General features: G+C 67.7%; 103 protein-coding genes, 1 other RNA gene and 4 pseudogenes (2 of these 108 only partly in view). 70 read left to right on the top strand and 38 right to left on the bottom strand.

The annotated features are described in order from the left end of the window. The 5 genes from IPP91_15230 to rsmI form a co-directional block, all read right to left on the bottom strand. Positions 1 to 564: the 5' portion of a methyltransferase domain-containing protein gene (locus tag IPP91_15230; protein MBL0143419.1), read on the bottom strand. The gene continues 300 nt to the left of window position 1, outside the view; 564 of the gene's 864 nt are visible here — the first part of the coding sequence; it begins with the start codon at positions 562 to 564; the stop codon falls past the left edge of the window. Further along, an RNA gene (gene rnpB, locus IPP91_15235) (RNase P RNA component class A) lies at positions 554 to 904 on the bottom strand. The genes IPP91_15230 and rnpB overlap by 11 nt, the downstream gene beginning before the upstream one ends. A 70-nt stretch (positions 905 to 974) precedes the next feature. Further along, positions 975 to 1,772, bottom strand: coding sequence for a DUF3025 domain-containing protein (locus tag IPP91_15240; GenBank protein ID MBL0143420.1), 798 nt, complete (start codon positions 1,770 to 1,772; stop codon positions 975 to 977). Positions 1,773 to 1,789: 17 nt separating this feature from the next. Continuing rightward, positions 1,790 to 2,827, bottom strand: a complete 1,038-nt coding sequence (pyrC, locus tag IPP91_15245; protein ID MBL0143421.1) for a dihydroorotase — start codon at positions 2,825 to 2,827, stop codon at positions 1,790 to 1,792. Positions 2,828 to 3,179: 352 nt separating this feature from the next. Further along, positions 3,180 to 4,019 (bottom strand): 16S rRNA (cytidine(1402)-2'-O)-methyltransferase, encoded by an 840-nt coding sequence (gene rsmI, locus IPP91_15250; GenBank protein MBL0143422.1) that lies wholly within the window; start codon positions 4,017 to 4,019, stop codon positions 3,180 to 3,182. Positions 4,020 to 4,065: 46 nt separating this feature from the next. On the opposite strand from rsmI, the gene IPP91_15255 reads away from it, so the two are divergent. Genes IPP91_15255 through IPP91_15275 form a run of 5 tightly spaced genes read left to right on the top strand, consistent with a single transcriptional unit; the run spans position 4,066 to position 8,240 of the window. Continuing rightward, positions 4,066 to 5,250, top strand: coding sequence for a penicillin-binding protein activator (locus IPP91_15255; protein ID MBL0143423.1), 1,185 nt, complete (start codon positions 4,066 to 4,068; stop codon positions 5,248 to 5,250). Then, positions 5,247 to 5,615 carry a YraN family protein gene (locus tag IPP91_15260; GenBank protein ID MBL0143424.1) on the top strand — a complete coding sequence of 123 codons (369 nt, stop codon included), beginning with the start codon at positions 5,247 to 5,249 and terminating at the stop codon, positions 5,613 to 5,615. Before IPP91_15255 ends, IPP91_15260 begins: the two co-directional genes overlap by 4 nt. Before the next feature lie 44 nt (positions 5,616 to 5,659). Next, positions 5,660 to 6,253 carry a phosphoheptose isomerase gene (locus IPP91_15265; protein ID MBL0143425.1) on the top strand — a complete coding sequence of 198 codons (594 nt, stop codon included), beginning with the start codon at positions 5,660 to 5,662 and terminating at the stop codon, positions 6,251 to 6,253. Further along, complete coding sequence (locus IPP91_15270; protein MBL0143426.1) at positions 6,250 to 6,837, top strand: BON domain-containing protein; 588 nt, start codon at positions 6,250 to 6,252, stop codon at positions 6,835 to 6,837. Before IPP91_15265 ends, IPP91_15270 begins: the two co-directional genes overlap by 4 nt. Further along, entirely contained in the window at positions 6,834 to 8,240 is a 1,407-nt protein-coding gene (locus tag IPP91_15275; protein MBL0143427.1) for a tetratricopeptide repeat protein, read from the top strand. Before IPP91_15270 ends, IPP91_15275 begins: the two co-directional genes overlap by 4 nt. 58 nt (positions 8,241 to 8,298) lie before the next feature. Here IPP91_15275 and IPP91_15280 read toward each other — a convergent pair whose 3' ends face one another. Continuing rightward, positions 8,299 to 9,537 carry a hypothetical protein gene (locus tag IPP91_15280; protein ID MBL0143428.1) on the bottom strand — a complete coding sequence of 413 codons (1,239 nt, stop codon included), beginning with the start codon at positions 9,535 to 9,537 and terminating at the stop codon, positions 8,299 to 8,301. 52 nt (positions 9,538 to 9,589) lie between these two features. Beyond that, entirely contained in the window at positions 9,590 to 11,167 is a 1,578-nt protein-coding gene (locus IPP91_15285; GenBank protein ID MBL0143429.1) for an ABC transporter substrate-binding protein, read from the bottom strand. Between the two features lie 194 nt (positions 11,168 to 11,361). On the opposite strand from IPP91_15285, the gene IPP91_15290 reads away from it, so the two are divergent. The 10 genes from IPP91_15290 (at position 11,362) to IPP91_15335 (ending at position 22,276) form a co-directional block, all read left to right on the top strand. Further along, positions 11,362 to 12,105: a GntR family transcriptional regulator gene (locus tag IPP91_15290; protein MBL0143430.1), complete on the top strand. Its 744-nt coding sequence runs from the start codon at positions 11,362 to 11,364 to the stop codon at positions 12,103 to 12,105. Beyond that, the gene (gene nagA, locus IPP91_15295) at positions 12,102 to 13,229 is read left to right on the top strand and encodes an N-acetylglucosamine-6-phosphate deacetylase (protein ID MBL0143431.1); all 1,128 of its coding nucleotides are present in this window, start codon (positions 12,102 to 12,104) and stop codon (positions 13,227 to 13,229) included. Before IPP91_15290 ends, nagA begins: the two co-directional genes overlap by 4 nt. Further along, positions 13,222 to 14,232, top strand: a complete 1,011-nt coding sequence (locus IPP91_15300; GenBank protein ID MBL0143432.1) for an SIS domain-containing protein — start codon at positions 13,222 to 13,224, stop codon at positions 14,230 to 14,232. The genes nagA and IPP91_15300 overlap by 8 nt, the downstream gene beginning before the upstream one ends. Positions 14,233 to 14,241: 9 nt before the next feature. Beyond that, positions 14,242 to 15,129 (top strand): N-acetylmuramic acid 6-phosphate etherase, encoded by an 888-nt coding sequence (locus tag IPP91_15305; protein ID MBL0143433.1) that lies wholly within the window; start codon positions 14,242 to 14,244, stop codon positions 15,127 to 15,129. 116 nt (positions 15,130 to 15,245) lie between these two features. After that, positions 15,246 to 16,454, top strand: coding sequence for an MFS transporter (locus IPP91_15310; GenBank protein ID MBL0143434.1), 1,209 nt, complete (start codon positions 15,246 to 15,248; stop codon positions 16,452 to 16,454). Next, positions 16,435 to 17,598 (top strand): DUF1624 domain-containing protein, encoded by a 1,164-nt coding sequence (locus tag IPP91_15315; GenBank protein MBL0143435.1) that lies wholly within the window; start codon positions 16,435 to 16,437, stop codon positions 17,596 to 17,598. The genes IPP91_15310 and IPP91_15315 overlap by 20 nt, the downstream gene beginning before the upstream one ends. After that, entirely contained in the window at positions 17,580 to 19,172 is a 1,593-nt protein-coding gene (locus tag IPP91_15320; protein MBL0143436.1) for a family 10 glycosylhydrolase, read from the top strand. Before IPP91_15315 ends, IPP91_15320 begins: the two co-directional genes overlap by 19 nt. Then, positions 19,169 to 20,134: an ATPase gene (locus tag IPP91_15325; protein ID MBL0143437.1), complete on the top strand. Its 966-nt coding sequence runs from the start codon at positions 19,169 to 19,171 to the stop codon at positions 20,132 to 20,134. Before IPP91_15320 ends, IPP91_15325 begins: the two co-directional genes overlap by 4 nt. Then, complete coding sequence (locus tag IPP91_15330; GenBank protein ID MBL0143438.1) at positions 20,131 to 20,919, top strand: N-acetylmuramoyl-L-alanine amidase; 789 nt, start codon at positions 20,131 to 20,133, stop codon at positions 20,917 to 20,919. Before IPP91_15325 ends, IPP91_15330 begins: the two co-directional genes overlap by 4 nt. Continuing rightward, a complete protein-coding gene (locus IPP91_15335; protein MBL0143439.1) occupies positions 20,909 to 22,276 on the top strand; it encodes a beta-lactamase family protein in 1,368 nt (455 codons plus the stop codon). The genes IPP91_15330 and IPP91_15335 overlap by 11 nt, the downstream gene beginning before the upstream one ends. Here the strand turns inward: IPP91_15335 and IPP91_15340 are convergent. Together IPP91_15340 and IPP91_15345 are read right to left on the bottom strand one after the other, a co-directional pair. Further along, positions 22,270 to 23,331: an LD-carboxypeptidase gene (locus IPP91_15340; GenBank protein ID MBL0143440.1), complete on the bottom strand. Its 1,062-nt coding sequence runs from the start codon at positions 23,329 to 23,331 to the stop codon at positions 22,270 to 22,272. The two genes, IPP91_15335 and IPP91_15340, sit on opposite strands and share 7 nt — an antisense overlap. A gap of 111 nt (positions 23,332 to 23,442) precedes the next feature. Next, positions 23,443 to 26,112 carry a TonB-dependent receptor gene (locus IPP91_15345; protein MBL0143441.1) on the bottom strand — a complete coding sequence of 890 codons (2,670 nt, stop codon included), beginning with the start codon at positions 26,110 to 26,112 and terminating at the stop codon, positions 23,443 to 23,445. Between the two features lie 226 nt (positions 26,113 to 26,338). Here IPP91_15345 and dacB point away from each other — a divergent pair, with 226 nt between their 5' ends. Continuing rightward, positions 26,339 to 27,796 carry a D-alanyl-D-alanine carboxypeptidase/D-alanyl-D-alanine-endopeptidase gene (gene dacB / locus IPP91_15350; protein ID MBL0143442.1) on the top strand — a complete coding sequence of 486 codons (1,458 nt, stop codon included), beginning with the start codon at positions 26,339 to 26,341 and terminating at the stop codon, positions 27,794 to 27,796. 10 nt (positions 27,797 to 27,806) lie between these two features. On the opposite strand, the gene IPP91_15355 is transcribed toward dacB, so the two are convergent. After that, entirely contained in the window at positions 27,807 to 28,418 is a 612-nt protein-coding gene (locus IPP91_15355) for a M15 family metallopeptidase (GenBank protein ID MBL0143443.1), read from the bottom strand. Positions 28,419 to 28,524: 106 nt separating this feature from the next. Between IPP91_15355 and murA the strand changes: the two genes are divergently transcribed. The 3 genes from murA to IPP91_15370 are packed head-to-tail and all read left to right on the top strand — an operon-like array spanning position 28,525 to position 32,345. After that, complete coding sequence (gene murA, locus IPP91_15360) at positions 28,525 to 29,844, top strand: UDP-N-acetylglucosamine 1-carboxyvinyltransferase (protein ID MBL0143444.1); 1,320 nt, start codon at positions 28,525 to 28,527, stop codon at positions 29,842 to 29,844. 33 nt (positions 29,845 to 29,877) lie between these two features. Further along, positions 29,878 to 31,353, top strand: a complete 1,476-nt coding sequence (locus IPP91_15365; GenBank protein MBL0143445.1) for a sodium:solute symporter — start codon at positions 29,878 to 29,880, stop codon at positions 31,351 to 31,353. Further along, a complete protein-coding gene (locus tag IPP91_15370) occupies positions 31,350 to 32,345 on the top strand; it encodes a succinylglutamate desuccinylase/aspartoacylase family protein (protein MBL0143446.1) in 996 nt (331 codons plus the stop codon). The genes IPP91_15365 and IPP91_15370 overlap by 4 nt, the downstream gene beginning before the upstream one ends. A 66-nt stretch (positions 32,346 to 32,411) precedes the next feature. On the opposite strand, the gene IPP91_15375 is transcribed toward IPP91_15370, so the two are convergent. Then, positions 32,412 to 33,560, bottom strand: coding sequence for an aminopeptidase P family protein (locus IPP91_15375; GenBank protein MBL0143447.1), 1,149 nt, complete (start codon positions 33,558 to 33,560; stop codon positions 32,412 to 32,414). 10 nt (positions 33,561 to 33,570) lie between these two features. Next, positions 33,571 to 34,542: a tripartite tricarboxylate transporter substrate binding protein gene (locus IPP91_15380; GenBank protein MBL0143448.1), complete on the bottom strand. Its 972-nt coding sequence runs from the start codon at positions 34,540 to 34,542 to the stop codon at positions 33,571 to 33,573. Positions 34,543 to 34,648: 106 nt separating this feature from the next. On the opposite strand from IPP91_15380, the gene IPP91_15385 reads away from it, so the two are divergent. The 6 genes from IPP91_15385 to IPP91_15410 all read left to right on the top strand — a co-directional run bounded on the left by IPP91_15385 (position 34,649) and on the right by IPP91_15410 (position 40,918). Continuing rightward, positions 34,649 to 35,440: a helix-turn-helix domain-containing protein gene (locus IPP91_15385; GenBank protein ID MBL0143449.1), complete on the top strand. Its 792-nt coding sequence runs from the start codon at positions 34,649 to 34,651 to the stop codon at positions 35,438 to 35,440. A gap of 190 nt (positions 35,441 to 35,630) precedes the next feature. Further along, the gene (locus IPP91_15390) at positions 35,631 to 36,110 is read left to right on the top strand and encodes a cyclic nucleotide-binding domain-containing protein (GenBank protein MBL0143450.1); all 480 of its coding nucleotides are present in this window, start codon (positions 35,631 to 35,633) and stop codon (positions 36,108 to 36,110) included. Then, positions 36,107 to 37,255 carry an AI-2E family transporter gene (locus tag IPP91_15395; GenBank protein MBL0143451.1) on the top strand — a complete coding sequence of 383 codons (1,149 nt, stop codon included), beginning with the start codon at positions 36,107 to 36,109 and terminating at the stop codon, positions 37,253 to 37,255. Before IPP91_15390 ends, IPP91_15395 begins: the two co-directional genes overlap by 4 nt. Before the next feature lie 90 nt (positions 37,256 to 37,345). After that, entirely contained in the window at positions 37,346 to 38,650 is a 1,305-nt protein-coding gene (locus IPP91_15400) for a paraquat-inducible protein A (GenBank protein ID MBL0143452.1), read from the top strand. Then, complete coding sequence (locus IPP91_15405; GenBank protein MBL0143453.1) at positions 38,643 to 40,328, top strand: MCE family protein; 1,686 nt, start codon at positions 38,643 to 38,645, stop codon at positions 40,326 to 40,328. Before IPP91_15400 ends, IPP91_15405 begins: the two co-directional genes overlap by 8 nt. Beyond that, positions 40,328 to 40,918 (top strand): membrane integrity-associated transporter subunit PqiC, encoded by a 591-nt coding sequence (locus tag IPP91_15410; protein MBL0143454.1) that lies wholly within the window; start codon positions 40,328 to 40,330, stop codon positions 40,916 to 40,918. The genes IPP91_15405 and IPP91_15410 overlap by 1 nt, the downstream gene beginning before the upstream one ends. A gap of 138 nt (positions 40,919 to 41,056) precedes the next feature. On the opposite strand, the gene IPP91_15415 is transcribed toward IPP91_15410, so the two are convergent. The 9 genes from IPP91_15415 to IPP91_15455 all read right to left on the bottom strand — a co-directional run bounded on the left by IPP91_15415 (position 41,057) and on the right by IPP91_15455 (position 48,385). Continuing rightward, complete coding sequence (locus IPP91_15415; GenBank protein MBL0143455.1) at positions 41,057 to 41,401, bottom strand: FKBP-type peptidyl-prolyl cis-trans isomerase; 345 nt, start codon at positions 41,399 to 41,401, stop codon at positions 41,057 to 41,059. A 181-nt stretch (positions 41,402 to 41,582) separates the two neighbouring features. Beyond that, positions 41,583 to 42,011, bottom strand: a complete 429-nt coding sequence (locus tag IPP91_15420) for a nuclear transport factor 2 family protein (protein ID MBL0143456.1) — start codon at positions 42,009 to 42,011, stop codon at positions 41,583 to 41,585. Then, the gene (locus IPP91_15425; GenBank protein MBL0143457.1) at positions 42,008 to 42,787 is read right to left on the bottom strand and encodes an SDR family NAD(P)-dependent oxidoreductase; all 780 of its coding nucleotides are present in this window, start codon (positions 42,785 to 42,787) and stop codon (positions 42,008 to 42,010) included. Before IPP91_15425 ends, IPP91_15420 begins: the two co-directional genes overlap by 4 nt. A 16-nt stretch (positions 42,788 to 42,803) precedes the next feature. Beyond that, positions 42,804 to 43,325, bottom strand: coding sequence for a DUF3833 domain-containing protein (locus IPP91_15430; protein ID MBL0143458.1), 522 nt, complete (start codon positions 43,323 to 43,325; stop codon positions 42,804 to 42,806). Beyond that, positions 43,322 to 44,554, bottom strand: coding sequence for an MFS transporter (locus IPP91_15435; GenBank protein MBL0143459.1), 1,233 nt, complete (start codon positions 44,552 to 44,554; stop codon positions 43,322 to 43,324). Before IPP91_15435 ends, IPP91_15430 begins: the two co-directional genes overlap by 4 nt. 72 nt (positions 44,555 to 44,626) lie before the next feature. Then, entirely contained in the window at positions 44,627 to 45,157 is a 531-nt protein-coding gene (locus IPP91_15440; GenBank protein ID MBL0143460.1) for a chalcone isomerase family protein, read from the bottom strand. Beyond that, positions 45,154 to 46,368 carry a class I SAM-dependent methyltransferase gene (locus tag IPP91_15445; GenBank protein MBL0143461.1) on the bottom strand — a complete coding sequence of 405 codons (1,215 nt, stop codon included), beginning with the start codon at positions 46,366 to 46,368 and terminating at the stop codon, positions 45,154 to 45,156. Before IPP91_15445 ends, IPP91_15440 begins: the two co-directional genes overlap by 4 nt. Continuing rightward, positions 46,365 to 47,126, bottom strand: coding sequence for a DUF1365 domain-containing protein (locus IPP91_15450; GenBank protein ID MBL0143462.1), 762 nt, complete (start codon positions 47,124 to 47,126; stop codon positions 46,365 to 46,367). Before IPP91_15450 ends, IPP91_15445 begins: the two co-directional genes overlap by 4 nt. Then, positions 47,123 to 48,385: an FAD-dependent oxidoreductase gene (locus IPP91_15455; protein MBL0143463.1), complete on the bottom strand. Its 1,263-nt coding sequence runs from the start codon at positions 48,383 to 48,385 to the stop codon at positions 47,123 to 47,125. The genes IPP91_15450 and IPP91_15455 overlap by 4 nt, the downstream gene beginning before the upstream one ends. Before the next feature lie 420 nt (positions 48,386 to 48,805). Here IPP91_15455 and IPP91_15460 point away from each other — a divergent pair, with 420 nt between their 5' ends. The 7 genes from IPP91_15460 to IPP91_15490 all read left to right on the top strand — a co-directional run bounded on the left by IPP91_15460 (position 48,806) and on the right by IPP91_15490 (position 54,378). Beyond that, positions 48,806 to 49,285 (top strand): adenylyltransferase/cytidyltransferase family protein, encoded by a 480-nt coding sequence (locus tag IPP91_15460; GenBank protein ID MBL0143464.1) that lies wholly within the window; start codon positions 48,806 to 48,808, stop codon positions 49,283 to 49,285. A 16-nt stretch (positions 49,286 to 49,301) separates the two neighbouring features. Then, complete coding sequence (locus tag IPP91_15465; protein ID MBL0143465.1) at positions 49,302 to 50,732, top strand: FAD-binding oxidoreductase; 1,431 nt, start codon at positions 49,302 to 49,304, stop codon at positions 50,730 to 50,732. After that, positions 50,729 to 51,010, top strand: a complete 282-nt coding sequence (locus IPP91_15470; protein MBL0143466.1) for a DUF3144 domain-containing protein — start codon at positions 50,729 to 50,731, stop codon at positions 51,008 to 51,010. Before IPP91_15465 ends, IPP91_15470 begins: the two co-directional genes overlap by 4 nt. Positions 51,011 to 51,014: 4 nt before the next feature. Next, positions 51,015 to 51,887, top strand: coding sequence for a haloacid dehalogenase-like hydrolase (locus IPP91_15475; GenBank protein MBL0143467.1), 873 nt, complete (start codon positions 51,015 to 51,017; stop codon positions 51,885 to 51,887). Next, entirely contained in the window at positions 51,888 to 52,862 is a 975-nt protein-coding gene (locus IPP91_15480) for a biotin--[acetyl-CoA-carboxylase] ligase (protein MBL0143468.1), read from the top strand. A 76-nt stretch (positions 52,863 to 52,938) separates the two neighbouring features. Next, positions 52,939 to 53,682: a type III pantothenate kinase gene (locus tag IPP91_15485; GenBank protein ID MBL0143469.1), complete on the top strand. Its 744-nt coding sequence runs from the start codon at positions 52,939 to 52,941 to the stop codon at positions 53,680 to 53,682. 6 nt (positions 53,683 to 53,688) lie between these two features. Further along, complete coding sequence (locus tag IPP91_15490) at positions 53,689 to 54,378, top strand: hypothetical protein (protein MBL0143470.1); 690 nt, start codon at positions 53,689 to 53,691, stop codon at positions 54,376 to 54,378. Between the two features lie 43 nt (positions 54,379 to 54,421). On the opposite strand, the gene IPP91_15495 is transcribed toward IPP91_15490, so the two are convergent. Further along, entirely contained in the window at positions 54,422 to 55,174 is a 753-nt protein-coding gene (locus tag IPP91_15495) for a DUF3047 domain-containing protein (protein ID MBL0143471.1), read from the bottom strand. A 92-nt stretch (positions 55,175 to 55,266) separates the two neighbouring features. Here IPP91_15495 and IPP91_15500 point away from each other — a divergent pair, with 92 nt between their 5' ends. The 3 genes from IPP91_15500 to IPP91_15510 all read left to right on the top strand — a co-directional run bounded on the left by IPP91_15500 (position 55,267) and on the right by IPP91_15510 (position 59,034). Then, positions 55,267 to 56,619 (top strand): hypothetical protein, encoded by a 1,353-nt coding sequence (locus IPP91_15500; GenBank protein MBL0143472.1) that lies wholly within the window; start codon positions 55,267 to 55,269, stop codon positions 56,617 to 56,619. A gap of 409 nt (positions 56,620 to 57,028) precedes the next feature. Next, on the top strand, positions 57,029 to 58,261 hold the full coding sequence (locus IPP91_15505) for an MFS transporter (GenBank protein MBL0143473.1): 1,233 nt from the start codon (positions 57,029 to 57,031) through the stop codon (positions 58,259 to 58,261). Continuing rightward, positions 58,258 to 59,034: a dioxygenase gene (locus IPP91_15510; protein MBL0143474.1), complete on the top strand. Its 777-nt coding sequence runs from the start codon at positions 58,258 to 58,260 to the stop codon at positions 59,032 to 59,034. Before IPP91_15505 ends, IPP91_15510 begins: the two co-directional genes overlap by 4 nt. A 51-nt stretch (positions 59,035 to 59,085) precedes the next feature. Here IPP91_15510 and IPP91_15515 read toward each other — a convergent pair whose 3' ends face one another. Next, positions 59,086 to 59,664 carry a DinB family protein gene (locus tag IPP91_15515; GenBank protein MBL0143475.1) on the bottom strand — a complete coding sequence of 193 codons (579 nt, stop codon included), beginning with the start codon at positions 59,662 to 59,664 and terminating at the stop codon, positions 59,086 to 59,088. A gap of 102 nt (positions 59,665 to 59,766) precedes the next feature. On the opposite strand from IPP91_15515, the gene IPP91_15520 reads away from it, so the two are divergent. From IPP91_15520 to IPP91_15540, 5 genes are all read left to right on the top strand, one after another. Further along, complete coding sequence (locus tag IPP91_15520; GenBank protein ID MBL0143476.1) at positions 59,767 to 60,855, top strand: trypsin-like peptidase domain-containing protein; 1,089 nt, start codon at positions 59,767 to 59,769, stop codon at positions 60,853 to 60,855. Between the two features lie 62 nt (positions 60,856 to 60,917). Next, entirely contained in the window at positions 60,918 to 61,616 is a 699-nt protein-coding gene (locus IPP91_15525; GenBank protein ID MBL0143477.1) for a hypothetical protein, read from the top strand. After that, entirely contained in the window at positions 61,613 to 62,494 is an 882-nt protein-coding gene (locus tag IPP91_15530; protein ID MBL0143478.1) for a hypothetical protein, read from the top strand. Before IPP91_15525 ends, IPP91_15530 begins: the two co-directional genes overlap by 4 nt. After that, positions 62,491 to 63,300: a hypothetical protein gene (locus tag IPP91_15535; protein ID MBL0143479.1), complete on the top strand. Its 810-nt coding sequence runs from the start codon at positions 62,491 to 62,493 to the stop codon at positions 63,298 to 63,300. The genes IPP91_15530 and IPP91_15535 overlap by 4 nt, the downstream gene beginning before the upstream one ends. 44 nt (positions 63,301 to 63,344) lie before the next feature. After that, the gene (locus IPP91_15540) at positions 63,345 to 63,917 is read left to right on the top strand and encodes a DedA family protein (protein MBL0143480.1); all 573 of its coding nucleotides are present in this window, start codon (positions 63,345 to 63,347) and stop codon (positions 63,915 to 63,917) included. Between the two features lie 25 nt (positions 63,918 to 63,942). On the opposite strand, the gene IPP91_15545 is transcribed toward IPP91_15540, so the two are convergent. Continuing rightward, complete coding sequence (locus IPP91_15545) at positions 63,943 to 65,088, bottom strand: ammonium transporter (GenBank protein MBL0143481.1); 1,146 nt, start codon at positions 65,086 to 65,088, stop codon at positions 63,943 to 63,945. 288 nt (positions 65,089 to 65,376) lie between these two features. Between IPP91_15545 and IPP91_15550 the strand changes: the two genes are divergently transcribed. Then, a complete protein-coding gene (locus tag IPP91_15550; protein ID MBL0143482.1) occupies positions 65,377 to 66,066 on the top strand; it encodes a nucleotide-binding protein in 690 nt (229 codons plus the stop codon). Positions 66,067 to 66,136: 70 nt separating this feature from the next. On the opposite strand, the gene IPP91_15555 is transcribed toward IPP91_15550, so the two are convergent. The 3 genes from IPP91_15555 to IPP91_15565 all read right to left on the bottom strand — a co-directional run bounded on the left by IPP91_15555 (position 66,137) and on the right by IPP91_15565 (position 69,510). Beyond that, positions 66,137 to 67,048: an alpha/beta fold hydrolase gene (locus IPP91_15555; protein ID MBL0143483.1), complete on the bottom strand. Its 912-nt coding sequence runs from the start codon at positions 67,046 to 67,048 to the stop codon at positions 66,137 to 66,139. Next, the gene (locus IPP91_15560) at positions 67,036 to 68,448 is read right to left on the bottom strand and encodes a wax ester/triacylglycerol synthase family O-acyltransferase (GenBank protein ID MBL0143484.1); all 1,413 of its coding nucleotides are present in this window, start codon (positions 68,446 to 68,448) and stop codon (positions 67,036 to 67,038) included. The genes IPP91_15555 and IPP91_15560 overlap by 13 nt, the downstream gene beginning before the upstream one ends. Positions 68,449 to 68,598: 150 nt before the next feature. Continuing rightward, entirely contained in the window at positions 68,599 to 69,510 is a 912-nt protein-coding gene (locus tag IPP91_15565) for a LysR family transcriptional regulator (protein MBL0143485.1), read from the bottom strand. A 132-nt stretch (positions 69,511 to 69,642) separates the two neighbouring features. Between IPP91_15565 and IPP91_15570 the strand changes: the two genes are divergently transcribed. The 4 genes from IPP91_15570 to IPP91_15585 are packed head-to-tail and all read left to right on the top strand — an operon-like array spanning position 69,643 to position 73,618. After that, positions 69,643 to 70,605 carry a tripartite tricarboxylate transporter substrate binding protein gene (locus tag IPP91_15570; protein MBL0143486.1) on the top strand — a complete coding sequence of 321 codons (963 nt, stop codon included), beginning with the start codon at positions 69,643 to 69,645 and terminating at the stop codon, positions 70,603 to 70,605. Between the two features lie 27 nt (positions 70,606 to 70,632). Beyond that, a complete protein-coding gene (locus tag IPP91_15575; GenBank protein ID MBL0143487.1) occupies positions 70,633 to 71,658 on the top strand; it encodes a MaoC family dehydratase N-terminal domain-containing protein in 1,026 nt (341 codons plus the stop codon). Then, the gene (locus tag IPP91_15580) at positions 71,655 to 72,092 is read left to right on the top strand and encodes a hypothetical protein (protein MBL0143488.1); all 438 of its coding nucleotides are present in this window, start codon (positions 71,655 to 71,657) and stop codon (positions 72,090 to 72,092) included. The genes IPP91_15575 and IPP91_15580 overlap by 4 nt, the downstream gene beginning before the upstream one ends. Next, positions 72,089 to 73,618: an acyl--CoA ligase gene (locus IPP91_15585; protein ID MBL0143489.1), complete on the top strand. Its 1,530-nt coding sequence runs from the start codon at positions 72,089 to 72,091 to the stop codon at positions 73,616 to 73,618. Before IPP91_15580 ends, IPP91_15585 begins: the two co-directional genes overlap by 4 nt. Before the next feature lie 69 nt (positions 73,619 to 73,687). On the opposite strand, the gene IPP91_15590 is transcribed toward IPP91_15585, so the two are convergent. The 3 genes from IPP91_15590 to IPP91_15600 form a co-directional block, all read right to left on the bottom strand. Further along, the gene (locus IPP91_15590) at positions 73,688 to 73,981 is read right to left on the bottom strand and encodes a type II toxin-antitoxin system RelE/ParE family toxin (GenBank protein MBL0143490.1); all 294 of its coding nucleotides are present in this window, start codon (positions 73,979 to 73,981) and stop codon (positions 73,688 to 73,690) included. After that, positions 73,969 to 74,163, bottom strand: coding sequence for a hypothetical protein (locus tag IPP91_15595; protein MBL0143491.1), 195 nt, complete (start codon positions 74,161 to 74,163; stop codon positions 73,969 to 73,971). Before IPP91_15595 ends, IPP91_15590 begins: the two co-directional genes overlap by 13 nt. Positions 74,164 to 74,252: 89 nt before the next feature. Further along, positions 74,253 to 74,492 (bottom strand): hypothetical protein, encoded by a 240-nt coding sequence (locus IPP91_15600; protein MBL0143492.1) that lies wholly within the window; start codon positions 74,490 to 74,492, stop codon positions 74,253 to 74,255. Positions 74,493 to 74,733: 241 nt separating this feature from the next. On the opposite strand from IPP91_15600, the gene IPP91_15605 reads away from it, so the two are divergent. From IPP91_15605 to IPP91_15630, 6 genes are all read left to right on the top strand, one after another. Next, positions 74,734 to 76,509 carry a glutamine--tRNA ligase/YqeY domain fusion protein gene (locus IPP91_15605; GenBank protein ID MBL0143493.1) on the top strand — a complete coding sequence of 592 codons (1,776 nt, stop codon included), beginning with the start codon at positions 74,734 to 74,736 and terminating at the stop codon, positions 76,507 to 76,509. 12 nt (positions 76,510 to 76,521) lie between these two features. Next, positions 76,522 to 77,505, top strand: a complete 984-nt coding sequence (locus IPP91_15610; GenBank protein MBL0143494.1) for an HNH endonuclease — start codon at positions 76,522 to 76,524, stop codon at positions 77,503 to 77,505. Between the two features lie 75 nt (positions 77,506 to 77,580). Further along, positions 77,581 to 78,840, top strand: a complete 1,260-nt coding sequence (locus IPP91_15615; GenBank protein MBL0143495.1) for an OmpA family protein — start codon at positions 77,581 to 77,583, stop codon at positions 78,838 to 78,840. A gap of 200 nt (positions 78,841 to 79,040) precedes the next feature. Beyond that, a complete protein-coding gene (locus IPP91_15620; GenBank protein MBL0143496.1) occupies positions 79,041 to 80,057 on the top strand; it encodes a hypothetical protein in 1,017 nt (338 codons plus the stop codon). After that, on the top strand, positions 80,054 to 80,962 hold the full coding sequence (locus IPP91_15625) for a hypothetical protein (protein MBL0143497.1): 909 nt from the start codon (positions 80,054 to 80,056) through the stop codon (positions 80,960 to 80,962). The genes IPP91_15620 and IPP91_15625 overlap by 4 nt, the downstream gene beginning before the upstream one ends. A 225-nt stretch (positions 80,963 to 81,187) precedes the next feature. Continuing rightward, on the top strand, positions 81,188 to 81,763 hold the full coding sequence (locus IPP91_15630; protein MBL0143498.1) for a response regulator: 576 nt from the start codon (positions 81,188 to 81,190) through the stop codon (positions 81,761 to 81,763). 27 nt (positions 81,764 to 81,790) lie between these two features. Here the strand turns inward: IPP91_15630 and IPP91_15635 are convergent, their stop codons facing one another. Both IPP91_15635 and IPP91_15640 read right to left on the bottom strand, forming a co-directional pair. Next, on the bottom strand, positions 81,791 to 81,955 hold the full coding sequence (locus IPP91_15635) for a hypothetical protein (protein ID MBL0143499.1): 165 nt from the start codon (positions 81,953 to 81,955) through the stop codon (positions 81,791 to 81,793). Positions 81,956 to 82,091: 136 nt separating this feature from the next. Then, positions 82,092 to 82,598 (bottom strand): DUF1993 domain-containing protein, encoded by a 507-nt coding sequence (locus tag IPP91_15640; protein MBL0143500.1) that lies wholly within the window; start codon positions 82,596 to 82,598, stop codon positions 82,092 to 82,094. 157 nt (positions 82,599 to 82,755) lie between these two features. Between IPP91_15640 and IPP91_15645 the strand changes: the two genes are divergently transcribed. Together IPP91_15645 and IPP91_15650 are read left to right on the top strand one after the other, a co-directional pair. Beyond that, positions 82,756 to 83,037, top strand: a complete 282-nt coding sequence (locus IPP91_15645; GenBank protein MBL0143501.1) for a type II toxin-antitoxin system RelE/ParE family toxin — start codon at positions 82,756 to 82,758, stop codon at positions 83,035 to 83,037. A 9-nt stretch (positions 83,038 to 83,046) separates the two neighbouring features. Next, positions 83,047 to 83,385, top strand: a complete 339-nt coding sequence (locus tag IPP91_15650; protein MBL0143502.1) for a HigA family addiction module antidote protein — start codon at positions 83,047 to 83,049, stop codon at positions 83,383 to 83,385. 145 nt (positions 83,386 to 83,530) lie between these two features. On the opposite strand, the gene IPP91_15655 is transcribed toward IPP91_15650, so the two are convergent. Then, positions 83,531 to 85,327: an ATP-binding cassette domain-containing protein gene (locus IPP91_15655; GenBank protein MBL0143503.1), complete on the bottom strand. Its 1,797-nt coding sequence runs from the start codon at positions 85,325 to 85,327 to the stop codon at positions 83,531 to 83,533. Between the two features lie 169 nt (positions 85,328 to 85,496). On the opposite strand from IPP91_15655, the gene IPP91_15660 reads away from it, so the two are divergent. The 9 genes and pseudogenes from IPP91_15660 (at position 85,497) to IPP91_15700 (ending at position 94,478) form a co-directional block, all read left to right on the top strand. Next, positions 85,497 to 86,699 carry a glycine C-acetyltransferase gene (locus tag IPP91_15660; GenBank protein ID MBL0143504.1) on the top strand — a complete coding sequence of 401 codons (1,203 nt, stop codon included), beginning with the start codon at positions 85,497 to 85,499 and terminating at the stop codon, positions 86,697 to 86,699. Positions 86,700 to 86,739: 40 nt separating this feature from the next. Beyond that, positions 86,740 to 87,800, top strand: a pseudogene (gene tdh / locus IPP91_15665) (L-threonine 3-dehydrogenase). After that, a complete protein-coding gene (locus IPP91_15670) occupies positions 87,797 to 89,029 on the top strand; it encodes a 3-methyl-2-oxobutanoate dehydrogenase (2-methylpropanoyl-transferring) subunit alpha (GenBank protein MBL0143505.1) in 1,233 nt (410 codons plus the stop codon). The pseudogene tdh and the gene IPP91_15670 overlap by 4 nt, the downstream one beginning before the upstream one ends. A gap of 2 nt (positions 89,030 to 89,031) precedes the next feature. After that, positions 89,032 to 90,048, top strand: coding sequence for an alpha-ketoacid dehydrogenase subunit beta (locus IPP91_15675; protein ID MBL0143506.1), 1,017 nt, complete (start codon positions 89,032 to 89,034; stop codon positions 90,046 to 90,048). Continuing rightward, positions 90,045 to 91,237: pseudogene (locus tag IPP91_15680) on the top strand (2-oxo acid dehydrogenase subunit E2). The gene IPP91_15675 and the pseudogene IPP91_15680 overlap by 4 nt, the downstream one beginning before the upstream one ends. 16 nt (positions 91,238 to 91,253) lie before the next feature. Continuing rightward, positions 91,254 to 91,886 carry a hypothetical protein gene (locus IPP91_15685; protein MBL0143507.1) on the top strand — a complete coding sequence of 211 codons (633 nt, stop codon included), beginning with the start codon at positions 91,254 to 91,256 and terminating at the stop codon, positions 91,884 to 91,886. A 142-nt stretch (positions 91,887 to 92,028) separates the two neighbouring features. Beyond that, positions 92,029 to 93,270, top strand: coding sequence for a fibronectin type III domain-containing protein (locus IPP91_15690; GenBank protein ID MBL0143508.1), 1,242 nt, complete (start codon positions 92,029 to 92,031; stop codon positions 93,268 to 93,270). Positions 93,271 to 93,544: 274 nt separating this feature from the next. After that, positions 93,545 to 93,805, top strand: a complete 261-nt coding sequence (locus tag IPP91_15695) for a hypothetical protein (GenBank protein ID MBL0143509.1) — start codon at positions 93,545 to 93,547, stop codon at positions 93,803 to 93,805. Between the two features lie 10 nt (positions 93,806 to 93,815). Further along, entirely contained in the window at positions 93,816 to 94,478 is a 663-nt protein-coding gene (locus tag IPP91_15700) for a hypothetical protein (protein MBL0143510.1), read from the top strand. Positions 94,479 to 94,530: 52 nt separating this feature from the next. On the opposite strand, the pseudogene IPP91_15705 reads toward IPP91_15700, so the two are convergent. Next, positions 94,531 to 95,170: pseudogene (locus tag IPP91_15705) on the bottom strand (response regulator transcription factor). Positions 95,171 to 95,280: 110 nt separating this feature from the next. On the opposite strand from IPP91_15705, the gene IPP91_15710 reads away from it, so the two are divergent. The 3 genes and pseudogenes from IPP91_15710 to IPP91_15720 all read left to right on the top strand — a co-directional run bounded on the left by IPP91_15710 (position 95,281) and on the right by IPP91_15720 (position 104,039). Next, entirely contained in the window at positions 95,281 to 97,857 is a 2,577-nt protein-coding gene (locus tag IPP91_15710; protein ID MBL0143511.1) for a response regulator, read from the top strand. Between the two features lie 1,798 nt (positions 97,858 to 99,655). Next, a complete protein-coding gene (locus tag IPP91_15715; GenBank protein MBL0143512.1) occupies positions 99,656 to 100,810 on the top strand; it encodes an efflux RND transporter periplasmic adaptor subunit in 1,155 nt (384 codons plus the stop codon). A 3-nt stretch (positions 100,811 to 100,813) separates the two neighbouring features. Further along, positions 100,814 to 104,039 (top strand): annotated as a pseudogene (locus IPP91_15720) (efflux RND transporter permease subunit). A gap of 141 nt (positions 104,040 to 104,180) precedes the next feature. Here IPP91_15720 and IPP91_15725 read toward each other — a convergent pair. Next, the gene (locus IPP91_15725) at positions 104,181 to 104,375 is read right to left on the bottom strand and encodes a hypothetical protein (protein ID MBL0143513.1); all 195 of its coding nucleotides are present in this window, start codon (positions 104,373 to 104,375) and stop codon (positions 104,181 to 104,183) included. 47 nt (positions 104,376 to 104,422) lie between these two features. Next, positions 104,423 to 104,734: a hypothetical protein gene (locus IPP91_15730; GenBank protein ID MBL0143514.1), complete on the bottom strand. Its 312-nt coding sequence runs from the start codon at positions 104,732 to 104,734 to the stop codon at positions 104,423 to 104,425. A gap of 175 nt (positions 104,735 to 104,909) precedes the next feature. Here IPP91_15730 and IPP91_15735 point away from each other — a divergent pair, with 175 nt between their 5' ends. Then, entirely contained in the window at positions 104,910 to 107,333 is a 2,424-nt protein-coding gene (locus IPP91_15735) for a tetratricopeptide repeat protein (GenBank protein ID MBL0143515.1), read from the top strand. Here the strand turns inward: IPP91_15735 and IPP91_15740 are convergent. Continuing rightward, the gene (locus IPP91_15740) at positions 107,302 to 107,724 is read right to left on the bottom strand and encodes a hypothetical protein (protein ID MBL0143516.1); all 423 of its coding nucleotides are present in this window, start codon (positions 107,722 to 107,724) and stop codon (positions 107,302 to 107,304) included. The genes IPP91_15735 and IPP91_15740 overlap by 32 nt on opposite strands. 158 nt (positions 107,725 to 107,882) lie before the next feature. Between IPP91_15740 and IPP91_15745 the strand changes: the two genes are divergently transcribed. Both IPP91_15745 and IPP91_15750 read left to right on the top strand, forming a co-directional pair. Next, positions 107,883 to 108,815, top strand: coding sequence for a glycerophosphodiester phosphodiesterase (locus tag IPP91_15745; protein MBL0143517.1), 933 nt, complete (start codon positions 107,883 to 107,885; stop codon positions 108,813 to 108,815). A 38-nt stretch (positions 108,816 to 108,853) separates the two neighbouring features. After that, positions 108,854 to 109,624 (top strand): hypothetical protein, encoded by a 771-nt coding sequence (locus IPP91_15750; protein MBL0143518.1) that lies wholly within the window; start codon positions 108,854 to 108,856, stop codon positions 109,622 to 109,624. Here IPP91_15750 and solA read toward each other — a convergent pair. Then, positions 109,621 to 110,760 carry an N-methyl-L-tryptophan oxidase gene (gene solA, locus IPP91_15755; protein MBL0143519.1) on the bottom strand — a complete coding sequence of 380 codons (1,140 nt, stop codon included), beginning with the start codon at positions 110,758 to 110,760 and terminating at the stop codon, positions 109,621 to 109,623. The genes IPP91_15750 and solA overlap by 4 nt on opposite strands. 92 nt (positions 110,761 to 110,852) lie before the next feature. Between solA and IPP91_15760 the strand changes: the two genes are divergently transcribed. Beyond that, positions 110,853 to 112,121, top strand: a complete 1,269-nt coding sequence (locus IPP91_15760; GenBank protein ID MBL0143520.1) for an AAA family ATPase — start codon at positions 110,853 to 110,855, stop codon at positions 112,119 to 112,121. 31 nt (positions 112,122 to 112,152) lie between these two features. After that, positions 112,153 to 113,111: the 5' portion of a caspase family protein gene (locus IPP91_15765; GenBank protein MBL0143521.1), read on the top strand. It continues 619 nt past the right edge of the window; only the first 959 of its 1,578 coding nucleotides appear in the window; it begins with the start codon at positions 112,153 to 112,155; its stop codon lies beyond the right edge, outside the window.

Consider the following 113,111-nt stretch of genomic DNA (forward strand, 5'->3'; position numbering starts at 1 on the left):
GCGCGCGGGCACGATCCACAGGTGAACCGTGCTGGCCTTCCCCAGGCCGATCGACTTTTCCGGCACCGCGAGCGTCACGCTGCGATCGGGCTTCCAGTCGCCCATGTCCCAGTCGTGCGACACGATCCGGGTACCGGGACGCAGGAGCAGGATCGCCGGGCGCAACTGCAGGTTCACCTCCGGCAGGAGGTATATCGTGACGACCGTCGCCGGCGAAAGATCCGTCTTGAAGAGGTCCTGCTCGAGGAATCTCGCGCGCTTCGAAAGGCCCGCGCGCCTTGCGTTGCGGATGCTCTCCTCCACCAGCCGCGGATCGATCTCCACGCCCATGCCGGTGGCGCCCCGCCGAGCCGCCGCGATCACGATTCGGCCGTCCCCGGAGCCCAGGTCGATCACGTGGTCGCCCGCCTTCACGGCGGCGAGGTCGAGCATCGCGGCGGTGACGCTGTCCGGCGTCGTGATGAAGGGCACTTCCTCGACGAACGCGAGGCGGGACGGTCCGGGCGGTGCTGCCGACGCAGCCGCGGCGAAGGCGAGCAGCAGGGAAAGGAAAATGTGAAGCAAGCCTGTAAGCGGGATTCTGTTACGCCCCTTGCGGGGTATGACGATCATTCCTCTAGGCGCCGCGTTGCCGCTGCGCTCGAGCCACCTACCCGCAGACTCAGCGGGCCGCTTCGTCGTCTGCCTATTTGGTGTTGCTCCGCGTAGAGATTGCCCGTTTCACCCCCGGGTTGCTAATGGGACAACCGCACGAAAGCCGCGGTGGTCCCGACAACCCGGGACTCGTCTCTGTTGCTCTGATCCTCGCCTCACGGCGGACGGGAGTTACCCGCTACGCTGCCCTGTGGAGTCCCGACTTTCCTCCGCACCGCATCTGCGGTACGGCGACCGTCCGGCTTGCTTCACCCCTGCATTCTACGGAGATTCGGCGCCAGGCACCGGTGCCGGGCACCGAATTTCCTCATGCCGGGCCCTTATCTTTCGCGGAAGTGGTCCTTGTCGTCATAGTAGGACTCGCGCTCGGTGTCGGGATACCACCCCGGGATTCCGAACACGGGTATCGGCGCCATGACCTTCGGCGAGGTGAAGCGGGAACGGTTCGCGAAATGCGCCGCCAGGAGGACATCGGCCTGCGCCACCTGCGATTCCGGCGGCAGCATCGCGAACATCTCGCTCACCGGCACGAACACGGTCTTCGCGACGATGCCGATGAAGGGGTCCAGCGCCTTTTCGAAGAGCGAATGGCCGAAGGCGATGAAGCGCACCTTTCCAGACAGTTCCGCGCGACGGTGCCAGAACAGCTCTTTCCACTCGAAATCCACGATGAGCCGCAGGAGCGCCGGCGAGCTCGAGGCCACCACGACGCCGCCCTCGTCGAAGAGCGTCAGGGCGTCACGCGCGGGGTTGCGGCGGCGCGCCTCTTCCTCGCCTCCTGCCGAAAGCATCGCGGCATGCTGCTCGTTGATCGCCGCCTTCGCCTTCGGAAACGCAATCCAGGCGAGCGCATTGAAGAGGTCGTGCCAGTTGTCGGCGCGCGTCTCGACTTCGCCCGATTCCGCGATGTGCCGCTCGTAATTGGGCCGGCGTTCGTCGCGCTGCGCGCGGGGCGGAACGAAACGCAGCGGGATATCGCGCGAGGTCACGATGCCTTCGGCCAGGCGGGTGAGGTCCGCGTGCGTGGGCCAGCGGAAGGGATCGAGCCGCGCGAGGGCCGGCGCGAGGGGCGCGAACACCGGGCCGCGCAGCCTGGTCCGCGCGGCGGCCCAGTCCACAGGCGCTTCTGGGGGCCTCAGCCCTTGAAGCGCCAGGCGAGGCGCTCGCCGGCGCGCAGCGGCACCACGGTCTGCGCCCCGAAGGGGTAATCCGCGGGAACCTCCCACGCCTGCTTCTCGACCGTCACCGTCGCGGTGTTGCGCGGCAGGCCGTAGAAATCGGGGCCGAAGCGGCTCGCGAACCCCTCGAGCCGGTCCAGCGCGCCCTCGCGCTCGAACGCCTCGCAGTAAAGCTCCAGCGCCGCGTGCGCCGTGTACATCCCGGCGCTGCCGCAGCACGATTCCTTCATGCCCCTCGCGTGCGGCGCCGTGTCCGTGCCCAGGAAGAAGCGCGGATTGCCCGATATCGCCGCCTGCACCAGCGCCAGACGGTGCGTCTCGCGCTTGAGCACGGGCAGGCAGTAGTGGTGCGGCCGGAAGCCGCCCGCGAACATCGCATTGCGGCTCATGAGCAGGTGGTGCGCGGTGATGGTCGCCGCGATGTTCGCCGGTGCGCTCGACACGAAAAGCGCCGCTTCACGCGTGGTGATGTGCTCGAGCACCATGCGCAGCTTCGGGAACCGGCGCTCGAGAGGCCTGAGCACCGTTTCGATGAACACCTTTTCGCGATCGAACACGTCCACGCCGGGATCCGTGACTTCCCCGTGCAGCAGGAGCGGGATGCGGTGCTCGGCCATTGCCTCCAACACCGCGTCGCACTTGCGGATGTCGGTCACGCCGGCATCGGCATTCGTCGTGGCGCCCGCCGGATAGTACTTGACCGCCTTCACGAATCCCGCGGCCTTCGCCTTCGCGATCTCGTCGGGCGAGGTGTTGTCCGTGAGGTAGAGCGTCATCAGCGGCTCGAAGTGCGCCCCCTTCGGCAGCGCCGCGACGATGCGGTCCCGGTAGGCGCCCGCCTGCTCGACAGTGACCACGGGCGGCTTCAGGTTGGGCATCACGATCGCGCGGCCGAACTGGCTCGCCGTCGCGCCCACGACGGACTTCATCGCCTCGCCGTCCCGGAAGTGGACGTGCCAGTCGTCGGGGCGCAGCAGCGTGAGCGTGTCGGCCATGGGTGAAGACGATTATAGCCGCGCTGAGCCTGGTATTCGGTCGAAGCAGGAAGGCGAGGCAGGAGGCACAGCGATCCAGCTCCCGGGCACCGTCCCACGGTCGCTTGGCATGGGGGCCCGGAAATTCGCGGCCAGGCAGAACAAGCCAGGCCGCGAATTTCCACCCATGCGGCGAAAATCCGGATGGAAGCCCCGGATTTTCCTTCGGGCGACCACGATGCCAGGGAGCTGGATCGCTGTGCCTCCTGCCTCGCCCCCGTGCCCATGGACGCGGCGTCGATCGTGATGCGGCGCAATCGTGCCCCTGGGTCCGCCGTCGAATGCGAAACCGCTACCCCGACCTCCCCCTATTTCACTTCGCCGCCCCCTTCGCCATCCCCAGCGCCATCTGGTAGAGCTCGCTGCGATTGACGCCGGTGATCTTCGCCGCGAGCGCCGCCGCCTGCTTCACGGACAGCTCGGCGAGCAACGTTTCCAGCACGCGCTTCGGCTCGACGGATGACGCCGCCTCGACAGGCCGGCCTTCGACGACCAGGACGAACTCGCCACGCGAGCGGTTGTCGTCGGCCTTCACCCAGTCCACGGCCCCGGAGAGGGGAACGCGCGTGATCGTCTCGAAAAGCTTCGTGAGCTCGCGGCACACGATGACATCGCGCTCGCCCAGCGTGGCGAAGAGGTCGGCAAGCGTCGCCTCGATGCGGTGCGGGGATTCGTAGAGAGCAATGGCCCAGGGCCCCGCGGCCAGTTGCGCCAGACGCCGCTTGCGCTCGGCGCCCTTCGCCGGGAGGAAGCCAGCGAACACGACGCCCTCTGCCGCGATGCCGCTGGCGGAAAGGGCCGCGGTCAGGGCGCTCGCGCCGGGAATCGGGATGACGGGAAAACCCTCCGCGCGCACTCGATCGACGAGCAAAGCCCCCGGATCGCTCACGGCGGGCGTGCCCGCATCGCTCGCGAGCGCGACGGACTTGCCCTCCCGCAGCAGCGCAACGATGCCCTCGGCCGCCGTGCGCTCGTTGTGCTCATGCAGCGCGATCACGCGCGCGGCGATGCCGAAGTGCGAGAGCAGGAACCGGGTGACCCGCGTGTCCTCGGCCGCGACCACGTCGCACGCGGCGAGGGTTTCCAGCGCGCGCGCGGTGATGTCACCGAGATTCCCGATGGGCGTGGCCACCACATATAATCTCCCGGACAACGCCGCCGTGCGGCCTTCCGCCGCCGGCGAACCGGAGTCCCCTCTCTTGCCTTCGCCTTTCGCGCGCTTCAACGCGATTCTCCTCGCCGCAGTCCTCGCGGCTTCGCCCGCATTCTCGGCCGACCCGCCCCGCGAGACAACCTTGCCGTCCGGATTCGCGCCATCGACGGTGGTGTCGCCTCTCCGGGACGCGCCTGCCCCCCCGGAGCCGCCTGCCGCCGCCCCCGAGAAGCCCGCGCGATTGCCGGTCCCCGAGGGCCCGGCGCCGCATGTGGCCCTGATCCTGCCTCTTTCCTCGCCGTCTCTCGCGCGCGTGGCCGACGCGGTGCGCCAGGGGTTCCTCACCGCCGGCGAGGTCGCGGGCCGAAACGCGCTGCCGGTGCGTGTATATGCGACCGCGGACGACGGCCCGGCCGTCTTCGAGTCGTGCCTCAAGGCCCAGAAGGACGGCGCCGTGCTCGTCGTGGCCGGCCTTACGCGGGATGGCGCCACGGGGCTCGCAAGGAGCGATTGCCCGCGCCAGCCGACGCTGGTCCTGAACCAGCCCCAGGAATCGCCGCTGCCCGCGAGGATGTACTCGATCTCGCTCTCGATCGAGCAGGAGGCCCGGCAAGCGGCGCTCATGGCCATCAATGACGGCTGGCGCGCGGCCATCGTGATCGCCTCCGCCTCGCCGCTCGCCCGGCGCGCGGCGGAAGCCTTCGAGCGTGAATGGGGCCGCGCCGCGGGCGAAGCCCGGCGCGTCACTTTCGCCGGCGGCCCCGAAGAAGCGCCCGCCATCAAGGAAAGGATCGCCGCGCTCAAGGGCGACATGGTCTTTCTCGCGCTCGACCAGGCCGCCACGCTGGCCGTCCGCCCGTACATTTCCGCCACCCTGCCGATCTACACGACCTCGCTCGGCGTGGACCCGCGCGCCGACGCCACGGTCAACGTGGACCTGGAGGGTGTGCGTTATGTGGACATGCCCTGGTTCGTGCAGCCCGACCACCCCGCCGTCATGATCTATCCGCCGCCGAAGACCCCGATGTCCGTCGAGCAGGAGCGCCTCTATGCCCTTGGCATCGACGCCTATCGCCTGTGCGGGCTGCTGCTGCAGGCGGACGCCAAGCCGCTCGCCCTCGATGGCGTCACGGGGCGCATCACGCTGGATGCCGACAGGCACTTCGTGCGCACCCTCGTCCCGACGGTATTCGACGCCGGGCGCGCCGTCCCGCTGCAGCACGCGCAATGACCTCGGCCGCGCGCCTGGGCGCCCGCCGCCGCGGCGAGGAGGCCGAGGAGCTTGCCACCCGTTACCTGGCCGACCAGGGCCTGTCCATCATCGCCCGCAACTACCGCACCCGGTTCGGTGAAGTGGACCTCGTCGCGCAGGATGGCGCCACGCTCGTATTCGTCGAAGTACGGGCCCGTTCCTGGAGCGCCTTCGGGGGCGCCGCCGGCAGCGTCGATTCCGGCAAGCAGAGGCGGGTCGTCGCCGCCGCCCGACACTACATCGCCCGGCTGCGGGCGGAACCCCCGTGCCGCTTCGATGTCATTACGCTGCAAGGCCCCCAGGGCGACCTGGCCTGGATACGCGGCGCCTTCGAGAGCACGTAGGACTACAATGCCCACGCCCGAAACCTGAGGAAGCCCCCGCATCCATGGATCACGTCGCCCACGTCCGCAGCCATTTCCAGGACGCCATCGCGCTCAAGCAGCGCATGAGCGAAACGCTGGCCCCGGCCATCGCACGCGCCGGCGAGGCGCTGGCTGCCGCGCTCGGCCGCGGCAACAAGGTGCTCGCCTGCGGCAACGGCGGCTCGGCGGGCGACTGCCAGCATTTCGCGGCGGAGCTGGTGGGCCGCTTCGAACGCGAACGCCCCGGGCTGCCCGCGATCGCGCTCACCGTCGACTCGTCGGCGCTCACCGCCATCGCCAACGACTACACGTACGACGCCGTGTTCTCGAAGCAGGTCGAGGCACTGGGCCGCGAGGGCGACGTCCTGCTGGCGCTCTCGACGTCGGGCAACTCGACGAACGTGATCGAGGCCATGAAGGCGGCCCGGTCCCGCGGCATGGCCGTCATCGCCCTCACCGGCCGCGATGGGGGTGACATGGCGAAGATGCTGGGCCCGAACGACCACCACCTCAACGTCGCCCACCCGCGCACGATGCGCGTCCAGGAAGTGCACATCCTGGCCCTGCACTGCCTGTGCGACACCGTCGACAACGTCCTCCACGGAGAAAAGCAATGACCCGCAAGCTCCTCACCGCCGCCGCCCTCGCGGCCCTGATCCCCATTTTGCAAGGCTGCGTCGCGGCCGCCGTCGGCGGTGTTGGCGCCGCCGTGGTCATGGCCAACGACCGGCGCACCACCGGAACCTACGTCGAGGACGAGAACATCGAGTGGAAGGCGATCGCGAAGATGAGCGAATCCTTCCCGAACGTGCATGTCAACGCGACGAGCTTCAACCTGCGCGTGGTCCTCACCGGCCAGGTCCCCACCGAGGAAACGAAGAAACAGGTCGAGGAGGCGGTGAAGGCCATCGCCAACGTGCGCGAGGTCACGAACGAGCTCACCGTGGGCGGCAATTCCTCCCTTTCCTCGCGCGGCAGCGATTCACTCACCACCACGAACGTGAAGGCGCGCCTGGTCGGCAATGGCAAGGTCTCGACCAACCACGTGAAGGTCGTCACCGAATCGGGCATCGTCTACCTCATGGGCCTCGTCACCGTCCCCGAGGGCGACGCCGCGGTGGAAGTCACCCGTTCCACCGCCGGGGTCCAGCGCGTGGTGAAGGCGTTCGAATACATCGCCGAACCCCCGAAGCCCAATTGAGCCCGGGCGAGTCCATCGCAGACCAGCTTCGCGCCGCCACCGAACTCGTCCATGCCGGCCGCTTCCTCCAGGCCGAGGCCGCGGCGCGGCAGGTGCTTGGGCGCCAACCGCGCAATGCCGAGGCCCATTACGTGCTCGCGCTGTCCGCGCTGTTCCAGAACCGCCCCGCGGAAGCCCTGGCGCCCATCGACCAGGCAATCTCCCTTGCCGGGACCCATGCCCAGTACCCATTCGTGCGGGCCCTATGCCTCGCGGGCGCGGGCCGCGCCGGGGAGGCCATCGCTTCCTACCGCCAGGCGCTCGGGCTGCGCCCGGCCTTCTTCGAGGCCTGGGCCAACCTCGGCAACCTGCTGGAGCTGGATGGGCGCCACGCCGAGGCCGAAGCCGCGTATGGGCGCGCGCTCGTGCTCAAGCCCGACGATCCCCTCGTCCTCAACGGGGTCGGGATGTGCCTGCTCGCCCGGGGTGAGCTCACGCAGGCCGCGGACGCGTTTTCGCGCGCGGCGACAGCGAATCCGCGACTGGCGGCCGTGCGCAACAACCTCTGCAACACGCTCGGCAAGCTCGGGCAATCCGAGGCGGCCATCGGCCACGGGCTGGAAGCGGTCCGCCTGCGCCCGGACTACATGGAGGCCTGGCTCAACCTCGGCGAACTGTGCCTGCGGGCCGACCGCGACGCCGAGCTGGTCGTCGCTCTCGACGCGGCGCTCGTCCTCGACCCCGGCCATGACGGGCTGAGGCACTTGCGCGACTCGGTCGCCGGTGTCCAGACCGGGCGGGCGCCAGACGGCTACATCCGCAGCGTCTTCGACAGGTCGGCCGCCGATTTCGACCGGCACCTGGTCGGCGACCTCGAGTACCGCACGCCGCAGCGCATGGCCGAATTCCTCGCGCCCTGGCTGGCGGGCCGCGAAGGACAGCTTCGCATCGAGGACCTGGGCTGCGGCACCGGGCTGTCCGGCCTGGTGCTCAAGCCGTATGCGGCTCGCCTGGCAGGCGCGGACCTCTCCGGCCGGATGCTCACCAAGGCGCGCGAGCGCAACCTGTACGACTGCCTGGACGAGGCCGAGATCACCGCCTACCTCGACGGCAAGTCTGCGGGCGAATGCGATCTGGCGGCCGCCATGGACGTTTTCGTGTACGTCGGCGACCTCGACGCCATCTACCGCGCCGTCGCCCGCGCGCTTGCACCCGGCGGGATGTTCGCCTTCTCCGTCGAGCGGCTCGAGGGCGAGGGCGATTTCCGCCTTGCACGGTCCGGTCGCTATGCGCACGCGCCCGCCTACCTTCGCGCGCTCGCGGCGGCCCACGGGCTCGTGGAGTGGAGAATCGAGCCGGCCGTCATCCGCAAGGAAGCCGGGCACCCCGTGCCGGGCCTGCACGCGGCCTTCGCAAAGACCTAGGGACGCGGCGTCATCGGGAAGACCCCATCGCGCCGGGGAAGGGCGCGCGCAAGCCGGCTCAGTGGAACATCGCGTAGGCGATGAGGATCGCCGCGATCACGCCGGCGAAATCGGCGATGAGGCCGAACGGGATCGCATAGCGCGTTCGCTGAATGCCCACGGAACCGAAGTAGAGCGCCACGATGTAGAAGGTCGTGTCCGCGGAGCCCTGGAAGATGCACGCGAGCCGCCCCACGAACGAGTCCGCGCCGTGGATCTTCATCGTGTCGATCATCATCGCGCGCGCTCCGCTGCCGCTGATCGGCTTCATCAGGGCCGTGGGCAGCGCGCCCACGAAGTCCGTGTCCACGCCCAGCGCGCCGAAGAGCCACGCGAACGCGGAGACGACGTAGCCCAGCACGCCGGAATTGCGCAGCACGCCGATCGCCACGAGCATCCCGACCAGGTAGGGAATGATCATGAGCGCCGTCTGGACGCCGCCCTTCGCCCCCTCGATGAAGGCGTCGTACACGTTCACCCGCTTGCGGATCGCGGCGAGAAGCGCGCCGATCACGACACCGAAGAGCACCAGGTTGGACACGACCTTGGAGAAGACCTCGACCTGCGGCTTCGAAAGCCCGATCGTGATGAGCCAGACCAGCCCGGCCACGAAGGCGGTGATCGCGCCCAGCCATGCCAGCACCACGGGGTGCAGCAGGTCCAGGCGCTGCTTGAGCGCCACCGCCACCAGGCTCACCACCGTGGCGGCATAGGTCGCGATGAGGCAGGGAATGAAGATGTCCGAGGGGTCGCCCGCCCCGAGCACGGCGCGCTGCGCCATGATCGACAGCGGGATGAGCGTGAGCCCGGAGGTGTGCAGCACCAGGAACATGATCTGCGCGTCGCTCGCCTCGTCCTTCCTCGGGTTGATCGAGTGCAGGCTCTGCATCGCCTTGAGCCCGAAGGGTGTGGCCGCGTTGTCCAGGCCCAGCAGGTTCGCCGAGAAGTTCATGACCATGTGCCCGGTGGCCGGGTGGTCCTTCGGCACGCCGGGGAAGATGCGCGAGAAAAAGGGCGAGATCATCCGCGCGATGGCGCCGATCGCGCCCGCCTTCTCGGCGATGGCAAGGATGCCGAGCCAGAACGTCATCACGCCCGCGAGCGGCAGCGCGATTTCCATCACCGCCACGCGCGCCGAATCGAACATGCCGTCCACGACGCGCTTGAAGACATCCACGTCCCCCGCGAAGAGGAACTGCCCCACCGAGGCGGCAAAGCCGATGAGGAAGAACGCCGTCCAGAAGTGGGTGAGCGACATGGGGTTGGTCGCGTCCGTCAGGCGGGGCGCCGCGGCAGGCGGGCGCCGATCGCTAGCGCACGCTGACCCAGAGCGGCCAGAGCCAGTTGTCCGGGCGGTGCACGACGCTCACGTTGGTGCGCGAGACCCAGGGCACCACCTGCCGGTGCAGCGGCAGGATGTTCACGTCGCGCTGGACGGTGCGCACGGCATCGTTGATGAGCGCCTGCCGCTTCGCCATGTCCATCTCGCCTTCCGCCCTGTCGATCAGGTCGTCCAGCCCGGCGTTGCGGAAGTTGCCGTAGTTCGTGTCGCCCGCGCCGTTGGGCTGCATGCTGTGCAGGATGGGGCGCATCGTGAACATGGCGTCGCGATTGTTGTCGCCCCACCCCTGCATGCAGGCGCTGAACTCCTTCTTCGGCGTGCGCTGGAAGTACTGCGCCTTCGGCATCGCATCCACCTTCACGGCCAGGCCGATGCGCGCCCACATCGCCGCGAGCGCCACGCAGATTCTCTCGTCGTTCACGTACCGGTCGTTCGGGCAGTGCAGCGTGAAGCCGAAGCCGTTCGGGTAGCCCGCTTGCGCGAGCAGTATCTTGGCCGCAGCCACGTCGAACGGGTAGCGCTTGTCGAGCTCGGCCGGAATGCCCTCGCCCTTCGGGTTGGGCGTCGGGATAGCCGTCGGCGTGGAAAGCCCGCGCATCACCTGCGACTTGATCGCCTGGATGTCGATGCCCTGGTAGAGCGCCTGGCGCACCCGCCTGTCCTTGAAGGGGTTCCTGCCCTTCACGTCCGAGAAGAGCAGCTCGTCGCGCGCCTGGTCGAGCGCGATCAGGATGATGCGCGACTCGTCGCCTTCCCAGACCCTGAAGTCCCTGTCCTGCCTGAGCTTCGCGATGTCCTGCACGGAAGGGTCGAGCACGAAGTCGATCTCGCCGGACTTGAGCGCCGCCATCCGGGTGCCGGCGTTCGCGATGGGCCGGTATTCGATCGTGTCCGCATTGCCCTCGAAGCGGCCTTCCCCGATGCCCCACCAGTCCGGGTTCTTCCGGTGCGCCGTCTTCAGGCCGGGCTCGTAGGAAACGAGCCGGTAGGGCCCGGTTCCCATCGCGTTCCTGGAGGCGTAGGTGACCTCCCTGGTGGCGAAGTCCTGCGCATCGACCACGTTGTTCTTCTCCGACCACGCCTTGCTCATGATCGGCACTTCCGAGATGTAGAGGACCTGGAGCGGATTGGGCGTGGCGGCGGCGAACTCCACCGTGAAATCGTCCACCTTTCGCGGCGCGCCCGCGGGCACGGCATAGGCGCGGAACTGGCGCGATTTCGCGGCGCGCTCGAAGGAGAAGACGACATCGTCCGCGGTGAACGGCGTGCCGTCGTGGAATTTCACGCCCTTGCGAAGCTGGAACACCCACCGGGTCGTGCCCGCCGCCTTCCAGGAGATGGCGAGTCCGGGCACGAGGGACATGTCCTTGTCGCGCAGCATCAGGCGGTCATAGACCAGCGCATTGATCGACTTCGTGAAGCCCTCGTCCTGCGCGTGCGGGTCCTGCGTGGCGGCATCGCCCTGGGAGGACCAGCGGAACGTGGCTGCACCGGCCATCGACGCGAACGACAGCAGGGAGCAGGCAATGAGGACGGCGAAGCGCATGAATTTCTCCGGCGATTCCGTGTTCGGCTGGGGACGGCGATCGACAGTGTAGGCAGGCGCCGGCGCAATCGCCAAGTCCGCAGTCCGCGATGGGTTCGTTTGACGCTCGCCGCGACGTGGTATTAAACTGGTCTTATTGTAGCGTGTCCCGTGTCCACGAAGCCCGGGCCGCCCCCTGCCGGAGAAGCCAGGCGATGAAGAGAAGCGCGCGCGCCCGCTTCAGGCCCGATCCCGCCGACAGCACGCCGCTCTACCTGCAGCTCGCCCGCCACCTGGGCGAGGCGATCCGCGAGGGCCGCTACCAGGCGCAAGAGGCGCTGCCCTCCGAGCGCCTGCTCTCCGAATCGCTGGAACTGTCGCGGGTGACGACGCGCAAGGCGATCGACCAGCTCGTCCTGCAGGGGCTCATCGTGCGCCGTCAGGGCTCGGGCAACTACATCGCGCCCCACCTGGAGCAGCCGCTTTCGCGCCTCACCAGCTTCTCCGAGGAACTGCACCGCCGCGGCTATGCGCCCGCCTCGCGCTGGCTTTCGCGCGTGATCACGGTGGCCACGCCCGAGGAGCGCAGGAGCCTCGGGCTCGCCGCCGGCGCGCGCGTGGCGCGCCTGAAGCGCCTGCGCCTGGCCGACGACGTCGTGATGGCCTACGAGGAGAGCGCGCTGCCCGAGTCCGCCGTGCCCGATCCGGAGTCCGTGGGCAACTCGCTGTACGAATACCTCGCGGCAAAGCGCCTGGCGCCCACGCGCGCGGTGCAGCACATTCGCGCGGTCAATGCCCCGGCACGCCTGGCGGGCCGGATCGGGATCGCCACGGGACAGGCGGTGCTCTTCGTCACGCGCCTCGCGCGGCTGGAGTCGGGCCAGGCGGTCGAGATCACCTGCTCCTGGTGCCGCAGCGACTATTACGATTTCGTCGCCGAGATGGGGCGCGAGGAATGATCCGCCTCGAAGGCCACATCCTCGCCGGCCAGGACTTCGTGGACGGAAGCGTCGCATTCGATGCCGACGGCCGCGTCGCGGGCATCGAAGGCAGGCCGGTCGGTGCCGCGCGCGTTCGCGAAGGCGGAAAGCCGATCGTCCTTCCCGGCTTCATCGACGTGCACGTGCACGGAGGCGGGGGCCGCGACATCATGGAAGGCGGCGACGCGGCGGCAAGCGTGGCGCGGTTGCACGCGCGCCACGGCACCACCTCGATCCTCGCCACGACGATGACCGCACCTGCCGAGGATCTCGAACGCGCCTTCGAGGCGCTTGCGCCGCTCTGCGGGAATCGCCGGACCCGGGGCGCCCGCGTGCTGGGCGCGCACCTCGAGGGCCCCTACATCAATCCCGGCAAGCTCGGCGCGCAACCCGATTACGCACGCCCCCTCGTGCTCGACGAGGTGCTTCGCCTGCACCGGATCGCCCCGATTCGCCTGGTCACACTCGCCCCCGAGATTCCCGCGAACCGCGAGGCGATCGCCGCGCTGTGCGCGCAGGGCATGAGGGTGCAGCTCGGCCACAGCCTCGCGAGCTACGAGGAGGGCGTGGAGGCGCTCGGGCGCGGCGCTGCCGGATTCACCCACCTCTTCAACGCGATGTCGGGCCTGCACCATCGCACGCCGGGCCTCGCCGGGGCCGCGCTCGCGCACGCGCAGTACGCCGAGATCATCCCGGACCTGCTTCACGTGCACCCCGGAGCCATCCGCGTGGCGCTGCGCGCCATCCCGCGGCTCTTCTGCGTGACCGATTCCACCGCCGCCGCGGGGATGCCCGACGGGGAATACCGCCTGGGTCGGCACACCGTCCACAAGTGCCTGGGCGGCGTGCGCCTGGCGGACGGAACGCTCGCAGGCTCCACGCTCACGATGGACCAGGCGCTTCGCAACCTCGTGGACACGCTCGGGCTCGACCTGGCCGATGCCGCCCGCCGGGTTTCCACCTACGCGGCCGACTTCCTCGGCCTGGCGGACCGCGGCCGGCTCGTGACCGGTGCGTGGGCCGACGCGGTGGTGCTCGACCGCGACCTGCAACTCCGGGATGTCTACACCGAGGGAGAACGCGTTGACGACGCACATGCTTGAGGAGGCGCGCGAAGCGCCTGCCGCTGTCGCCCGGCAGCTCGAGGCCGGCGCGGAGCGCTATTCCGCGTTCGGCGCGGCGCTGCGCGCCCGGCCTCCTGCTTCGATGCTCACCCTGGCGCGCGGCAGCTCCGATCATGCGGCGCACTTCGCGGGCTACCTCATCACCGCCAGGCTCGGGCGGCTGGTGACATCGCTCCCGATGTCGCTGCTCACCCTGCACCACGCGAGAATCGCCTGCGAGGGCCTCGTTGCGCTCGTCTTCTCGCAATCGGGCCAGAGCCCCGACCTCGTCGAGCCCACGCGCTTCTTCACCGCGGGCGGCGCGACGACGGCCGCGTTCGTGAACGACGAGGCCTCCCCCCTCGCGAAAGCCGCGGGGTGGGTCTTTCCCCTGCACGCCGGCGAGGAGCGCAGCATCGCCGCCACCAAGAGCTTCATCGCGCAGCTTGTGGCGGGCGCTCGCCTGGTCGCCGCCTGGCAGGAGGACGCAGCGCTTGCCCTCGCGCTGCAGGCGCTGCCCTGCCTGCTTGAAGCGGCCGCCCGCGCAGACTGGTCGGCCGGCGTGGAAGGGCTGGCCGGGGCCGAGCGGCTCCTTGTCATCGGCCGCGGCACGGGGCTAGCGATCGCGATGGAGGCCGCGCTCAAGCTGAAGGAGACCTGCTCCCTGCAGGCAGAGGCGTACTCCGAAGCGGAGGTGCAGCACGGCCCCATGGCGCTGGTGACGCCGGGATATCCCCTGCTCGTCTTTGCCCCCCGCGGCCCCGCGCAGCCGGGACTGCTCGCGCTGGCGGCGCAGATGCGCGACCGGGGCGCGCGCGTGTTGCTTGCTGCGCCTGCCGGAACACCGGGCTGCGACCTGCCGCTGGTGTCGGGGGAATCCATCGACCTCGATCCCGTCTGCGCGATCCAGAGTTTCTATCCCATGGCCGAGGCGCTTTCGCGCGCGCGCGGAAACGATCCCGACCACCCCCGCCATCTCGCCAAGGTCACCCGGACGCACTGAAAGCCCGCCATGGCCACGCCCAAGACCGAAGTTCCCCATCCCGAGCACTCGCGGCTCGACGAGTACTCGACGCACGACCTGGTCGAAGCCTTCATCCACGACCAGGCTGCCGCCTCGACCGCGGTGCGCGCCGCCGCCTCGCAGATCGCCGCCGCCGTCACGGCCGCCGTTGCGCGGCTCGAGGCCGGGGGCCGCCTGGTCTATGTTGGCGCGGGCACCTCGGGCCGCCTGGGCCTGCTCGACAGCGTCGAGCTCTATCCCACGTTCTCGTGGCCTCCCGAGCGCGCGTTGGCGTTGCTTGCCGGCGGACCGCGCGCGATCCACGTCGCCGTCGAGGGCGCCGAGGACGATTGCGACCTGGGGGCCGCCGACGTGCGCGGCGCGGCGGTCGGCCCGGCGGACGTGGTCCTTCTCATCGCCGCGTCCGGCGCGACGCCTTACGTGCTGGGCGCCCTGCACGCGGCGCGCGGCGCCGGCGCGCTCACGATCGGGATCGCCAACAACACGGACACCCCGGTGACGCGCGAGGCGCAGATCGGCATCACGCTGGACACCGGCCACGAGCTCGTCTCGGGGAGCACGCGCCTCAAGGCAGGGACGGCGCAGAAGATCGCGCTCAACACGTTCTCCTCGGCGGTGATGGTGCGCATGCACAAGGTGTACGGCAACCTCATGGTGGATCTCAAGCCCACCAACGCCAAGCTCGTGCACCGCGCGATCCGCCTCACGGCCCTGGCCACGGGCGCCGACGAGGCTCTCGCGCAGGAGACGCTCGAGGCAAGCGGTTTCCAGGTGAAGGTCGCCATCGTCGCGATCGCGAAGGGCATCGACCCGGCCCAGGCCCGGGCCCGCCTGGCTGCGGTGCACGGCAGCGTGCGCGCCGCCCTCGCCGATTGAGCTCAGGACAAAAAGGGGGACAGACCCCCTTTCCGGAAAAGGGGTCTGTCCCCTTTTCGCCATGGGCATGGATCCCGACGCTCTATTTCGGTGAGGGGCTGCCGTACGTGGTGGTGATGACGCTCTCGGTCATCCTCTACAAGAACCTCGGCATCTCCAACACCGACATCGCCCTCTACACGAGCTGGCTGTACCTGCCGTGGGTGATCAAGCCGCTCTGGTCACCGCTCGTGGACCTCTTCGGGACGAAGCGCCGGTGGGTGGTAGTGCTCCAGTTCGCCATCGGCACGGCGCTGGCGCTGGTGGCGCTCACGCTGCCGATGGACCATTTCTTCCAGCTCACCCTTGCCGTGTTCTGGCTGATGGCCTTCAGCTCGGCCACGCACGATATCGCCGCCGACGGGTTCTACATGCTCGCCCTCGAGGAGCGCGAGCAGGCTGCCTTCGTGGGCGTGAGGAGCGCCTTCTACCGCGCCGCGATGATCGCCGGACAGGGTGGGCTCGTCTTCCTCGCGGGCCGGCTGGGGGAGTTCACGGGCGACGTCGTGTTCGCCTGGTCGATCGTGTTCGCGGTTCTTGCCGGGATCTTCGTGGCGCTCCACGCCTGGCATCGCCTTGTGCTGCCGCGCCCGCCCGCCGACCGGCCCGTGCCCGCGGGCGCGAGCCTCGCCGCGGGCTTCGCCGAGACGTTCTCCACCTTCTTCGCGAAGAAGGACATCGTCGTCACCCTTGCGTTCCTGCTCCTCTTCCGCGCCGGGGAGGCCCAGGCGCTCAAGCTCATGGCGCCCTTCCTGCTCGACGCCGGCGCGAAAGGAGGCCTCGGGCTCTCCACCGCGGACGTGGGCCTGGTCTATGGCACGATCGGCGTGGCCGCGCTCACCGTGGGCGGCATCGTCGGGGGCTACGCCATTTCGCGTCACGGTCTGAAGCGCTGGCTCTGGCCGATGGTGCTCGCGGTCCACCTGCCGAACCTCGCTTTCGTGTACCTGGCCTTCACGATGCCCGCGAACCTCGCGGTCGTCGCCCTCGCGATCGCCATCGAGCAGTTCGGTTACGGTTTCGGCTTCGCGGCCTACCTGCTGTTCATGATTCTCGTGGCCGATGGCCCGCACAAGACGGCGCACTACGCGATTCTCACCGGATTCATGGCGCTCGGGATGATGCTGCCCGGCATGGCGAGCGGCTGGATACAGGAGCAGCTCGGCTATGCGAATTTCTTCGTGTGGGTGTGCATCGCCACGCTGCCTTCGATCGCGGTGACGGCGCTGCTGCGCATTCCCGCGGATTTCGGAAGCAAGGACCGCCATGCCGGCCGGCCCGCCTGAGAGAGCGCGCCTGGCCTCGCTCGATGCCTTTCGCGGGTTCGCCATCGCGAGCATGGTGCTCGTGAACAACCCAGGGGACTGGAACCACCTGCACGGCCCGCTCGCGCACGCGCCCTGGAGCGGCTGGACGTTCACCGACCTCGTCTTCCCCTTCTTCCTGTTCATCGCCGGCGTCTCGATGGCGCTCTCGCTCGGGCGGCGCGCGCAGGCCGGCGACGACAAGCCCGCCCTCCTGCGGGCCATGGCGAAGCGTGCCGCCATCATTCTCGCCGTGGGCCTCGCGCTCAACTTCGTGCCGTCGTTCGATGTCGCGACGGTGCGCGTCCCCGGCGTCCTGCAGCGCATCGCCCTGTGCGTGCTCGTGGCCGCACCCGTCGTCGTCTGGGCGGGTCCGCGCGCAATCGCCGTGGCGATCGCCGCTCTTCTTGCGGCGTACACGGTGCCGATGCTCCTTCTTCCCGTTCCCGATGCGAACGGGGTCGTCGTCGCGGGTGCCCTCGAGCCCGGCCGCGATTTCGCTTCGTTCGTGGACCGCCGGCTTTTCGATGGGCACCTGTGGTCCGGGTCGAGGACGTGGGACCCGGAAGGTCTCGTGAGCACGCTTCCCGCCGTGGCGAGCCTGCTCTTCGGCGTGCTGGCAGGCGCCTGGCTCCAGTCGTCTCGAAGCCGTGCCGCGCACGCCAATGGCCTGGCGCTCGCCGGCCTGGCATGCCTCGCCGCGGGACTGGCCCTGGACGACGTGCTGATGCCGATCAACAAGAACCTCTGGACCCCCTCGTACTGCGTGTTCATGACGGGGTGGTCGCTCCTGGCCTTTGCCGCGCTCTTCACGGCCATGGATGCGGCCGCGCACGCGCCCCTCCGCGAGGCCTCGCGACGCGCACTTCTCCCGTTCACGATCTACGGGATGAATGCGCTCTTCCTGTTCGCCTTTTCGGGCTTCGTGGCGCGCCTGCTCGGCGTGCTCACGGTCCCGGGCACGCAGGGCGCGCCCGTCACGATCAAGGCGTGGCTCTACGCGCCCTTTCGCGCGCTGCCCGTTTCGTCCGAGAATGCGTCCCTTCTCTTCGCGATCGCCTTCAACGCGGTCCTGTTCGCCGTGGCCTGGGTCATGTGGAAGAAGCAATGGTTCGTGAAAGCCTGACGCCTACCGGCCTCGAGCGCCGCGCGCTCGTCGCCGCGCTCGCGCTCGCCGTTTCCGGATGCGCCGGCCTGGAAGCGCCGGGCGTTGCGTCCGGGCCGGGGCCACCGCCCGCTCCGCGGGAGTTCCGCGCCGCGTGGATCGCCTCGGTCGCCAATATCGACTGGCCGAGCCGGCCCGGGCTTTCCGTGCAGGCGCAGAAGGCCGAGATCCGCCGCCTCGTGGAGCGCGCGAAATCGACGGGACTCAATGCACTCATCCTGCAGGTGCGCCCGGCCGCTGACGCCCTCTATCCCTCGGCCCTCGAGCCCTGGTCGGAGTACCTCACCGGCACGCAGGGCAAGGCGCCCGAACCCTTCTACGACCCGCTCGCGCTCTGGATCGAGGAGGCCCATCGGAACGGGCTCGAGCTGCACGCGTGGTTCAACCCGTACCGCGCGCGCCATCCGTCGGCGAAAGGTCCGCTCGCGCAGAACCACATTGCCAGCATCGCGCCGGGCCTCGCGAAATCCTACGGCACCTATCTCTGGCTCGATCCGGGCGAGCCCGACGCCGCCCGGCACACCCTCGCGGTGATCCTCGACGTCGTGCGCCGCTATGACATCGATGGCGTGCACATCGACGACTATTTCTATCCCTATCCGACCGCCGTGCCCGGCACGCCCCCCGAGGCGGGCCTCGAGATCGGCTTCCCCGACGAGCCGTCCTGGCAGGCGTATCTCGGCGCCGGAGGAACGCTTGCGCGCGCGGACTGGCGGCGCCGCAACGTGAACCGGCTCATGGAGCGCATCGACCGGGCGGTCCACGACGAAAAGCCGTGGGTGCGCTTCGGCATCAGCCCCTTCGGGATCGGGCGGCCAGACCGACGCCCCCCCGGCATCACGGGTTTCAGTCAATACGACAAGCTCTACGCGGACGTCGAGCTCTGGCTCGCGAACGGCTGGCTCGACTACCTTGCGCCGCAGCTCTACTGGCCCATCGACGATGCGCCGCATGCGTTCGGCACGCTGCTCGACTACTGGCAGGGCGAGAACGCGCGCGGGCGCCACATCTGGCCCGGTCTTTTCACCAGCCGCATCGATGACACGCCGAAATCGTGGACGGCCGGGGAGATCCTCGGCCAGGTGTCGCTCTCCCGGGCGCACGGCGCGACGGGCCACATCCACTTCAGCATGGCGGCGCTACGCGACAACCGGAAGGCCATTGCGGACCGCCTGCAGGCTTCGTCGTACGCGGCGCCGGCCCTCGTGCCCGCCACGCCCTGGCTGGGAAACGCACCTCCGCCGGCTCCGTCCGCACAGGCGCGCGGCGACACGGACATGCCGGGCATGGCGGTTCTCGAGATTCGTGCCGCCCCGTCGTCCTGGCTCGTGGCCGTGTGGTCCCGATACGAGACCGACTGGGTATTTTCGGTGGTGCCCGCCTCGACCAGCGAAGTCCGGGTCCCCATGCGTGCGGGCGACCGCGTGCTGGAAGCGCTCGTCGTCTCCGCGATCGACCGGCTGGGCGCCGAAAGCGACCGCGTGACCGTCCTCCCGCCGGGCGCGAGCGCGAAGGCAGCAAAGGAGGGAATGTGACGCGCCCTGACGACAGCGGCTCCCTGCTTGCGCTGGGCATCGACGCGGGCGGCACGCGCACCCGATGGGCGCTCGTCTGCATGCCGGAACGAATCGTCGCGCAGGGGCATGTGGGAGGCTTGAGCGCGCTTCAGCTGGGCAAGGGCGAGCGCGCACGCCTTCGCGAAACGCTCGCGGATCTTGCAGCGGCCGTCCTGGTGCACGGTCATCCGGCGAGCGCCCACGCCGGCCTCTCGGGTTTCGGCGAGGACAGCGGCCCGATCCGCGAACTCATCGCGCAGCCCCTCGGCATTGCCCCCGAGGCGGTGACCCTCGGCAGCGACATCGAGACGGCCTGCCTGGATCTCTTCGCGCCCGGGGAAGGCTACGTGGTCCATGCGGGCACGGGCTCGGTCGCGGCCTTCATCGACGCCGAAGGCAACCTGCATCGCGCAGGAGGCCGCGGTGTCACGCTGGACGACGGCGGTGGCGGGTTCTGGATCGCGCGCGAGGCGCTGCGCCACATCTGGCGCGCGGAAGACGAATGCCCGGGAAGCTGGCAGGATTCGCCGATGGCCCGTGAAGTCTTTCAACTCGTCGGCGGCTCCGACTGGTCGCACTCCCGGCGCTTCGTGTACGGAAGCGACCGCGGCGACATCGGCCGCCTCGCGCTCGCCGTCGCCAAGGCCGCCGACGCCGACCCCGTGGCGGCGGGCATCCTGCGTGCTGCCGGCCGGGAGCTTGCCCGCCTCGCGAACGCAATGACGAGCCGCCACGGACCGCGCCCCATTGCCCTCGCAGGCCGCGCGGTGGAATTGCACCCGCTCATCGGCCAGGCGATGCGCGAAGCACTGCCTGCCGGAACCGAGCTGCGGATTTGCGCAAGCCACGGGCACCATGCCGCCGCCCGGCTCGCCCTCAAGGCCGCGTGCACTCGCCGTGCCGGCTCCCCCCCTGACGACCTCCACGGAAATCCCCGATGAAGAAATTCCTCCTCCTGTTCGCCGCCGCCCTGCTCGCCGGGTGCGCAGGCGGCCCGCCCATCGACCGGTCATACAACGCCGCGAGCCAGGACAGCCGCGCCCAGTACCTCATCCTGCACTTTACGTGGGGCAGCTACGCCTCGTCGCTGAAGGTGCTCACCGAAGGCCCGGTGAGCAGCCATTACCTCGTGCGCGACAATCCGGTGGAAATCTACGGCCTCGTGGACGAGTCGCGGCGCGCCTATCACGCGGGCGTGAGCTCGTGGAAAGGGCAGACCGCGCTCAACGCGGCCTCCATCGGCATCGAGATCGTGAATGCCGGCAACCGGCTGGCCGACCAGGGCATCGAATGGGAGGAATACCCGAAGGAGCAGATCGACGCGGTGATCGCCCTCGTGAAGTGGATCGTGGCCCGGCACGAGATCCGCCCCGACCGCATCCTGGGGCACAGCGACATCGCACCGCAGCGCAAGGTGGACCCCGGCCCGAAGTTTCCGTGGAAACGCCTCGCCGACGAAGGGCTCATTCCCTGGCCCGATGCGGCGCTCGTGGCCGAGCGGCGCGTCGCGTACGAAGCGCAGCTGCCCGGCATCGACTGGTTCCAGCAGAAGCTCTCGGACCACGGCTTCGCCGTTCCGCACACCGGCGAGCTCGACGTCGCCACGCAGAAGGTGCTGGGAGCTTTCCAGATGAAATACCGGCAATCCCGGTTCGACGGCGTGCCCGACGCGGAGACGGCGGCGATACTGGACGTCATGACCTCGGCGCCGGCGAATGCGCCCTAGCTGTTTCCTGATCGCGGCCACCCTCGCCTCGGGAATCCTGTCGATGTCCTTCGCCTCGCCCGGCAGCGAGACCGCCTCTGCGGCCAGCCTCGACGCGCAGCTCGCCGCGATCGCGGACGATCCCGCCTATCCCCTGGCGAGTCTTTCGGTCGCCGCGCTGCGTGGCGGCAAGGTCGTGTACGAACGCCAGTTCGGCCGCCGGCGCATCGACGGGACGAACCCCGGCAGCGGGCCGCCGGCGGACGGGCAGACGCTCTATCGCATCGCCTCGATCTCGAAGCTCGTCACCACGCTCGGCGTCCTGCGTCTCGCGGAAGCTGGCCGGCTCGATCTCGACCGCGATGTGTCCGTCTACCTGGGCTACCGGCTGCGCAACCCGCACTTCCCCGACGACCCGGTCACGCTGCGCATGCTCGTCACCCACACTTCCTCGCTGCGCGACGACGCGGGCTACTTCTGGGACCGCGGGCATCGGCTGCGCGACGTGCTGCTTCCGGGCGGCAGCCTTTACGGCGATGGCGCGGCGTGGGCGCGCAACGCGAAGCCCGGCGCCTGGTTTTCGTATGCCAACCTGCCCTGGGGCGTCGTGGCCGAGGTCATGGAGGCCGCAACGGGCGAGCGATTCGACCGCCTCATGAAGCGGCTCGTCCTCGAGCCGCTGGGCGTCCCGGGCGGCTTCAATCCGGCCGAATTCTCGCGTGCCGAGATGGCCAACCTCGCGGCCCTCTACCGCAAGCGCGAGACGATCGACGGGAAGGACCACTGGCAATCGCCCGACGGTCCGTGGACGGCGCAGGTGGACGACTACTCGCGCGAGGCGCCCGTGCCCCGCGCCGGGCCCGACTACAAGCCGGGCACCAACGGCACGCTCTTCGCGCCGCAAGGGGGCCTCAGGACCAGCGCTGCAGGCCTGGCGCGCATCATGCGCATGCTCATGGACGGCGGGCTCGTCGACGCGAAGCCGTTCCTGCGCAGCGAAACCGTGGACGCGATGCTTGCGGAGCAGTGGCGATACGACGCCACCGCGAAAAATGGCGACAGCCGCTCCGAGGAGGGCCACAAGGACCTCTTCAACGCCTGGGGCCTGGGCAACCAGCACTTCCTCGACGTGAGCGGCCCGGGCCGCGGTGACCGCCTCGTCGAGGGCGGCGGCTTCACGGGTGTGGGACACCTGGGCGATGCGTGGGGCCTCACGGCCATCTTCGCCTTCAATCGCGAGGCGCGCGACGGCCTTATCGTCCTCATCGGCGGCGTGGCGATCGATCCCGAGAAGAACCGCGGCGCCTACTCGGGCCTCTATCGCCATGAGGAGAAGATCCTCACCGCGCTGTACCGGCGCGCGATCCGCGGTCAGTAGACCCCGGGTTCGAGCAGCGTGAGCGTGCGCTCGGTCGCGTCCACGCGCGCGCGTATGCCCATCGGTATCGTGAATTGATGCGCGATGTGCCCGAACGAGAACCCGTAGGCGGACGGCACGCCGAGCGGCTCCACCAGATCGACCAGCGTCTCCTCCAGCGTGAGCGAGGCCTCGCCCGGCGGCGGGACGCACTTGATGAAGGTGCCCAGCATCACGGCTGCCGCTTCCTTGAGGTCCCCGCTCTGCACCAGCTGCGTGAGCATCCGGTTGATGCGGTAGGGCGCCTCGTTGATTTCCTCCAGGAAGACGACCCGGCCCCGCATCTGTGCCGCGTAGGGCGTGCCGACGAGCGCGGTGAGCACCGCGAGGTTGCCGCCCACGAGCGGTCCCGCGGCGACTCCCGGCCGGATCACCCGCTCGGCGAATTCCGGCTGCGACTCGGCCTTGCGGCGGTTCTGCGCCGCAGACTCGATCGTCCATGTCGGCCTGGGCTCCATGATCGCGGCGACGAGGTGCTCGCGCGAGTAGTCGGTCCAGCTGGAGATCGCGACGGGGCCATGAAAGGTGACGAGCCCCGCGCGCCGCAGGATCGCCAGGTGGAGCGCCGTCGCATCCGAGAAACCGACGACGATCCGGGGATGGGCACGGATCAGCGCGTAGTCGATGAGGGGCAGCATCGCCGAGCCCCCCGATCCGCCGCGGCCCGTCCAGATCGCCTTCACCTGCGCATCGCGGAACATCGCGTGCAGGTCCTCGACCTGCTGCAGGGGAAAGCCGGAGTAGTTGCCGCGCCGCAGCCTCACGTTGTCGCCCAGCTTCACCCGCATGCCCAGCGACTCGATGTTGCGTACGCTCTTTTCAATGTGCGCGTCCTCCATCGCCCCGCCCGGCGCGATCAGCCCCACGAGGTCGCCACGCCTGAGGCGCGCCGGCTTCACCAGCGGTCCGGACATCGCGGACCACGCATGCGAGGGCAGGCTCGCTGCCGCCAGGAGCGCTGCCGCGCCGGCTCCGAAGCGGCGGCGGGCGGGGGCGGCAGGCAGGCGATCGTTCATCGGGGCATCGGGGTCGGAAGCGAAAAAAACGCAGGGTGCCGGGCACCCTGCGCATGATCCGGCTGGCCGTCCTGCCGCGGGAAATCGTCCGGCAGGACGGCCGGGGCGTGCCTAGAACGTGTAGGCCACGCGCGCGGTGTAGGAACGCCCGCGCGGGTCGGCGATGCGCGGGTCCCAGCCGGCACCGGCCGCGAAGTCCACGTTGTGCGCCGTGAAGGGCGGATCCTCGTTGAGCAGGTTCTTGATGCCCAGCGTGATCACCGTGTTCCTGAAGCCCGTGTAGTTCGCGGAAACGTTATAGACGATGTAGGAGTCGACCTTCGTCTCGAAGCCCGCGGGGACCACCCCGACCGGAACCTCATCCTTGTAGCCGTCGGTGTACTGCTGGTAGAGCGAGGCGCTCCACGGACCCTGGGTGTACGTGAAGTTCGCCGTGTGCTTCCAGCGCACGTAGAGGTCGCGGCGGGCGTATTGCCCCACCAGTTCGGTGTAGGACTGCGTATCGAAGATGCGGGTGCGGAAGCTGTCGTAGTAGGTTCCGACGAGGCCCGCGTTCCACTTGCCCGGGCCGAGGTTGCCGTTGAACAGCACGGTCAGGTCGAAGCCGCGCGCGATGTCGCCATCCGCGTTGACGAATCCGGCGCGGATGTAGCCGCCGGGGCCGTCGAGCCGCCCGTTGGTCCCGCGTACCAGGTTCTCCGGGAACGTCGTGTAGTTGGCGAGGACCTCTTGCGGCGTGAGTTCGTAGATGCGGTCGCTGCGCTTGACCTCCCAGAAATCCATGCTCGCCATCGCCCACTTGGCCGGCTCGATCACGAATCCGGCGGACCACTGCTTCGAGGTTTCCGGCTGCAAGTCCTTGTTGCCGCCCTGGCGCGCGTTGGGGCGAATCGCGCAAACCGAGAGATCGTTCGGGGCCAGCGGGCAAAGCACCGGGTCGGCCACGTTGCCCGGCACCGGGGCGTCGCCCTGCGCGCCATAGAGCTGGAAGAAGCTCGGCGCGCGGAAGCCTTCCTGGTACGAGGCACGAAAGAGCAACTGGCTGAGCGCGTTCCACTTGAGCGCGACCTTCGGGTTGGTGGTGCCACCGAAATCGCTGTAGTTGTCGTAGCGCACGGCCAGCTGCGCCTCGAGGTTCTTCACGATGGGCACCAGGAGCTCGCCATAGACGGCCTTGATGGTGCGCTCGACTTTCGGAAACTCCGCATCGAAGGCGGCCTGGTAAACCGGCTGCGTGGCAGTGGAGCCGTCGGAGAACTTGTAGCTCTCGCGGCGCAGGTCGAAACCCGCGGCGAACGAGAGGGCGCCGGCCGGCAGTTTCATCAGGTCCCCGGAAATCGCGCCGTCGGCCTGCAGCAGGCGCGACTCGCCGCCGAAGAGCTTGGTGCCGTCGGCACGCGCCGCGTCCAGGAGGGCCTGCCCGGCCGGCGTCTGCGACTGCCCGTATGGCAGCCACGGATTCACCAGGCCGCTTCCCAGCGCCGTCGTGAGCGGGGCCGTGAACATGTAGCCGCGCCCCAGGTCGGAGTCGGCGTTGCTTCCCGCCGTGGACAGGCCGAGCTTCCAGTCGTACTTGCCGTCGAGCACCCCTTCGAGGCCCACGAGCAGGCGGTAGTTGTCCGTCGTCGTCTCGATGGTCCGGCCGCCGCAATCGTCGCAGCGCCACCGGTAGGCGATGGGCAGGTTGGGGTTGAAGGTCGCGATGTAGGCGGAAAGGTCCTGGTAGTACGGGCCGTTGACCGGATACTGCATGCCCGAGAAGCTCCCGGTCGTGGTGATCTGGAGGGGCTCGAATTGCTTCGTCGCCTTGGTGCGCGAGCCGACGATTTCGGCGAACGCGGTCACGTCGTTGGTGACCATGAAGGTCCCGCGCGCGACCAGGTTCACGCGGTCCACCGGCTGGATCATGACCGCGGCCGCGCCATAGTCGTAGGCGCAGCCGTAGCGGAACCCGGGGCTGTTCCAGAGCACGGTCTGGTACTGGGTCTGGCCCGGATAGCTGTCGCAACCAGTGGTGAACGCCAGCAGGTTGGCCCGGTTGTAGGTCTGCGTGCCGCCGCTGGGCGTGCGGAACGTGGCGCCCATGGCCGTGCCCGAAAGGCCCGTCTGCGTGGCGAAGGTTGTCCCGGTGGTGTCGGGCGAAAGGCCCCGGCTGGGCTGGAACCCGTTCGAGAAGGAGCGGTCGTGGCCGTTCAGGATCTCCTGGCGGTCCACGGCGACGTTGGCCATGATGTTGTAGCGGTCCTTGCCGAGGTCCCCCGTGCCGGCGAGGATCGTGGCCCGGTAGACGTTGCCGCCGCCATCCTCGGTGACGTCGACCGCCCCCGCCACCTCGACGCCCTTGAAGTCGCGCCGCAGGATGAAGTTGATCACGCCGCCGATCGCGTCCGTGCCGTAGATCGCCGAGGCACCGTCCTTGAGCACTTCCACGCGCTCGACGGCCGATAGCGGGATGGAGTTCAGGTCGACGGCATTGCCCTTCGCGCCGTGCGTGGACACGCGCCGGCCATTCAGCAGGACCAGCGTGTTGGCGGCGCCCAGGCCGCGCAGGTTCGCGCTGGAATTGCCGTTGTTGTTGCGGTCGGTGGTTCCGAGCTGGATGCCGACGTTCGAAGACAGGTTGTCCGCGCCCGTGCCGTTGGCCGACAGCTTCATGACAAGGTCCTCGGCGCTCACGAAGCCTTGCCGCAGGATCTCTTCGCGCGTGATCACCTGGATGGGCATCGCGCCTTCCTCCTGCACCCGCTTGATGCTGCTGCCCGTCACCTCGACCTTTTCCATCTTCTGGGCCTTCGGATCCGGCACCTGCTGGGCCAGTGCGGGACCGGCGGCAAAAACGAGTGCGACCACGTGCGCAAGCTTGGACTTGTTCAAGGCGGATTCTCCCCTAAGTATTTTTTTGATTTCTTCCGGGATCGGGACCGCGAGACCCGAAAATTCCCGGCGACGATGAAGCTAATACCAATAAACTACCAATTCGTCGCACTCTGCTGCCAACGGTCCGGAAATGCAATACCCGCGCAATCGCCTCGCCGTAGCCGCATTCGCCGGCCTGTGTTTCTGCCTGCCCGCCCCCGCCCAGCTCCCCGACACCGTCACCCGGTTGCTGCAAGGCGCGCACGTGCCGCCCGAGGCCATGGGAGCGATCGTCCTCGATGCGCGCACCGGCGAGACCCGGATCGCGCACCGCGCCGGCGAGAGCCTGCAACCGGCCTCGACGCTGAAGACCCTCACGGCCATCGTGGCGCTCGAACGCCTCGGTCCCGCGTGGCGCGGCCGCAGCGAGCTGGTCACCGCTGCACCGGTATCCGATGGCGTCCTGCAGGGCGATCTCGTGCTGCGTGGCGGCGCCGACCCGGATCTCGATTGGCCCGCCTTCAGGCGTCTCCTCGTTTCGGCCCGCAACCAGGGCATCCGCGAGATCGCCGGCGACTTCGTGCTCGACGCGAGCTTCTTCCAGCCGGCCCGAACGGACGTGGGGCTGCCGCCCTTCGACGAGACGCCGGAGTTTCGCTACAACGTGATCCCGGACGCGATCTTCCTCAACGGCTACCTGCTCGGGCTCGAGATCGACGCCGATTCGACCCGGGTGCGCGTCTCGGCCTCCACCCCGCTCGAAGGCGTGAGCGTCGAATCGTCCCTGGCCCTCGTCGATCGCGCCTGCGCCCTGTGGGAGGACACCTGGAAGATGCCGCAGGTGGAAAGAAGTCCGGACGGCCGCATCCGCATCCGATTGATGGGGGATTTCCCGAAGAACTGCAACACCTCGACGAACATCAGCGTGCTGGACCGCGTCGATTTCGCGGACCGGCTGTTCCGCGCGCTCTGGCGAGAGCTGGGCGGCACTTTCCGCGGCACGACGAAGTTCACGCCGGCCCCCGGAGGGCGAACGCTCGCCCGCCACACCTCGCGCTCGCTGGCGGAGATCACGCGCGACGTGAGCAAGCGATCGGACAACCCGGTCGCGCGCATCGTGTACCTCGTCCTGGGTACGCTCGACAGCGGACCGGCGGGCGGCGATACCGCCGTCCGCGCCGAGCGGGAAGTGCGCGCCTGGTTGAAGGAAAAGGGCATCGACGACGCCGGGCTCGTGCTCGAGAACGGCTCCGGCCTGTCGCGAAAGGAACGCATCCGTCCCGCGCAGCTGGCGACGGTGCTGCTCGCGGCCCGCCGAAGCCCCTGGGCGCCGGAATTCGTTTCGGCCCTGCCCATCGTGGGCTACGACGGCGGCATGAGGAAGCGCCTCAACAGCTCTTCCGCCGCCGGCAAGGCGCGCATCAAGACCGGGACCCTGCGGGACGTGTCCGCCGTGGCGGGCTACGCCGAGAATGCCGCGGGCGAGCCGCTTGTCGTCGTCGCCATGATCAATCACCCCCTGGCCACGGGCAGCGTCGCACGGCCGATCCTCGACGCGTTCCTCGATGCGGTGGTGCGGGACGGAGCCGCGGGGGCGAAGCGCCGATAGTCCCGCGTCCCTAGAGGATGCGCGCGTAGCCGGCCCGCACCTTCAGGCGGTCGCCGCAGTCGAAGTGCCACCACTCGGTGGAAATGCCCATCCAGCCGCCCTCCCGCATCGCCGCGCGCAGCAGCTCACGGTTCCGCACCTGCGCCGGAAGGATCGCTCCCGTGACGAGGTGTCCCTCCTCCAGCGCCGGATGCGAACGCTCGTCCAGGCTGTCGAAGGGCGTGCCCATGTCGAGCTCCCGTCCCTGCGCATCCGCCACCGTCACGTCCACCGCCATGCCGAACGAATGGATGGAGCCCCGGTCCGGCTCGGCCAGGTAGCGAAGCAGGTCCGTTCCCTGGAGCGCGGCCCAGAGCTGTTCCTGCACGCGCTGTGGCCGCATCGCGTCGAGCACGAGCAGGCTCGCGCCTTCCCGTTCACGAGCGAGCCACTGCGCCGATCGCGCGAGGGACGCCGCCGCGTCGCAGTGCAGCCAGGCGCAGTCGAGCGGCGAGTAGAGGTCGCGGCCCGTGAAATTGCCCCGGCTCGCATAGCGCAGGTCCACGCGCACGCCGGGGATCCGCGCCAGGGGGCGGAAATCCGGGTGGCCGGGAACGGCTTCGGCGGAAAGGGTCCGGTCCATGATTTGCACGGCGGCGGCGCGGCGCGGGCGGTCAATGTAACATTCACCCTTGTCTTTCGCTCGCCGCGCGCGGGACAGCCCCGCGACAAGCCGACCCGAACCGGAAATGTCCCTCACACCCAGATACCAGATCCAGGGCGGCCAGCCCGTCAGCGGCCGCATCCGCAGCCTCGGCGCGAAGAACTTCGCGACCAAGGCGATGGTGGCGGCCCTGCTCGCCGAAGGCACCACCACGCTCCTCAACACGCCACGGATCGGCGACGTCGAGATCACCTGCGACCTGCTCGTGGCTTCCGGCGCGAAGCTCGCCTGGAGCCATGAGGGCAACCTGCAGGTCGATGCGTCCGCCATCCGCTCCGCCCGCGTGCCGGTGCCCGACAGCGGCTCGAACCGCATCCCGATCCTCCTGCTCGGCGTCCTGCTGCACCGCCTGGGGGAAGCGCACGTGCCCTTCGTCTCGGGCTGCAACATCGGTTCGCGCCCGGTGGACTTCCACCTGACCGCGGCGCGCATGTTCGGCGCGGAAATCGAGATCGCGAAGGACGGCTATCACGCCAGGCGCAGCGGCCCCTTGCGCGCCTGCCACTACACGCTGCCCTACCCGTCCGTCGGCGGCACCGAGAGCTGCCTCTACCTCGGCGTGCTGGCCAAGGGCACGAGCATCATCGAGAACGTCGCGACCGAGCCGGAGATCATCGCGCTCATCACCATGCTGAACGCGATGGGCGCGCGCATCCAGCTGCGTCCGAACCGCGAGCTCGTCATCGAGGGCGTGGACAAGCTCTACGGCACCACGTTCGAGGTGCTCGGCGACCGCATCGAGGCCGCCTCGTGGGCCGCGCTCGCCGCCGCCACGGACGGCGAGATCACCGTGGACGGCATCGATCCGTCCACGCTCATCAACTTCTTCGGCCCGTTCAACGCGGTCGGCGGCGGCGTCGCGATCGAGGGGCCGAAGTCGATCCGCTTCTTCCGCCGGCACGCCCTCAAGAGCATCGTCCTCGAGACGGACGTGTTCCCCGGCTTCGCGACCGACTGGCAGCAGCCCTTCGCGGTGATGCTCACCCAGGCCTCGGGCACCTCGGTCATCCACGAGACGGTTTACGAGCGCCGCTTCGACTACCTCGAGGCCCTTTCCGCGCTCGGCGCAAAGACGCAGATCGAGACGCATTGCCTGGGCTCCGTGGCCTGCCGGTTCCGGGGCCGCGACTTCCCGCACAGCGCGATGATCCTCGGGCCCACCCTGCTGCATTCGGAGGGACTCACCCTCGACGTGCCGGACCTGCGTGCGGGCCTGGCGTACGTGATGGCGGCGGCGCTCGCGACGGGCGAGACGACGATCACGTCGATCCAGCGCATCGAACGCGGCTACGGGGCGCTGGTCGAACGCACGCGGGACCTGTCGATCCGCATCGCGGCAGCCTGAGTCATGGTGGCCACGGCCGGGCGCGTCGGCTGAATGTCTCCCGGCGTCATGCTGGCGGTGCTCGCGGCGTACTTCGCCGTGCTGTTCGCGGTGGCCTGGCGCACCTCGCGGGATGCGACCAACGACGGCTTCTTCATCGGGAACAAGTCGAGCCACTGGCTGCTCGTGGCCTTCGGCATGGTGGGCACGTCGCTGAGCGGCGTCACCTTCGTGAGCGTGCCCGGCGCCGTGGGGCGCGACGGCTTCACCTATTTCCAGATCGTCCTCGGGTATTTCGCCGGATACCTGGTGATCGCGTACGTGCTGCTGCCGATCTACTACCGCGACAACGTCACCTCGATCTATCACTTCCTCGAGACGCGGCTGGGCCGGGGAGCGCACAAGACGGGCGCCGGCTTCTTCATCCTGTCGCGCACCCTCGGCGCCACGGCCCGGCTCTACCTCGTCGCGAACATCCTGCAGGAGGCGATCCTCGACGGGATCGGCGTGCCGTACTGGCTCACCGCGCTCGTGATCCTGGCGATGATCCTGGCCTACACCTACCAGGGCGGCGTGAAGACCATCGTGTGGACGGACACGCTGCAGACCTCGTGCATGCTGGGCGGCCTCGCGATCGTCGTGGCGAGCCTGCTCGCGAACCTGGACATGGGATTCGGCCAGAGCCTCGAGCGGCTGGCGGACCAGGGACTTTCCACGATCTTCTCGACCGACGTGGACAGCAAGTCGTTCTTCCTCAAGCACCTTGTCGCCGGCGCCTTCATCGCCATCGCCATGACGGGCATGGACCAGGAGATGATGCAGAAGAACATCTCCGTGCGCACCCTTCGGGATTCGCAGAAGAACGTCGTCACGCTCGCCTTCATCATGCTGGGCGTGGTGCTCCTCTTCCTGTACCTCGGTGGCCTCCTGCACCTGTTTGCGCCGACGGTCGGCGTGACCGCCACGGGCGACCGGATCTTCCCCGCCGTCGTCCTCGGGCACCTGCCGGCGCCAGTGCAGCTCGTCTTCCTCGTCGCGCTGGTCTCGGCCCTCTTCCCGAGCGCGGATGGCGCCATCACCGCGCTCACCTCGAGCTTCTGCATCGACATCCTGGGCCTCAAGCACCGCCGCGACCTGTCCGAGCAGGCGCGCACGCGAATCCGCCATCGCGTGCACCTGGGGTTCTCCGCCGTCTTTCTCGCGCTCATGCTCGCCTTCAAGTGGGCGGCGAGCCCGAGCATGATCGGCCTCATCCTCACGCTCGCGAGTTACACCTACGGCCCCCTGCTCGGGCTCTTCGCCTTCGGCATTCTTGCCCGGCGGCGGCTGTCGGACGCGTGGGTTCCCGCGGTGGCGCTTGCCGCGCCCGCGCTGTGCTTCTGGCTCGACCGCAACCAGCAGTCGCTTTTCGGTTCGTACCAGGTCGGCCTGGAAATCCTCGTGCTGAACGGCTTTCTCACCTTTGCCGGCTTGTGGATGATTTCCCGGCCCGGCGAGCCCCTCCCCCATCCCGGAACCGCGCCCGCATGACCACCCCCCTCGACTCCCTGCAGTTCAAGTCCGTCACCTACTCCGGCCTTGGCGCCGGGCCCCGCCTCATCGTCACCGGCGCGGTGCACGGCAACGAGACCTGCGGCACCAGGGCCATCGGGCGTGTGATCGACGACCTCGAAGCGGGGCGGCTTTGGATCGCCGCGGGTACCGTGACCTTCGTGCCCGTGACCAACCCGCTCGCGTACGCGAAGGGCGAGCGCTCGGGCGACCGTAACCTCAACCGCAACCTTTCGCCGACCGCGAGCCCCGTGGATTTCGAGGATCACGTCGCCAACTGGCTCTGCCCGCTCCTCGCGCGGCACGACGTGCTGCTCGACCTGCACTCGACCCGTGCGTTGAATCCGGCTTTCGCGATGCTGGGTCCCTTCGACAACGCAGGTCCCCTGCAACCGTTCAGGCACGCCGCGATGGAGCGGGGCCTTGCGCGGCGGCTGGGCGCGCGGCGCTTCGTCGATGGCTGGCTGGAGACCTATGCGAAGGGCGTCGAACGGCGCCTGAAGCGCCTGGGGCAGGCGGCCACGCGCGCCGAGGCGCTCAACACGGACCCGAAGTACGGCATCGGCACGACGGAGTACATGCGATCGGTGGGCGGCTGCGCCATCACGCTCGAATGTGGCCAGCACGACGATTCCTCCGCGCCCGAGGTCGGCTATCGCGCGATCCTCAACGCGCTCGCGCACCTGGGCCTCGTGAAATCCACGCCAATCGCACCGGTGCAGGATCACGAGTACCTGAGCCTCGTTGACGTGATCGACCGCGCACACGAGGGCGACGCTTTCAGCCGCGAGTGGTCGAGCTTCAACCGGCTGGCGAAAGGCGACCTGATCGGCACGCGCCACGACGGCACGAAAGTGCTTGCCCCGGAGGACGGGTACATCGTCTTCCCGGACCACAGGGCACTGGCGGGCAACGAGTGGTTCTACCTCGCGAAGGCCCGGCCTCCCGCGGCACTCGAACCTGCGGCATGAGCCGGATCGCGGAGGACTGGCACCACTTCCTCTTCGCCCGAGCCGGGACTGGGTGCATCCGGAACGCTAGGCCACGTAGTGCACCTTGGCCGGTGTCTGCACGAGCGGCTCCGCGCCTCGTTCGGTGATGACGGCCGGATACTCGAGCCGCATGCCGCCGCTGCCGGGCACATACAGGTGCGTGCCGAGCGCGACCACCATGCCGGGCTGCACCACGTCGTCGCTGCGCAGGTTGATGAACGGGCGCGTTCGCGCGCACGTCCCAAGGCCGTGCCCGAAGAGCGGCAGGCCGAAGTCCTGGAAGCCATGCTTGGCGAACGTGGCGATGCCTTCGCGCACGCAGTCCGGAATCGGGCGGCCGGGCTTGAGGCTCGCGAGCATGGTCGCCGCGACGTCCTCCCAGCACGCGATCATCTTCGCCTGCGTGTCATCGGGCTTGCCGATGAAGACCGGGATCGCCGTATCGGCGAGGTAGAGATCCAGCATCGGGTGCAGGTCGAGGATCACGAACTCGTCGCGCCCGATTTTGCGGTCGGTGGATTGCTGCGTCACGCCGCGCAGGAACCCGGTCCGCGGCCCGCTGCCCACCTCGGTGCCGCCCGTCACGGCCCACGCCCAGGTGCTGCCGTTGTCGCGAATCGCCGCCTCGATGACGCCGGCGACGTGGTTCTCCGTCACGCCCTCGCGAACGGCGGCAAAACCGGCCCGAAAGCCGATATCCGAGACATGCGCCGCATGCCGCAGCCGCTCGATCTCCGCAGGAGACTTGAGAAGCATCACGTCGTCGATCCAGCGCACGCCGTTCTCGAATGTCGCCGAGGGCAGCGTCGCGACAAGGTCGAGGTACTCCGAGGCAGTGAGCATGCCCGGGGCGACCTGTGCGGCACCCGGGTGACTGAGATCCAGGCCGATGCGCCCGTTGCTGGCGCCCAGAGAAACCAGCGCCTCACGGATCGCCTCGATCATGCCGTCGAAGTGGAATTCGCGCAGGGTGCCGATCTCGCCTTCGGCCTTCACGCGCGATGCGTCCATCGCCCAGTACACGTTCTCGCACTTGCCGTCGGCGGTGACGATCACGGCGCCGCGCCAGGGCATGAACGCCCCGTTCAGGTAGTGCAGCGAGGCCTGGCGGGTGCCCACATAGGCGCTGGCCCCTTCCTTGCGCAGCCGGGCTCCGAGGGCGGCGATTCGTGCCGCAAAGTCGATTCGTTGCATGCTCATCCCCCTATTCCACGCGCGCGCCGGAAGCCCGGACCGCACGCTCCCACTTCTTCGTCTCGGCCTGCATGAATGCGGCGAACTCCTGCGGTGTGCTGCCGATCGGCTCCGCCGCCTGGGCGATCAGGCGCTCGGATACCGCCGGAGCGCGAACCGCAGCGGCAATGGCGCTGCTCAGCTTCGCCACGATCTCCGGCGGCGTCTTCGCCGGCGCCACGACACCGATCCAGCCCACGGCGCTGTAGCCGGGAACGCCCTGCTCCGCGATGGTGGGCACGTCCGGAACCGCGGGTGAGCGGGTGGCGCCGGTCACGCCGAGGGCGCGCAGCCTTCCGCTCTTGACGAGCGGCAGCGCGGTCATCATCGAATCGAACATGAGTTGCACCTGCCCGCCGATCAGGTCGTTCAGGGCCGGGGCGCTGCCCTTGTAGGGGATATGCGGCATGTCGAGTCCCGACATGCTCTGGAAGAGTTCCCCGGACAGGTGCATCGAGGTGCCGCTGCCTCCCGAGGCACGGTTGAGCTTGCCCGGGTTCGCCTTTGCATAGTCGATCAACTCTCGCACGTTCTTCACCGGCACCGAGGGGTTCACCACGAGGATGAGCGGGTATTGCACCACCTGCGACACCGGCGTGAAGTCCTTGATCGGGTCGAAGGGGAGCGACTTGTAGAGCGTCTGGTTGATCGCGTGCGTGCCGATCGTCGCCATGAGGATCGTGTAGCCATCCGGCGGGCTCTTCGCCACGAAGTCGGCGCCGATGTTGCCTCCCGCGCCAGGCTTGGGCTCCACCACCACCGGCTGGCCGAGCGTCTTCTGCATTTCCTGCGCGATGAGGCGCGCGGTGATGTCCGTGGGCCCGCCCGCCGCGGCCGGGACGATGAACTTGATCGGCTTCGTCGGGAAGTCCCCCTGCGAGAGTGCAGGCGGCGCCGCCATTGACACCAGGACGGAAAGGGCGAGAGCAGTCAGTCGGGACATCGGTTCCTCCAGTTGCGTTGTTCGCTAGGCGAACGTATGATCGATAGGAGAACATACTCTAACGGCATCGGCGCGCGCTGTCAAAGGCGCCCGCGGGAGGCAACTCATGAAGGACAAGGACGGCGCGGCAATCGCCGGCAGCGACACTTTCGTGGAAGCCTTCGCGCGCGGCCTCGCCGTGATGCGCGCATTCGGGTCGGGGGCGCCGGCACTCACCATCAGCGAGGTGGCCGTGCGCGCCGGGGTCACGCGCGCGGGCGCGCGCCGCCTGCTGCACACCCTCCTCGCGCTCGGCTACGCACGCACCGACGGCACGCGCTTCTCGCTCACCCCGCGCGTGCTCGAGCTGGGGCACGCCTACCTTTCGTCGCTTTCCATGCGCGAAGTGGCGCAGCCCGTGATCGAGCGCCTGGCGGCGCAACTGCAGGAGATCGTCGGGCTGTCCGTGCTCGAGGGCACCGATATCGTGTTCGTGGCCCGCGCGGAACTGCGCAGCCCGCTCGCACGCGGCATCGGACTCGGTGGCCGGCTGCCCGCGTTTGCCACGTCGATGGGGCGCGTCCTCCTCGCGGGGATGCCGGCCAGCGACGCGAAAAAGCTTCTCTCCCCCCGCTCCCTCAAGCCCTACACGAGCTTCACCCTGTGCAAGCCGGAGGCGCTGGCGCGCCTCCTCGCGCGCGTGCACAAGCAGGGCTACGCGCTGGTGAGCGAGGAACTGGAGCTGGGCGTCTGCGGGCTTGCGGCGCCGATCGTCGACGCGCAGGGGCGGGTCATCGCAGCAGTCAACGTGAGCACCAATCTCGCCCGGCACACGAAAGAGGAGATGCTGCGCCGGTTCCTGCCGCCGCTGCTGGGGGCGGTGGCCGAAATCTCGGTGGGGCTCCGCGCAGGGCGCTAGGCGGCCGCCTCGGCCATCCCCGCCTTCAGAAGCGTGGCGGTCTCGCCCACCACGTCCGCAGGGACAGTCGAGAGGCAGTCCGGGATGGTACGCTTCCCCACGGCGAGCGCCGAGGTTGTCCCTGACCCCCGTTGTAGGGTGAAATAGCGGGTATTGGTCGTGGTCCGACAAGAAGAACGGAGGGTCGTCGATGCTGGAGTTCCTGCACCGGGGTCGGGTGAAATCGCCGCGCCTGCGCGTGCTGCAGCACCTTGCGCTTCTATCGACACTGTCGCCCCGCGAGCGGCAGGTCCTGGATGGCCTGCTGCACGAGCGTCGGTACCTGAAGGGCGAAATCGTCTTCGACCAGGGCGAAGAGGGCGAGACGCTCCATATCGTCGTTTCGGGCCGCGTGCTGATTTGCCGCCAGGGCGAGCCCGTGGCCGGAAAGATAAACGAGATCCTTCCGGGTTTCGCATTCGGGGAAATCGCGCTGCTCGAAAACGCCCCCCGCAGCTACCAGGCGCGGGCGGAAGAGGATTGTGTTCTGGCTTCCCTCTCGCGGGGCGACCTGGAAAGCCTCCTTGACACGAACGCCGCCATCGCATCGAAACTCCTGCTGCAGATCGCGATCCAGCTCAGCCGGGAACTTGTCAGCGCGTCCGCCACGGTGGGCCAAGGGCCGCAATGAAGCGGACCCCGATCGCCACCAGCGACGCCAGCCGGTACGTTTCAGCCGGACCATTCGTCTGGGCGGCGACCGTGGTTTTCACGATGCTGCTGCTTGCGGCGTTGAACCACGTCCTGTGGCTCGTCGTGCCCTTGCTGTTCGCGATCATCCTGTATTTCGGGCTGTTTCCCGTTGTCCGGCGGTTGACGATGGCGGGGCTTTCGCGCGAATCCGCGGCGGCGATTGTTGCCGGCGGATTCTTCCTCATCACCGTGGCGGCGATGGTGCCCACCCTGCTGTGGCTCGTGGCGCAGGAGAGCAGCGGCGAGGCTGCCCTGTTGCGTTACCTCGACGGCGGCCGCACGCTGGTTGACCGGACACTGTTGGCGCTGGAATCGCAGTTCGGATTTCTCCGGCGAATGGACTTCCACGCCGACATGTCCCGCAAGCTCGCGGATTACGGCGGGACCTTCCTCCAGCAGCACCTGTCGCACGTCCTGCTCGATGCCGCGGCATGGCTGCCGGCCCTGTTGCTCGCGCCGTTCCTTGCATTCTTCTTCCTTCGCGACGGACGCAGTTTCCTCAAGCTGATAGGCAAATCGGTGCCGAATGCCTATTTCGAACGCACCCTTTACATGATCGACCGCGTTGACGGCACCGCTCGCGCCTATTTCCAGGGCTTGCTCAAGCTCACCCTGATCGACGCGGCCTGTCTCGCGCTCGGATTGTGGGCCCTGGGCATCCCGCGCGCCGCCGCCCTCGGACTGCTGGCGGCAGTGCTCGCCTGGGTGCCGTACATCGGGTCGGTATTCGCGTGCGGCATCGTCGTGCTCGTCGCGGCCACGGACCTGCCGCTCGACCCCTGGATCGTCTATTACGCCGTCGGATTGTTCATTCTTGTCCGGCTGCTGGACGACTTCGTGTTCATGCCGCTGACCGTCGGGCGCAGCCTGCGCCTGCACCCGCTGCCGACGGTGCTCCTGATATTCGCCGGCGGCGCGGTGGCGGGAATCCCCGGGCTGATCCTGGTCCTGCCCCTGGCGGCCGCCTTGATGGTGGTTGCCGAGACGATCGGCAGCATCGTGAGCAACCCCCGGCTGCGCGCCCGGAACGCGCACGCCAACGCGCTGCAGGCAAGACGCGTCACCGCCGACCTCCGATCGTGACGTACGCAGGCGGCCCGTCGAATCGCATGCCATCCCCGGATGTAGCCTAGACTTCCTGCCCAAGACGTTCCTGCACGGAATCCCTTTTCGATGCGCCCTCTGGCCCTGGACTCGATCGCATGCCCGGACTGCGACCTGCAGCAAGTCGTGCCGCCGCTTCCGCCGGGCGGGAGCGCACGGTGCGCGCGGTGCGCGGTGACGATCGCGAGAAATCCCGTTGATCCGATCGACCGTCCCCTGGCCCTCACCGTCGCCGCCGCGCTCGCCTTCGCGGTCGCCAACATGACGCCTCTGATGGGGCTTTCGGCGGTCGGCCTGGAGACGACGACGACGCTCATGGGCGGGGCCCGGGAAATGTGGTCGCAGGGCAGCGAGGTCACGGCGGCGATCGTGGCGTTCAGTGCGGTCATCGCGCCGGGATGCTTCATCGCGTTCATGCTGATCGTCCTGCTCGCGGCCAGACGGCCGCCGGCTCCGCGCTGGGTGGGGAGGTTGATGCGCGTTGCGTCGTTCGTGCAGCCATGGTCGATGAGCGATGTCATGCTGCTCGGCATCCTGGTCGCGCTCATCAAGATCGCGCAGCTCGCGACGGTGGTTCCCGGCATCGGCATGTACGCGGTGGGCCTGCTGGTCCTGTTGCTGGCCGCGATTTCCGCCACGTTCGACAGCCATGCCATCTGGAAACGGGTCGTCTGGGCCGACGGAACGCCGCCACCGGATTCCCCCGGTACGCAGGCGCCATGGAGAGGCGCGACGACCGCCCCGGCACCCGGTGCCGCACGGACCGGGCTGGCTTCCTGCGCGACTTGCAGGCTGCTGTCGCGTCCGTACGGGCCGGGACAGCCGGGACATTGCCCCCGCTGTGGCGCCACGCTGGCGCCGCACCACCGTCACTCGATCCAGTACACCTGGGCACTGCTGATCGCGGCGGCGATCCTGTATGTCCCGGCCAACGCGCTGCCCGTGCTGATCACCACGACGCTGGGGTCATCGGAGCCCGACACAATCATCAGCGGCGTCGCCAGCCTTTACGAAACGGGCTCCTGGCCGCTGGCGCTGATCGTGCTGATCGCGAGCGTGATGATTCCCATGGGCAAGGTGGTCGCGCTTGCCTACCTGCTAGCCACGGTGCAGCACGGCTCGGTCAGGAGCAACCACGATCGGGCACGGCTGTATCGCCTGATCGACTTCATCGGCCGGTGGTCGATGCTCGACGTCTTCGTCGTCGCGTTCAGCGTGGCGCTCGTGCAGCTCAGGCCGATGATGTCGGTGGCGCCGGGTCCGGGCGTCGTGTTCTTCATGGCGGTGGTCGTGCTGACGATGTTCGCCGCCCATTCGTTCGATCAGCGCCTCATCTGGAATCCCGGCAACCTTCAACGGAGCCCGCATGGCTGAGCCCGCCGACAGCAGCGAACTTCCGCAAGCCATCGTCGTGGCGCCGAAGCGCCGCCGGCTGTCGATCGTATGGGTCATCCCGATCCTCGCCGCGCTGGTGGCCATCGGGATCGCGGTCCAGCGCATCCGCAGCGAGGGAAAGATCATCACCATCGTCTTCCCTTCCGCCGAAGGCATCGAGGCCGGCAAGACCTTCATCAAGTACAAGGACGTGAATATCGGCCAGGTGAGCGCCGTGCAGCTGACCGAGGATCATTCCGAGGTGGAGGTCACGGCCAGGATCACCCAACGCTCCGCGTCGCTCATGGTCGGGGATGCGAGATTCTGGGTCGTCCGCCCGACCATCAGCCTCACCGGGATTTCCGGTCTCAACACGCTCCTGTCGGGCAATTACATCGGCTTCGAGGCCGGGACCTCCGAGAACTCGCAAAACGAGTTCATCGGGCTTGCCGCGCCACCGTTCGTCGCCAGCCAGCTGGGGCGCGAGTTCATCCTGAAGGCCGAGGATCTCGGCTCGGTCTCCACGAGCTCGCCGATCTATTTCAGGCGCCTGCCTGTGGGTCAGGTCATTTCCTACGGTCTCGCCCCGGATGGCACGACCATCGAGATCCGGGTGTTCATCCACGCGCCTTACGACAAGTTCGTGAAGCCCGGAACGCGGTTCTGGAAGGCAGGCAAGGTCGATGTCGTCGTCGATGGCGGTGGCCTGGACATACGCACGGAGTCGCTGGTCGCACTGCTGGTCGGCGGCGTCTCGTTCGATACCCCAGCGGCGTCCACGCCCGACACGACGGACGCGCCCCAGAATACCGTGTTCACGCTCTACGCCGACCGGGCCGCCGCATGGAAGGCGCCCGATGCCCATGCGCGCAACTATGTGCTGCATTTCAACGAGTCGGTGCGCGGCCTCGCCGTCGGCGCGCCCGTCACGCTCCTCGGCCTGCCCGCCGGAGAAGTCACCGGCATCAGCCTGGATCCCGACGTGGCCAACGCGAGCCTTCGTGCACGCGTGACGATCGCGTTCAATCCCGAGCGTTCCCTGGCCCAAGCAGATGCCGGCCGGAAAGCGCGGAGCGACGGGATGCTGGGAGGCAATGACAAGGGCCGCAACGTCTTCCTGCAGCGCCTGATCGACGAGCGCGGCCTGCGCGCGCAGTTGAAGAGCGGCAGCCTCCTGACCGGGCAGTTATACGTAGCTCTCGAATACTTCCCGAGGGCGCCCAAGGCAACGATCAACTGGAACCGGGACGTGCCGGAGCTGCCGGTGGTGTCCAGCACCCTCAGCGACATCGAGAACAGGCTGACTAGCATTCTCGACAAGATGGACAAGCTCCCGCTCGAGGCCATGGGGCAGGCGCTCAAGACGGACCTGGAGGCCCTGGGCGAGACGCTAGTGAGCGCGAACAAGCTCATCACGCGCGTCGATGCGGAGGTGGTTCCGACGCTGAAGGCGGACCTCGATGCGCTCAACCGCGCGCTGGGCAGCATGGAGCGCGCGCTGCAGAACGCGGATGCAACGCTCCTCGGGCCCAATGCCCCCGCGCAGCAGGAGCTGCGCGATGCGCTGACCGAATTCACCCGTGCCGCCCGCAGCATGCGCGTGCTGGTCGATTACCTCGAACGCCACCCCGAGTCGCCGATCCGCGGCAAGGCTGCAACAACGAACGGAGGCAAATGATGGGCCGACCGGAAGTCCTCGCGGTTCTGTGCGCCGCGGCCATGCTCGCGGCCGGATGCGGGACCACGCCCCCGTCGCGGTTCTACACGCTGAGCGCCACCGCGGCACCCACGGCGTCGCCGACCACGCTGGTTGTCGCCGTGGGCCCCGTCACCGTGCCGGCGGTCGTCGACCGGCCGGAGTTCGTCTTGAGTGCAAGCCCGAACGAGCTGCGGATCGACGATTTCAATCGATGGGCCTCGCCGCTGCAGGACAACCTGTCGCGCGCCGTTGCCGAGAACCTCGTCGCGATTCTCGGCACGCCGCGGGTGATCCTGTTTCCGCAACCGCTCGCCACGAGTCCCGACTATCGCGTTGCCATCGAGGTCCGCACGTTCGATTCGACGCCCGCAAAGTCGGCAGCGCTTGATGCCGTCTGGACGATCCGGCAGACGAAGGACGGGAAGACGCGGACGGGACGCACCTCCGCGCGCGAAACGCCGGCGGACGGCGGCTACGAAGCGCTGGCCGCCGCGCATAGCCAGGCAGTGGCCCGCCTGAGCGGGGACATCGCGGAGGCGATTCTCGCGATGCAACGGGGCTCTCCGTAGGGGGCTTGCCCGACGCGGGCGCCATGCGCGTTCGGATGCATGCGTGCGCCACTTACCGCTCTTCGGGATTCTCGATCCCGGCGTGAAGATTCCGGGCGGATTTTCCGGAACCGCCCGGGCAATGGTTGGCCTGGCTTCTCAGCGAACGCCGAGGAGTTCCACGTCGAAGACAAGCGTGGCATTCGGCGGGATGACACCGCCTGCGCCGCGCGCGCCGTAACCCATCTCCGGCGGGATCACGAGCGTACGCTTTCCGCCCACCCTCATGCCGGCCACGCCCTCGTCCCAGCCCCGGATCACCTGCCCGGCCCCGAGACGGAATTCGAAGGGAGAGCCGCGATCGACGGAACTGTCGAACTTCCTGCCATGGCCGTCGGACTGCGCCGGGTCATGCAACCACCCCGTGTAGTGCACCGTCACCGTCCCGGGTCCCGACTCGGCGCCGGTTCCGATCACCACGTCAATCCTTTGCAGTTCCTTCATGGTTTCTCCTTGAGGGTTTCAATCGAAAGAGCGATCCGCTTCTCATCAGGGGCGAAGCGCGCCAGAGCACGTCGCGGACCTCCATGGGAGGTGTGCTGCCCAAGGCGATGCCCCGCCCCGATGAAATGAAAAAGAGGGATTCTAGCGGAGAGGGCGAAACCCTACCCCCGCACCGTGGACGCTAGCCCATCTTCCGCGCGAGGTAGCGCATGAGCGACCCCACCAGCGGCAGCTTCGCGTAGAGCTCGCCTGCCGCGTCCCAATAGTCCCGGTGGTACGCGACCCGCCCTTCAGCATCGAAGCGGACCACGGAGAGCCCGTGGATGCGCTGCACGACCTCGGGCTTCCACGCTTTCACGCGGAAGTCGAAGTCCCAGATGAGCACGGCACGGTCGCCTTCGAGGATCGTCTCCGTGATCGTGAAGCGCGGCTCGTGGAGGGTCTCGACCATGTGTCCGAAGATGCGCTTGATCTCGTCGATTCCGCGCACCTCGTTGAACGGGTCGCGGAAGTACGCCAAGGGCGCATACACCGTCTCGAGCCTCGCCACGCGCTCCCGCGTGAAGCTTTCCCAGTAGGCCTTCAGCGCGGCCAGCGCCTCGCGGCTCACAACCCGGTCGCCTTGCGCACGGCGGGAAAATAGCGGCTGTAGGGCAGCAGCTGCAGCACCTTGAGGAAGCGCGTGAAGCGCTTCGGGAAGTGGATCTCGAACTCGCCCGCCTCCAGCCCCTTCACGATCTCGTCCGCGGCCTCGGGCGCCTCGATGAGCGCGGGCATCCTGAAATCGTTCGGGTCGGTCATGGGCGTCTTCACGAAGCCCGGGTTCACCACGCACACGCCGATGCCCTTCGGGTTGAGGTCCAGGTACAGCGTCTCGGCCAGGTTGATCACCGCCGCCTTCGTGGGCCCATAGACGAGACTCTTCGGAAGCCCGCGATAGCCCGCGACGGAGGACACGAGCGCGATCGTGCCGCTGCCCTGTTCGAGCAGTCGTGGGACCACGGCCGCAAGGGCATTGAAGTAACCCATGAGGTTCACTTCGATCATCGTGCGGGCCACCTTCAGGTCCAGCTCCCACGCGCGCATCGGCTTGTACTCGCCCGCCATGAGCACGACGAGATCGATGCCGCCCCAGGCTTTCGCGAGTTTTGCGGCCGCCTTGTCGAGCGCAGGGGCATCGGTGATGTCGAGGGGAAGCGCCAGCGCCCGGTCCTTGCCGTGGCGAAAGGCCATTTCCTCGAGCGGACCGGCGCGGCGCGCGGAGAGCGCCACGCGCGCGCCCTTCGCGGCGAGCTTGTCCGCCAGCGCGGCACCGATGCCGGTGGAGGCGCCGATGATCCAGCAGCGCCTGTCTTGCCAGTCGCGAATCGGGGGGTTCAGGGCCATCGTGACTCCGGGGTGCCTAGCGTTTCCTGAAGAAGATCGTCACTTCGCCGAACGGGACGCCGAACTTCGAGAAGGCGGTCTTGTTGATGAGTGTTCTTTCATCCACGAGCCACATCCAGTCGTCCATGTCGAGGTGGATGGTACCGCCGTCCTCGCGCTTCGCGTCGAGCACGTAGTTCCATCGCAGCGCATTGCCGGATGCCTCGCCCTTCGCCTCGCCCACCACGTCCGCCGCCGTCCCCGTGTAGAGGTTCCCGGTCTTGCGGATCGTCCAGACACGCGTCTCCTTCGTCCCGTCGGCGTACGTGAAGCGCTCGTCGAGCATGCCGACGTCGCCGTTCCACGTGCAGGTCATCTCGACCGTCATGCGCTTGATCACCTTTCCGGAACGGTCCTGGACCATGCCCCAGGCATCGACCCTGCCGTTGAAGTACTCCTTCAGGTCCAGCGCGGGCTTCGCGGCCGCGTAGTCCTGCGGCGTCACGGAGGCGCACGAGGCAAGGAGGAACGCCGCAAGGGCGAGGAGGTATCGAATCATTGGCTCTTCTCCTGGATGAAGGGTGATGCCACGAGCGCCGCCGCCGCCATCGCCTTGAGCGCGCACGGAAGCAAGGCATAGACCGCGGCCAGCACGAACAGCGCGTCGGTCGAATTGTCCGTCTTCGGCCCGTAGCCGAAGCCCTGCAGGAGCGGCAGCGCGATGCCGGCCGCCAGCGCAAGGTTCATCTTCGTGGCGAGGTTCCAAAGCCCGAAATACGCCCCCTCGTTCCGGCCCTTTCCGCGCGCCTCGTCATCGTCGATCACGTCGGCCAGGATCGAGGGCGGCAATGCGAGGTCCGCGCCCAGCCCCACGCCCGACATCACGCAGATGGCGAAGTAGGCCGCCACGTCCCCGGGCCCGAGGAGGAACGCCCACACGAAGGCAGCGATCGACAGCACCATCCCCGCGAGCCACGCCCGGCCCTTGCCGATCACACGCGAGAGCCACACCCACAGCGGCAGGCCCGCCGCCCCGGCCGCGAAATAGGCGATGAGGAAAGCGGCCGCGAGGTCGGGGCGGCGCACCACGTCCTCGATGAAGAAGAGCACGAGGGTCGCCGGAATGGACGCCGCGATCCCGTTGAGCACGAAGACGGTGCCCAGCCGGCGGAACAATGCGTTGCGAAGCGGCAGCGCGAAGGCGCGAACGGCCTTTGTTGCCGAGGGCGGCACGCGAGCGTGCGCCGGCGGCGAGCCGCGCATCGTGACGATCGCGAGCCCGATCGCCAGCGGCGCGAAGAGCAGCGCGAACTGCGAGAACCCGGCCCGCTCGCCCGCCGAGCGCTTGAGCACTTCGGGCAGCGCCGCCGCGAGGAACACGCCGACGAGCGCGAAGCCTTCGCGCCAGGCGGTGATGCGCGTGCGCTGCGCGATGTCGTCGGAGATCTCCGCGCCGTGCGCCTGGTAGCTCACCGTGACCATGCTGAACGCCGTGTAAACGACCAGCAGGTTTGCGACCAGCCACCAGCCCAGCCCGGTCGTGCCGAGGGCGGGAGGGTTGAAGAGACCGAGCATGCCGAGCGCCAGAAACGGCGTTCCCGCGCCCACGAAGATCCACCGGCTGCCGCTCTTCGCGCGGCGCCGGTCGCTCCACCAGCCCAGCAGCGGGTCCTGCACCGCGTCGAGGATCCGCGCGAGGAGCAGGATCGCGCCTACGCCCGCGAGCGAGAGCCCCAGCGTGTCGGCATAGAACTTGGGCACGTGCACGTAGATGGGCAGCGCCGCCATGGCGAGCGGCAGGCCGAGTGCGCCGTAGGCTGCGAGCCGCAGGGTCGGGGAAGGCGCGGCCACGTCCTGCGCCTACCGCTCGACCCGCAGCATCTGCGCGCGCAGCGTCGGCTCCGAGGTCTCGGGGTCCAGCCAGATCGCGAAGAAGGCGCGCGCGAATTCCGGGTCCGCCACCGTGCCGAGGAGGCGGTCCTGGCTGTAGAAGCGTGCCTCCTTGCCCGGCACGTTCACTCCCACCAGCCTGTCGCCCGACCGGATGTCGGGAAAGACACGGTCCATCGCGACCTCCCAGCGCGCGAGCTTCTCCGCGTCCGTGTAGCCGAGCCGTTTCATCTCCGCGAGGCTGCGCTGCGTGAGGTCGCGGCCCTTGATGCTCATGGCGTATCGGATGTCGAGCGCGAAGGGTTTCCCGGCCACCCAGGACTCCCCGGTCACCCACAGCGCCGAGTCGTACACGTGCAGCCCGAACCAGCGCAACCGTCCGTCGCCCAGGAGCCTCAACGCCGGAGTCTCCGCCACCAGCGCGGCCGGCAGCGTCGGAATGGCCTGCGCAAACGCGGTGGCCCCGGCGAAGGCAAGCGTGGCGGCGAGCACTCGCGTCACGCCGGCCTCTCGACCTCGAGGTGGATCACATCGGTGCGCCTGGCGTTGAATCCCACCTCGCAGTAATGCAGGTAGAAGCGCCAGATGGCGAGGAACTTCGCGTCGAATCCCATCGCCTTGATCTCGCGTTCCTTCGCGTCCACGCGCTCGCGCCAGCGGCGCAGCGTCTCCGCGTAGTGCGCGCCGAAGCGGAACGGCTCGTGCACCGCGAACCCTGCCGCCCGCGCCTCGCGTGACAGGCGCTCCACCGACGCCAGCATGCCGCCGGGAAAGATGAACTCGCGGATGAAGTCGCTCGACCGCCGGTATTTTTCGAATGCGGCCTCGTCGATCGTGATCGCCTGGATGGAGGCACGCCCGCCCGGCTTGAGGCATTCGTGCACCTTACGGAAATAGGCCGGCCACCAGCGCTCGCCCACCGCCTCGATCATCTCGATGGAGACGATGCGGTCGTACTGTCCCTCGAGGTCGCGGTAGTCCTGGAAGCGAAGCTCCACGAGGCCGGCGAGCCCCGCCTTCGCGATGCGCTCGCGGGCAAATTCGAGCTGCGCCTTCGAGAGGGTGATCCCGGTCACGCGGCAACCGCGCGTCTTCGCCGCGTACTCCGCGAACCCGCCCCAGCCGCAGCCGATCTCCAGCACATGGTGCCCCGCCGTGATGCCCAGCGTCTCGAGCATGCGCTCGTACTTGGCGTCCTGCGCGGCCTCGAGCGAGTCGTCGCGCCCTTCCGTGAAGAGGGCGGCCGAGTAGGTCATGGTGCGGTCCAGCCACAGCCCGTAGAACTCGTTGCCCAGGTCGTAATGCGCGTGGATGTTCTTGCGCGAGCCGGCGCGCGTGTTGGGCCGCAGCCAGTGCGCGAGGCGAAAGAAGAACGCGACAACCGGGTTGCCGTAGTAGATGCGCTCGAGCGCCGCCTGGTTGGTCTCGCACAGCGTGAGGAGCGCCGTCATGTCGCTCGTGGCGATGAGGCCGTCGCGCCAGCATTCGGCCACGCCGATCTCGGCGGCGCGCACCATGCGGCCCACCGCCTTCCAGTCGCGGATCTCGAGATCGGCCACGGGCCCGTGCTCGGCGCCGGCGAACGTGCGCCGCGTGCCCTCGGGCGTAGTGACGGTGAGCCGCCCCTTCTCGAGGCGCGAAAGCACCTCGAAAAGCAGGCGTGCGGAGTAGGTGGGCGCAGGCAGTTGCGCAATGTGCGCGGCGGTGTTCACCGGGTCGTCTCCTGGGTCGGCGGTTCGGGTTTCGAGAACCACGGCACGCGCTTGAGCCAGAGCCGCAGCGCCTGCCAGTGGATGCGGGCAACGACGCCCGCCGTCATGAGGGGGTAGCCGAAGAAGGCCCGTGCGAGCGCGGCGGCATCGACGGGCCGGGCCTCGCCCTCGATCGCGGTCACGATGAGCTTGCCATCGCGGTCGTGATAATCGATCTGCACGAACTGCCGCGCCGAGTCGCCCGCAAAGCGAAAGCGGTAGTGGCCTTCCACCTCGCAAAAGGGCGAGACGTGAAGGACCTTGTCGGCGCGCAGCCGGTCGCGCGGCTCGATGGGACGGCCGTCGGGATGGGCGAGCAGGTAGTTGTGCCGCTCGCCGAAGGTGTTGGACACCTCGCACAGCACGGCCCGGAGCGTCCCGTCCCGACCGTGGCAGTAGAAGAGGGAGATCGGGTTGAAGACGTAGCCCAGCACGCGCGGGAAGGCCTGCAGGAGGATCTCGCCGTCGGCCCGGCCCAAGCCGGCCTGCGCGAGGCGCGCGCGCACCCAGGGCTCGAGCGGGGTTCCGTCGCGCGGTCCGTGATCGCGCGACATCAGCGACAGGAGGTTCCAGCGGTCCACGGAGAAGACGCCGCGGCCGGCGCCCGCCATGTCCGATAGGGGCACGCGCAGGAAAAAGACGGGATAGGCGAACACGTGCCGTGCCGGCCGCCGGCGGCAATGGAAAACGCGCCCGAAGAGGATGCGTGCGCCGCTCATGCGGTCCAGGGAATGGGCACGCCCATCTGGCCCGCCACGTTCAGCGCAGAGACGAGCCCGTCCTCGTGGAATCCGTACCGCGTCCAAGCCCCGCAGAACCAGGTGCGCTCGCGCCCCTGAAGCGACACCACGCGGCGCTTCGCCTCGTCGGAGGTTTCGAGGAACACGGGGTGGTGGTAGTCGAAGCTCGCGAGGACGCGCTCCTCGCGTGGCGCCTCGACGGGGTTCAGGGTCACCATCACCGGCGACGTGAAAGGCAGCGGCTGCAGGCGGTTGATGAGGTAGGTGAGGCAGACCGGCTCGTCGGAAATGCCGGGCTTCGGGGCGTGGAAATTCCAGCTTGCCCATGCCCTGCGGCGGCGCGGCAGCAGCCTCTCGTCGGTGTGCAGCACCGCACGGTTGGCCTGGTAGGGAATGGCCTCGAGCACGGCGCGCTCCTCGACCGACGGGTGCTCGAGGAGCGCCAGCGACTGGTCGGTGTGGGTCGCAAGCACCACCTGGTCGAAGGGTTCGGTGCCGTGCCCGGTAGCCACCTCGACGCGGTCCGGGAAGCGGCGGACCCTGTGCACGGGGGTCGCGAGGCGCACGTCGGGCAGTGCCGCCACCAGCTTTTTCACGTATTCGCGCGCCCCGCCCTTTACGGTGCGCCACTGCGGCCGGTTCGAGACCGCGAGCAAGCCGTGGTTGGAGCAGAAGTGCAGGAAGGTCGCGAGCGGGAAGCGGTTGATCTGCGTGGCGGGCGTGGACCAGATGCAGGCCGCCATCGGGATGAGGTAGAGCTCGCGCACCTCGGGTCCGTAGCCGCGCGCATCGAGGAACTCGCCCAGCGTGCCGGTGACCGGCGCTGCGCTCGCGGCCAGGGCGGCGGCCTCCCGGTTGAAACGCAGCAGGTCCGCCAGCATGCGCAGGAAGCGCGGTCTCACCAGGTTCGAGGGCTGCGCAAAAACCGTGACAAGGCTGCTCCCGGACCATTCGAGCTCGCCCTGGCCGATGCGCACCGACAGGGACATGTCCGAATCGGCGCTCTCCACGCCGAGCTCGGCGAAGAGCTTCACGAGGTTCGGATAGGTGCGGTCGTTGAAGACGAGAAAGCCCGTATCGACCGGATGGGAAATCCCGTCCACGGTGGCGTCCACGGTGTTCGTATGGCCACCGGCGTAGCTGCCGGCCTCGAAAAGCACGACGTCATGGCGCCGGGCGAGCAGCCAGGCGCACGCCAGCCCCGAGATCCCGCCTCCGATGATCGCAATTTTCGACATGGGGCGACAGGTTGGGGCAGCAGGGACAGTCGCGCATCGGACGATGGTCTTACAGCGGCAAGTAGGGGTATTGCGTTCGTCACGAACCTGCACGTGAACAAGTCGCTCTACCCGCTCGACACCGTGCAGTCCCGGCTCCCCGATCCGCCGTGGTTCGAGCGCTGGCTGGACACGCAGATCCACTTCGACAAGGCCTGAGATGGCAAGGTCGTGCAGAAGGTGCTCTCCAAGTACTCCACCCTCTACGACCGCAGCATCGAGAACGCCACCGAGCTCAACCGGTACCGCAAGGAACTCATCGCCGGCGTCGAGCCGAAGGCGGTCGCGGCCTGACGACCGGAACGCGGTCACCTTGATTTTGGGGACGTGTTCGCGAACACGTCCCCAAAAGAGCCGCCCCCTTTGCACTAGAATGTCCGCATGGCGGCCTGTGAATTCGAATCGAAGATCTGCGATCCGCGCGATTTCGCCGCGCGGGTGAAGGCGCTTGCGCGACCGCTTGTTTTCACGAATGGGGTATTCGACATCCTGCACCGCGGGCACGTGACCTACCTCGCGCAGGCGCGCGCGCTGGGTGCCGCGATGGCGATCGCGCTCAATGCCGACGCCTCGGCCCGGCGTCTGGGCAAGGGCGCAGACCGCCCCATCAACGTGCTCGAGGACCGCCTGGCCGTGGTCGCTGCGCTGGAAAGCGTCTCGCTCGTCACCTGGTTCGACGAGGACACGCCCCTTGCGCGCATCCTCGAATGCCGCCCGGAACGGCTGGTGAAGGGCGGCGACTGGCCGGTGGACACGATCGTCGGCGCGCCGGAAGTGCAGGGCTGGGGCGGCACCGTGCATTCGATCGCCTTCAGGCACGATCGATCGACCACGCGCCTGCTCGAGAAGATCCGGCTCTAGGCACCCGCAGAACGCCATGAACGACCGCCCTGCCTTCCCCGCCGCGCTGCTCGAGCGGCTGCGCGTCCTCGTGGGCGAGCGCGGCCTGGTGACCGACGCCGCCGGCCTGGAGCCCCACACCATCGACTGGCGCGGCCAGTTCAGGGGACACGCAGCGCTGCTCGTGAAGCCCGCCTCCACCGAGGAAATGTCGAAGGTCGTGGCGCTGCTCTCCGAAGCCGGCGTGGGCATCGTCCCGCAGGCCGGCAACACGAGCCTGTGCGGCGCATCCATCCCCGACGCTTCCGGCACCCAGGTCATCGTCAACGTCTCGCGCATGAATCGCGTGCGCGCGATCGACCTCGACAACAACACCATCACGATCGAGGCCGGCTGCATCCTGGCGGACCTGCAGCGGGTGGCCGCGGAGAACGACCGGTTCTTTCCGCTGTCGCTCGCCGCGGAAGGCAGCTGCGAGGTGGGCGGCAACATCTCAACCAACGCCGGCGGCACGCAGGTGCTGCGCTACGGAAACATGCGCGAGCAGGTGCTGGGCCTGGAAGTGGTGCTGCCCGACGGGCGCGTGTGGGACGGGCTGCGCGGCCTGCGCAAGGACAACACGGGCTACGACCTGAAGCACCTCTTCATCGGGGCGGAGGGAACGCTCGGCATCGTGACGGCGGCCGTGCTCAAGCTCTACCCGGCGCCGCGCGCCATGGCCACGGCACTCGTGGCGGTCGCCGATCCCGCTGCATCGGTCGCGTTGCTCTCGAGCCTGCGCAAGGCCTGCGGCGAGCGTCTCACCGGCTTCGAGCTCATTGCACGCGCGTGCTTCGATCTCGTGTTCAGGCATATCCCGAATTCGCGCGATCCCTTCGCGCAGCCGCACCCGTGGTACGTGCTGGTGGAACTGTTCGACAGCACGCAGGGTTCCGGCCTCGCCGGGATGCTCGAGGGGGCGCTGGGCGCGGCGATCGAGGAGGGCCTCGTGCAGGACGCCGTCGTCGCGGCGAGCCAGGCGCAGCGCCTGGAGCTCTGGGCGTTGCGGGAAAACGTGTCCGACGCGCAGAAGGCCGAAGGCGTCTCCGTGAAGCATGACGTTTCCGTCCCGGTGAGCCGCGTGCCGCAGCTCATCGAGGAGGCCGACCGCGCGCTGGAGGCGGCCTTCCCCGGCATCCGCATCGTGGCCTTCGGGCATGTGGGCGACGGCAACATCCACTACAACGCCTTCCCGCCGCCCGGCGACAGGCGCGACTTCCTCGCCTGGTCGCCGGAAGTCAATCGCGTGGTCTACGAAATCGTCCACCGCCTGGCCGGCTCGATCAGCGCCGAGCACGGCATCGGGGCCCTGAAGCGCGACGAGCTGCCGCACTACAAGCCGGCGCTCGAGCTCGACCTCATGCGCGCCATCAAGAAGACCCTCGATCCGCGCGGGATCATGAATCCCGGCAAGGTGCTCCGCCCATGAACCCCCAGGTCCCGGAAGACGCGCAGGCGTTCTACGACGTCGCCAACCGTTTTGTCGGGCTCGCCAACGAGCTGGCCGAGGAGCACGGCCCGCCGCGCGTGGCCGCCGCCATCCTCTGGGCCGCCTCGCGCTATGGCGCCTTCGCCTGGGCCCTGAGCGGCGCACCCGGCAAGCAGTCCACCACGGAGGCGCTCGATCTCTTCGCCGCGCAGTACCGGAAGATGATGGAAGACAACCTGGCGCGCATGCACGCCGAGCGCACGCCGCCTGCGGACTGACGCCATGCCCGCCCGCTTCTTCCAGAACACCATCGCGCTCGTGTACGACTTCGACGGCACGCTCTCGCCGCAGCCGATGCAGGAGTACACCGTGCTTCCCCGGATGGGGATCGCGCCGCGCGAATTCTGGAAGCGCGTGAACGACGAGGCCGTGGCCACGCAGTCGGACATGATGCTGGTGTACATGCGGCACATCCTCGAGTCCCTCGACCGGCAGAGAATCGCGGTCAAGCGCGGCGACTTCGCGAGGATGGCAGGCGCCATCCGCTACTTTCCCGGCGTGGAGGGCTGGTTCGCGCGCGTGAACGCCTACGTGAGGGCGCAAAGCGGCGGCAAGGCCAAGCTGCGCCACTACGTGATCTCCGCGGGGCAGAAGGAGATCCTGGAAGGCGTCTCCATCCGGCGGCACTTCAAGCGCATCTACGCCTCCGAGTACCACTTCAACCACCACGGCGTGGCCACCTTCCCCAAGCTCCTGGTCACCGACACGCTGAAGACCCAGTTCCTCTTCCGCATCAACAAGGGCAAGGAGTCGGTCACCGAGTCGATCAACGAGCACATGCCCGAGGCCGACCGGCCGATCCCGTTCCAGAACATGATCTACGTGGGCGACGGGATGACGGACGTGCCCTCGATGGCGCTCACCAAGAAGAGCGGAGGGCACACGCTCGCGGTGTACGACCCTGCGCAGGAAAGGGGCAAGGCCACCTGCGTGAAGCTCCTGGAGGCCGGCCGCGCCGACTTCGTCGCGGAAGCCGACTACCGCAAGGGCAGCAAGCTGTCCAGGCGCATGGAGCTGCTGCTCGACGCCGTGATCGCCGACATCGCCTATCGCCGCGAAGCTTTCGGGTGCCGCGCCGAGCACCGGGCGAGATAGATGGGGCCGCTCACCTTCAAGGCGCTGCGTCTCCTGGCTGACGGGCGATTCCATTCGGGCGAGGACATCGCGCGCCGGCTGGACCGGTCGCGCTCCGCGTTGTCGGAGACGCTCAAGGGCACGGGAGAGCTCGGGGTCGAGGTATTCTCCGTGCCGGGCAAGGGTTACCGGCTGGCCCACCCCATCGAGTTCCTCGATGCGCACGCCATCGTCTCGGCCCTCGGCCCCGCGGCCTCCCGAGTGCGCCTGACGCTGGTCGACGAAGTGGATTCCACGAGCACGCGGCTATCCTCGCTGGCCCTGGCAGGCGCTCCCTCCGGCACGTGCGTGGCCGCCGAGTGGCAGCGCGCGGGCCGCGGACGGCGCGGGAGAAGCTGGCAGGCAGGTCTGGGGGCCTCGCTCACCTTTTCGCTCCTGTGGCGCTTCGAACAGGGGCCGGGCCACCTGGCCGGAGTGTCGCTCGCGGTCGCGGTCGCGGTGGCGCGCGCGCTGGAGCGCGCCGGCATTCCCGGCGTCGGCGTGAAGTGGCCCAACGACCTCGTTCACGACTGGAAGAAGCTCGGCGGCATCCTCGTCGAGACCTCGGGCGAGATGCTCGGGCCCACTGCGGCCATCGTGGGCGTGGGACTCAACTATCGGTTGGGGGCGATGCTCGAAGGCCGCATCGACCAGCCGGCGACAGATGTGGCCTCCTGCGGAGGGATTTCCGTGTCGCGCAACGCCCTCCTCGGGGGACTGGTGACGGAACTCGTGGACTGCCTGGAGCGCTTCGGCCGCGCCGGCTTCGCGGCGTTCCGCGACGACTGGAAGGCGCGCCACGCCTATGCCGGGCGGCGTGTCACCATTCTCGACGGCAACCAGCCCGCGCAGGAAGCCGAGGTGGTGGATGTCGCTGACGACGGCGCGCTTCTGGTTGCCGCCGGCGGCGCCACCCGCCGCCTCACCTCCGCCGAGATCTCGCTGCGGCCAGCATGAACGGGAAATGTAAAAAAAGGGGACAGACCCCAATTCCGGAAAAGGGGTCTGTCCCCTTTTTTTGCATTCCGCGAAAATGAACTCGACCTCATTTCCCGTCCTTGCCATCGACGCAGGCAACACGCGCGTGAAATGGGGACTGCGCGTCGGCGACGACTGGGCGGCGCGCGGCGCGATTCTCACGGCCGAGGCCGCGAAATTGGGCCGTGACTGGCCGCCGTTCCCCGCGGGAACCCGCGCGCTGGGCTCCAACGTGGGCGGGCTCGAGGTGCAGCGCCTGGTGTACGAGGCTTGCGCGCGCCACGACCTGCTCCTCAGCCTGATCGCGTCGCGACGCGAACAACTGGGCGTGACGAGCGGCTATCGCGACGCCGGCCAGCTCGGTACCGATCGCTGGGCCGCGCTCATCGCGGCCCACCAGGCGGGCGCCATGCACCAGCTCGTGGTGAACGCCGGCACTGCGCTCACCGTGGACGCGCTGCAGGCCGGCGGCTTGTTCATGGGCGGGCTCATCGTGCCGGGGCCCGCGCTCATGCGCCGCTCGCTCGACGCCAGCACGGCGCAGTTGCGCCTCACCGAGGGCGCCTTCGACCCCTTTCCCAGGAGCACGCCGGATGCGATCACCACGGGATGCGTGCAGGCGGCCATTGGCGCCATCGAGCGCATGCGCGAGGCCATGATCGCCGCGGGCTGCACGCCGGAGCGCGCCGTGCTCTCCGGCGGCGCGGCGTCCGCGCTGGGCCCGCACCTTCCCATGCCCCTTGCCTTGAACGACAATCTGGTCCTCGACGGCCTGGTCCTCATCGCGCGCGCTTCCTGACGCCAAGTGTCCCGACTCCTCTTTTTCCTGCTCCTCATCGCCAACATCGCCTTCGGCGCGCACTTGTGGCTCACCGCGACGCCGGCGGAGCCCGATTTCTCGAGGCGCGAGAGGAACCGCGACGAGGCGAAAGTCGTCGCCGTCATCCCGCCGATCGTCGCGGCGCGCAAGGCGGAGGAGACGCGCTTCCAGGTGCAGGCGCTCGCGGGCGCGGCCTGCGTGGAATTTTCCGGCGTGGCCGCGGCGGAGCTTCCCCAGGCGCGTGAAGCCTTCGCCGCGATGCAGCTGGGCGATCGCCTCATGGAGCGCAAGGTCGAGGAGATCACGCGCCACTGGGTCTTCATTGCGCCGGCGAAGGACCGCCGATCCGCCGAGCAGGCCGCTTCGATCCTGCGCAGGCAGGGCATGAGCGACCTCTCGATCCGCCCCGACCAGTCCATCTCGCTCGGCGTGTTCTCGACGGAGGAGGCCGCGCGCCGCTACCTGGTGCTGGTGGAAGCGAAGGGCGCCAAGGGCGCGCAGGTGGGACCGTTCGCCAAGGAAGTGAAGGATTCCGTGTTCCTCGTGCGTGACCCGGACACGGAACTGGTCGCGAGGCTCGCCCTCCTTCAGCGCGAGCATCCCGCTTCCACCCTTCGCGCCGTGTCCTGTCCCACCGCCGAGAACGGCACCGCCCCCGCCGCGCCGAAGAAGTAGCGAAGCGGATTCAGGTCACTTCCGCTGCCTGGCACCGAAAGCACTAGCGGCGGTGGAAGCGGATGTCGCCGTACCAGGCGACGGAGCGCTCGCCCGTGTTGTCGGTGTCGGTCATCACCCCCACGGACTTCACGCGCGACGGCTCCTCGCCGAAGGCGCGGCGGTAGTCCTCCAGGAGATTCACCCGCTCCTTGTGCCACACGCCGAGGCTCTCGCGCCCGCTCCCGGCGACGATCATCTTGATGCGCGTGGTGAGGTGGTGCGGGATGATCGCGCCCTCGGGGAGCCGGTTCTCCCAGAGGTACATGATCGTCGCGTAGGGCATCTCGTTGCCGCTCATGGCCTTGACGAGGTCGGCGTTGAACTTCTCCGCGTCCGGAAGCTTGTCGCGCCCGCCCTCGAAGACGACGATGACGCGCGCCGGCGAATCCTCGACGTGCGCGAGCGTGTTGTCGGCTTTTTCGTTGAGCGCGAACACCTTCCACATCCAGCTGAGCCACGGGTACTCGTGCACGTCCGCCACCGTGTCGAAATGCAGCCCCGAGGCCGAGGCGTCCGCGGTCGCCTGCAGCGCGACCGTGCCTTCGAGCGGAACCAGCCGGTACTCGGTGAGCTTCTTGAAGCGCGTGATCCGGAAGGGCTTCCAGCCCGCAGGCAGGGCGTCGAGCGAGACGGCTGTCGAGAAGGGCGTGGGGTCGGGCGAGGAGGGCGCAGCCGATGGCGGCGCGGGCGCGGGAACGCTCGCGCAAGAGGCCGCGAAGAAGGCTGCCAGCAAACTGGCGTGCGCCGGACGCATCGCTTTATCGGCTATTCTGGCCGTGGAACGGGGTGGAGACAGTCTAGCCGCGTTTCGCACTCGTTGCCGTGCCCCCGTCACGACCGACCCGAATGACGACGATCCGCCGCGCTGCCGCCCTTGCCTTCGCCGCCGTCCTCGCGACCGGATGCGCGGCCTTCGATCCCCACAACCTGCTGCTGCGGCACGCGCTGCCCACCGACACGCCACCGAACACGCCGGTGCCGCCGCCCGCACGCCTCACCCTGGGCAATGAGGGCCGCGAGGCAGCGCTCGATTTCGTGTGGTCCACCGTGAACGAGCGCTACTACGATTCCCGCTTCAACGGGGTTGACTGGAATGCGGCTCGCGAGCGCTGGGGCCCGCGGGCTCTCGCAGCCGGCACCGACGAGCAGTTCTGGGACCTGCTCGACCGCATGACCGGCGAAATCCACGATGCGCACACGCGCGTGGAATCGCCCCGGCGCGCGATGGAGATCGAGCGCCACGAATCCGTCACGCTCGGCTTCGCGTTTCGCCCCTTCGAGGGCAGGCTTGCCGTGACGAGCGTCAGTGCCGAGTCCGATGCCTTCTGGGCCGGCGTGCGCCCCGGCATGGCGCTCCTGGAGGTCGGTGGCGAACCCGCGCAGGCCGCCTATGCGAGCGCCCTGGCCGAGACGCGCGACAGCTCCACCGCGCAGGCCAGGATTGCGTCGGCCGCGCGCCGCACCCTCCGGGGCGACGAAGGCACGGCGGCGATCCTCGCCTTCGCGCGCGGCGACGGCACGCCCTTCACCGTGTCGCTCACGCGCAAGCGCACCGTCAGCCCCCCGCGGGTCACGCACCGCATCCTTCCCTCGGGCTTCGGCTACATCCGCCTGACCAGCTGGACCCAGTCCCTGCAGGGAGCGACGATCGCGGCGATCGAGTCCCTCAAGGGCACGCCCGGCCTCGTGATCGACCTGCGCGGCAATCCGGGCGGTTCGGCGCTGATGGTGCGAAACGTCGCCGCGCGGTTCTTCAAGGGAAAGCTCGAGTTCGGCCGCGCGCTCACGCGCACCGGCAAGCCCATCACGCTCGCCTTCGACTGGATCGAGGTGGTCAAGCTCAAGCAGGAACTGGAGGGCACCGGTACCTATTCCGGCCCGCTGGTCGTCCTGGTGAGCGAGGGCAGCGCCAGCGGCAGCGAACTGTTCGCCGGAATCCTGCAATCGCAGGGCCGCGCGACGATCATGGGGCGGACCACGTGCGGATGCCTGCTCGCCTACATGGGCTATGCGGATGTGCCGGGGGGCGGGAAACTCGCCTACAGCGAGGTGGGGTTCGTCTTTCCCGGCGGCAAGCGCATCGAGGGCGAGGGTGTGGTGCCCGACGTGCCCGTCGCGCTCACGATCGCGGACCTGCTCGTGGATCGCGATCGCGTGCTCGAGGAGGCGCAGGGGAAGCTGCGGGCGATGAAGCCGTGATCGGGATTGGCGGAAGCGTTCAAGGGATGGAGAAATCTTTAGAACACGGATGAACACGGATGAACACGGATAAATACTGATAAATATCGATGAGCACGAACGAACACGGATGAACGCGGATAAATACCGATGAACACGAACGAACACGGATGAAGACAAGTGATGGGCCGTCACCGAAAGCCGCAGGCGGACTCGTGATCGATTGGCGCCTGGAGCCAGCCTCCACATTCCTGCTCCACCAAATTGCCTGCATTCATCCGTGTTCGTTCGTGTGCATCGATATTTATCAGTATTTATCCGTGTTCATCCGTGTTCATCCGTGTTCTAAAGATTTCTCCATTCCTTGAACGCCACCGCCCCCTCCGCGCTGAACCCCGGTGTACGCCGACGCGAAGTATTCGGCTGGGCGATGTACGACTTCGCCAATTCCGGCTATACGACCGTCGTGCTCACTGCCGTGTTCAACGCGTACTTCGTGGCGACGGTGGCGGCAAACGCCCCCTGGGCCACGTTTGCGTGGACGGTGGCGCTGGGCATCTCCTATGCGATCGTGATGGTGGCGGGGCCCATCGTGGGCGCGTGGGCCGACGGGCGTGCCGCCAAGAAGCGCGCTCTCGCGGCGACCACGGTCGTTTGCGTGGCCGGCACGGCGCTCCTGAGCGGTGCCGGTCCCGGGGACGTTGCCTGGGCTGTCGCTTTCATCATCGTGTCCAACGTCGCCTATTCGCTTGGCGAAAACCTGGCGGCCGCGTTCCTCACGGAGTTGGCTCGCCCTGCGGCAACGGGCAAGGTCTCGGGCTGGGGATGGAGTCTGGGATATTGCGGCGGCATCCTCTCCCTGGGCCTGTGCCTCGCGTGGGTGATGGGCGCGCCGGCGCGCGGCTCGACCACCGCGCAATCCGTTTCCGGGGCCATGCTGATCACGGCAGGCGTCTTCGCCCTCGCTTCGCTCCCCACCTTCCTCCTGCTTCGCGAGCGCGCCGTGCCCGTTCCGACCGCCGCACGCCAGTCGCACGCCTTCGCCCGCCTGGCGCGCACCGCGAGGCAGGCGACTTCGTATCGCGACCTCGCCGCGGTCTTCGTCTGCGGCACGTTCTACCAGGCAGGGGTGGCGACCGTCATCGCGCTCGCGGCGATCTATGCCGAGCAGGTGATGGGGTTCGAGACGAAGGACACGATCCTGCTCGTCCTCGCGGTGAACGTGACGGCGGCCATCGGCGCGTTCGGCTTCGGCTACGCGCAGGACCGCATCGGCAAGGTGCGCGCGCTGCGGCTCACGCTCTACGGGTGGATCGTGATGGTCGTCGTGGCGTACTTCGGCACCACACAGGTGGTGTTCTGGGTCGCGGCGAACCTCGCGGGGCTCGCGATGGGCTCGTCGCAGTCCGCGGGGCGCGCGCTGGTCGCCTATTTTTCCCCGCCGGATCGCAGCGGGGAATTCTTCGGGCTGTGGGGCGTGGCGACGCGGCTTGCCTCCATCCTCGGCCCCGTCACCTACGGCGCCGTCACCTGGGGCACGGGCGGCAACCACCGCCTCGCAATCCTCGTGACCGGCGTATTCTTCGTGATCGCGATAGCATGCCTGTCCGCGGTGGATGAACGCCGTGGGCACGCCACCGCCTTTCCTCCCAAGACGCCATGACCTTTCCCGCCCTCTTCCTTTCCCACGGTGCGCCGACGCTGGCGCTGGCAAACACCTTTTTCACCCACACCTGGGCGGAGCTGGGCGTCGTGCTCGGGCGGCCGGAATCCATCCTCATGGTGTCGGCGCACTGGGACACGCCCTTTCCCGTCGTGTCCACCGCCCCGAGGCTGGAGACGATCCACGACTTCCAGGGCTTTCCCGAGGAGCTTTACCGCGTTCGCTACCGGCCGCCCGGGGCGCCGGACCTTGCGAGGCATGTGACGGGTTTATTGGCCGCCATCGACCAGGCTCCCGCAAGCGACCCGGACCGTGGCATCGACCACGGCGGCTGGGTGCCGCTGCGCTGGATGTATCCCGACGCCGACATTCCCGTCACGCAGCTCTCGGTGCAGCCGGATCTGGGCGCGCGCCACCACCTCGAGATCGGCCGGGCGCTCGCGCCGCTGCGGGAACAGGGCGTGCTCGTGATCGGCTCCGGCGGAATCGTGCACAACCTCGAGGAACTGGACTGGGAAGGCGGCGCGCCTGCCCCGATACCATGGGCGGTGGCGTTCAACGACTGGATGGCGAAAAAGGTCGATGAGGCCGCGATCGACGACCTCGCGGACTACCGGAAGCTCGCGCCGCAGGCCGAACTCGCCCATCCCTCCGAGGACCACCTCGTGCCGTTCTTCGTGGCCCTGGGCGCCGGCGGCCTGCCCGCGCGCCACATGGCCCTGGGCTTCGACATGGGCTGCCTCGGCATGGACTGCTACGCCTTCGGCGAATGAGAAAGGGGACAGAACCCTTTTTCAAGTAACGGTGCCTGGCACCGAAGGTTTTCATTCCCAGATCGATTTCTCGGAGAAGCCGAGCGCGGCGAAATCAGCGGCGCGCAGGTCCGCCTCATTGGCGCAAAAGAACTCGTCCAGCTGCGGCGGGGCCACCGACGTGCCGGCAAGCATGGCGTGCGCCTGCCCGCGATGGTGGACCTGGTGGCTGAAGACGTGCGCGAGCAGCCGGTGCATCGCCTCCTCGACGCGGCCCTTGCGGCGCAGGATGACCACGGGGCGCTCCAGGTCGGCGGCGGTCATCGACTGGCAAAGCGCGATGAAGCGCCGGTCCACCGCGCCCTGCGCAGACGCCAGGTCCGCCACTCGCTCGAAGGGCTCCTCGGGCCTGAAGAAACCCGCGACGTCCGGATTCGGATCGAGGTCCGCCATCGCCCGTTCCATCGCATCGGCGTACAGCCAGTCCACGGTCACGATGTGGTTGAGCGTGGCCTTGAGGGAGGGGAAGTAGCTGGTGCGGGGCGCGACGAAATCGGCCTGCGACAAGGCCGCGCAGGCCTTGAGTAGCCGATGGTTGGCCCAGGCATTCTGCCAGGCCCATGCCGTGAGGTGACGTTCGAGCGTAATCATCGGGGACTGTAACAATGGGGTCAGGTTCGCGAACCTGACCCCATTGTTACAGGAATTGGGGTGCCCTTTGCCCCGACGCCCGAAAAGCCGGATCATTGGGCCATGGCCACCCCGCCCGCCCCCGCGCCTGCAAGAAAGCGCACCCTCTACGACATCCTTGGCGTGGACAAGGAAGCGAACGCCATCGACATCCACATCGCGTACAAGACGCGGACGGAAGCGTTGCAGCGTGACGCCGGCGCGGATCCAAACGAGGTCAATCTCGTCCACGAGGCCTATCACGTCCTGTGCATGCCCAACGAGCGCGCGGCCTACGACGCAAAGCTCATCACGATGGCCGAGAAGGCCGCGGCCAGGCAGGCAGCACTGAGCCCCGACCTGATCCTCGAGCCTGAGGAGCCCGAAGCCGGACCGGTGTGGAAGAACAAGTTCGTCCTCACCGGCGGCGCGCTCCTGCTCGCACTGCTGGCTTTCTGGCTGGCGCGATCGCCCCCGAAGCCCCAGGCCGCGATCGTCGCCCAGAAACAGCTCAGGCCGGAAGCGTCAGTGCAGGTCCCGCAGGCCCCGGTCGTTCCCGTCCTCATGCCGCGCAACGCGGAAGAACTCTTCGGCGAGCTTTCGCGCAGCACCGCGCGCATCACAGTTCACGACGTGTCCGGCCGCGCGGTGGGGCTGGGAAGCGGCGTTGTCATCGGCGTGGGCAGCGTCATCACGAATTGCCACGTGGCCACGGCCGGCGGGAGCCTCACCGTCAAAGTGGGCAGCGAGCAGTTCTCGGCCAGCATCGAGATCGCGGATGAGGAATACGACCTTTGCCGCCTCTCGGTGACCGGCCTCACCGCGCCCGCCGTCACCATCGGCACGGCCGAATCCCTCAAGACGGGCCAGAAAGTCTTCGCCATCGGCGCGCCCCAGGGACTGGACCTCACCATCAGCGACGGCATCGTCTCCGGCATGCGCGACCTGCCCCAGGGCCGCGTCATCCAGACCACCGCGCCGATCTCCCCCGGCTCCTCCGGCGGACCGCTCTTCGACGTCTATGGTCGGCTCGTGGGCATCATGACCTTCCAGCACCGCACCGGGCAGAACCTGAACTTCGCCGTGCCCGCGGACTGGATCGCCAACATCCGCTCGCGCAGTGCCACGAATCCGCTCACGGAATCGATGTCCCGGTCAATGGCGCCGAGCTAGCGCCGACCGCCTTCGCCCTCCTTGCCGCAAGACCCCGCCAAGGGGCGTTTCGAGATCCGATCGTGAGAATTTCCGCCTTCCTCCTCGCCCTGGTGCTCCCCGGCCTCGCGCTGGCCGGCCGCCCGCTCAGCACCGAGGACGCCTCGACGCTCGAGGACAAGGCCTGCCAGCTCGAGTCGTGGGTGGACCGCACGCGCGGCGATGTCACCGGGGCTTTCTTCGTCCCCGCCTGCTCCTGGTTCGACACGGAATTCCAGGCAGGCGCCTCCCGCGCATGGGCGGGCGGCCGGAGCGCCACGGTACTGAATTTCGTGCAGGCCAAGCACGCCTTCAAAAGCGTGGACGACGGTGACTGGGGGATCGGCCTTGTCGCGGGGCTTTCGCGATACCCCCAGCGTGAGGAGAAAAACGACTGGGGCGACCCGTATTTCATCGTGCCGCTGAGCATCGGTTTCGGTGCTGACAAGGAGACGCGCGCCCTGCTGCACCTGAACATCGGCACCGCTCGCGTGCGCGATGAGGGCCGAAACCTCACGCTGTGGGGCGTTGCAATCGAGAAACCCGCCACCGATCGGCTCACGCTGCTGGCGGAGGCCTTCGGCGAGAACTCGAGGAACCCCTTCATCCGCGCCGGCGGCCGCTACGCGCTCTTCGACAAGTTCGACATCGACCTCACCTACGTCACTCGTTCCGGTGGCTCGGTGGAAGACCGCTACTGGTCCCTCGGCTTCCACTGGGAAACCGCCCCCTTCCTCCCATGAACCCATTCGGAGGCGTGTTCGCGAACACGTCCCCCATCGACCTCATGCCCTCCGGCCCTCGCTTCCTGATTTCCGCATCGCTGGCCATCGCAGCGGCCCTGGCCGGATGCGGCAAGGGCCCCGCGGCACCCGCGGCGCCCGCGAACTATGGCGAGGCGATGATCCTGGCCGCGAAGCAGTTGGCGCTCAATCGCTGGAGCGACGTATTCGCCGCGTGCGACCTCGCCTTCAAGTACGCGGATCGCGATGGCGACACGAAAGTGATTCCCGCGGCCGAGTGCGTCGGTGAATCCGCCGCGCGCATGGGCAAGCCGGGGTTGGCCCTGCCCCACCTCCAGCGGCTGTTCCAGGCCTATCCCGGCATGCTGCGCGCTTCGAGCGGCCGCCACCGCCTCGCCAACAACGATGGCGTCCTCCTCATCGAGCAGGGTCGGCGCGAGCAGGGCATCGCGGTGCTGCGCGACGCCCTGGAGGTTTATGCGGGATCGCCGTACTACCTGGGCGCCTCGCGCTCCTTCCCGGCGCGGGCCATGCTGGTGAAGAACCTCGCGCGGGCCTGGTATGAAACAGCGAGCGATCCCGAAGCAAGGGCGTGGGTGAGGGAACAGGGCGCTGCGTTTCTCGAGCACATGGAAAGAAACGAAAGAGGCGTGCACCTGTCCATGGGTGCCTCGTCGGCCATGCGCGCGCTCGTGGAGATCGGACGCCGCCAGGCCCTTCCCGAAACGCCGGCGTGGGAAGCCATGGCGAACGCGTGGGAGCCGCTCGAAGCGGAAATCGATGCGCAAAACCCCCAGATTGCCCGGGGCTGCGAGACCCTGCCGCTGCGCGAGTTGCTGCTGGAAGTATGCATGCGCGAGTTGAGCCCGCCGGCATGAATCGCGTCCCTGCCCCGATCATCGCCGTTCTCTTCGCCCTGGCCCTCGGCGCCTGCGGGCGCTCCGGCCCGAATCCGGCCGAATCGAAGGATGCGGTCATGGCGATGTGGATGGGCAAGCACTGGGACGCCGCCTTCGCCGCCTGCGACAAGGCCTTCCGCAGGAGCGACGGGACGAAAAACGTCGAAGGCTCCCTCATGTTCGCCGAATGCGCAATCGAGGCCTCCACGCAGGCTGGCAAGCCCGAGCTCTCGCTGCCCCTGCAGGAGCGCCTTCTGGCTTCCTACACGAGCGGGCTCTCCCGGCTGGCCGCGGTCCGGCTGGCCAACAACCATGGCGTGGCCCTCCTGCAGAGCGGCAAGCGCGAGAAAGGGCTGGCTCGGCTTCGCGGGGTGCTGGACGATCTCGCCGACCCGAATCGCCCGGGCGAAGGGTGGAGCGCCGACACCGCACGCGCCATCGTCGTGAGGAATCTCGCCTACGCCTACTACGAAACCGCAAGCGAGCCCGCCGTGCGCGCCTGGGTGGAGGAACAAGCGGCCTGGTACCTGGACTACTTCGAAAGACACCCGGGCAATGCGGGCTCCGGGATCGGGTCCGCCGCCGCACTCGACGCGATATCCCTGGTCGGCAAGCGTCAGGCGAATACCGGCACGCCCGCCTGGGATGCCGCGGTGCGCGAACGGGAGGCGCTCGAGGAGCGGGTCACCAGCCACGATCCCCAAACGGCGACGGTCTGCGAAAGGCGCCCGCTCGGGGACATCAGGATGGATCTGTGCATGCATGAGCTGACGCCGCCCGCGTAGGGTGAATCCCGATAGCGACGGGACAGGCGCTATCATGGCCGGCCATGGACTTTCCGGGCCTCGTTGCGCAATACGGGTACTACGCAGTGCTCCTGGGCGCCTTTGTCGAAGGCGAAACGATCCTTGCCCTCGCGGGCTTCGCGGCACACCGCGGCTACCTCGATTTCGCGACCGTCGTGTGGATCGCGGGCATTGCCGGTTTCGCCGGCGACCAGTTCTACTTTTTTCTCGGCCGCTGCAAGGGTGCGCAGATCCTGGCGAAATTCCCCGACGCGCAGGCAAGGGGGCACCGCTTCGACGAGATGCTTGCGCGCTGGCACGCGCCGCTCATCGTGATGATCCGGTTCCTGTACGGCTTTCGCGTCCTGGGCCCGATCCTGCTCGGCATGGGACGATGCCCGTCGTGGAAGTTCGTCGTCTTCAACGCGATCGGCGCCGCGATCTGGGCGCCGCTCGTCGCGGGGGCGGGATGGGTGTTCGGGCAGGCCGTCGAGGCTTTCCTCGTGGACGTGCACCGTTACGAAGGGTGGCTCTTCGCGGCCATCGTGGCGGCCGGCATAGGTGGCGTCGTGTTCCACCGCCTGCGGCGCTCGCGCGAATCGCGGGCGCCGGAATGATTCACGAGGTGTTCGGCCGAGGCTGCTACCGCTCCTCGCGCTCCGGCGTGGCCGTGATCCTGTGAATCGACAAGTCCGCGCCCTCGAATTCCTCCTCGAGATCGAGGCGAATGCCGACGGTGGCGCGTAGCGACCCGTAGATCGCGAAGCCGCCTGCCAGCGCAATCGTGACGCCGAGGACGGTTCCCGCGAGCTGGCTCATGAACGAGACGCCACCCATCCCGCCCAGCGCCTTCGAGCCGAAGATGCCGCAGGCGATGCCGCCCCACGCGCCGCAAAGCCCGTGCAGCGGCCACACGCCCAGCACGTCGTCGATCTTCAGCCGGTTCTGCGTGGAGTTGAACATGACCACAAAGAGCCCGCCCGCCACCGCTCCCGTGGCGAGCGCGCCCAGCGGATGCATCACGTCGGAGCCCGCGCATATCGCCACCAGGCCCGCCAGCGGACCGTTGTGCACGAAGCCCGGGTCATTGCGACCCACCACCAGGCCCGCGAGCGTGCCGCCCGCCATGGCCATCAGGGAGTTCACGGCGACGAGCCCCGTGATCTTGTCGATTGTCTGCGCGCTCATCACGTTGAACCCGAACCAACCCACCGTCAGCACCCAGGCGCCGAGCGCGAGGAACGGGATGTTGGAGGGTGGAAAGGCCACCACGTGCCCGTCCCGCGTGTAGCGCCCGTGCCGCGGTCCCAGCAGCAACACTGCCGCGAGCGCAACCCACCCGCCCATCGCGTGCACGACCACGGAGCCGGCGAAGTCGTGGAACTCCGCGCCGAAAGCGCCCTTCACCCATGCCTGGAAGCCGAAAGCCTGGTTCCACGCAATGCTCTCGAAGAAGGGGTACAGAAAACCCACGAGGAGGAAGGTGGCGATGATCTGCGGGTTGAAGCGGAAGCGCTCCGCGATGCCACCCGAGACGATGGCGGGTATGGCGGCCGCGAAAGTGAGGAGGAAGAAGAACTTCACCAGCTCGTAGCCGCTCTTCGCCGCCAGGCTCTCCGCGCCGGCGAAGAAGTTCACCCCGTAGGCGAGCGAGTAGCCGATGAAGAAATAGGCGATCGTGGATACGGAAAAATCCACGAGGATCTTCATGAGGGCGTTCACCTGGTTCTTGCGCCGGACGGTGCCCAGTTCCAGGAAGGCGAATCCGGCGTGCATCGCAAGAACCATGATGCCGCCAAGCAGGATGAAGAGGACGTCGGACGACGTCTTGAGGGCTTCCGTGATGTTCCTCGGGGCGGGTGAGTTTGGAATCCGTGCCGCGCACGCCGCGGTCGTGGCATAACTATACAGCCTGCCCCCGGCAGCGCCGGCCCTGGCCCCCGCGCCGTCCAGGCCGGCGATGCCCGGCGAGAAGTCCTCCCGGCACACCGGGGTGCGGCGATTGACCTGCCTCAAGCCCTCGCCGCGCCGTTCCCGCACCATGCGGGCTTGCCCATTCGAAGGGACCTGCTCCGCATGAAAACGCTGCTCGCGATTTTTCTCACGCTTTTCCTGGGCGCGTCATGGGCGGCCAATCCGCCCGCTGCCGCGCCGTTGAAGGGCGAGGTGCTCGAGGTAATCGACGCCAACCCCTACACCTACCTGCGCCTGAAGACCACGGGCGGGGAAACCTGGGCCGCGGTCGCAAAGGCGCCCGTCAAGAAAGGCACGCAAGTCACGATCGAGAACCCGATGGTGATGTCGGGGTTCGAGAGCAAGTCGCTCAAGCGGACCTTCGACAAGATCGTCTTCGGGTCGCTGGCCGGCGCGGGCGGGGCGACGGCGAGCGCCGATGTGATGTCGGCGCATTCCGGCATCGCGAAGACCCCGGACGTGCCGGTCGAGAAAGTCGCCAAGGCCGCCGGCCCCGATGCCCGCACCGTGGCCGAGGTCACCGCCCAGAAGGCCCAGCTCAAGGGCAAGACCGTCATCGTTCGCGGCAAGGTGGTGAAGTTTTCCGCCGAGATCATGGGCAAGAACTGGGTGCACCTGCGCGACGGAACGGGGTCGTCCACGGACGGCTCGAACGACCTGCTGGTGACCACCAAGCAGGTGGCCGCAGTGGGCGACATCGTGAACGCCAAGGGGCTCGTGCGCACCGATGCGGACTTCGGGTCGGGCTACTCCTACAAGGTACTGGTGGAGGAAGCGACGCTTCAGAAGTAGGGCGCAGCAGGTAAATGGGGTCGGATTGCCTTGCACATTTCTTGTGCAAGGCAATCCGACCCCATTTACGTCATCGAGCGCCGTTGTCCTGTCTGGCGGCCCGGCAATGCTGGACGATCGCGGCGACGATCTGCGGGATGAGCGCGGCGGGCAGGTCGTGACCCATGCCGTCGAACTCGAGGAGCTTCGCCCCGGGCACATGGCGCGCCACCTCGCGCCCTGCCGCCTTGGGGACCAGCGGATCGTCGGTGCCATGGATGACGAGCGTGGGCACGCGGATCGTGTCCAGTTCCCGCCGGCGATCCCCGGAATCCAGCATGGCGAGCATCTGCCGCGCCGTGCCGCGGGTATCGTAGCCGCGCTTCGCCGCGCGCTCGCAAAGCCCCCGCAAGGCCACGGCGTCCGCGGGGAATCCGGGGCTTCCGATCACGCCCATCACGTGCACGAGGTGTTCGGTGACGCTGGCGGGATCCTTCGGGTTGTCCGGGCGATGCAGGATCGCGCTCAACGCGCGCGGCCGTGCCATGGCGACGAAGGGGTTGCCGCTCGACGACATGATCGAAGCAAGGCTCATCACGCGCATCGGCCACCGCGCCGCCAGCACCTGCGCGACCATGCCGCCCAGCGAAGCCCCGGCGACATGCGCCTTGTCGATCGAGAGCGAATCCAGGAGGCCCACCACGTCCTGCGCCATGTCGGCGAGGTTGTAGGGCGCGTTCACCGGAACCCCCATCACCGACCGCGCCATCGCCACCGGGATCGGCGTGTGATGCGGGCCTTCGTCGATACGCTGCGAAAGCCCGCAATCGCGGTTATCGAGGCGCACCACGCGAAATCCGGCGTTCACGAGCCCGTCCACGAAGGCATCCGGCCAGAACACGAGCGGCATGCCGAGCCCCATGATCAGCACCAGCGCGGGGGAGCCCGGATCACCGGCGACTTCGTACGCGAGCGAGATTCCGTTCGCCGTTACGGTGGGCATCGCATCGTCTTCAGTTCCTCGTGGGACTCGTGCAATGCGCGCGCCAGCCGGTGGATATCCGGAACCGCCTTCTTCGCGGCCAGCAGCCCGAAATCGAGCGAGCCGCAGTAGCTTTCCACCGTGATGTTTAGGCCCAGTCCGTGTTCGACGATGGAGACGGGCCAGTAGGTGAGCATCTTCGCGCCGGCGAGGTAGAGCGGCGCCTGCGGGCCGGGCACGTTCGAAATCACCAGGTTCGCGAGTGGCGGGTACGCCTTCACTCCCTGCGTGTAGCCGTAGGCGCGCGCCGCGGCTGCCAGCACCCACGGCGCGCCGATCGAGGGGAAATCCGTGGGGATGATCGACTTCGCCTTCGATGTGATGGCCTTCGCGTTGCCGGCGGAGGCGCGAATGGCCTCCAGGCGCTTCAGGGGATCGGCGAGGTGCGTGGCGAGGTTGGCAAGCACCATCGTCGCCTGCGTCGAGTAGCTCGTGTCGCCTTCGGCCCGGAGCGAAACCGGCATCGCGGCCACCAGCGGGCTCCTGGGCACCGACCCGTGGTGCATGAGATAGCGGCGAAGCGCACCGCTCACCAGGGCGAGCACGACATCGTTGATCTTCGCATCGTGGCGCCTGGCGATCGCCTTGATCTCGGCGAGCGGAAGGGAAGCCGTCGCGAACGTGCGCTCGGCGGTGATCGGGACGTTGAGCACCGTCGTGGGCCCGATGGGCAAGCCGCGACCCGGCGCCTTGCCCTTCGACGCGCCGGCCTTTCCGGTGCCGGAAGCCAGGCCCGCCTTGACGACGCGGGCCAGCTCCGGAATCTGGCGGATGAGCTTGGTGTACTCGCCCGCGCTCTTGCGCAGCGCGGCGGCCAGCAGCTCGCCCGTGCCGGGCGTCCTGTCGAGCACGCGCTTCTTCGGTTTCGCCACCTTCCGCGGCACGGGCGAGGTATCGAGGATGGCCGTGACGAGTTGCACGCCGGCCGCCCCGTCGAGGGTGGCGTGGTGGATCTTCGAGTACCACGCGACCTGACCCGAGGCGAGGCCCTCGATCACGGTGAAGACCCACAGCGGGCGGTTGCGGTCGAGCGGCTCGCCGTGCAACTTCGCGACGGTGGCCTCTAGCGTCGCCATCGTGGCGGGTTTAGGGAGCCTGATCCGGCGCATGTGATAGCCGAGGTCGATTTCCTGGTCCTCCACCCACATCGGACTCGCGATGGCCAGGGGCAGCGTGGCGATGCGGCGCGTGAAGACGGGGGCCAGGTGCAGGCGGCCTGCGATGTGCTTCACCGCGCGGTCGTAGAAGGTGGCGCGCTGGCGGGCCGGCACCTGGTACAGGTGCAGGGAGCCCACGTGCATCGGGGTTTCGGGCGTTTCCAGGTAGAGGAACGCCGCGTCGAGGCCTGAGAGCGGATTCACCGGGAAGAATGGCCTTGTCGTATCGCGGTTGCCGGAACGGAGCGGCCGCGGCCCGTCTTTGCGGGGTGGCTGATGGTAGCGCACTGCGCGGCTGGAATGCAGCCATGCGTATCCCGAAAGCGCCGGCCGGCGCACCGCCGGGCTCGGAAGCTACGACGCGTGGACCGCGAGGACCAGGTGGCGCAAGATCCGCGCGACTTCGCGTGACGCGCGGCTGAGCGGGTGGTGGGTCGTGGTCTTCATCATTACGCAGCGGGGCAGGCTGGGGTCGGTGATGCGGCGCGCCGCGAAATACGCATCAAACCGCTGTAGCCGTACCGAGTGCTGGCTCCAGAGCGCGTAGCAGCGCTCGCGCGAGATGATCGCGTGCTGGGCTTCGACCGAGTCGGCCTCCAGCACCACGTTCAGGCGGAATCCACGGCGGCGGGCTTCCTCGTCGACGCGGAGCCGTAGTTCGTTCGGCGCGGCCGGCAGCACCAGCGGTATCGATGCCAGCGCGCAGAAAGGCAGCTCGTTGCCATCTTCCCCGAGATCGGGGTTGCCCACCACCATCACGTCCGAAATGGCGAGCACATCCTGCTTTTCCAGGCCCGTCTTGCGATAGCGGGTGACCAACGCGATATCGGCCCAGCCGTTCGACAGCCAGTCCTCATGCTCCACGCTGAAGCTCTCCAGCAGGCGAAGCACGATGCCGGGAAACTGCCGGCGCACGTCCTCGAAAAGTTCGGCGGCCAGCATCCGCATGTACATGGTCAGAAGCGCCACCGTCACCGTGCCGGTCGGCGTGCGCGTCTGGTCGCGGATGTCGGCCGAGAACTGATCGGCATGGGCCAGCAGTGCCCGGGCCCTCAGCAAGGTCTGCTCGCCGACTGCCGTGAGCTTCACGCCGCGACCGGTACGGTGAAAAAGCGTGGCCCGCAGGCTGTCCTCCAGCGCGCGCAGCGCCCGGCTCACAGAAGGCTGCGTCGTCCCCAAGACGGCTGCCGCATGCGACAGGTTGCCCAGTTCGGCCGCCTTTACGAAGAGTCGAAGGGCTTCGAGGTTGGGTGGGCTGTCCGTCATGCGCAGAATGTATACCAGCTAACCAGATCACGGGCTAGTTCCGCCGGTGCGGCTGCCGTATGGTCTCAATCGTTGATCGGAAGAACCGTTCACATTCGTCGAGTGAATCATCTCTTGGAAAGGAGACCCGCCATGATCCGAGCAGTTGCCGCTCTTCTCGCAGCAGCGCTTTCCTTGCTTGCACCGATGTCGGCGAGCGCGCAGTCATGGCCGACAAAGCCGGTGCGCATCGTCGTCGCGTACCCGCCAGGGGGGGCCACCGACCTCCAGGCAAGGCTGGTGGCGGCGAAGCTGACTGAGCGATGGGGCGTCCCGGTGATCGTCGAGAACAAGCCGGGGGGCAATACGGTCATCGCGACCGACGCGGTCGCCAAGGCGGCGCCGGATGGGCACACCGTTCTCCTCACGGCCATGCCGTTCGCGCTGAATCCCATGCTGATCGCCAAGCTTCCGTACAACACCGCCACGGACCTCGTGCCCGTGACGCTGCTTGCGACGATTCCGAACGTTCTCGTGGTGTATCCCGGGCTGCCGGTCAATTCGCTCGACGACCTGATCAAACTGGCCCGTGCGGAGCCGGGGTCGATCTCGTTTGCCTCGACCGGTCAGGCCACCTCCACGCACCTCTCGGGCGAGTTGTTTGCGAAGATGGCCGGCCTTCGGCTCAACCACATTCCCTACAAGGGCAGCGCGCCGGCGCAGGTCGACCTGATGGCGGGACGGGTTTCGATGATGTTCGACAACGGGTCGCTGCAGCTCATCAAGTCCGGGAAGTTGAAGGCGATCGCGGTCACCTCCGCAAAACGGGTGCCGTGGCTGCCGAATACCCCGACCATGATCGAGCAGGGGCTCGCGGGTTACGAAGCGGCGGCCTGGTACGGCGTCCTTGCGCCGGGGGGAACGCCCGCCGCGATCATTCAGAAGCTCGCCGACGACATCACCTGGGCGGTGCGCTCGCCCGACACCGTGGAAAAACTGACGGCGGCCGGCGCCATTGCGGGCGGAGGCTCTCCGGAGGAATTCCGGAATTTCCTGTCCGTCGAGACGGACAAGTGGGGACAGCTGGTCAAGGGCCTCGGAATGAAACCGGAGTGACCGGGGCCTCATCGAAAAGGATCGGCTATGCATTACATCGGTAAAGGGACATCCAACGTTCAGAGCCTGCTGCTGGACTATGCAAACAGCGGCCGATCGGAAACGTTCATTGGTCGAACCTCGGAGCCGTATCTGATCGTTGTCGACGACAAATCCATCGAGCAGGTCGCCTACGCGTGCGGAGCCGCGCACGACTGGCGACTGCTGTCCGGCGCCAGCCGGGGCCCGATCGAAGCGCCGCATGCGTACTTGTTCTATCTGCTCAACAATACACGCGCCTATCGGGTCTACGAACAGACGATCATCGCCGGGCTTCCGTCCGGCCGCGCACAGCTTCACGCCGGCGACGATTTTCACTACCATCGCCCGATCCTGAGCGGAGACATCCTCGCCGTCACTGCCACGATCCTGCCCAGCTACAAGAAGACCGGCCGTCATGGAGAGCTGGAGTTCTTCAGCGACGAGTGGCGCATGTACAACCAGCGCAACGAGCTGGCTGCACGGCTCATTCGCAAGGGGATCGCCCTCGACTTCGGCGAATCCGGGGAGCTCACGTCTCCTGCCGATAACAGGGTCGACCTCCCACCGGATTCGGGGACGCCGACATGGTTGCGCGCCGTGGACGTCGAATCCGCCTTCAAGGTCGATCAAACTACCCACCTGAAACGCCATCCGAAGTTCACCTGGATGTCGATGATGGGATGGCTGGCCGCGGTGAGCGAGTACTCGCCGACGCATTACGACCCGGATTTTGCCAAGTCGCACCGGTACGGCGGCGGCCGGAACATCGTGGCGGGCCCACAGCTGGCCTCCGTCATGGTCGCCGCGCTCGAGGAATCGCTCGGGCCCGGCTGGTGGATCAGCGACTACGAGAACGTGCAGCGCCGGGCCGTGTACCCGAACGAGACGCTGATCAGCTTCAGCAGGGTTCACTCGATCCGCGATGGCACCGCGAAGATTCATCTCTGGCTGGTCGACGAAGAGGGGATCGTCAAGGGAACCGGCGAGGCGACGGTGAAGGCCGTCACGACGGAGAGAAGGGTGTCGGCATGAGCACCGGGGAACCGAAGCTGCCGGCCGAGGGAGAGAGCCTGGATATCGTCAGGACGGTCGACGATTCGTTGCTGACCCCCCGCTACGGAAAGCCGGACATCGTGGTTCTCGCCTCGCCCGCCGTGATGTTCCTCATGGAGCTCGCCAGCCTGCAACTGGTCGAGCGGGAACTTCCCGATGAATTGACCTCAGTAGGAACCCGGATGGTGTTCGAGCATCTGCAACCGTCCTACGCCGGCGCCGAGATCGTGACGCGAGCAACCGTGCGGCAGGTGTCGGGCCGGCGCATCGAGCTGGAGGTCGAGTCGTTCGAGGGTCAGACGCTCGTCGCGCGAGCCGCGCATACGCGCGCGATCGTTCCCAGGGCGAAGTTCCGTCCGCCATCCGGGAGCACGGAGGATCGGGGAAGCCAAGGCGCAGAGGCGACGCGATGAATGTGCGCGACCTCATGGAACGCAGTCGGCGAGCATTCGGTGGCCACATCGCGGTGGCCGCCGAATCCCGCGCCTTCAGTTTCGACGAGTGCTGGAGCCGGGGAGTGCGCTTGGCGCGGGGCCTGATGGCTCGTGGGGTGAAGCCTGGAGACCACGTCGCGGTTCTGGAAATGAACACGATATGGTCCGTCGACTTCTACATAGCGTCAGCTATCGCGGGGTTCGTTCGGGTGCCGCTCTACTGGCGCAACGCAGTCAGCGTGCACCTGTCGATGATCGAGAACGCGCAAAGCCGATTCATCGTCGTGGATGACGAGGTCGGCGACGCTGTCGTGAGCGAAATCGTCGATGCGGTGGGCGAGCGCAACGTGATGGTGCGCGGGGCGGCTTTTGAGCGCTGGCTCGAGAATCAGGACGACATCGATCCTGCGGTACGTATCGACGAGAACTGGTTGAGCATGATCAGGCACAGCGGGGGGACGACCGGGCGTCCGAAGGGGATCACCAGCACGCAGCGCCAGTGGGCCTGCATCGGGCGCGACGAAGTCGCGTTCAAGCCGCTGATAGCACCGGGTGATTCGATGCTGCATGTCGCGCCGATGAGCCATGCCTCCGGATACTACTTTCTTCCTGCTTGGGCCGCCGGTGCCCGCCAGGTACTTTCGCCTTCGACGGCGCCCGATCGCATCGTCGAGCTGCTTCGCAGCGAGGAAATACAGTATCTCTTCGCGCCGCCAACGTTGTTGGATTCGATCACTGCCGTCGCCGGGAGTCTGGACATTCCCAGACTGGCGTTGAAATGCCTCGCGATAGGTTCGGCGCCGATCAGCCGGCGCGTGATCCAGGCCGCACGGGACTGCTTCGGCGACGATGTGCTCTACCAGACGTACGGGACGAGCGAGGCCGTGCCCATCTCCGGCATGGGACCGAAGGAATGGTTCATGGAGTGCGACGACGCCGAACCACTTCTCTCGGCGGGAAGGCCGTTGCCCCTGGTCGACCTGGAACTCAGGGACGAAGGCGGGAAAACGGTCCCCGTCGGCGAGATCGGGGAGGTGACGGTGCGTTGCGACGGCATGGCGGACGGGTACTACAACGCACCCGAGCAGACCAGGGAAAGCTTCGTCGACGGATGGTTCAGGACGGGAGACCTGGGGCGACTGGACAAGCGCGGCTATCTGCACCTGGTCGATCGGGTCGGCGAGATGATTATCTCCGGCGGGCACAACATCTATCCCGCCGACCTCGAGCGGATCGTGGGACAGGTCGAAGGTGTTCTCGAGGTGGCCGTGTTCGGCATCCCGCACGAAAAATGGGGCGAGACACCAATCGTCCTGTGCCAGGCCAGCCCCGATGCGTCGGTGTCGTCCGAGAAGGTGCGCGAGTATGTTGCCCGGGAGCTGGGTTCGTATATGAAGCCCACCGACGTCATGATCCGCACGGAGAAGCTGCCGCGCACCGCCGTGGGCAAGATCTCGCGCCGGGCCGCCCGGGATGTGTATCTGTCCCAGCGGGAGCCTGAGTAGGTCCGTCGCTGCGAATTCACGGGCCGCGCGCCCGGAATGCAGCCCCGCGGGGCAGGAGCGGACCTCCATTCAATCCACGTATCCCGCTTCTCGCTGGTGCCTGATGCGGAGTATCCGCACCGTATCGCCTGAAGGATCGAACCGGTGGAGCGCGAGGCACCCGGTTGAACCCCGGGATATGACGAGTTCCCGCATTTCCCCTCCGATCCGTCGTCCCAGGAGGGGGTGGCGCTCCAGGATCCCGAAGGCCTCGATGATCGCATCCACCGCGGACCTCGCTGATTCCGGCGCCGCGTCGACCAGAAATTCAGCCAGCCTTCCGAGATCATCGATGGATCGTGCCGCATAGACTACTTGCGCCACCACACCGGCTTCAGCCGTTTCTGCTTCTTTCCGGCGACCTTGGCGCGCAGCCACTCGGCCACGTCCTCATGGGCAAAGCCAATGCCGGATTCGCGCGGCTCACGCCTATAGGGGTCGAGGAAGCCGTCTGCCAAAATCCTGCGATCATCGCCAGTACCCCGGGCGCCGCCGGTGATGGGCAACGACCACGACGACGAGGGTTTCCGCATCGACGAAGTAGATGAGGCCGAAAGGCATCGTGAACCGGCATCAGGCGAACTCGTGCAGCAGGTCAGGCCGCATCCTGCATCCGATTGGCGAGGTCGCGGCCCGAGATGGTCGGCGGCAAGGGCTTGCCCTCCCTCCGGTACAGCGCAATCGCCTCCTCGACAACCCGGCAGAGTTCGTCGAACACGGCCCTCTCTTCCGGGCCGTGGCAGCCGCCATAGACGAGGCCCGGGGAGCTCCCGACATAGCATTGGTCCTCCTCGGACCACTCAACTATCTTGGCGTACCGAGCGCTGTCCTTCATTTTTTCGACTCCTCCACGGCGAGCTTCACAGCCTGGATCTGATACCGCCTGGCATCGGCACCCAAGGCACCCGAAAGATCATAACGGCCCACCCGAATCCGGGCCCGTTACATTGAAACGCGGCAGCCCCCGGAACGGCTGACGGGACAGGTTTTGGGGACGGTTCCGGAGAACCGTCCCCAAAACCCCGGAATCAGCCAAAATAGCCCTTTCCGCACCGCAGCAACCGCCTCGAGAACCCATGCCCAACGATACGAAGGCGCCGGAAGGCGCCCACATCACCAACTTCATCAAGCAGCGCATCGAGGCGGACCTTGCATCCGGCAAGTACGCCGAGCGCAAGTGGGGCGGCAGGCCCGGCAAGCTGGAGGCGCACGCCAACGCGCCGCTGGACCCCGCGAAGATCCGCACGCGCTTCCCCCCGGAGCCCAACGGCTACCTGCACATTGGGCATGCGAAGTCGATCTGCCTCAACTTCGGTCTCGCGAAGGAGTACGGCGGCATCTGCCACATGCGCTTCGACGACACGAACCCGGAGAAGGAGGAGCAGGAGTACGTCGACACCATCATCGCCGCGGTGAAGTGGCTGGGCTTCGATTTCGGCGCGAATGACGAGTACCTCTACTTCGCCAGCGACTACTTCGATCTCATGTACGAGTTCGGCGAGTGCCTGATCGAGCACGGCGAAGCGTACGTGGATTCACAGTCGGCCGACGAGATGCAGCGCACCCGGGGCACCTTCTCCGAGCCGGGGAGGGATTCGCCTTACCGCACACGCATGCCGGCCGAGAACCTGGCACTCTTTCGCGAGATGCGCGACGGCAAGCACGCCGACGGCGCCCACGTGCTGCGCGCGAAGATCGACATGGCCTCGCCCAACATCAACCTGCGCGACCCGGCCATCTACCGCATCAAGCGCGCGACCCACCACCGCACCGGCGACAAGTGGTGCATCTACCCGATGTACACCTACGCGCACCCCGTCGAGGACGCACTGGAGTGCATCACGCACTCCATCTGCACGCTGGAATTCGAGGATCAGCGCCCGTTCTACGACTGGGTGCTGGAGAAGCTGGCCACTCACGGCATGCTGCAGCGGCCCCTTCCCCAGCAGATCGAGTTCTCGCGCCTGAATCTCACGCACACCGTGATGAGCAAGCGCTTTCTTCTCACGCTCGTGCAGCAGAAGTTCGTCGATGGCTGGGACGACCCGCGCATGCCGACGCTCGTGGGGGCGCGCCGTCGCGGCTACACGCCGGAGGGGTTCCGGATGTTTGCGGAGCGGATTGGCGTGAGCAAGGCGGACAACTGGATCGATCCCTCCGTGCTCGAGGATTGCATGCGCGAGCACCTGAACGAGGTGGCTCCGCGCCGCATCGCCGTCCTCGATCCGATCAAGCTCCTGATCACCAATTATCCGGAGGGGCAGTCCGAGGAATGCTTCGCGCCCAACCATCCGCAGAAGCCGGAATGGGGCAAGCGCCTGATGCCCTTCTCCCGCGAGTTGTGGATCGAGCGCGAGGACTTCAACGAGGAACCGCCCAAGGGCTACTTCCGGCTGTTCCCGGGCAACTCGGTGCGGCTCAAGTACGGGTACGTGGTGAAGTGCACGGGCTGCACCAAGGATGCACACGGAAAGGTGATCGAGGTGATGTGCGAGTACATCCTAGACTCGAAGTCGGGCACGCCCGGGGCGGATCACCACAAGACGAAGGGCGTGATCCACTGGGTGTCGGCGGCGCACGCGTACGAGGCGGAGGTGAGGCTCTACGATCGGCTGTTCAAGGTGGCGAATCCGGGGAAGGCGACGGGGAATTACCTGGACGATCTCAATCCGGATTCGCTGAAGGTGATCCGGGCGTATCTGGAGCCTTCATTGAAGGAGGCCACGGCGGAGGAGCGGTTTCAATTCGAGAGGCATGGGTATTTCGTCTTCGATACGGGCACATCACCATCGTCGATCACGCGCACCGTTACCCTCCGCGATTCCTGGGGAAACCAATCTCACAAGGGATAGCTCCCTAAAGTCATGCGCTACTGGTGGGTCAATCAGAATCAGACCTACCGACACGAGGTGTTGGGGGGATATCTTTGGTCACCTAAGCGCAAGTCGAATGGGCACCAGAATCCCTTCTACGATTTCATGCGGGAAGTTGCACCGGGCGATGTCGTGTTCTCTTTTGCTGATACGTTGATCAAGGCAATCGGGATCGCTCGATCGCATGGCTACGAAGCCCCGAAACCGCTTGAGTTCGGTCAGACAGGGGCTTACTGGGGAACGATCGGTTGGCGGGTTGACGTGTTCTTCACGGAACTCCGCCTGCCGATTCGGCCCTCCGAACACATGAACATCCTTGGACCGTTGCTTCCCGGCCTATATTCGCCCCTTCGTCCCAATGGATCGGGACTTCAAGGCGTGTATCTGACTCGATTGCCTGACGTATTCGCGGGCGCCATGATCGACCTCGTAGGGACGGAAGCGCGCACGTTGGTCAAGGGCCATTTCGCCATGGATGATTCCCCGATCCAACCCGCAATTGGTCTCATCCAGTGGGAGGAGCACGAACTGGAGAAGGTCCGCGCGGATGCCCACGTACCGGAAACTGATCGCGAGGCCATCGTCCTGGCGCGGCGTGGCCAAGGACTCTTCAAGTCACGCGTCATGAAGCGAGAGACTCGTTGCCGCATAACTGGAGTCGATCGTGAAGAGCATTTGCGAGCGAGCCACTGCAAGCCTTGGCGCAACTCGACCAACGAGGAGCGACTGGACGGAGAGAATGGTCTGCTACTCACCCCGTCCATAGACCACCTCTTCGATCGCGGCTTCATTGGCTTCGAGGGCAATGGCGATTTATTGATTTCACCGGTTGCTCATTTGGCCTCGCTTCTGCGGATGGGAATTGATCCTCGAGCGCACCGAAACGTTGGCAGTTTCTCCGAGGGGCAGCGGCACTATCTCCAATTCCATCGCGAAAACGAGTTGCTGCGCTCGCCCTTTCTCGACCACAGCTAGCCTCCCTGGTCGTTTCGGTGGCGTGCCGCCGCCAATTGGAGTGAAATACCCCGATCGCGTCGCCAGGGCGGCCCCATGCGTCCTTTCCTCGTCATTTTCGCAGTCGGCGTCTTCGCCTTTCCGATCGATACGGCAAGCGCCGACTCAGCGCCCGCCGGCCTTGAAGCGAACCTCGCCTCCTATGCCTCCGGTGCCTGGATCGCCAAGCGCCCACGCGAGTTCGACGAGAGCTGGAGTGCCTACTGGCTGCTGGACGAGCGTTCCGACTCCGGCTGGGCGACGCCGAAAGGCCTCGTCGCGGGACCTCACGAGGTCGTGATCGAGTTCGCTCAGAAGTCGCTCATCCGTTCCGTTGAGTTCGACACGGCCAGCGTCGACGGGGATTCGCAGGGCAGCCGCGCGGCGGCCGATATCACCGTCGACATTTCCGATGAATCCGCGGAAGGCGGCTTTCGATCGGTGGCGGCCGTCCGGCTAGAGCCCCGCAAGGACCGCCAGCGCTTCGCGATCGCCTCTCCCATCGCCGGCCGATGGATTCGCCTCACGGTGAAATCGAACCACGGTTCGACGGAATACATCGAGCTGTTCGAGTTCAGGGCGTTTGGCGAGGCTCTCGGCCAGCCGGCGCCGGTGCCCTCCTTCACCGGTGCCTACCGGACGAACTTCAGCACCTTCCGCATGGTCCAGCAGGGCTCCACATTGACCGGCTGCTACGAGTACAAGCACGGGCTGGTGGAGAACGGCGGCATCGAGGGCCGTGTCGCACGATTCACGTGGGCGCAGGATTCTTCCGGCGGTCCCCTGCCACGCGGTCCTGCGTTCTTCGTCTTCTCGCCTGACGCAAAGCAGTTCATCGGCCTGTGGTGGTACGAGACACTCACCAACAAGCGCGGGGAGATCTGGCGCGGCACGCGGACCGGCGACAAGCCCGGTGCCTGCGCACACTGGAGGGGGCCCGCGGGCGCCTCGAAGCAACTCGCCGCGCAATTGGGCCGGGGCGAGAAGGCCCGCATCTATGGCATACGCTTCGATCTCGACTCGGACACGCTGCGGGACGACTCCACGCCGGCTCTCGACAGCATTGCGAAGCTCGCGCGCGAGAACCCTTCGTGGCGCTTCGTGATCGAGGGCCACACCGACGCCACCGGCACCCCTGAGCACAACCAGGCGCTCTCCGAGCGTCGTGCCGCGGCGGTGAAGGCATGGCTGGTGAAGGCGGGGATCGTGGCAGCGCGGCTCGACCCGGTGGGATTCGGCGCCACAAAGCCCGTCGCCGGCAATGACACCGGCATGGGCCGTGCCCAGAATCGTCGCGTGGAGCTTGCCCGTCGGTAACGTCGGCCGCAGGACCATGAGCCAAACATAAAACTATTACATATCAATGTCTTATAAGTAGCGTGTGCGGATGTTCTAGTTGCACCTTTTATATGAAGGTGCAACTTTAATATTTTTGTGGCATCTTGATATCCATGCCACGGACAAACCTCCGAACCCGGTCCCTTATCGGCTACGAACCGGACGCCCGGATAGACGGCGTGCTGGTCGAAGTAAGCGATGGGGCCAGCAGCTTCCGCAACGTGCGCGCAGCGCTGCTGGGACTTGCCTACCACTTGGCGCACGACAAGAAAGCCAGGGCGCTGCTCGTCCTGACCAACACCCGCATCACCCAACCCCGCCTCGAGCGCGAACTGGCCCTGGCCCGGCAAGTCTTCACACCCGACGTCATGAAAAGGCTTGGAGCCACGATCGAGACGGACGGGCTTTTTCGCGGGCTTCCCGTGGACCTCTTGCCAGGCTTTCCCGCGAAGCTGGCGCACCTCGTCAGGGAGGAGACCGCAAGGCGAAAGGCCGGTGCGATGAGGGGGCGCCTTTCCGAATATTCCGTCTTCAAGATCCTCCTGCACGAGTGGCTCCTCGACAGGGGGCCGATGACCAGCGACCGGATCAGGAAGATATCCGGTGCAAGCTATCCGACCGTCGCAAGTGCGCTCAAGCGTTATGAGCACGTGCTCGTTCGCCACTCGGACCGCCGGGTCGAACTGAGCCGCTTTCCGATGGAGGAATGGGCGGCGCTCGTGGCCGTGTCCGACCGCGCGCGATCGACCGTGCGCTTCACCGATCGATCGGGTCAACCCAGGTCACCGGAATCGTTGTATCGCCGGTTGGGCAATCACAACCTGCCCGACGTCGCCGTGGGTGGCGTGATTGCGGCGCGTCACTACCTGCCTTCGCTCGACCTCGCCGGGACTCCGCGCCTCGACCTCACCGTCAACGCGATCCGGGGCGCGGATCTCGCGTTCGTCGAGGACCTCGACCCCGCGCTGCGCAGGACCGACAGAAAGGATGACCCGTCAACGCTGGTCGTGCACCAGATCAACCGGAATGAAGCACTGTTCGTCGTCGGCCGGGACCGCGTGAGATACGCCGATCCCGTCGAATGCCTGCTCGACCTGCACGAGGCCCGTCTCGAGCAGCAGGCGCACGAACTCCTCGACTTCTTCACAAGCCGGAAAAGCGCGATGACTCCGACAGGCAGGCCTTCCCGGTCGTGAGTGATCTCTCCCCTCGCGAAACACTGAAGCAGGTCGCGGAGGCGCTTCCCGACGATTGCCGCAAAAACGTGATCGTCATCGGCAGCCTCGCCGCAGGCTACTACTACTTCGGGCGGGACCCGGAACGGCTCATGCGCACCAAGGATGTCGATTGCATGCTCTCTCCCCACGTAACTGCAATGCAAACGGGGCAAACCGTCGCCGAACGCCTGATCGCCGAACATTGGAAGCCCAGTCCCGGCCCCGGCGGCATCCAGCCGGGCAACGATTCGACACCCGTGGAAGCGCTTCCCATGATCCGGCTCGTGCCGCCTCGGTCGAGCGATTGGAACATCGAGCTTCTCAGTGCTCCGTCGTCACCCGCGGATCGCGGAAAGACCTACACGCGGATCCCGACAGCCGTCGGTCACTTCGTACTCTGCAGCTTCGGCTATCTTGCCCTCGCGGAGGAGGATCCGGTCGTCACCGAGTTTGGAATCCGCATTGCGCGCCCCGAGATGATGGCGCTCGCCAATCTGCTCCATCATCCGGCCATAGGCCCGGAGCGAATGGGTGGCTTGATCGAGGGCCGCCGCATCAAGCGAAGCAACAAGGACCTGGGCCGGGTTCTCGCCATCGCCTCGCTCGCGCAACGCGAAGATCAGGACGCCCTCGTGGCGTGGCCGGCACTTTGGTCCGCGGCCTTGCGCCATCGGTTTTCGAAGGACTGGAGACTCCTCGCCCATCGAGCGGGTGACGGCATTCGCGCGATGCTCGCAAGCGGGGAGGATCTGGAAGAGGCGCGCCATTGCGTGGCGAACGGCCTGCTGAGCTCGTATCGAGTGACGCGCGAACTGCTTGAGGCCACGGGGCGGCGCCTGCTGAACGATGCCCTGGAGCCGCTGAAGTCGCTTGCAGAGCCATGACCCTCTGCGCCGAGCCCGGACGATACCCGTCCGGACTTCGACGGGGAGTCGAGGCGGATCGAATTGCGGGCTTGCGCGACCTCCACGCATTGCGCCGACGCAAGAGCCGGATGTGACGGACGGTGTAACATTTGCTCGATGAGCGGGGCGGCCATGGCCGCAACCGCATTGGCATTTTTCCGCTCGCCAGGACGAAGCGACCATCTTCGGAGCGCAGCTACGCCCATGAGTTCCCCTTCGAATCCGCCGCACGAGGACGAGCTGGATTTCACGCCCTCCAGCGCCGCCCCCATGCCGCAGCCCGCGCCGGAGCGGGTGCAGCAGGCGCGCCAGGAGGCCCGCGAAGGCACCCCGCAACTGCAGAATTCGGGGTTCTACGTGAGCATCGCGCGTCGTTCCGAAGTCCGGATCCCGCCGCGCAACGGGAGCAAGTACGTGATCCTCGTCGTCGAGGACGATGGCGATCTCGCGCAACTGCTCATCGACATCTTCATGCTCGCGGGATTCGAGGTGCACTGGGCGTCGAATCGCGCGGAAATCAACGCCGAGATCAACCGCAAACCGACGGTCGACCTCATCCTCATGGACATCATGCTGCCCGATGCCAACGGCCTGCAGGTCCTGCAACGCATACGCACTCACCCCAAGCTCGAGAAGCTGCCCGTGATCATGATGACGGGGAAGTCCGAGGCATCGGATGTGGCCGCGGGCCTGTCCGCTGGCGCGGACGGCTACGTGTCCAAGCCGTTCAAGATGAGCGGGCTGGTGAAGGCGGTGAACCTCGTGCTGGGGAACGCGTAGCAACGAGGTTTCTCGGCACCGTGCCGGCTAAGCCTGCTTTTCGACCTCGTCCTTGATCGCCTTGTCGAGCGTAAGCAGCTTCGCTTCCAGGCCCTTCTTGATCTGGTCGAGCGCCGCCGAGCTTCTCCAGTTTCGTGCGCGGTCCACTTCGATCGACACGGCGATTCTCTCGTTCCTGAGCTGCTTCAGCATGGTCTTCTCCTGGTCGGGATAGGCAATCCTGTCTATTCCGCCGCGCGGAGATGAAGCGGTGGCGCAGGCGGCAGGAGTTTGTCGTTGCGGGCATTGGACCGCAGGAACGCGAAATCGTTCGCGGCAACCCGGAATATCACGACCTTCCGAGGAAGTCCCCCTTCCCGATTTCCACCCCGTTGTGCCGCAGGATCGCGTACGCGGTGGTCACGTGGAAGTACAGGTTCGGCAGCACGTGGTTCAGGAGGTACGGCATCGCATGCATCGACTTGGTGGCGGTGCGCGTCTTCCAGGTCACGGTGCGGTCCTCGGAGCCGTCGATCTGCTCGGGCTTGAGGGTTTCCAGGTAGGCGATCGTCCTGCGCAGGCGTGCCACCAGGTCGGCAAACGAGGCCTCATTGTCCTCATAGGCCGGGGGCTCGACCTGCGCGAGCCGCGCCGCGCCTCCCTTGGCGGCATCGGCCGCGATCTGCACCTGCTTCACGAGCGGAAACATGTCCGGGTACAGGCGGCTGCCCATGAGGACCGCGGGGTCGAGCTTCTTCGCTTCCGCATGGGATGCGGCCTTCTCCAGGACCGCCGCCAGGTTGGCGAGCACGCGGGTGAAAGTCGGAACGGAAGCCTGGTACATGGAAATGTTCATCTGGATCTCCGGTTGGCGGGTCGCCTGGGACTCTGGGCCGACAGAGTAGCGCAAATCCTGCGGTGCACCGATTCGCAGCCCGCCGCGTTCTACGGAATGATCCCGACCCAAGTCCATTGACGCTTGTCGTTAATAACGTTCCCCGTTAACATCCACCGTGATCCGTTCGTTCCGCAACCGCGACACCTCACGGGTCCTTGATCGCGAACCGGTGGCACGATTCCGATCATTGGAGCGCCAGGCGCGTCGAAAGATGGAGATGCTCGAAGCAGCGGTGTCGCTGCAGGATCTTCGGGTACCGCCCGGCAACCACCTCGAGGCGCTGCGGGGCGAACGCACCGGGCAGCACAGCATCCGCATCAACAGTCAGTGGCGCCTCTGCTTTCGTTGGACAGCCGCAGGCGCCGAAGACGTCGAGATTGTCGATTACCACGACTGAGGCACTTTCATGGCCAAGCTCACGCCCATCCATCCCGGCGAAATTCTCGACGAGGAGTTTCTCACTCCACTCGGCCTCAGTCAGTACCGGCTGGCAGTGGACATGGCGGTGCCGCCGCGACGCATCAATGAAATCGTGCTCGGGCGGCGCGGCATCACGGCAGGCACGGCATTGCGCCTGGCCCACTACTTCGGAAATTCGGCGCAATTCTGGATGAACCTGCAGACGCGCTACGACCTGGAGGTAGAGCAGGATCGATTGCAGGGTGCGCTCGCGTCGGCACCGAGGTACAAGCCTGCTGCGCAGGCTGCGTCGGAGGCAAGGAAGAGATACCGGGGACGAAAATAGCGTTCTCAACCCACGCTCCTCCATTCGGGCGCCAGGTCCGGCGGGCTTCCCCTACGTGACATTGCGCAGGGCTGGGCATCGATGTGGCCTCCGATCGTCGCGCCGACCGACGACGACCAATGACGCCCTGGCCGGCGTGAGCGCCTTACCCCATCCCGTGAAACTGCAGGGCCGCCAGATTGGCGTAAATCCCGCCCATCGCGACGAGCGTGGCATGCGTCCCGGTCTCCACGATGCGGCCCTCGTCCATCACGATGATGCGATCGGCGCGCTTCACCGTCGCCAAGCGGTGCGCGATGACCAAGGTCGTGCGCCCGGCCATGGCCGCCTCGAGCGCCCCTTGCACGAGACGTTCCGATTCCGCATCGAGCGCGCTCGTCGCCTCGTCGAGCAGCAGCAACGGCGGGTTCTTCAGGAGCGCGCGGGCAATCGCGATGCGCTGGCGCTGCCCGCCGGAGAGCCGCACGCCGCGCTCCCCGAGGAACGACTGGTACCCCTGCGGCAGCTTCTCGATGAATTCGTGAGCCGCCGCCATCCGCGCGACCGTGACGACTTCCTCGTCCGTCGCATCGACGCGTCCGTAGCGGATGTTCTCCATCGCGTCGGCGGCGAAGATCACGGTGTCCTGGGGCACGATGCCTATCGCATCGCGCAGGGTGTGAAGGTGCAGGCTGCGGATCTCGACGCCATCGAGCGTGATCGAGCCTTCCTGCGGGTCGTAGAAGCGCAACAACAACTGGAAGAGCGTCGTCTTCCCCGCGCCGGATGGCCCGACCACCGCGACCGTTTCGCCGGGTTGCACCGCAAGCGAGAGACCGGAGAGCGACGCGGTTTGGGGGCGCGAAGGATAGTGGAAGGTCACGTCCCGGAGCGCGAGAGACGCGCCGGACTTCGTGCGCGGCGGCAGCGCAAGCGGATGCTCCGGCGACTGGATCGGGGAGTGCGCCGCCAGCAGCTCCATCAAGCGCTCCGTCGCCCCCGCGGCCCGCTGCGCCTCTCCCAGCGTCTCCGCCAGCGCGCCCACGGACCCGGCGACGATCGCGGAGTAGAGGATGAACTGCCCCAGGTCCCCGCCCGTCATGTTTCCCTGCATCACCGCGTGCGCCCCCAGCCAAAGCACGAACACGATGGCGCCGAAGACCAGCAGGATCGCGATGTTGGTCAGCAGCGCGCGCGCACGGACGCGCCGGATCGCGGTCGTGAACGCGCGTTCGACGGAGACACCGAAGCGCTCCGCCTCGATGTGCTCGTGCGTGTACGCCTGCACGATCGGCATCGCGTTCAGGATCTCCCCTGCCATGGCCGACGAGTCCGCGATGCGGTCCTGGGAATCGCGCGAGAGCTTGCGCACGCGGCGCCCGAACACGATGATGGGCACGATGACCCCCACCAGCAGCACGATGATGATGGACGAGAGCTTCACGCTGGTCACGAACATCATCGCCAGCCCGCCTGCGAAGAGAAAGGCGTTGCGGATCGCCATCGAGATGCTGGTGCCGACCACGGACTGGATGAGCGTGGTGTCGGTGGTCAGGCGAGAGAGAACCTCGCCGCTGCGCGTGACCTCGAAGAACTGCGGGCTCTGCGTGACCACGTGCCGGTATACCGCATTGCGGATGTCCGCGGTAACCCGTTCGCCCAGCCAGGACACCGCATAGAACCGTGCCGCGGTCGCGACGGCCAGGACGCACGCCACGGCGAAGAGCGCGAGGAAGTACAGATCGATGTTCTCGGTGCTCTTCGAGCCCGCGGCTCCGAAGCCCAGGTCGATCATCTGCTTGAACGCGTACGGGATCGCGAGCGTGGCGGCCGCGGCGACCAGGAGCGCCACGCCCGCCATCAGGAACTGGCGCTTGTAGGGGGCGAGGAAGGGGATGAGTCCCCTGAGGGTGGCGAGGCCGCTCTTTCGCTGTTCCTGCGTGGGGCTGGTAGGCTCGGACATGCCGCAATTGTGACCGTATTGGCGGGAACTTTGGTGGATTGGATTGCGGCGCCAGGCCATGGGGCACGCGGGATTCGGCCGCTTTTTTTGCGCGCGCGCAACTTGCCGCGCCACAGCGACAGGCTAAGATACGCTGCATCCCACCACCCCCGGGGAGGACAGGCCCGCCATGAGCGACCGCTATCTGTCCCATGTGCGCAACACGCTGGCACGCATTCGCGCCGACGGCTTCAGCAAATCGGAACGCGTGATCGCGAGCCCGCAGTCGTCCGCCATCCGGCTGGCCGACGGGTCGGAAGTGCTCAACTTCTGCGCCAACAATTACCTGGGCCTGGCCGACGATGAGCGGCTCGTGGCCGCCGGCAAGGCGGCGCTCGACCGCTACGGCTACGGGATGGCCTCGGTGCGCTTCATCTGCGGCACGCAGGACGTGCACAAGGAGCTGGAGGCGGCCCTTTCGGCGTTCCTGAAGATGGACGACTGCATCCTCTATTCGAGCTGCTTCGATGCGAACGGCGGCCTCTTCGAGACCCTGCTGGGCGAGGAGGATGCCGTCATCAGCGACGAGCTGAACCATGCGAGCATCGTGGACGGCATTCGCCTGTGCAAGGCGAAGCGCTACCGCTACCGGAACAACGACATGGCAGACCTGGAGGCGAAGCTCGAGGAGGCCGATGCCGCCGGTGCGCGCTTCAAGCTCATCGCGACCGACGGCGTGTTCTCGATGGACGGCATCGTCGCGAACCTGAAGGCGCTCTGCGACCTGGCGCAGCGCTACGGCGCGCTCACCATGGTGGACGATTCGCACGCCGTGGGATTCGTGGGCGAAGCGGGCCGCGGCACGCCCGAGCTTTGCGGCGTCGAGGGACGGATCGACATCCTCACCGGCACGCTCGGCAAGGCCATGGGGGGGGCCTCGGGCGGATACACCGCGGGCCGGCGCGAGATCGTCGAGCTCCTGCGCCAGCGCTCCCGTCCCTACCTTTTCTCGAACTCGCTTGCGCCCTGCATCGCGGCGACTTCCCTCAAGGTGCTCGAGCTGCTGGCGAGCGATGAGGGCGCCCGGCTGCGCCGGCAGGTGCGTGCGAACGGCGAGCACTTCCGCCGCGAAATGGCCGCGCTCGGCTTCGACCTCGTTCCCGGCGGGCATCCCATCATCCCGGTGATGCTCGGCGAAGCGACGCTTGCCACGCGCATGGCCGATGCGCTGCTGGCCGAGGGCGTGTACGTGATCGGCTTTTCCTACCCCGTGGTTCCCAGGGGCCGCGCCCGCATCCGCACGCAAATGAGCGCGGCGCACACGCCCGAACAGGTCGATCGCGCCGCGGCAGCCTTCGCCAAGGTCGGCCGCTCGCTCGGCGCCATCCGATGAACCCGGCTCGCGTGCCTGGCACCAAGGCAAAGGTGGACCGATGAAGGCACTCGCGAAGCTCGAACGCGCCCCGGCCTCACGCTCACGCGCGTGAAGAGGCCCGAGGTAGGGCACAACGACGTCATGATCCGCATCCGCAAGACCGCGATCTGCGGCACCGACATTCATATCTGGAAATGGGACGAGTGGGCGCAGAAGACGATTCCGGTGCCGATGCACGTCGGCCACGAGTACGTGGGCGAAATCGTCGAGATGGGGATCGAGGTGCGCGGCTTCTCCATCGGCGACCGCGTCTCCGGCGAAGGCCACATCACCTGCGGTTTCTGCCGCAACTGCCGCGCCGGCCGCCGGCACCTGTGCCGCAACACCGTGGGAGTCGGCGTCAACCGCGAGGGCGCGTTCGCCGAGTTCCTCGTGATCCCGGCCTTCAACGCGTTCAAGATCCCGGACGACATCTCCGACGATCTCGCCTCGATCTTCGACCCCTTTGGCAACGCCACGCATACCGCCCTCGCGTACAACCTCGTGGGCGAGGACGTGCTGATCACCGGCGCCGGTCCCATCGGCATCATGGCCGCGGCGATCGCCCGCCACGTCGGCGCGCGCCACGTCGTGATCACCGACGTGAACGACTACCGGCTGGGGCTCGCGGAGAAGATGGGCGCCACCCGCGCCGTCAACGTCGGCCGCGACAGCCTGCGCGACGTGATGGCGGGCCTGCACATGACCGAGGGCTTCGACGTGGGGCTCGAGATGTCGGGCTCGCCCGAGGCCTTCACGCAGATGCTCGAGCACATGAATCACGGCGGCAAGGTCGCGCTCCTGGGCATCCCGCCCCCGGGCATGGCGATCGACTGGAACCAGGTGATCTTCAAGGGGCTCGAGATCCGCGGGATCTACGGCCGCGAGATGTTCGAGACGTGGTACAAGATGGTCGCGATGCTGCAGAGCGGACTGGACCTCTCGCCGATCATCACCCACCACTTCCCCGTCGAGGAATACGAGGCCGGCTTCGCGGCGATGCTGAGCGGTGCGAGCGGCAAGGTCATCCTCGACTGGGCCGCATGGCCATGCCACCCGAGTCCGAAGGAACAGGGATGAGCCAGTACCCTCCGCTGCGGCTGCACGTGCCGGAACCGCCCGGCCGCCCGGGCCGCGAGACCGATTTCTCCTACCTGAACCTCTCGCCCGCCGGGGCGGTCCGGCGCCCGCCCGTCGAGGCGCGCCCCTCGGAGACCGGCGACATCGTCGAGGCGCTCATCCGCGTGCTCGACGACGACGGCCGGGCGGTGGGCCCGTGGGACCCGAAGGCGGATCCGGCATTCCTGCGCGCCGGATTGCGCGCCATGCTCAAGACCCGCATCTTCGACGCGCGCATGCTCATCGCGCAGCGGCAGAAGAAGACGTCCTTCTACATGCAGTGCCTGGGCGAGGAGGCCGTCGGCGTGGGCCAGGCGCTCGCCCTCGAGCCGGACGACATGTGCTTCCCGACCTATCGCCAGCAGGGAATCCTCATCGCCCGCGGCTACGGCCTCGTGGACATGATGTGCCAGCTCTTCTCGAACGACCACGATCCGATCAAGGGGCGCCAGCTTCCGGTCATGTACACGTCGCGGGCGCACGGCTTCTTCTCGATCTCCGGAAACCTCGGCACCCAGTACATCCAGGCCGTGGGCTGGGCCATGGCCTCGGCCATCAAGGGCGACACGCGCATCGCCTCCGCGTGGATCGGCGACGGCTCCACGGCCGAAGCGGACTTCCACAGCGCGCTGACATTCGCCGCCGTGTATCGGGCGCCGGTGATCCTCAACATCGTGAACAACCAGTGGGCGATCTCCTCGTTCCAGGGCATCGCCGGTGGCGAGGCGGCCACCTTCGCGGCACGCGGCGTGGGCAACGGCATCGCCTCGCTGCGCGTGGACGGGAACGATTTCCTGGCGGTGCTCGCGACGTCGCGGTGGGCCGCGGAACGGGCGCGCCGCGGCCTCGGGCCGACGCTCATCGAGTGGACCACCTACCGCGCCGGCGCCCATTCCACTTCCGACGACCCGTCGAAGTACCGGCCGGCCGACGACTGGGCACGCTTTCCGCTGGGCGATCCCGTCGCGCGGCTCGCGAAGCACCTCATCGCGATCGGCGCCTGGTCCGAAGAGGAGCACGGGCGCTCGGTGAAGGCAATCGAGGAGGAGGTGGCTGCGGCACAGAAGGAAGCGGAAAGCCACGGCACGCTCGCCTCGGGCCACGTCCACGACGCCTCCTCGATGTTCGAGGACATCTACAAGGACATGCCGGAGCACCTTGTCCGCCAGCGTCGCGAGCTGGAGGGCTGACCATGGCCTCCATGACCATGATCCAGGCGATCCGCTCCGCGATGGACGTGATGCTCGAGCGCGACGACAACGTGGTGGTGTTCGGCGAGGACGTGGGCTATTTCGGCGGCGTATTCCGCTGCACGGACGGCCTTCAGGCCAAGTACGGCACCTCGCGCGTGTTCGATTCCCCGATCGCCGAGGGCGGGCTCGTGGGCGTCGGGATAGGCATGGGCGCCTACGGGCTACGCCCGGTCGTGGAAGTCCAGTTCGCCGACTACATCTACCCGGCCTACGACCAGATCGTGTCCGAGGCGGCGCGGATCCGCTATCGCTCCGCCGGCGACTTCACGGCACCCATCACCATCCGCATGCCCTGCGGCGGCGGCATTTACGGCGGGCAGACGCACAGCCAGAGCCCGGAGGCGCTGTTCACCCACGTGTGCGGCCTGCGCACGGTCATGCCCTCCAACCCGTACGATGCCAAGGGACTACTCATCGCCTCGATCGAGTGCGACGACCCGGTGATCTTCCTCGAGCCCAAGCGCATCTACAACGGGCCCTTCGACGGCCACCACGAGCGGGCGGTGGTGCCGTGGACCGGACATCCGCTCGCGGAAGTGCCCGAGGGGCATTACACCGTGCCGCTGGAATCGGCGGCAGTGGTGCGCCCCGGTTCGGCGCTCACGGTACTCACCTATGGCACGATGGTGTGGGTCTCGGAGGCGGCGGCGAAGGAGACCGGCATCGACGCGGAGATCATCGACCTGCGCAGCCTCTGGCCGCTGGATCTGGCGACCCTGGTCGCGTCCGTCGCGAAGACGGGGCGCTGCGTGATCGTCCACGAAGCCACGCGCACCAGCGGCTTCGGCGCCGAGCTGGCCGCGCTGGTGCAGGAGCATTGCTTCTACCATCTCGAGGCGCCGATCGAGCGCGTGACGGGTTGGGACACGCCCTATCCGCATGCGCAGGAGTGGGCCTATTTTCCCGGGCCCGCCCGCGTCGGCGCGGCATTCCAGCGTGCGATGGAGGCTCGATGACCATTCATGTGATCAAGGTGCCGGACATCGGCGAAGGCATTGCCGAGGTCGAGCTGGTGGAGTGGCACGTGAAGCAGGGCGATGCCGTCGTCGCGGACCAGGTTATCGCCGATGTGATGACCGACAAGGCGACCGTCGAGGTCCCCTCGCCCGTCTCCGGGTGGGTCATCGCGCTGGGCGGCCAGGCCGGCGCGAAGCTTGCGGTGGGCGGCGAGCTGCTCCGGCTCGAGGTGGAGGGCGCCGGGAGCACCGCGGCCGCCAAGCTGCCGGACACGGAACCGTCTCCCCCTGCCGCGGCCCCCGCCGGACACGCGCCCGCCGACAAGTCCCTCGCCTCCCCTTCCGTTCGCCGCCACGCCCGCGAGCTGGGCATCGACCTGGCAAGCGTGAACGCAAGCGGGCCGGAGGGCCGCGTCCTGCACGATGACCTCCTGCGCCACGCCGACCGCGGCGCCCCGAAGGCCCCAAACGACACGCGATACGCGATGCGCAGCGGCAAGGAAGCCGTGCCGGTGATCGGATTGCGCCGCCAGATCGCGCAAAGGATGCAGGACTCCAAGGGCCGCATCCCGCACTTCACCTACGTCGAGGAAGTCGACGTGACGGAACTGGAAGCACTGCGCGCGAGGCTGAACCAGGAGCGGGGAGAAGCGCGCGGGCGCCTCACGGTGCTGCCGTTCCTCATGCGCGCCATCGTGCTGGCCACGCCCACCTTCCCGCAGATGAACGCGCTCTTCGACGACGAGAACGCAATCGTGACCCGATACGCCGCCGTGCACCTCGGCATCGCCACGCAGACCGAGCGCGGCCTGATGGTTCCGGTCGTGCGCCATGCCGAATCGCTCGACCTTTGGGCCAGCGCGGCCGAGGTCGCGCGTCTGGCCGAGGCCGCGCGCACCGGCAAGGCAGCGCGGAGGGGCTCTCCGGCTCGACGATCACCATCACCAGCCTGGGGTCCCTCGGGGGCATCGTCACGACGCCGATCATCAACGCGCCGGAAGTGGCGATCATCGGCGTGAACCGCATCGTCGAGCGACCCGTCATCCGCACCGGCGCGGTCGTGCCGCGGATGATCATGAACCTGTCATCGTCGTTCGATCACCGGGTGGTCGATGGCCTGCACGCCGCCGAATTCGTTCAGACGCTGCGCGCCTTCCTCGAGTGCCCGGCGATGCTGTTCGTGGATTGATGGCATGCTCGCGCACATGAACGCAAAATCGATCCTGTTCGTCATTGGGGCAACGGTGGCCTTCGAGTCGCCGGCGCAGATGCCGGGCTACGACATGGCGGTAATCAAGAAGTGGGAAGACGCCAAGGTGATCCGGTTCGTGGTCGTCGGCGTGCACGATGCGCGCGCGATGGTCGTGTTCGGCGACTACGAGGGCAAGGCCGATGTGACGGACCGCATCACGGTGGAGTTCGTCTGGAACAAGAAGGCGCGGAGAATCATCGGCGACGTGAAGGTCACGGACTCGAAGACGACACTTAAGAACATCAAGTCCGACGGCACGAACTGCCCTCCCCCGCAGCTCAAAGGCGATTACGAGCACTTCCAGTACGTGAGCCAGTCGGCGGATCCGTCCGGCCAGATCATGCTGAAAGGCTTCCGGACCTATCCGCCGGCCAGCGTTTCCCAGTATCCGGCGAGCTGCAAGCAGAGACCGATTCCAGGAGGAAAGGAAGACAAGTTCCTGACGATCGGACCCGCCGATCCCGTAGTCCTGGGGATGACGTTGCCGCCGGGCGGGCCGTTCTCCATCTCCGCCGACAAGAAGACGTTCTCGATGAAAGGCGCCGAGAACTGGGTCTGGACGTACCTGCCTACCGTCGTTCCGTAGTGCCGGCAGCCGTGCCGGCTGCCATCAAGGCCGCCGACGCGCCCTTCTCGACAGGTTCATTACCTCACGGCAGGGCCACGCCGGGCGACTGTGGGATAATTCTCCCCCCTCGCCCGTGCCCCGAAGATCACAAGGATCGACCGTGAAAAAACTCGCCCTCCTCCTCGCCTCTCTCGCGCTGGCGCTCCTGGTCGCCGGCTGCGGCGGCGCCCAGGGCAGCGCCGCCGATGCGCCCACCGATTTCAAGGTGGTTGCGGGTGACGGCTCGGTGCGCCTGACCTGGACGCCGCAACCGGATGTCGAGTACTGGCTCTTCTACGGCCCGGGCTCCGACATCACCACCACGAACTGGGTTGGCAGAGGCGGTCGCGCCATCCCGAGTGCCGTGACCCCGGCCGTGATCTCGGGCCTTACCAACGGCGTCACCTACTCCTTCACCATCAACGGCCGCAAGGACGGCGGGCCCGGCGGCCCGGGCGCGCCCACGCTGGAGGCCGTGCCGAAGCTTGCGGGCACCGACTGGGCACCCGACGCGCCGCTGGGCAGCGGAACGCTCAACGGCGTGACCACCGGCACCACGACGGCTGGATTCTCGATTGTGAGCGTCGGCTCGGGCGGCGCGATCTACGCGAGCATCGCCGGCGGCGCAGCGACAACCCCGGTCAACCCCGCGGCGCCTGCCGATCTGAACGCCGTGTGTTATGGCGCGTACGGGCTCGTGGCGGCCGGCGCAGGCGGCACGCTGCTCCTGAGCCTCGATTCGACGACCTGGACCGCGCAGACCTCCGGGACCACCGCCACGCTCCTCGGCGTCTCTCCGGTCGGGACCGCCGGCTACATTGCGACGGGGGCGGGCGGCACCCTGCTCACGAGCGGCAACGGCTCGACCTGGAACATCGGAACGTCCGGAACGCCGATGGACCTCTATTCCGCGGCCTTCGGCGCCAGCCTCTACGTGGCGGTGGGCGCCGGCGGCACCATTCTCACCAGCGCCGACGCGGCAACCTGGACGCCCGTGGCATCCGGCACGACGAGCGACCTGCGCAGCGTCACCTATGCAACGCTGGCGACGACGAATGCGGATTCCTCGATAACCCTCACCAATACGTTCGTGGCGGTCGGGGCGGCGGGAACGGTCCTCACCAGCAACGACGGACTCGCGTGGACAGTGCAGAGCCCCCTCTCGCCGAAAAACCTCAACGCGGTGACCTACGGCGGCCAGTTCGTGGCTGTCGGGGCTGGAGGCGTCATCTTCACCAGCACCGACGGAATCACCTGGGTGGCGCGCAACTCCGGAACCACCAACGATCTCAACGCCGTGGCGCGAACCCAGCTCGGATACACCGCGGTGGGCGCGCAGGGGACGAGCGTTTCCACGATCTAGGCACCCTCACTCCGGCCCCCTCCGAAGGCCGAGGGGGAACTTCATGCACGCCCGACCCATTGCCATGGGTATGGGAGGACGCAACCTGATCCGTTCGGATTAGGCCCAATGGACATCCCTGCATAAGCCGCCTGTGGAATGGGCGCGGCGCAATGCCGCGACCAGACTGGCTCCTGTCGACATCGACACTTTTCCACAGGAGGCAGCTCATGCATGCAATCCAGAATCCGAAGTTCGACGTTTCAGGGCCAAGGCCGCAGTCCTTCAATCCGCGGTGCTGCTCGCCGTCATCGCTGGCGCCGTGGTGATCGGCGCCACCGCGCCCGAGCGCCAGCTCATGACGACGAATTGCGCGGTCGATACGAGCGCGACAGGCACGCTATCCGACGCGATGCTCGAAATCGCCAGCGTGTGCCCCGGCGCCACGAAAGGGGCAGAGGAGTCGGCACCGGCCGGGGCGAACCACGGGGTTCCCGATGCCGGGTCCTCGCTCGATCCGCGCTCCGACGTCGAAGTCCAACCTCCCACGTTCTGAGGAGGACACCATGAAAAAGTCCCTCATCGCCGCCCTGCTGCTCACCCTGTGCGGTGCCGTGGGCGCGACGCCACAGGTTTCGGGAGACGGCGCGTGCGGCGTCCGCGCCGTGGACAACGAGTCGTTCGTGACCTGCGACGGCGGCGCCGCCCCCGGGCCTGTCGGTCCGGACGACCTGGCGACCCGCATGGAGTTCATCGCGCCCATGCCGATCAGCGCGATGCAGGCGTGGCAGATCAGCCAGGACCTCGGCAAGCGCGTGCTGCTCGTCGATATTCGCACCCGCGCCGAGGTCTTTCACACCGGCATGCTGCTCGGGATCGATGCGCATGCGCCCTTCATGGAACCGCTGCCGGACGACGCCCGGGGCAGGCGCAGTGCGTTGGCCATGGACGCCAGCGTGCGCTTTGTCGAGCGCATGGACGACCTGCTCAGTGCCGCGCACCTGCACCATGGCGACCCCATCGTTCTCCTGTGCCGGTCGGGCGAGCGCAGCCGACTGGCCGCTCGCCTGATGATCGAGCACGGCTATCTCCAGGTCTTCACGGTGGCGGGCGGCATCCACGGCGTGCTCACCGCAAGCGCAAGCGAAGGGAAGCGCGCGGGCCTGCCGTGGACCCTACGCAACGATTCCGGCTGGCCCCTTGCGGACGAGCCGGCGAAGGCGCGCTGACGGTTTCGCCCGACCCTCCTCCGGGACCCGGGGCGCGCCTGCGATGTCGGCGTCAGGCCGCCCCGTCCCTTTCGCCGCGCGCCATGAGGCGCTGCGCGATGACCACCGCCTCCGTGCGGTTTCGCGCGCCCAGTGCGCGGAACACGGCGAGCAGGTGCACCTTCACGGTCGCCTCGCTGATATCCAGGTCGCGCGCGATGAGCTTGTTGGGCTTGCCCTCGGCGAGAGAGTCTGAGCACGTCCTGCTGCCGCGGCGTGAGCGAGGTGATCCGCCCCACGGCCGGCTTCGCGTCCGTGACTGCCATGAGGCGTGGCGGAACGTAAGTGCCTCCGGCGAGTACGAGCTGCACGGCTTGCAGGATCACGTGCGTGGAATCCGATTTCGGGATGAAGCCGGAAACGCCCAGCCCCAGCAGCTCCCTCACGAGCGCCACATCCTCCGCGGCGGAGCAGGCTACGAGGGGCAGCGCCGGATGCGCCCTGCGCAGCCTTCGCACCCCCTCGACCCCGCCCATTCCCGGCATGTTGACGTCGATGAGAACGAGGTCGAGATCCGCGTTCGCGCCGGCCGCGACGAGTGCGCTTTCCGCGGTGTCCGCCTCGACGAACACGGCATCCGGCCCGAGCGGCGCGAGCGCCACCTTGAGCGCGAGCCGTACCATCTGGTGATCGTCGGCGATGAGCACTTTCATGGGCCGGACTCGGTAAGGGTCGAACGCGCCGAGGGACAAATGCTCCGCGAATACTACAATAGCCGCCGGGTGCATATCAGCATGGGCGCGAGGCGAGGCTTCGATACCCGATGAATGGCCGGCTCAACCAGGATCGCGCGACGCGTCGTGGGCACTTGCTCCGGCTCGTGCGCGGCTTGGCGGCGTTCGCGATCGCCGGCCTCCTCGCCGCCTGCGCACAGGCTGGGAGAGATGGCGCACCGGTCGAGTTTTCCCGCGCCCTGTTCGTTCAGAGCTCCGACTCGCGCCCGCCCGGCGACGGCGCGCCCTGGGTGGAGCAGCGACTCCCGGACGAGTGGAGAACCCACCATCCGGGCGCCTCGGGGTTCGGCTGGTATCGCTTCACGATCGCGTTGCCGGACCCGGCGGAGCGCGACTATGGCTTCTATCTCACCGCCACCCTGTCCAACAGCCAGCTGTTCGTGAACGGCGTGCTGGCCGCGCAGTCCGGCGACCTCCAGGGCGAACGGCCGGAACGCTGGGAGGCAGCGCAGCTCCTCGTGGTGCCGGCCTCGCTCTTCGTGAAGGGCGAGAACCGGGTGGATCTGCGCATCTACGCGCCGCCAGGCGAGCCGGCGGGCATCGGCAAGGTCCTCTTCGGCACCTGGGAAGCGCTCTACCTGCGCCAGCTTGCGGACCAGTTCGGGCACACCATCGGTCCCGCGGCGGCCAGCCTGACCATCTTCACGCTGGGACTCTTCATCCTCATCCTGTGGCTACGCGTGCGCAGTGACCACGACTACCTGCTCTTCGCCGCCGCGACCATCCTGTGGGGCTTGCACACCGGGGCCACGCTTCTGCCTCGCGAGCCCTTGCCGCCGCCGCATTACGCGGTCTGGTGGAATGCGGTCTATGTGCTGTGGGTGGTGCTGCTCTGCCTCTTCTGCGTTCGCTTCGCAGGGGCGCGCTGGCCACGCTACGAGCGCGCCGCGCTCCTCTACGCGGCGGCCTCGATCCCGGCCCTTTATGTCGCCGCCGCCGCAGGAGTGCTCGGCCCCGTCGCCGCGGCGGTGCGCCTGGGCGCATTTCTCGCCGCGTTGATCGCGCTCTACGCCGTGATCGACAATGCGCTGCGCAAGCGCGACGCCCTGAGCTGGATCCTGCTCGCCACCGGCGGGGTCGCCGCCGCATTCGGCGCCCACGACTGGATTGCCGCGCAGGACCCCGACAACCTGCGCCCGATGTACCTGGTGCCCTACGTGGCGCTCTTCTTCTTCGCGCTCGTGGGGTGGATCATGATCGACCGCTTCGTGAGAACGCTGCGCCTGTACGAGGCGCTGAACGTCGAGCTGGAGCAGCGCGTCGCGGAGAAATCGGCCGCGCTCGAAGTCGAGGTGAAGCGACAGGCCGAAGCGCGGGCCGGCGCCGAAAGCGCCAACCTCGCCAAGTCGCGCTTCCTCGCCGCCGCAAGCCACGACCTTCGCCAACCCCTGCACGCGCTGGGCCTTTTCGCCTCCGCGCTCGACGAACGCGTCAAGGATCCCGGGAACCGCGAGCTCATCGGCCGCATCAACCAGTCGATCGCCGCGCTTGAGTCGCTCTTCAGCGAGGTGCTGGATGTCTCCCGGCTCGACGCGGGCGCCGTGTCTGCCAATCCCCAGCCCGTGCCGCTGCAGCCGCTCTTCGACCGCATTGCGAACGACCTGTCCTCCGCTGCGGAGGAAAAGAACCTTGCGCTGCGATTCGTGCCCACGGCGCGCGTGGTGCAATCGGACCCCGTCCTGCTCGAGCGCATCCTGCGCAACCTTGTCGCGAACGCCATTCGCTATACGGAGTCCGGCGGAATCCTCGTGGGCGTGCGGCGCCGGTCGGACTGTCTCGCGCTCGAGGTTCGCGACGCCGGCATCGGCATCGCGCGGGAACACCAGGCCCGCGTGTTCGACGAGTTCTACCAGGTCGGCAACATCGAGCGCGACCGCCGCCAGGGCCTGGGGCTCGGTCTTTCCATCGTGAAGCGCCTGTGCGACCTGCTCGGCCACGGGATCACGCTCGCCTCGCGCCCGGGTCACGGGACCACCTTCCGGATCGGGCTCGAGGCGGCCGCCGCATTGCCGCACGACGAGGCAGCGCCGATGGCACCTTTCGTGCAGGCCTCACTGCACGGAGCCCACATCGTCGTGATCGACGACGAACGCGACGTACGCGACAGCATGGCGGCGCTGCTTCGCACGTGGGACTGCAAGGCTTTCGCATTCCCGACCGCAGCGGTCGCGCGGGACTTTCTGCAGTTCGGTTCGCTGCGGCCCTCGCTGATCGTCGTGGATTACCGCCTTCGCGCGGGCACCACGGGCATCGAGGCGGCAAACGATTTGCGGGACGCGTTTGGAAGCGACATCCCGGTGCTCATTATCTCGGGGGAATCGTCGGCGGAAGAGCTCGCGCGGATCGCGGAAAGCGGCTACCCTTGCTGCACAAGCCCGTGTCACCCGCGAAGCTTCGCAGCCTGCTCCAGCACCTGCTCGCGCGCGCTGCGGGCTGAGTTCCCTGCCTTAACGGCTGACGATGAGGTTCGTCTTCACGATCTTTCCGTCGCGTACGAAGGCGATCACGCCCCCGTAGGATGGAAATCGCCTGGCCGGCGCGCGGCGCGTCTTGCGCGAGGCCTTCGCGCCGGGCCGCACTTCCTGCGCCGGTTCGTCGAAACCTAGCGCCTCCCCGGCTTTCTCGATGAGGAAGACGACCTGGGTCACGCCGCGAGCCACGCCAGGCGACCGGTCGCCATGCTGCGCGGCGAGCACGGCTGCCTTCATTTCGTAGAGCCTGACGACCTTCGAGCGCAGGCCCAGGCGTTCGATTTCGGCCCAGAAGTCGCTTGCAACGCTGACGGGCGGCTCCTTTCCGACGCCCACCAGCGTCTGGCGTGCCGCCTGCAACCGCTCGCCATCGCGCTTCGCCCTGAGACGGCTGGCCCGCGGGCGCGGGCAACTCTCGTCGAACGGCCGGCGTCATCTCGATCAGCGATTCGACGGCGGAGCGGCCGACGGCAACCGGGTGAATGGACGGATCGCCAAGCAGGCAGAACTGCGCGATCGTCTTCAGGCGCACGGGGTCATGGAATTGCGTGGACTTCAGGTAGCCGATGCGCGCCTCGAGGGCGGCCCGGCCGAGCGAGCAACCCGCCAGCACTCTCTGGACGAAGCGCCGGCAGAGAATGTCGGCGTAACCGTTTCCGGTCGATGGCCCGTAGGCGGTGGTGGTGCTGCCGAAGAACCCGTACGCTCCTTGCTTCAGGTACACCATCGGGATCGGCAGGACGCCGGGGGCATCGGCGGCCTCTTCGCGAAGCGTGCTGAATATCCTGGCGCCGAAGCAGCACTCCGCCGCGACCACCGTGCCCGGCTTCACGCGCCCGCGCAGGCTTGCCGTGCTGATTGCGCGGGTCTGGTCGCCTTCCGTGCCGTCGCGCTGCGGCCGCGCTTGCCCGAGGAACTCCACGTCGCCGTTTCCGCCATGGCAGTTGAAGTAGTGCACGCGCGCTGCCAGGCGGGCGGCCGACCAACGGTCCTTCTGCGGCGGCGACAGGATCAGGCCCGCATCGTCACCGAAGATCTTCCTCACCGTCGAGCGCGTCGAACCGCGCCAGACGTCGGCCGAAAGCGCGAACCACCTGGCGTAGCGCTCCGGCGGGAGCGGTCTTGCCGCGGCGGCATTGTCGAGCAGCTTCACGAGCAGCGCAGGGCTCTTCGCCATCGGCAGGTCCGGAAGCCGCCCGACGGCGCGCGTCGGCCCCTGGAAGACATCCGGCTCGACGGAATACCCTTCGTCGCAGGCATAGGGCAGGTCGCTCGGAATGTTGGCGTCCTCGTCGCCGCAGCCGTCGGCATTGCGCAGGTATCCGGCGGTGTTCACGAGCGGCTGCATCGGCACCACGTCCGGCCCGCCGAGGATGAGAAAATAGTGCGGCGCGAGCCTGGCGTCGATCGCATCGATGCAGCGCTTGGCCCCTTCCGTGTCGCCCCTGGGGCCTCCCATCGGTGCGCAGCCGAAGGGAGCCATGTCGCCGGCGTCATCGAGAGCCACCAGGCGCGAGGCGATCCCGCGCTTCGCGTCGGCCGCAATGAGCCGGTCCACCGCCTTGTACACGCGGGTTGCCGAGGCGCCGTACTTGGACACGAGCGCTCCCCGGTGCGTCACGATGATCTTCATCGAGGTCGAGTCCATGCGCTACCTCCCTTGAATGGAATACACCGGGGAAGCCTTCACGAGCGCCGCCTTGCCGCTTCGGTGACCCTTGCCATGGCCGGCTCGAATGCTTCTTGCGGGACTGGCTGCCAGTGTACAGGCGGGTTCCGCGGGCCGGCGACACGGCTCCGCAGCCACTCCCCCGCCGCTGGCGCCGTTCCCTTACAATTCACCCCCCGAAATACGCAGTTCGTCCCCCCCGGCTGGATACCCGCCCCCGGCCGGCCTACCCTCTCGCAACTCCCGAACCCCGGAAGTCCTGCCATGACGCATCGCCTCACCCTCGTAATCGCACTCGCGTTCACCCTCGCCGCCTGCGGCAAGGGGTCGGAATCGCCCCAGAAGGGCGCCGGCGCGCCGGGCGGATTACCCCTCCTCATCGCCACCGAGGACGTACACGCCATCCGGAACAGCGCCCTCGCCTCGGGCCCGGCCATCACCGGCTCGGTGCAGCCCGAGCGCCGTGCCGACCTTCGGGCCGAAGTCTCCACCACCGTCCTGTCGGTGCTGAAGGAAAACGGCGACGTCGTGCGCCGCGGCGATCTTCTCGTCCGCATGGACGATACGGCCATCCGCGACGGTCTCGCCAGCGCCGAATCGGCAAGCCGCTCCGCCGCCCAGGCCTACGAGCAGGCCGAGCGGCAGTTCCAGCGCATGACCACCCTGCGCGGCTCCGGGATGGCTTCCGCCCAGCAGGTGGAGGATGCGGAGATTCGGCGCAACAACGCCCAGAGCGACGTGGAGGCGTCCAAGACGCGCGTGGTGCTGGCGCGCCAGCAGCTCCAGCGCACCGAGGTTCGCGCGCCCTTCGACGGCGTCGTGAGCGACCGCAAGGTTTCCGCGGGCGATACCGCGCAGGTCGGCAAGGAACTTCTCAAGGTGATCGACCCGGCCAGCATGCGCTTCGAGGGCCTGGTGTCGGCCGATCACATCGGCAACGTGAAGCCCGGGCAGGCCGTGTCCTTCCGCGTCAACGGCTATCCGGACCAGGAGTTCGCCGGCAAGGTGAGGCGCGTCAATCCCGCGGCCAACGCGACCACCCGCCAGGTGGAGGTGCTCGTGGATTTCACGGGGCCGAAGCAGCCGCGGCTCGCCGGTCTCTACGCCGAGGGCCGTGTGGAAACGGACAGCGCGACCAGCCTCACGATTCCGGCCACTGCGCTGGTGCGCGACGGCGACAAGTCCTCCGCCTGGCGCGTGAAGGACGGCAAGCTGCAGAAGGTCGCCCTCGTGGTCGGCGACCGCGATCCGCGCACCGGGGACTACGCGCTGAAGAGCGGGCTGGCCGAGGGCGACCAGGTGATCCGCTATCCCGGCGCGCTGCTCAAGGATGGCCAGGCCGTCCAGGCATCGGCACCCGCCGCCGCGCCCACCAAGGCCGCCGCCACCGATGGCGCGGCGGCACCCGCCAGGAATTGAGCGATGTTCCTTTCCGACTTCAGCATCAAGCGGCCGGTGAGCACGGTCGTCCTGATCATCGGCCTCATGTGCCTGGGATTGCTCGCGCTCAAGAACCTGCGCGTGAACCAGATTCCCGACGTCGAGCAGCCGGTGATCGTGGTCAACATCCCCTACCCCGGCGCCTCCCCCGAGACCGTGGAGCGCGAGATCGTGAACCGCGTGGAGAAGGCCCTGCAGAGCATCCCGCAGGTCTACCAGATCCGCTCGACATCCGCGGAGAGCAACGCGCAGATCGTCATCATCTTCAACTTCAAGAAAAACATGGTGGAGGCTTCCGACGAGATCCGGAACGCCATCGCATCCGTGCGGCACAAGCTGCCGGTGGAAATGCGCGAGCCCATCCTCAGGCGCATCGACCCCTCCGCGCAGCCCATCATGCAGCTGGCGCTTTCCTCGACCGGGCAGACGCACGCCGAGATCTCGCGCCTCGCCGAGGACGTGCTGGCGGACCGCTTCCGCAGCATCGACGGCGTGGCCGTGGTCAACGTGAACGGGTCCCTGCGCCGGGAGCTCTCCGTGCTGCTGCGCCGAGAAGCTGCGCGAGTTCAACGTCTCCGTCACCGACGTCGTGAACGCCCTGCGCATGCAGAACACGACCGCCCCGGTCGGGCGGGTGAAGGGCCCGCTCGACGAGCAGAGCATCCGCCTGGTCGGGCGCATCGAATCGCCTTCGGAATTCGAGCAGATCGTGCTCAAGCGCAACGGCAACGAGATCGTGCGGCTCGGCCAGGTGGCGAGCGTGGTGGACGGGTTCGCCGAGCTTGCGGGCTTCAGCGTGCGCAACGGCCACCCCAATGTCGGCATTTCCGTCACCCGCTCGCGCGACGCGAGCACCGTCACCGTCGCCACGAAGGTCCGCAACATGGTCTCCGAGATCGGCAAGTCGCTGCCGGCGGGGACGAAGCTCGAGGTCACCCAGGACGGCGGCGAGGACGCGGAGGCAAGCCTCGAGAACGTGATCGAGGCGCTCGTCTTCGGGGCGATGCTCACCATCTTCGTGGTGTACGCCTTTCTGAATTCCTGGCGCTCCACGCTGATCACGGCCCTGTCGCTGCCGACTTCCGTGATCGCCGCGTTCATCGCCGTCTGGGCCTGCGGATTCACGCTCAACTTCATGACGCTGCTGGGCCTGTCCCTCGCCATCGGCGTGCTGATCGACGACGCCATCGTGGTGCGGGAGAACATCGTGCGCCACATGGAGCGCGGAGCCGACCGCATGACGGCGGCGCGCGCCGGCACGGCCGAGATCGGCATGGCGGTGACCGCCACCACGTTCTCTATCATCGCGGTGTTCATTCCCGTCGCCTTCCTGGGAGCCGGCGCGGGCGAGTGGTTCCGCCCCTTCGCACTGACGGTGGCGACCTCCGTGCTGGTGAGCCTCTTCATCTCCTTCACGCTCGACCCGATGCTGTCGGCGTACTGGGGAGATCCGGTGGGCTACCAGCAGCACGAGAAGAAGGGCATTCGCCTCTGGCTCTCGCGCTTCAACGTCTGGTTCGACCACCAGGCGGACCGCTATGGCAACGTGATCTCCTGGGCGCTGCACCACCGCCGTTCCATGACCGCGATCGCGGTGCTGAGCCTCGCGGGCGCCCTCGCGCTCCAGGTGATGGTCGGAGGCTCGAGCTTCCTGCCCGCCTCGGACGTGGGCATGATTGCGATCGAGGTGCGCACGCCCTCGAGCGCGAGCCTCGAGTACGCGAAGCTCAAGGTCGAGAAGGGCGCGGAGCTCGCGCGCACCCTTCCCGAGACGATCGCCACCAACAGCCAGGTGAACGCGAGCGGTGGCCGCGTCTACGTGGACCTGGGGAAAAGCACGAAGCGCAAGCGCTCCGCGGCCGAGATCGCCGTGGACCTGCGCAAGCTCATGACCAGGCTGGTCGGCGCCGAGTATGTGGTGCTCGACGACCTGAACAATGGTGCGCGCAAGCCCGTGCAGATCCAGTTCTCCGGGCCGGACTCGCGCCGGCTCATGGCCATCACCAGCGATTTCATGGAGAAGCTCTCCAGGGTGCCCAACGCGGTCGACGTCGGGCTCTCCGAGCAGGAGCCCAAGGACGAGCTGAAGATCGAGCTCGACCGGGGCCTCGCCAACTCGCTCGGCATCGCGGTGGGCGAGGCGGCCCAGGCGCTGCGCGTGGCGTTCGCCGGCGTGGAGGTGGGCGACTGGGTCGATCCCACGGGCGAATCGCGCGACGTCGCGGTGCGCCTGCATCCCGACGACCGGGTGGAGGCCGCCAACATCGAGCGCCTGCCCATCGCCGTGACCGGCAGCAACATGATGGTGCCGCTGGACCAGATCGCCACCGTCACCATGGGCAAGGGCCCGGCGCAGATCCAGCACTCCGACGGCAAGCGCATGATCGCGGTGTCGGCCAACGCGCAGGGCCGCTCGCCCGGCGAGGTCACGTCCGACGCGATGAAGATCGCGAAGCAGATCGAGTTTCCCGCGGGCTACGGGCTGGAGCTGGGCGGCGCCTCGCGCGACCAGAAGGAAGTGTTCTCCGAGATGGCGGCCGCGCTGGTCATGGGCATCGCCCTCATGTACCTGGTGCTGGTGATGCAGTTCGGCTCCTTCACCGCGCCGCTGCCGGTGATGCTGTCGCTGCCGCTGAGCCTCATCGGCGTGGTCCTGGCGCTGCTCGTCACGAGGGGAACGCTCAACCTCATGAGCTTCATCGGCGTGATCATGCTCATGGGGCTGGTGGCGAAGAACGCGATCCTGCTCCTCGACTGCGCGCGCAAGGAAGAGGCGCAGGGCGTGAGCCGCGAGGAGGCCCTGATGCACGCCGGGCGCGTGCGCCTGCGCCCGATCCTCATGACCACGCTCGCCCTCATCGCGGGCATGACGCCCGTGGCCATCGGCCTGGGAGAGGGCGGCGAGTTCTACCGGCCGATGGCGGTGGCGATCATCGGCGGGACGATCACCTCGACGATCCTCACGCTGCTGGTGGTGCCGACCTTCTACGACTCGATCGAGATCGCGCGGGACCGGGCGTTCGCCAAGTACCACCTCCGGGAAGCGCGGTGGAACCCCTTCACCGCTTTCGTGCTTACCTTCGTCGAGGCACTGTTCGCGCTCACGGGCCTGCGGATGACCTACCGGCTTCTCAAGAGGCTGACCCTGAAGGTAACGCAGCGCACGGCAAGGTCCCACCCGGCGCCGGGGCCGGTTTCGGGCGACTGATCGTCGGCGCATCCCCTATCGCGCCCCGATCGGCAGGCACCGTTCCGCGCAAAAAAAACGGGGCGCCTGAACCCTCAGGCACCCCCAGAAAGCCCCGAGGAGGTAGGGCATTTTCGGTGGGCTCGCGCCGCGTGGCGGAAGCTAGAACGTCGGCGGCTGCGGTTCGATCTCGAGGCGCGGATCGAGCACGGCTGCGGCATCCGGGACACCGTAGTTCTTCCCGGCGACTGTCGTCTTCTGCGAGGCGTCGGCCAAGCCCGCGGTCGGAATGCCCGTGAGCAGCACTCCCGCAGCGGCGGTGACGAGGACGGTGACGAGCACGACGATGCGATTCATGGCGACCTCCTTTTGCGTGGGGTGGGTTGCGGGTTCCTGGGCCGCGGTCAGCCGGCGATGGCGAGGGCCACCGCGACTTGCTGGACGTGGGCGAGGGCCTCCGGGCCGGTCGTCGCCGCGGCGACCAGGACGACAAGGACCCCGGCGCCGATGACGGCCAGGTTCGCGATGCCGTCGATCGTGACGCCGGCATTCCAGGCCTTTGCGTGATGGGCATTCATGGCCGGTTCCTGTTCGGCGGGTTGGCATGCTTCCGGATGCTCGACGAACGGTACGAGCGCCCGCACGTCGAGGAGGGCCTCGCGCAGGAGGCGTTGCTTGCGGGCTTCCGGGTCGGCGCGGATGAATCGGGCGGTCATGGCGATCTCCTTGTGTGTGCAGCGGGGATGCGTTGTCGATGGCCACACTGTCCTCTCAGGCCCCTCCTGCGGTCCTTGGGCGTTCCTGAAAGATTCTTAAAGACCGCGAGCGGGGTAATATTCCCTGGCAATCACGGCTGCCTGACCGGCGGCGGCGCCGCTCCGGGGAGGGGGCGTGCCACAGAGCTATCGATTCGGCCCGATCGATGTCCGTCCCGCCGAGCGACGCGTGCTCGTCGGCGGGCGCGCGGCCGCGCTCGGCGCCCGCGCCTTCGATGTCCTCCTCGGCCTCATCGAGCGTCGCGACCGCGTCGTGTCCAAGGATGAGCTGCTCGAGCTCGCGTGGCCCGGCGTCATCGTGGAGGAGAACAATCTCCAGGTGCAGGTCTCCACCCTGCGCAAGATCTTCGGCCCGGACGCCATCGCGACAGTTTCCGGGCGCGGCTACCGGTTCACCCTCGAGCCCGACGCGTCCGGGTCGGAGCCGCCCGCGTGGCCGCCATCCCGGCACCACAACCTTCCCGCAGCGCTGAACAGCTTCATCGGCCGCGAGAGCGAGATTCGCGAAGTCAGGGAGCTGCTCGCTGCCGGGCCGCTCGTGACGCTCACCGGCTTCGGCGGCACCGGCAAGACCCGCATGTCGCTGGAAGTGGCGGCCGGATTGGCCGACCGCTTCTCGGATGGCGCCTGGTTCGTCGAGCTGGCCCCCCTGTCCGATCCGCAGCTGGTGCCGCAGGCGGTCGCCGCGGTGCTCGGCGTCAAGGAAGTGGCGGGGCGCCCCGTCCTCGAGGCGCTGGTGACACACGCGCGCGACCGGCAGTTCCTGCTCATCCTCGACAACTGCGAGCACGTCGTGCAGGCCTGCGCGCAACTCGCCCGCGCGCTGCTGGAATCGAACCCCCGGCTGAAGATGCTGGCGACCAGCCGCGAGGCGTTGCACCTCACGGGGGAAACGACCTTTCCCCTGCCGCCGCTCGCAGTGACCGGCCTCCACAAGGAGAGTGCCGCCGGCGAAGTCGCGAAGAATGACGCGGCGCGCCTCTTTGTCGACCGTGCGGCCGCGGCGCAGCCTTCCTTCCGGCTGACCGACCGCAATGCCGGTGAGGTCGCGCAGATCTGCCGGCACCTGGACGGCATCCCGCTCGCGATCGAGCTGGCCGCCGCCCGCGTGCGCGCGCTGTCCGTCGACACGATCGCGAGCCGCCTGGACCACCGGTTGCGCCTGCTCGCGGGAGGCGACAAGACGGCATTGCCGCGCCAGCAGACGCTGCGCGCGTTGATCGACTGGAGCCACGACCTCCTCGATGACGCCGAGCGCACGCTCCTGCGGCGGCTCGCGGTGTTCGCGGGAAGCTGGATGGTGGAAGCCGCGGAGGCCGTGACCGTCGGCGGGGCGATCGACGAGCCGGCGGTTCTCGACCTCATGACCTCCCTGGTGGAGAAGTCGCTCGTGTCCCTGGAGGCGGACGGCAGCCGATATCGGCTGCTGGAGACCGTCCGCGAATACGCCTGGGAGCACCTCGAGGAATCCGGCGAGTCCGCCGCGGTCCAGGCGCGCCATCTGGCCTGGTTCCTGGCGCTCGCCGAGAAGGCGCGCGTCGAGATCGCAGGCCCCGACCAGGCCGCCTGGCTGGCCCGCCTCGACCTCGACCGCGAAAACATCCTCGCCGCGCATGCCTGGTGCGACCGGGCCGAGGGAGGATCCGACTCCGGGTTGAGGCTGGTCCGCGCGTTGCGGCCGTACTGGATCAATCGCGGCCTGCCGGGCCTCGCCTACCGGCTGGTCGTCGAGGCCCTCACGCGACGCGGCGCGGAAGAACGGACGCTGGTCCGCTGCCGCGCGCTATTCGACGCGGGTCAGCTCGACTCGTGGATGGGCCGGTATGCGCAAGCGCAAGGTTACCTGCAGGAGAGCCTCGCGATCGCCCGGGAGACCGGGGACCCCGGCAGAGTGGAGGCGGCGCTGCAGTCGCTGGGCCTCGCGGCGCTCGGGCAGGGTGATGTGAAGGCGGCGCGCGGGCATTTCGAGGAGGCGCTCGCGCTGGCGCGACAGTTGGGCAACAAGCGCAACCTGGCCGCCGCCCTCATCGCCCTGGCGCAGCTCGACCGCGTGGAGGGCAGGCTGGATTCGGCCGAGCAACTCTACGGGCAGGCGGTGTCGCTCGCCCGCGAGCTGGGGGATCGGGAGACGATCGCCATTGGCCTCCTCAACCTGGCCATGGTGGCCGTCGGTCGCGGGCAGCCGGATCGCGCCGGTGCAATGCTGGTGGAGGCGATCGACATCGCCACGGCAATCGGCTCGAAGCCGGTGGGGCAAGGCGTGCTCGATGTCTGCGCGGGCCTTGCCGCATCGCACGAGGAATGGGAACAGGCGGCCCGCTTCCACGGGATGGCGCAGTCACAGCTCGCCCTGACCGGGCTGCACCGCGACCCGGCGGACGAGGCGTTTCTTGCTCCCCTGGTTGCGATGGCGCGCGCGCGGCTGGGCGCCGCTGCATTCGACGGCGCGCAGGCCGCGGGGCGCGATTCCGGCTACGAGGAATCGCTGGCCGAGGCCCGCGACTGGACTAGTCGTTCACGACGAAAGGATCGAGCGTGATCGGCTTTGCGCCCGGGCGCGCCACCTGGATCATGTACTTGTAGGTTTTCGGATCGGTCGGGGGATTCGAATGCCTGTTCCTGCAGACGACACGCTGCCCGCCGGCCTGGACCCTGCAGTCGAACTCGCCCTTGGGCGCGCTGACCACGACGCCGTCGCGGTAAAACGCATAATCGGAGTCGTGCTGGAGCACGAAGGCGATATCGTCCCTGGACCCGCTCGGGACGATGATCGGTTCCTGGTCGACGACGAGGTACTTGTCGCCAATGACCTGGACGTTGGGAAGCTTCCAGTCGGGCCTGCGCGGAGCCATTTCGTGGCGCGCCGCGTCGTGAGCGCAGGCCGTCAATGCGAGCGCCAGCGCAACGACCGCAATCCTTTTCGCATTCATGGTCCTGTTCTCTCCTTGTCGGGTCGAAACGCCGCAAATCTTGCGCCCGTTAATCCGCACCGACAAGGGGAATCACCCGGGGTCTGCGGCTCGCGAAGGCGGCGCGCGCCGGGAATGGTAGAGTTGGCCGCGCAACCCACCTACCTGCGGAACCGATCATGCGACTTGCCCTGCTGCCCTGCCTGCTTCTCGCCCTCCCCGCCCACGCCTTCGACCTGCAGGGCCACCGCGGCGCGCGCGGCCTGGCGCCCGAGAACACGCCGCCTGCGTGGCAGAGGGCGCTCGATCTCGGCCTGGACACCATCGAATGCGACATGGCCATCACGAAGGACGGCGTCGTCGTGGTGCACCACGACCTGTACCTCAATCCGGGCACCACGCGCGGGCCCGACGGGAAGTGGCTCGAGAAGCGCGGCCCCGCCATCAGCGAGCTCACCTTCGACGAGCTGCAGAAATACGACGTTGGCCGCCTGAAGCCGGGCTCGGATTACGCGAAGCAGTTCCCCGACCAGAAGCCGGCGGACGGCACGCGCATTCCGAGGCTGTCCGATCTCTTCGACCTCGTGAAGAAGTCGGGCAACACGAAGATCGGCTTCGACTGCGAAACGAAGGTCGATCCGACCGACCGCGCCGCCACCCTCCCGCTCGAGGAGTTCACGCGCCGGACGATCGCGGAGATCCGCAAGGCCGGGATGCAGGAGCGGCTCATGATCCAGTCCTTCGACTGGAACACGCTGCAGGTGGTGCAGAAGGAAGCGCCGGAGATCCGCACGATGTACCTCTCCTCGCCGCGAACGCTCAAGCCCGCCGATGAGGGGAAGCCCTCGCCCTGGCTGGCGGGCTTTGCTCCGGAGCTCCACGGGGGTTCGGTTCCGAGGGCCGTGAAGGCGGCCGGCGGCAAGATCTGGGCGCCCAACCAGACCTTCCTCACGCCCGCGATGCTCGCCGAGGCACGCGCGCTCGGCATCATCGTCATCCCGTGGACGGTCAACGATCCCGCCATGATGAACAAGCTGCTGGACATGGGCGTCGACGGGATCATCTCGGACCGGCCGGACCTGGTCCAGGCGGAGATGAAGAAGCGCAAGTAGGCGGCATGCCGCCCGGGAACCGGCATCGCGCAGCGGCCATGAAATGGCTTTTCGCCGCCTTCCTCGCGCTGGCCTGCGCAGCCGTGCGGGCCGAGGTTCGCGCGCAGGTCGCGGGCATCGACCCCGCCACTCCTGCCGTCCTTGCACGCAACCAGCCGCTGTATGTCCGGATCGACTATGCGGACGCCGACGGACACCACTTCTGGGCGAAGCCCTATTTCCGGGGCGATCCGGTCAAGCGCATCAAGTTCAATGCCTCGAGTCGTTACGCAGGTTCCGGCTCGGCGTTGGGGTGGTTCTCGCTCGACCAGGCCGACGCCGTCGACGAGGTGCGAATCGTTGCCGGTGGCGGCCGACCGTTCAAGGAATTCGAGGTATCGCGGTTGCGCGTCGATGTCCGCGGAACCGGAGTGCCCGGCGAAAGCGCGCCGCGTGCCGAATGGGTCGACTCGATGCAACGCGAGAGCGACGCGCAACGGCGGCGCGACATGGCGGAGGAAAAGGCGCGCCCGGCTTCCGTTTTCGACAGCCTCATCGTCCCGGGATTCATGCTCGCCGTCCTGGGTCTGCTGGCGGGCGGCGTGGCGGCGCCCGTGTGGGCGATACGGCGCTGGCAGGGCGGATGGCGTTTCGCGGCGGCGCTCCCGCTGGTGGCGATTGCGTTCGTCGTCGCCCGGATCGTCGTGGACACCGCCCGCGACCCCACGTCGCACAATCTTTGGCCGTTCGAGATCCTCATGGCCGGCGGTGCCGGACTCGCCTTCCTGGCTGTCGCCTACCTCGTGAAAAGGCTCGCCGGATTCCGCTAGAAGACGGCCGGCTCGTCGCCGATGACGAGGCGCGCGAGCCGTTCCCCGATCGCCGCGGAGTGCTTGAATCCGTGACCCGAGCACGGGGAGGCCACGATCACGTCCGGGCAGTCCGGGTGCGCCTCGATCACGAAGTGGCAATCCGCCGTCATCGTGTACAGGCACGTGACCGCCTTCACGCAGTCGCCTGAAAGCGCCGGGAAGTACGGCGCCACCTTCTCCTCGAACATCTGCGTGGCTTCGCCGGGATCCACCCCGCGCGCGACCGTCTCCGGCGTCGTCGCCAGCTCGTGCTGTTCCGTGGCGATCTTCACGCCGCCGTCCGGGCCCTCGATCGCCGGGAAGCCGTAGATCGGTTGGGCGTGGTTGGCGAGTTCCCAGATGAACACCGGAAAGCGCTCCGGTTGAAACGCCTCGACCGGGCCCTTCATCGCGAACCAGTAGAGCACCTGTCGCCGAACCGTGAAACGTCCAGCCCAGGTTTCCCCGAGCAACTGCGGCAACCACGGCCCGGCGGTCACCACGAGCCGGCGTGCCTCGTATGATCCCTGCTCGGTCCACAGGCGCACGAGGCCCTTTTCCTCGGTGAAGCGCAAGGCCCGCTCGTTGCAGTGAATGACGGCGCCGAAGTGTTCCGCGAGCTTCAACTGCGCGGTGACGCACGCTTCGGGCCGCAGGAAGCCGGCTTCGTATTCGTAGTAGCCCACCTCGTCGTCGCGCACGGCGAACTGCGGGAAGCGGCGGCGAATGTCGCTTGCGTCCAGCAGGTCGTGACGGATGCCGTGACTGCTCGCGGCGGCAAGCGTGTTCTCGAAGAAGCCCGGCACGTGGCACGCGGCACGCGGACCGGCGCCCGAGATGATGAGCCCGCCGGTTGTGGTGAGGAGGTCCATTCCGGTTTCGGCCTCGATCTCGCGCCAGATCTCGTGGGAACGGATCGCGAGCGGCGTGTACGGCTCGCCCTCGCCGATGGCGAGCCGCGTGATTCGCGTGTCGCCGTGGCTGGAGCCCCGGTCGTGCGGCGGCGAGAGCCGGTCGATGCCCAGAACCCGGCCGCCGCGCTTCGCGAGCTGGTAGAGCGTCGCGCTGCCCATGGCCCCCAGGCCGAGGACGATGGCGTCGTAAGGAGTGTCCATCGCCGGGGATTGTAAGTCCCCTGTCATCCCGGACGGTCCTTCGCGCGTTAATGTCCAGCGGCCACTTCGGCCCGCCTGCCTCGGGAGGCTCCGTGTTCGAAACGCTCCAGTCCGCGCTTGCCACCAACCAGCTGGTCTCGGGCGGCATCCTGCTCGCCGCCCTCGGCGTCGCCGCCATGTGGCTGCGGGAGGTGCCGGTCAAGATCGCCCGGTGGGCGAAGCACTTCTTCGTGACCACGCTCTCGATCGACAGCCGCGAGGAACTCCTGTTCCCCGCGCTCGTGGAGTACATGGACACGCGCGAGGCCCTGCGCCGGTTGAACAACTTCACCGTCCGCACCGTGCGCCAGCAGGATTCCAGCTACCAGAGCCTGCACGACGAGCTGCAGCAGGGCGGCAGGCCGGAGACGCTATTCTCCCCCGGCGAGGGCTTTCACCTCTTCATCCTGGACGGGCGCCTCATGTGGATGAAGCGCGAGGTGCAGGTGGGCGTCTCGGTGATCGAGAAGATCACGCTCTCCACGCTGGGCCGCGACAAGCGCCCGCTGGAAGCGCTCGTTCACGCCGCCATGGAGCACCGCATCGCCCGCGAGCTGAACCGCATCGCCATCTACGTGCCCAGCAGCTACGGCAACGACTGGACGCGCGCGCGCCTGGGCAACAACCGCAAGCTCGATTCCGTCGTGCTCAAGGCCGGGCAGAAGGAAGCGATCATCGCCGACCTGGGCCGCTTCTTCGCCAGCCGCGAGCGCTACGAGACCCTGGGCATTCCCTGGCGCCGGGGCTACCTGCTGTACGGCCCGCCCGGCACGGGCAAGACCTCGCTCGTCACGGCGCTGGCTTCCGAACTCGCCCTCAACGTCTGCGTGCTGAGCCTGGCGTCCCCCAACGTCACGGACGAGAAGATCGGCAACCTGCTGGCCAGCGTGCCGCGCCGCTCGGTGATCCTCATCGAGGACGTGGACGCCTTCTTCCAGAGCCGCGCCAAGGCCGACGCGCAAGTTCGCGTGTCCTATTCCGGATTCATCAACGCGCTGGACGGCGTGGCGGCTCACGAAGGGTCGGTGGTGTTCCTCACCACCAACCATCCGCACCTCATCGACGAGGCGGCCATCCGCTCCGGGCGCGTGGATTTCCGGCTGGAGCTGGGGCTGTGCGACCGCGACCAGCTCGAGCGCATGTTCGTGAAGTTCATCGATGACCGCGCCTGCGCCGTCCGGTTCGCCGACTCGGTGGCGCCGGAGCGCTGGTCGCCGGCGCAAGTCCAGGAGCGGCTCCTCAAGGCGGCTTGCCTGGATGAGGCGCTGGAGTCCTTCAAGGAGGAGGGAGCGGGCGACGTAACCTTGCTTCGGGCCGCTTGAACGGCACGGGATGGGGGTGCAAGATGCCCTGATGATCACCGCCTCCGTCCTGCGCCGCCAGCTCGCCGCTGCCGTCATCCTGGCGTCCGTGATGGCCACCGTGGCCGCCGTGAACCCGCCGGCCGAGGTCAAGGTCGCGCTCGTCATCGGCAACGCCGCCTACCCCACCGCCCCGCTGCGCAACCCGGTCAATGACGCGACGGCGATCTCGAACCGCCTGCGCGCCCTGGGATACGAAGTCACCCTGCGCACCGACGTGACGCAGCGCGAGATGACGCGCGCCGTGAGCCAGTTCGGCCAGAGCCTCAAGCCGGGAAGCGTCGGCCTGTTCTATTACGCCGGCCACGGCATGCAGGTGCGCGGGCGCAACTTCCTGATTCCCGTTGACGCGGACATCCAGAGCGAAGCCTCCGCGCGCAGCGAGGCCGTCGATCTCGATCTCGTCCTGGAGCAACTCGGACCCACGCGCCTGAGCATGGTCATCCTCGACGCCTGCCGCAACAACCCGTTCGAAGGCCGGTTCCGTTCCACCGCCGGTGGCGGCCTCGCGCAGGTGGATGCCCCCAAGGGCACGCTGCTCGCCTACGCCACCGCGCCGGGCAAGGTGGCCTCCGATGGCAATGGCGCGAACGGCCTCTACACGGCCGAACTCCTCAAGGCGATGGACATTCCCGGCATCAAGGTCGAGGAAGTGTTCAAGGTCGTGCGCGTGAACGTGATCAAGGCCACGGCGAGCCAGCAGATCCCGTGGGAATCGTCTTCGCTCACGGGCGACTACTACTTCCGCCCCGCCGCGGCCCCGGCCCCGGCCATGGATGCGGTCAAGATCGCCCGGGACGCGGAATCGAAGCAGGCGGAAATGCAGTCGAAACTCGATGCCGAGCGCAAGCAACGCGAGAAGGACGCGCAAATGCTCAAGGCCGAGATGGAGTCGCTTCGGCAGGAGGTTCGGCGGCTCACGCAGTCGTCGGCGCCGGCCGCCGCGAAAGA

This window comes from Betaproteobacteria bacterium, assembly GCA_016720855.1.
Lineage (GTDB): Bacteria > Pseudomonadota > Gammaproteobacteria > Burkholderiales > Usitatibacteraceae > FEB-7.

Bases quoted from the DNA above. Each gene is read 5' to 3' on its own strand.
- IPP91_15545 (MBL0143481.1), bottom strand. From the start codon at position 65,088: ATGGTTCTTGCGATGCACGCCGGATTCGCCTTCCTGGAACTGGGCACC.
- IPP91_15370 (MBL0143446.1), top strand. From the start codon at position 31,350: ATGACCACCCCCCTCGACTCCCTGCAGTTCAAGTCCGTCACCTACTCC.
- IPP91_15395 (MBL0143451.1), top strand. From the start codon at position 36,107: ATGAAGCGGACCCCGATCGCCACCAGCGACGCCAGCCGGTACGTTTCA.
- IPP91_15405 (MBL0143453.1), top strand. From the start codon at position 38,643: ATGGCTGAGCCCGCCGACAGCAGCGAACTTCCGCAAGCCATCGTCGTG.
- IPP91_15310 (MBL0143434.1), top strand. From the start codon at position 15,246: ATGACGCTCTCGGTCATCCTCTACAAGAACCTCGGCATCTCCAACACC.
- IPP91_15605 (MBL0143493.1), top strand. From the start codon at position 74,734: ATGCCCAACGATACGAAGGCGCCGGAAGGCGCCCACATCACCAACTTC.
- IPP91_15555 (MBL0143483.1), bottom strand. From the start codon at position 67,048: ATGCCCACCGTAACGGCGAACGGAATCTCGCTCGCGTACGAAGTCGCC.
- IPP91_15390 (MBL0143450.1), top strand. From the start codon at position 35,631: ATGCTGGAGTTCCTGCACCGGGGTCGGGTGAAATCGCCGCGCCTGCGC.
- IPP91_15460 (MBL0143464.1), top strand. From the start codon at position 48,806: ATGGCGGCCTGTGAATTCGAATCGAAGATCTGCGATCCGCGCGATTTC.
- IPP91_15475 (MBL0143467.1), top strand. From the start codon at position 51,015: ATGCCCGCCCGCTTCTTCCAGAACACCATCGCGCTCGTGTACGACTTC.
- IPP91_15465 (MBL0143465.1), top strand. From the start codon at position 49,302: ATGAACGACCGCCCTGCCTTCCCCGCCGCGCTGCTCGAGCGGCTGCGC.
- IPP91_15435 (MBL0143459.1), bottom strand. From the start codon at position 44,554: ATGGCGGCGCTGCCCATCTACGTGCACGTGCCCAAGTTCTATGCCGAC.
- IPP91_15750 (MBL0143518.1), top strand. From the start codon at position 108,854: ATGAAATGGCTTTTCGCCGCCTTCCTCGCGCTGGCCTGCGCAGCCGTG.
- nagA (MBL0143431.1), top strand. From the start codon at position 12,102: ATGATCCGCCTCGAAGGCCACATCCTCGCCGGCCAGGACTTCGTGGAC.
- IPP91_15500 (MBL0143472.1), top strand. From the start codon at position 55,267: ATGACGACGATCCGCCGCGCTGCCGCCCTTGCCTTCGCCGCCGTCCTC.
- IPP91_15320 (MBL0143436.1), top strand. From the start codon at position 17,580: ATGGTTCGTGAAAGCCTGACGCCTACCGGCCTCGAGCGCCGCGCGCTC.
- IPP91_15355 (MBL0143443.1), bottom strand. From the start codon at position 28,418: ATGGACCGGACCCTTTCCGCCGAAGCCGTTCCCGGCCACCCGGATTTC.
- IPP91_15510 (MBL0143474.1), top strand. From the start codon at position 58,258: ATGACCTTTCCCGCCCTCTTCCTTTCCCACGGTGCGCCGACGCTGGCG.
- IPP91_15335 (MBL0143439.1), top strand. From the start codon at position 20,909: ATGCGCCCTAGCTGTTTCCTGATCGCGGCCACCCTCGCCTCGGGAATC.
- IPP91_15530 (MBL0143478.1), top strand. From the start codon at position 61,613: ATGAACCCATTCGGAGGCGTGTTCGCGAACACGTCCCCCATCGACCTC.
- IPP91_15635 (MBL0143499.1), bottom strand. From the start codon at position 81,955: ATGCTGAAGCAGCTCAGGAACGAGAGAATCGCCGTGTCGATCGAAGTG.
- IPP91_15675 (MBL0143506.1), top strand. From the start codon at position 89,032: ATGGCCTCCATGACCATGATCCAGGCGATCCGCTCCGCGATGGACGTG.
- IPP91_15700 (MBL0143510.1), top strand. From the start codon at position 93,816: ATGAAAAAGTCCCTCATCGCCGCCCTGCTGCTCACCCTGTGCGGTGCC.
- IPP91_15670 (MBL0143505.1), top strand. From the start codon at position 87,797: ATGAGCCAGTACCCTCCGCTGCGGCTGCACGTGCCGGAACCGCCCGGC.
- IPP91_15485 (MBL0143469.1), top strand. From the start codon at position 52,939: ATGAACTCGACCTCATTTCCCGTCCTTGCCATCGACGCAGGCAACACG.
- IPP91_15330 (MBL0143438.1), top strand. From the start codon at position 20,131: ATGAAGAAATTCCTCCTCCTGTTCGCCGCCGCCCTGCTCGCCGGGTGC.
- IPP91_15365 (MBL0143445.1), top strand. From the start codon at position 29,878: ATGTCTCCCGGCGTCATGCTGGCGGTGCTCGCGGCGTACTTCGCCGTG.
- IPP91_15480 (MBL0143468.1), top strand. From the start codon at position 51,888: ATGGGGCCGCTCACCTTCAAGGCGCTGCGTCTCCTGGCTGACGGGCGA.
- IPP91_15610 (MBL0143494.1), top strand. From the start codon at position 76,522: ATGCGCTACTGGTGGGTCAATCAGAATCAGACCTACCGACACGAGGTG.
- pyrC (MBL0143421.1), bottom strand. From the start codon at position 2,827: ATGGCCGACACGCTCACGCTGCTGCGCCCCGACGACTGGCACGTCCAC.
- IPP91_15375 (MBL0143447.1), bottom strand. From the start codon at position 33,560: ATGCAACGAATCGACTTTGCGGCACGAATCGCCGCCCTCGGAGCCCGG.
- IPP91_15630 (MBL0143498.1), top strand. From the start codon at position 81,188: ATGAGTTCCCCTTCGAATCCGCCGCACGAGGACGAGCTGGATTTCACG.
- IPP91_15495 (MBL0143471.1), bottom strand. From the start codon at position 55,174: ATGCGTCCGGCGCACGCCAGTTTGCTGGCAGCCTTCTTCGCGGCCTCT.
- IPP91_15745 (MBL0143517.1), top strand. From the start codon at position 107,883: ATGCGACTTGCCCTGCTGCCCTGCCTGCTTCTCGCCCTCCCCGCCCAC.
- IPP91_15565 (MBL0143485.1), bottom strand. From the start codon at position 69,510: ATGACGGACAGCCCACCCAACCTCGAAGCCCTTCGACTCTTCGTAAAG.
- IPP91_15410 (MBL0143454.1), top strand. From the start codon at position 40,328: ATGGGCCGACCGGAAGTCCTCGCGGTTCTGTGCGCCGCGGCCATGCTC.
- IPP91_15260 (MBL0143424.1), top strand. From the start codon at position 5,247: ATGACCTCGGCCGCGCGCCTGGGCGCCCGCCGCCGCGGCGAGGAGGCC.
- IPP91_15430 (MBL0143458.1), bottom strand. From the start codon at position 43,325: ATGATTCGATACCTCCTCGCCCTTGCGGCGTTCCTCCTTGCCTCGTGC.
- IPP91_15650 (MBL0143502.1), top strand. From the start codon at position 83,047: ATGGCCAAGCTCACGCCCATCCATCCCGGCGAAATTCTCGACGAGGAG.
- IPP91_15575 (MBL0143487.1), top strand. From the start codon at position 70,633: ATGCATTACATCGGTAAAGGGACATCCAACGTTCAGAGCCTGCTGCTG.
- IPP91_15280 (MBL0143428.1), bottom strand. From the start codon at position 9,537: ATGTCGCTCACCCACTTCTGGACGGCGTTCTTCCTCATCGGCTTTGCC.
- IPP91_15685 (MBL0143507.1), top strand. From the start codon at position 91,254: ATGAACGCAAAATCGATCCTGTTCGTCATTGGGGCAACGGTGGCCTTC.
- IPP91_15265 (MBL0143425.1), top strand. From the start codon at position 5,660: ATGGATCACGTCGCCCACGTCCGCAGCCATTTCCAGGACGCCATCGCG.
- IPP91_15580 (MBL0143488.1), top strand. From the start codon at position 71,655: ATGAGCACCGGGGAACCGAAGCTGCCGGCCGAGGGAGAGAGCCTGGAT.
- IPP91_15425 (MBL0143457.1), bottom strand. From the start codon at position 42,787: ATGGCCCTGAACCCCCCGATTCGCGACTGGCAAGACAGGCGCTGCTGG.
- IPP91_15515 (MBL0143475.1), bottom strand. From the start codon at position 59,664: ATGATTACGCTCGAACGTCACCTCACGGCATGGGCCTGGCAGAATGCC.
- IPP91_15315 (MBL0143435.1), top strand. From the start codon at position 16,435: ATGCCGGCCGGCCCGCCTGAGAGAGCGCGCCTGGCCTCGCTCGATGCC.
- IPP91_15615 (MBL0143495.1), top strand. From the start codon at position 77,581: ATGCGTCCTTTCCTCGTCATTTTCGCAGTCGGCGTCTTCGCCTTTCCG.
- IPP91_15715 (MBL0143512.1), top strand. From the start codon at position 99,656: ATGACGCATCGCCTCACCCTCGTAATCGCACTCGCGTTCACCCTCGCC.
- IPP91_15730 (MBL0143514.1), bottom strand. From the start codon at position 104,734: ATGACCGCCCGATTCATCCGCGCCGACCCGGAAGCCCGCAAGCAACGC.
- IPP91_15450 (MBL0143462.1), bottom strand. From the start codon at position 47,126: ATGAGCGGCGCACGCATCCTCTTCGGGCGCGTTTTCCATTGCCGCCGG.
- IPP91_15380 (MBL0143448.1), bottom strand. From the start codon at position 34,542: ATGTCCCGACTGACTGCTCTCGCCCTTTCCGTCCTGGTGTCAATGGCG.
- IPP91_15415 (MBL0143455.1), bottom strand. From the start codon at position 41,401: ATGAAGGAACTGCAAAGGATTGACGTGGTGATCGGAACCGGCGCCGAG.
- IPP91_15710 (MBL0143511.1), top strand. From the start codon at position 95,281: ATGAATGGCCGGCTCAACCAGGATCGCGCGACGCGTCGTGGGCACTTG.
- IPP91_15270 (MBL0143426.1), top strand. From the start codon at position 6,250: ATGACCCGCAAGCTCCTCACCGCCGCCGCCCTCGCGGCCCTGATCCCC.
- IPP91_15740 (MBL0143516.1), bottom strand. From the start codon at position 107,724: ATGAATGCGAAAAGGATTGCGGTCGTTGCGCTGGCGCTCGCATTGACG.
- IPP91_15300 (MBL0143432.1), top strand. From the start codon at position 13,222: ATGCTTGAGGAGGCGCGCGAAGCGCCTGCCGCTGTCGCCCGGCAGCTC.
- IPP91_15385 (MBL0143449.1), top strand. From the start codon at position 34,649: ATGAAGGACAAGGACGGCGCGGCAATCGCCGGCAGCGACACTTTCGTG.
- IPP91_15505 (MBL0143473.1), top strand. From the start codon at position 57,029: ATGTACGACTTCGCCAATTCCGGCTATACGACCGTCGTGCTCACTGCC.
- IPP91_15660 (MBL0143504.1), top strand. From the start codon at position 85,497: ATGAGCGACCGCTATCTGTCCCATGTGCGCAACACGCTGGCACGCATT.
- IPP91_15305 (MBL0143433.1), top strand. From the start codon at position 14,242: ATGGCCACGCCCAAGACCGAAGTTCCCCATCCCGAGCACTCGCGGCTC.
- IPP91_15340 (MBL0143440.1), bottom strand. From the start codon at position 23,331: ATGAACGATCGCCTGCCTGCCGCCCCCGCCCGCCGCCGCTTCGGAGCC.
- IPP91_15285 (MBL0143429.1), bottom strand. From the start codon at position 11,167: ATGCGCTTCGCCGTCCTCATTGCCTGCTCCCTGCTGTCGTTCGCGTCG.
- IPP91_15585 (MBL0143489.1), top strand. From the start codon at position 72,089: ATGAATGTGCGCGACCTCATGGAACGCAGTCGGCGAGCATTCGGTGGC.
- IPP91_15290 (MBL0143430.1), top strand. From the start codon at position 11,362: ATGAAGAGAAGCGCGCGCGCCCGCTTCAGGCCCGATCCCGCCGACAGC.
- IPP91_15725 (MBL0143513.1), bottom strand. From the start codon at position 104,375: ATGAATCGCATCGTCGTGCTCGTCACCGTCCTCGTCACCGCCGCTGCG.
- IPP91_15520 (MBL0143476.1), top strand. From the start codon at position 59,767: ATGGCCACCCCGCCCGCCCCCGCGCCTGCAAGAAAGCGCACCCTCTAC.
- IPP91_15655 (MBL0143503.1), bottom strand. From the start codon at position 85,327: ATGTCCGAGCCTACCAGCCCCACGCAGGAACAGCGAAAGAGCGGCCTC.
- IPP91_15600 (MBL0143492.1), bottom strand. From the start codon at position 74,492: ATGAAGGACAGCGCTCGGTACGCCAAGATAGTTGAGTGGTCCGAGGAG.
- IPP91_15570 (MBL0143486.1), top strand. From the start codon at position 69,643: ATGATCCGAGCAGTTGCCGCTCTTCTCGCAGCAGCGCTTTCCTTGCTT.
- IPP91_15640 (MBL0143500.1), bottom strand. From the start codon at position 82,598: ATGAACATTTCCATGTACCAGGCTTCCGTTCCGACTTTCACCCGCGTG.
- IPP91_15345 (MBL0143441.1), bottom strand. From the start codon at position 26,112: ATGGAAAAGGTCGAGGTGACGGGCAGCAGCATCAAGCGGGTGCAGGAG.
- murA (MBL0143444.1), top strand. From the start codon at position 28,525: ATGTCCCTCACACCCAGATACCAGATCCAGGGCGGCCAGCCCGTCAGC.
- dacB (MBL0143442.1), top strand. From the start codon at position 26,339: ATGCAATACCCGCGCAATCGCCTCGCCGTAGCCGCATTCGCCGGCCTG.
- IPP91_15470 (MBL0143466.1), top strand. From the start codon at position 50,729: ATGAACCCCCAGGTCCCGGAAGACGCGCAGGCGTTCTACGACGTCGCC.
- IPP91_15455 (MBL0143463.1), bottom strand. From the start codon at position 48,385: ATGTCGAAAATTGCGATCATCGGAGGCGGGATCTCGGGGCTGGCGTGC.
- IPP91_15550 (MBL0143482.1), top strand. From the start codon at position 65,377: ATGAAAACGCTGCTCGCGATTTTTCTCACGCTTTTCCTGGGCGCGTCA.
- IPP91_15535 (MBL0143479.1), top strand. From the start codon at position 62,491: ATGAATCGCGTCCCTGCCCCGATCATCGCCGTTCTCTTCGCCCTGGCC.
- IPP91_15540 (MBL0143480.1), top strand. From the start codon at position 63,345: ATGGACTTTCCGGGCCTCGTTGCGCAATACGGGTACTACGCAGTGCTC.
- solA (MBL0143519.1), bottom strand. From the start codon at position 110,760: ATGGACACTCCTTACGACGCCATCGTCCTCGGCCTGGGGGCCATGGGC.
- IPP91_15400 (MBL0143452.1), top strand. From the start codon at position 37,346: ATGCGCCCTCTGGCCCTGGACTCGATCGCATGCCCGGACTGCGACCTG.